84 protein-coding genes, 1 tRNA gene and 3 pseudogenes (1 of these 88 running past the window's edge) are annotated in these 115,343 nt (G+C 40.1%); 44 read left to right on the forward strand and 44 right to left on the reverse strand.

The features are described 5' to 3' along the window. The 6 genes and pseudogenes from GSQ84_RS26515 to GSQ84_RS26540 form a co-directional block, all read left to right on the forward strand. Positions 1–476 (forward strand): hypothetical protein (locus GSQ84_RS26515; RefSeq protein ID WP_216849050.1); only part of this gene is annotated, 476 nt, incomplete at its 5' end. A 451-nt stretch (positions 477–927) separates the two neighbouring features. Then, positions 928–1,092, forward strand: coding sequence for a hypothetical protein (locus GSQ84_RS26520; protein ID WP_158800421.1), 165 nt, complete (start codon positions 928–930; stop codon positions 1,090–1,092). 201 nt (positions 1,093–1,293) lie between these two features. Then, positions 1,294–2,136: pseudogene (locus tag GSQ84_RS26525) on the forward strand (RHS repeat-associated core domain-containing protein); the annotation flags it as partial. Further along, positions 2,133–2,597 carry a hypothetical protein gene (locus tag GSQ84_RS26530; protein WP_158800422.1) on the forward strand — a complete coding sequence of 155 codons (465 nt, stop codon included), beginning with the start codon at positions 2,133–2,135 and terminating at the stop codon, positions 2,595–2,597. The pseudogene GSQ84_RS26525 and the gene GSQ84_RS26530, both read left to right, overlap by 4 nt. A 71-nt stretch (positions 2,598–2,668) precedes the next feature. Continuing rightward, positions 2,669–2,824, forward strand: a complete 156-nt coding sequence (locus tag GSQ84_RS28525; protein ID WP_158800423.1) for a hypothetical protein — start codon at positions 2,669–2,671, stop codon at positions 2,822–2,824. A 107-nt stretch (positions 2,825–2,931) separates the two neighbouring features. Continuing rightward, on the forward strand, positions 2,932–3,225 hold the full coding sequence (locus GSQ84_RS26540; protein WP_158800424.1) for a hypothetical protein: 294 nt from the start codon (positions 2,932–2,934) through the stop codon (positions 3,223–3,225). A gap of 224 nt (positions 3,226–3,449) precedes the next feature. Here the strand turns inward: GSQ84_RS26540 and GSQ84_RS26545 are convergent, their stop codons facing one another. Beyond that, positions 3,450–3,812: a helix-turn-helix domain-containing protein gene (locus GSQ84_RS26545; RefSeq protein WP_158800425.1), complete on the reverse strand. Its 363-nt coding sequence runs from the start codon at positions 3,810–3,812 to the stop codon at positions 3,450–3,452. A gap of 100 nt (positions 3,813–3,912) precedes the next feature. Between GSQ84_RS26545 and GSQ84_RS26550 the strand changes: the two genes are divergently transcribed. Further along, complete coding sequence (locus tag GSQ84_RS26550) at positions 3,913–4,956, forward strand: NAD(P)-dependent alcohol dehydrogenase (RefSeq protein WP_158800426.1); 1,044 nt, start codon at positions 3,913–3,915, stop codon at positions 4,954–4,956. Positions 4,957–5,071: 115 nt separating this feature from the next. Continuing rightward, positions 5,072–5,164, forward strand: a pseudogene (locus GSQ84_RS28530) (AraC family transcriptional regulator); the annotation flags it as partial. Between the two features lie 35 nt (positions 5,165–5,199). Here GSQ84_RS28530 and GSQ84_RS28535 read toward each other — a convergent pair. Further along, positions 5,200–6,032 (reverse strand): annotated as a pseudogene (locus GSQ84_RS28535) (YbfB/YjiJ family MFS transporter). A 148-nt stretch (positions 6,033–6,180) separates the two neighbouring features. Here GSQ84_RS28535 and GSQ84_RS26570 point away from each other — a divergent pair. Further along, a complete protein-coding gene (locus GSQ84_RS26570; protein WP_158800429.1) occupies positions 6,181–6,459 on the forward strand; it encodes a M48 family metallopeptidase in 279 nt (92 codons plus the stop codon). A 168-nt stretch (positions 6,460–6,627) separates the two neighbouring features. Here GSQ84_RS26570 and GSQ84_RS26575 read toward each other — a convergent pair whose 3' ends face one another. Continuing rightward, positions 6,628–7,185 (reverse strand): sigma-70 family RNA polymerase sigma factor, encoded by a 558-nt coding sequence (locus GSQ84_RS26575; protein ID WP_158800430.1) that lies wholly within the window; start codon positions 7,183–7,185, stop codon positions 6,628–6,630. A 138-nt stretch (positions 7,186–7,323) separates the two neighbouring features. Between GSQ84_RS26575 and GSQ84_RS26580 the strand changes: the two genes are divergently transcribed. The 9 genes from GSQ84_RS26580 (at position 7,324) to GSQ84_RS26620 (ending at position 23,930) form a co-directional block, all read left to right on the forward strand. Next, the gene (locus GSQ84_RS26580; RefSeq protein WP_158800431.1) at positions 7,324–8,481 is read left to right on the forward strand and encodes a FecR family protein; all 1,158 of its coding nucleotides are present in this window, start codon (positions 7,324–7,326) and stop codon (positions 8,479–8,481) included. Positions 8,482–8,644: 163 nt separating this feature from the next. Next, on the forward strand, positions 8,645–11,947 hold the full coding sequence (locus tag GSQ84_RS26585; protein WP_158800432.1) for a TonB-dependent receptor: 3,303 nt from the start codon (positions 8,645–8,647) through the stop codon (positions 11,945–11,947). 20 nt (positions 11,948–11,967) lie between these two features. Next, the gene (locus tag GSQ84_RS26590; protein WP_158800433.1) at positions 11,968–13,581 is read left to right on the forward strand and encodes a RagB/SusD family nutrient uptake outer membrane protein; all 1,614 of its coding nucleotides are present in this window, start codon (positions 11,968–11,970) and stop codon (positions 13,579–13,581) included. An 87-nt stretch (positions 13,582–13,668) separates the two neighbouring features. Further along, a complete protein-coding gene (locus tag GSQ84_RS26595; RefSeq protein ID WP_158800434.1) occupies positions 13,669–15,177 on the forward strand; it encodes a glycoside hydrolase family 27 protein in 1,509 nt (502 codons plus the stop codon). Between the two features lie 49 nt (positions 15,178–15,226). Next, on the forward strand, positions 15,227–17,458 hold the full coding sequence (locus tag GSQ84_RS26600) for an alpha-galactosidase (RefSeq protein ID WP_254070997.1): 2,232 nt from the start codon (positions 15,227–15,229) through the stop codon (positions 17,456–17,458). Positions 17,459–17,952: 494 nt separating this feature from the next. Further along, positions 17,953–19,170 (forward strand): alpha/beta hydrolase-fold protein, encoded by a 1,218-nt coding sequence (locus GSQ84_RS26605; protein ID WP_158800435.1) that lies wholly within the window; start codon positions 17,953–17,955, stop codon positions 19,168–19,170. Positions 19,171–19,535: 365 nt separating this feature from the next. Further along, a complete protein-coding gene (locus GSQ84_RS26610) occupies positions 19,536–19,922 on the forward strand; it encodes a hypothetical protein (protein WP_254070998.1) in 387 nt (128 codons plus the stop codon). A gap of 98 nt (positions 19,923–20,020) precedes the next feature. Further along, positions 20,021–22,342 (forward strand): TonB-dependent receptor, encoded by a 2,322-nt coding sequence (locus GSQ84_RS26615; RefSeq protein ID WP_158800436.1) that lies wholly within the window; start codon positions 20,021–20,023, stop codon positions 22,340–22,342. Between the two features lie 10 nt (positions 22,343–22,352). Beyond that, positions 22,353–23,930 (forward strand): PepSY domain-containing protein, encoded by a 1,578-nt coding sequence (locus GSQ84_RS26620; protein WP_158800437.1) that lies wholly within the window; start codon positions 22,353–22,355, stop codon positions 23,928–23,930. A 112-nt stretch (positions 23,931–24,042) separates the two neighbouring features. On the opposite strand, the gene GSQ84_RS26625 is transcribed toward GSQ84_RS26620, so the two are convergent. After that, positions 24,043–24,705 (reverse strand): epimerase, encoded by a 663-nt coding sequence (locus GSQ84_RS26625; protein WP_158800438.1) that lies wholly within the window; start codon positions 24,703–24,705, stop codon positions 24,043–24,045. A 452-nt stretch (positions 24,706–25,157) separates the two neighbouring features. Here GSQ84_RS26625 and GSQ84_RS26630 point away from each other — a divergent pair, with 452 nt between their 5' ends. Further along, positions 25,158–26,486 carry an outer membrane beta-barrel protein gene (locus GSQ84_RS26630; RefSeq protein ID WP_158800439.1) on the forward strand — a complete coding sequence of 443 codons (1,329 nt, stop codon included), beginning with the start codon at positions 25,158–25,160 and terminating at the stop codon, positions 26,484–26,486. Between the two features lie 128 nt (positions 26,487–26,614). On the opposite strand, the gene GSQ84_RS26635 is transcribed toward GSQ84_RS26630, so the two are convergent. Next, a complete protein-coding gene (locus GSQ84_RS26635) occupies positions 26,615–27,727 on the reverse strand; it encodes a DNA alkylation repair protein (protein WP_158800440.1) in 1,113 nt (370 codons plus the stop codon). Positions 27,728–28,073: 346 nt separating this feature from the next. Here GSQ84_RS26635 and GSQ84_RS26640 point away from each other — a divergent pair, with 346 nt between their 5' ends. Continuing rightward, positions 28,074–28,553, forward strand: a complete 480-nt coding sequence (locus GSQ84_RS26640; protein ID WP_158800441.1) for an Lrp/AsnC family transcriptional regulator — start codon at positions 28,074–28,076, stop codon at positions 28,551–28,553. Positions 28,554–28,835: 282 nt separating this feature from the next. Here the strand turns inward: GSQ84_RS26640 and GSQ84_RS26645 are convergent, their stop codons facing one another. After that, complete coding sequence (locus GSQ84_RS26645; protein ID WP_158800442.1) at positions 28,836–31,280, reverse strand: outer membrane beta-barrel family protein; 2,445 nt, start codon at positions 31,278–31,280, stop codon at positions 28,836–28,838. A 535-nt stretch (positions 31,281–31,815) separates the two neighbouring features. Here GSQ84_RS26645 and GSQ84_RS26650 point away from each other — a divergent pair. Together GSQ84_RS26650 and GSQ84_RS26655 are read left to right on the forward strand one after the other, a co-directional pair. After that, a complete protein-coding gene (locus GSQ84_RS26650; protein ID WP_158800443.1) occupies positions 31,816–32,841 on the forward strand; it encodes a winged helix-turn-helix domain-containing protein in 1,026 nt (341 codons plus the stop codon). A 167-nt stretch (positions 32,842–33,008) separates the two neighbouring features. Beyond that, positions 33,009–33,082: transfer RNA gene (locus GSQ84_RS26655), tRNA-Pro, on the forward strand. Positions 33,083–33,174: 92 nt separating this feature from the next. On the opposite strand, the gene GSQ84_RS26660 is transcribed toward GSQ84_RS26655, so the two are convergent. From GSQ84_RS26660 to GSQ84_RS26705, 10 genes are all read right to left on the reverse strand, one after another. Beyond that, complete coding sequence (locus GSQ84_RS26660; protein ID WP_158800444.1) at positions 33,175–34,311, reverse strand: TlpA disulfide reductase family protein; 1,137 nt, start codon at positions 34,309–34,311, stop codon at positions 33,175–33,177. 28 nt (positions 34,312–34,339) lie between these two features. Further along, positions 34,340–35,275 (reverse strand): discoidin domain-containing protein, encoded by a 936-nt coding sequence (locus GSQ84_RS26665; RefSeq protein ID WP_158800445.1) that lies wholly within the window; start codon positions 35,273–35,275, stop codon positions 34,340–34,342. 11 nt (positions 35,276–35,286) lie between these two features. Next, a complete protein-coding gene (locus GSQ84_RS26670) occupies positions 35,287–36,657 on the reverse strand; it encodes a RagB/SusD family nutrient uptake outer membrane protein (protein WP_158800446.1) in 1,371 nt (456 codons plus the stop codon). Positions 36,658–36,667: 10 nt separating this feature from the next. Continuing rightward, the gene (locus tag GSQ84_RS26675) at positions 36,668–40,162 is read right to left on the reverse strand and encodes a SusC/RagA family TonB-linked outer membrane protein (protein ID WP_254070999.1); all 3,495 of its coding nucleotides are present in this window, start codon (positions 40,160–40,162) and stop codon (positions 36,668–36,670) included. Positions 40,163–40,381: 219 nt separating this feature from the next. Next, a complete protein-coding gene (locus GSQ84_RS26680) occupies positions 40,382–41,497 on the reverse strand; it encodes a FecR family protein (RefSeq protein ID WP_158800448.1) in 1,116 nt (371 codons plus the stop codon). Between the two features lie 128 nt (positions 41,498–41,625). Next, positions 41,626–42,216, reverse strand: a complete 591-nt coding sequence (locus tag GSQ84_RS26685) for an RNA polymerase sigma factor (protein WP_158800449.1) — start codon at positions 42,214–42,216, stop codon at positions 41,626–41,628. A 557-nt stretch (positions 42,217–42,773) separates the two neighbouring features. Further along, positions 42,774–43,472: a hypothetical protein gene (locus tag GSQ84_RS26690; RefSeq protein WP_158800450.1), complete on the reverse strand. Its 699-nt coding sequence runs from the start codon at positions 43,470–43,472 to the stop codon at positions 42,774–42,776. A gap of 332 nt (positions 43,473–43,804) precedes the next feature. Beyond that, entirely contained in the window at positions 43,805–44,926 is a 1,122-nt protein-coding gene (locus tag GSQ84_RS26695) for a hypothetical protein (RefSeq protein ID WP_158800451.1), read from the reverse strand. Positions 44,927–45,078: 152 nt separating this feature from the next. Continuing rightward, entirely contained in the window at positions 45,079–46,242 is a 1,164-nt protein-coding gene (locus tag GSQ84_RS26700) for an HBL/NHE enterotoxin family protein (RefSeq protein ID WP_158800452.1), read from the reverse strand. Between the two features lie 33 nt (positions 46,243–46,275). Then, a complete protein-coding gene (locus GSQ84_RS26705; protein WP_158800453.1) occupies positions 46,276–47,127 on the reverse strand; it encodes a hypothetical protein in 852 nt (283 codons plus the stop codon). 367 nt (positions 47,128–47,494) lie between these two features. Between GSQ84_RS26705 and GSQ84_RS26710 the strand changes: the two genes are divergently transcribed. The 4 genes from GSQ84_RS26710 (at position 47,495) to GSQ84_RS26725 (ending at position 50,446) form a co-directional block, all read left to right on the forward strand. After that, positions 47,495–47,887, forward strand: a complete 393-nt coding sequence (locus GSQ84_RS26710; protein ID WP_158800454.1) for a nuclear transport factor 2 family protein — start codon at positions 47,495–47,497, stop codon at positions 47,885–47,887. A 285-nt stretch (positions 47,888–48,172) separates the two neighbouring features. After that, positions 48,173–49,198: a zinc-binding alcohol dehydrogenase family protein gene (locus GSQ84_RS26715; RefSeq protein ID WP_254071005.1), complete on the forward strand. Its 1,026-nt coding sequence runs from the start codon at positions 48,173–48,175 to the stop codon at positions 49,196–49,198. A gap of 94 nt (positions 49,199–49,292) precedes the next feature. After that, positions 49,293–50,129: a transporter gene (locus tag GSQ84_RS26720; protein WP_158800455.1), complete on the forward strand. Its 837-nt coding sequence runs from the start codon at positions 49,293–49,295 to the stop codon at positions 50,127–50,129. 68 nt (positions 50,130–50,197) lie between these two features. Then, on the forward strand, positions 50,198–50,446 hold the full coding sequence (locus tag GSQ84_RS26725) for a DUF2798 domain-containing protein (protein WP_158800456.1): 249 nt from the start codon (positions 50,198–50,200) through the stop codon (positions 50,444–50,446). A 3-nt stretch (positions 50,447–50,449) separates the two neighbouring features. Here the strand turns inward: GSQ84_RS26725 and GSQ84_RS26730 are convergent, their stop codons facing one another. The 4 genes from GSQ84_RS26730 to GSQ84_RS26745 form a co-directional block, all read right to left on the reverse strand. Beyond that, on the reverse strand, positions 50,450–51,016 hold the full coding sequence (locus GSQ84_RS26730; protein ID WP_158800457.1) for a Crp/Fnr family transcriptional regulator: 567 nt from the start codon (positions 51,014–51,016) through the stop codon (positions 50,450–50,452). 61 nt (positions 51,017–51,077) lie between these two features. Further along, positions 51,078–51,827 (reverse strand): DUF1080 domain-containing protein, encoded by a 750-nt coding sequence (locus tag GSQ84_RS26735; protein WP_158800458.1) that lies wholly within the window; start codon positions 51,825–51,827, stop codon positions 51,078–51,080. A gap of 25 nt (positions 51,828–51,852) precedes the next feature. Then, positions 51,853–52,893, reverse strand: coding sequence for a PmoA family protein (locus tag GSQ84_RS26740; protein ID WP_158800459.1), 1,041 nt, complete (start codon positions 52,891–52,893; stop codon positions 51,853–51,855). A gap of 5 nt (positions 52,894–52,898) precedes the next feature. Then, a complete protein-coding gene (locus GSQ84_RS26745; RefSeq protein ID WP_158800460.1) occupies positions 52,899–54,254 on the reverse strand; it encodes a Gfo/Idh/MocA family protein in 1,356 nt (451 codons plus the stop codon). A 282-nt stretch (positions 54,255–54,536) separates the two neighbouring features. On the opposite strand from GSQ84_RS26745, the gene GSQ84_RS26750 reads away from it, so the two are divergent. Both GSQ84_RS26750 and GSQ84_RS26755 read left to right on the forward strand, forming a co-directional pair. Beyond that, positions 54,537–55,103: a Crp/Fnr family transcriptional regulator gene (locus GSQ84_RS26750; RefSeq protein WP_158800461.1), complete on the forward strand. Its 567-nt coding sequence runs from the start codon at positions 54,537–54,539 to the stop codon at positions 55,101–55,103. Positions 55,104–55,357: 254 nt separating this feature from the next. After that, a complete protein-coding gene (locus tag GSQ84_RS26755; protein ID WP_158800462.1) occupies positions 55,358–56,536 on the forward strand; it encodes a zinc-binding alcohol dehydrogenase family protein in 1,179 nt (392 codons plus the stop codon). Positions 56,537–56,725: 189 nt separating this feature from the next. Here the strand turns inward: GSQ84_RS26755 and GSQ84_RS26760 are convergent, their stop codons facing one another. The 8 genes from GSQ84_RS26760 to GSQ84_RS26795 form a co-directional block, all read right to left on the reverse strand. Further along, positions 56,726–58,096 carry a glycoside hydrolase family 27 protein gene (locus GSQ84_RS26760; protein ID WP_158800463.1) on the reverse strand — a complete coding sequence of 457 codons (1,371 nt, stop codon included), beginning with the start codon at positions 58,094–58,096 and terminating at the stop codon, positions 56,726–56,728. Further along, positions 58,093–60,183 carry a family 43 glycosylhydrolase gene (locus GSQ84_RS26765; RefSeq protein WP_254071000.1) on the reverse strand — a complete coding sequence of 697 codons (2,091 nt, stop codon included), beginning with the start codon at positions 60,181–60,183 and terminating at the stop codon, positions 58,093–58,095. The genes GSQ84_RS26760 and GSQ84_RS26765 overlap by 4 nt, the downstream gene beginning before the upstream one ends. 402 nt (positions 60,184–60,585) lie before the next feature. Next, entirely contained in the window at positions 60,586–62,874 is a 2,289-nt protein-coding gene (locus GSQ84_RS26770; protein WP_158800465.1) for a GH92 family glycosyl hydrolase, read from the reverse strand. Positions 62,875–62,981: 107 nt separating this feature from the next. Further along, positions 62,982–65,351: a hypothetical protein gene (locus GSQ84_RS26775; RefSeq protein WP_216849052.1), complete on the reverse strand. Its 2,370-nt coding sequence runs from the start codon at positions 65,349–65,351 to the stop codon at positions 62,982–62,984. A 55-nt stretch (positions 65,352–65,406) separates the two neighbouring features. Then, positions 65,407–66,579, reverse strand: coding sequence for a DUF4249 domain-containing protein (locus tag GSQ84_RS26780; RefSeq protein WP_158800467.1), 1,173 nt, complete (start codon positions 66,577–66,579; stop codon positions 65,407–65,409). A gap of 40 nt (positions 66,580–66,619) precedes the next feature. Then, a complete protein-coding gene (locus GSQ84_RS26785) occupies positions 66,620–67,816 on the reverse strand; it encodes a DUF4249 domain-containing protein (RefSeq protein WP_158800468.1) in 1,197 nt (398 codons plus the stop codon). A gap of 137 nt (positions 67,817–67,953) precedes the next feature. After that, a complete protein-coding gene (locus GSQ84_RS26790) occupies positions 67,954–70,728 on the reverse strand; it encodes a TonB-dependent receptor domain-containing protein (protein ID WP_158800469.1) in 2,775 nt (924 codons plus the stop codon). A gap of 2 nt (positions 70,729–70,730) precedes the next feature. Then, positions 70,731–71,474 (reverse strand): hypothetical protein, encoded by a 744-nt coding sequence (locus tag GSQ84_RS26795; RefSeq protein WP_158800470.1) that lies wholly within the window; start codon positions 71,472–71,474, stop codon positions 70,731–70,733. A gap of 381 nt (positions 71,475–71,855) precedes the next feature. Here GSQ84_RS26795 and GSQ84_RS28165 point away from each other — a divergent pair, with 381 nt between their 5' ends. From GSQ84_RS28165 to GSQ84_RS26820, 6 genes are all read left to right on the forward strand, one after another. Next, a complete protein-coding gene (locus GSQ84_RS28165; RefSeq protein WP_254071001.1) occupies positions 71,856–72,083 on the forward strand; it encodes a biopolymer transporter ExbD in 228 nt (75 codons plus the stop codon). An 84-nt stretch (positions 72,084–72,167) separates the two neighbouring features. Continuing rightward, positions 72,168–72,365, forward strand: a complete 198-nt coding sequence (locus GSQ84_RS28170; RefSeq protein WP_254071002.1) for a hypothetical protein — start codon at positions 72,168–72,170, stop codon at positions 72,363–72,365. A 722-nt stretch (positions 72,366–73,087) separates the two neighbouring features. Then, entirely contained in the window at positions 73,088–74,542 is a 1,455-nt protein-coding gene (locus GSQ84_RS26805; protein ID WP_158800471.1) for a TolC family protein, read from the forward strand. A 23-nt stretch (positions 74,543–74,565) separates the two neighbouring features. Beyond that, positions 74,566–75,756 (forward strand): efflux RND transporter periplasmic adaptor subunit, encoded by a 1,191-nt coding sequence (locus GSQ84_RS26810; protein ID WP_158800472.1) that lies wholly within the window; start codon positions 74,566–74,568, stop codon positions 75,754–75,756. Between the two features lie 9 nt (positions 75,757–75,765). Beyond that, entirely contained in the window at positions 75,766–79,026 is a 3,261-nt protein-coding gene (locus GSQ84_RS26815) for an efflux RND transporter permease subunit (protein ID WP_158800473.1), read from the forward strand. Further along, on the forward strand, positions 79,023–82,346 hold the full coding sequence (locus GSQ84_RS26820) for an efflux RND transporter permease subunit (RefSeq protein ID WP_158800474.1): 3,324 nt from the start codon (positions 79,023–79,025) through the stop codon (positions 82,344–82,346). Before GSQ84_RS26815 ends, GSQ84_RS26820 begins: the two co-directional genes overlap by 4 nt. 515 nt (positions 82,347–82,861) lie before the next feature. Here the strand turns inward: GSQ84_RS26820 and GSQ84_RS26825 are convergent. The 6 genes from GSQ84_RS26825 to GSQ84_RS26850 all read right to left on the reverse strand — a co-directional run bounded on the left by GSQ84_RS26825 (position 82,862) and on the right by GSQ84_RS26850 (position 93,272). Then, on the reverse strand, positions 82,862–84,478 hold the full coding sequence (locus GSQ84_RS26825; RefSeq protein ID WP_158800475.1) for an arylsulfatase: 1,617 nt from the start codon (positions 84,476–84,478) through the stop codon (positions 82,862–82,864). Between the two features lie 39 nt (positions 84,479–84,517). Further along, complete coding sequence (locus GSQ84_RS26830) at positions 84,518–85,975, reverse strand: DUF1254 domain-containing protein (RefSeq protein WP_158800476.1); 1,458 nt, start codon at positions 85,973–85,975, stop codon at positions 84,518–84,520. Between the two features lie 139 nt (positions 85,976–86,114). Continuing rightward, positions 86,115–87,551, reverse strand: coding sequence for a RagB/SusD family nutrient uptake outer membrane protein (locus tag GSQ84_RS26835; protein ID WP_158800477.1), 1,437 nt, complete (start codon positions 87,549–87,551; stop codon positions 86,115–86,117). Positions 87,552–87,638: 87 nt separating this feature from the next. After that, the gene (locus tag GSQ84_RS26840; RefSeq protein WP_158800478.1) at positions 87,639–90,764 is read right to left on the reverse strand and encodes a TonB-dependent receptor; all 3,126 of its coding nucleotides are present in this window, start codon (positions 90,762–90,764) and stop codon (positions 87,639–87,641) included. A 139-nt stretch (positions 90,765–90,903) separates the two neighbouring features. After that, complete coding sequence (locus GSQ84_RS26845; RefSeq protein ID WP_158800479.1) at positions 90,904–92,037, reverse strand: formylglycine-generating enzyme family protein; 1,134 nt, start codon at positions 92,035–92,037, stop codon at positions 90,904–90,906. A 605-nt stretch (positions 92,038–92,642) separates the two neighbouring features. After that, positions 92,643–93,272, reverse strand: a complete 630-nt coding sequence (locus GSQ84_RS26850; RefSeq protein ID WP_158800480.1) for an RNA polymerase sigma factor — start codon at positions 93,270–93,272, stop codon at positions 92,643–92,645. A gap of 292 nt (positions 93,273–93,564) precedes the next feature. On the opposite strand from GSQ84_RS26850, the gene GSQ84_RS26855 reads away from it, so the two are divergent. The 4 genes from GSQ84_RS26855 (at position 93,565) to GSQ84_RS26870 (ending at position 98,174) form a co-directional block, all read left to right on the forward strand. Then, on the forward strand, positions 93,565–94,743 hold the full coding sequence (locus GSQ84_RS26855; RefSeq protein ID WP_158800481.1) for an acetyl-CoA C-acyltransferase: 1,179 nt from the start codon (positions 93,565–93,567) through the stop codon (positions 94,741–94,743). Next, the gene (locus tag GSQ84_RS26860; protein ID WP_158800482.1) at positions 94,743–95,660 is read left to right on the forward strand and encodes a hypothetical protein; all 918 of its coding nucleotides are present in this window, start codon (positions 94,743–94,745) and stop codon (positions 95,658–95,660) included. Before GSQ84_RS26855 ends, GSQ84_RS26860 begins: the two co-directional genes overlap by 1 nt. 52 nt (positions 95,661–95,712) lie before the next feature. Beyond that, positions 95,713–97,251 carry a peptide MFS transporter gene (locus tag GSQ84_RS26865; protein WP_158800483.1) on the forward strand — a complete coding sequence of 513 codons (1,539 nt, stop codon included), beginning with the start codon at positions 95,713–95,715 and terminating at the stop codon, positions 97,249–97,251. Between the two features lie 194 nt (positions 97,252–97,445). Continuing rightward, a complete protein-coding gene (locus GSQ84_RS26870; RefSeq protein WP_158800484.1) occupies positions 97,446–98,174 on the forward strand; it encodes a polyprenol monophosphomannose synthase in 729 nt (242 codons plus the stop codon). On the opposite strand, the gene GSQ84_RS26875 is transcribed toward GSQ84_RS26870, so the two are convergent. Beyond that, positions 98,175–98,675, reverse strand: coding sequence for a YdeI/OmpD-associated family protein (locus GSQ84_RS26875; RefSeq protein WP_158800485.1), 501 nt, complete (start codon positions 98,673–98,675; stop codon positions 98,175–98,177). Positions 98,676–98,979: 304 nt separating this feature from the next. Between GSQ84_RS26875 and GSQ84_RS26880 the strand changes: the two genes are divergently transcribed. Continuing rightward, positions 98,980–100,041: a hypothetical protein gene (locus GSQ84_RS26880; RefSeq protein ID WP_158800486.1), complete on the forward strand. Its 1,062-nt coding sequence runs from the start codon at positions 98,980–98,982 to the stop codon at positions 100,039–100,041. A gap of 13 nt (positions 100,042–100,054) precedes the next feature. On the opposite strand, the gene GSQ84_RS26885 is transcribed toward GSQ84_RS26880, so the two are convergent. Genes GSQ84_RS26885 through proS form a run of 3 tightly spaced genes read right to left on the reverse strand, consistent with a single transcriptional unit; the run spans position 100,055 to position 103,487 of the window. After that, positions 100,055–100,834 (reverse strand): TIGR02757 family protein, encoded by a 780-nt coding sequence (locus GSQ84_RS26885; RefSeq protein WP_158800487.1) that lies wholly within the window; start codon positions 100,832–100,834, stop codon positions 100,055–100,057. 5 nt (positions 100,835–100,839) lie between these two features. After that, entirely contained in the window at positions 100,840–102,003 is a 1,164-nt protein-coding gene (locus GSQ84_RS26890; protein ID WP_256377555.1) for a cystathionine gamma-synthase, read from the reverse strand. Positions 102,004–102,014: 11 nt separating this feature from the next. Beyond that, entirely contained in the window at positions 102,015–103,487 is a 1,473-nt protein-coding gene (proS, locus tag GSQ84_RS26895; protein ID WP_158800489.1) for a proline--tRNA ligase, read from the reverse strand. A gap of 108 nt (positions 103,488–103,595) precedes the next feature. Here proS and GSQ84_RS26900 point away from each other — a divergent pair, with 108 nt between their 5' ends. Beyond that, positions 103,596–104,432 (forward strand): hypothetical protein, encoded by an 837-nt coding sequence (locus tag GSQ84_RS26900; protein ID WP_158800490.1) that lies wholly within the window; start codon positions 103,596–103,598, stop codon positions 104,430–104,432. A 98-nt stretch (positions 104,433–104,530) separates the two neighbouring features. Further along, positions 104,531–106,078 carry an OmpP1/FadL family transporter gene (locus GSQ84_RS26905; protein ID WP_158800491.1) on the forward strand — a complete coding sequence of 516 codons (1,548 nt, stop codon included), beginning with the start codon at positions 104,531–104,533 and terminating at the stop codon, positions 106,076–106,078. A 69-nt stretch (positions 106,079–106,147) separates the two neighbouring features. Here GSQ84_RS26905 and GSQ84_RS26910 read toward each other — a convergent pair whose 3' ends face one another. Then, a complete protein-coding gene (locus GSQ84_RS26910; RefSeq protein WP_158800492.1) occupies positions 106,148–107,956 on the reverse strand; it encodes a UbiD family decarboxylase in 1,809 nt (602 codons plus the stop codon). A gap of 95 nt (positions 107,957–108,051) precedes the next feature. Next, positions 108,052–108,531 (reverse strand): Dps family protein, encoded by a 480-nt coding sequence (locus tag GSQ84_RS26915; RefSeq protein ID WP_158800493.1) that lies wholly within the window; start codon positions 108,529–108,531, stop codon positions 108,052–108,054. Positions 108,532–108,691: 160 nt separating this feature from the next. Here GSQ84_RS26915 and GSQ84_RS26920 point away from each other — a divergent pair, with 160 nt between their 5' ends. Together GSQ84_RS26920 and GSQ84_RS26925 are read left to right on the forward strand one after the other, a co-directional pair. After that, positions 108,692–109,930: a LysM peptidoglycan-binding domain-containing protein gene (locus GSQ84_RS26920; RefSeq protein ID WP_158800494.1), complete on the forward strand. Its 1,239-nt coding sequence runs from the start codon at positions 108,692–108,694 to the stop codon at positions 109,928–109,930. After that, complete coding sequence (locus tag GSQ84_RS26925) at positions 109,920–110,558, forward strand: uridine kinase (RefSeq protein ID WP_158800495.1); 639 nt, start codon at positions 109,920–109,922, stop codon at positions 110,556–110,558. The genes GSQ84_RS26920 and GSQ84_RS26925 overlap by 11 nt, the downstream gene beginning before the upstream one ends. A gap of 26 nt (positions 110,559–110,584) precedes the next feature. Here the strand turns inward: GSQ84_RS26925 and GSQ84_RS26930 are convergent, their stop codons facing one another. From GSQ84_RS26930 to GSQ84_RS26945, 4 genes are all read right to left on the reverse strand, one after another. Continuing rightward, complete coding sequence (locus tag GSQ84_RS26930) at positions 110,585–111,244, reverse strand: CoA transferase subunit B (RefSeq protein WP_158800496.1); 660 nt, start codon at positions 111,242–111,244, stop codon at positions 110,585–110,587. A 15-nt stretch (positions 111,245–111,259) separates the two neighbouring features. After that, a complete protein-coding gene (locus GSQ84_RS26935; RefSeq protein WP_158800497.1) occupies positions 111,260–111,961 on the reverse strand; it encodes a CoA transferase subunit A in 702 nt (233 codons plus the stop codon). Positions 111,962–112,077: 116 nt separating this feature from the next. Continuing rightward, positions 112,078–114,450 carry an endonuclease MutS2 gene (locus GSQ84_RS26940; RefSeq protein WP_158800498.1) on the reverse strand — a complete coding sequence of 791 codons (2,373 nt, stop codon included), beginning with the start codon at positions 114,448–114,450 and terminating at the stop codon, positions 112,078–112,080. A gap of 6 nt (positions 114,451–114,456) precedes the next feature. Then, entirely contained in the window at positions 114,457–115,050 is a 594-nt protein-coding gene (locus GSQ84_RS26945; RefSeq protein ID WP_158800499.1) for a DUF4296 domain-containing protein, read from the reverse strand. Positions 115,051–115,120: 70 nt separating this feature from the next. Between GSQ84_RS26945 and GSQ84_RS26950 the strand changes: the two genes are divergently transcribed. Then, positions 115,121–115,343 carry the beginning of a YggS family pyridoxal phosphate-dependent enzyme gene (locus GSQ84_RS26950; RefSeq protein ID WP_158800500.1) on the forward strand. 464 nt of this gene lie beyond the right edge of the window, so only the first 223 of its 687 coding nucleotides appear in the window; the start codon lies at positions 115,121–115,123; the stop codon falls past the right edge of the window.

Consider the following 115,343-nt stretch of genomic DNA (forward strand, 5'->3'; position numbering starts at 1 on the left):
AAATAGGCAATCAGGACCGATTAACATCTGGGTTTAACTATATTGATGGATTAAGTCAGATATCAAATATGGGTGAAGTTGCATGGGGAGGTGCGGAAGTTGGACTTCAGGCAATAAGGCATTTTGCGGATGGTCAAGGTCCCAAATTACTTGCAAGAGAAATTGGATTTGGTACACAAGAAACTGCCGCCGCTTTAAGAGGAACATTAGGAATAGTAAGTACAGCGGGAAAATATTTAGGCGCTGCAGGGCAAATTTTAAATACTGCTGTTTATGTTAGTAAGTTGTTGGATCCTAATGCAAGACTGTCTACAGGAGATCACTTAGGCTTTTGGACTGGTACGGTTGTCTACGGTGCGGTGGCAATTATTGGAGGGCCTGTAACAGGAGGCATTGCATTAGGTTACGGCTTAGGAGAGTTGGGATCGTGGGCTTTTACAGGTAAATCAATTGAACAAAATATCTTTGATAAATGACGAAAATGATAAAATATTTACTTTTTATAACCCATAATTTTTTATTAATGCTCTCTAGAATTAATTCTAATGATATTTGTTTACGGTGCATTAACACGGTTTCAATAATACTTTGTAACGGATTTTTTAGCTGTTTTGGAATAATTTACATGTTTCTTATTAGCAGACGACTCGTTTCCTTTAATAAGTTGTTTTTTTTTACATTTTCAATAATTTTTTGTTTAATAGTATTCATTTTTATGCATAGGTCATACTTGAAAAGTTATGATCACATAATGGAGGAGTTAAGTCTAACTTATAAGTATAACAACAAGAAATACATTTTATTTTTCCTAATTAGCTTTTTCATACCGATACTTCTGATAGGTATTGGTTTAGTGATTTTACGGAAATTTTTGTACTAACATCATTTCCTAGAATATGATAGGTATACTTTTAAATTAAGAGAAAGATGCCAATCAGGGTACAAAGGTTAAGTCTCGGTTTGACAATACAGGATTATCTTTCGATGCAATTGGAAGAATGGTTCTTAGCGGTGGTCTGGCTGGGTGAAAACGGTAAATATTCTTTAATACTGCTGGCAATCAGGAAGCAATCGGGCCATAATGAGATGTAAATTGGAACAGTGTATTTTGGTATAGCTGGTCGTGTTGCTGGAATGGGAATAGATCTTCTAAGTTTAAAAAATGGCACCGTGAGCTCTGGGAAATTTGGAGTAGTGACTGCAATATGTGTTTGAGGCAGCCCCTTGAGCTATATTATCTGGCTAATATTTTAGCATAGAGGCTTATTATCCAAAAGTTGTGAATTAGGAGATTATGATTACGGGGCCAGACAATATGATCCAGTGATTGGCAGGTGGAAAGTAGCAGATGCTTTGGCGGAATCTGCCGCAAATTTAACCCCTTATAGATATTGTTTTAATAGCCCGGTAAACTATGTTGATCCCCATGGCTTATACGAAGTTATTTCTAATGAAGAGACGAAGATAACCGATGCAGGAGAAATTAGCAGCTTGCTGAATTACATCAGTCAGGGTGGAATGACCGCAACTACAAATGAAATTTCTAGTTATATTACAGCAAATTTTGAATTATCATTGCCAGGAGTTACAGTATACGGTAATAGTGATAAAGCTTACCAGGACGCTGGAAATCAAATTTCTAAATCTCAAAGCGAGGCATTGAATCAAGCGGGTCTTGGGGGAGGGAATGGAACAGGTAATCAGGGGGTTAACTGGTTATCTAAAAATGATGGTACCATCAGCAATTATGCTGCTGGTTGGGGATATGGCACCGGAGCTACTGGAAATCGGATAGGTAAAATTATAAAGGCAAACTCTTTGTATGGAGCTCCACTAGAAACAACATTTATTAAAACATTCGTTGGCAATGCAGAGGTATCAACAAGTGCTTTAAGAACGACAGGTGCAGTCCTAAGGGTAGCTGGAAATCTTGCCGGAACTGCCGGATTAGGAATAACTTATTATCAATATAAAACAGGACAAATATCAGGGACAGAGGCTTCTGTGGATGCCACACTTGGAGCTATTGGCTTTTTAGGACCTTGGGGGGCGGCAGTAAGTATTGGCTACTTTGGTGGGAAATATTTATATGAACATTATTCCGGAAATACTTTGTTTGATAAACCAACACAATGATGAGAGCATATAATTATTTATTATTCAGACTATACCGTTTTTATACTGATAGAATTAAAGAAAAAGACATTCCTTTAATATATACATCCACAATAAGTACTATTCTTATATATTTTAATCTAAATACAATATATTCCTATCTAGTTTATAAGGATATTCTTAAAGAGCTAATGCCTAATAAATATTACATATTAATCCCTATGGGGGCAATATGGATACTTAATTATTTGTTTTTTGTTAAAGATATACGTTTTTTAGAATGTGATTTCACTAAAGATCTTAGAGGAGGTATATTAATAATTATTTATTTCTTATTCACAATTTACACTACAATTGTGATGGCTAATTATAATAGAGATAAGATAATTAAACAAAATATTAAATATCCTGCTACGGAACATGTAAAGCAAAGGCCGTCATTGGAAGGAAAAATAAGGAAATGGTGGAAAGATACATTTTAAAGTGTTAAACTTACTAAGTAATCCAAGTTCGGCCAAATCAGCCGAGTCCCGTATCTTAAATTAATAAATACTTGTATAATGGTAAGGAGATCCAAGATGAATTAAGAACATACGATTGTGGAGTCAGACAATATGATCCGGTAATTGGCAGGTGGAACGTAGCAGATGCTTTGGCGGAATCTGCCTCAAATTTACCCCTTACAGATATTGTTTTAATAGCCCGGTAAACTATGTCGATCCCCATGGCTTATACGAAGTTATTTCTAATGAAGAGACGAAGATAACCGATGCAGGAGAAATTAGCAGCTTGCTGAATTACATTAGTCAGGGTGGAATGACCGCAACTACAAATGAAATTTCTAGTTATATTACAGCAAATTTCGAATTATCATTGCCAGAAGTTACAGTATACGGTAATAGTGATAAAGCTTATCAGGACGCTGGAGATCAAATTTCCAAATCTCAAAGCGAGGCATTAAATCAAGCGGGCCTTGGAGGGGGTAATGAAATAGGCAATCAGGACCGATTAACATCTGGGTTTAACTATATTGATGGATTAAGTCAGATATCAAAAGAAGGATTAATTGGATTATTAGCAAAATACTTATTTGACAAAATAATATCGTAATCTCCCTTATTTAAATGGTCTCTTTGAAAACTGTAAACAGCAAATTTCTGAATTTATTAAAATCTTAATCATAAGAAGCATCTCAAGCTTTTTCAAATCAAATAAAAAGTGGTTCAACAATCGTCCCGCCGAGTCGACAAATATTAAGAATAAAGCTATTTCAGTAGAAGACATATCAAATATCATTGACAAATACGCGCTAAAACCATCCATCAGCTAGATCCTTATTCAAAAATTTTTGCCCTATGCGCTCTTCCCCATAAACGTAATTCTATCATTACATTTTTTAAACTCCTGCCGTGATCAGTGATAGCATATTCCACACGTGTAGGGAAAGAGTTGATTACTTTCCGGCTCACCAGTTGATTTACTTCCAGATCTTTCAACTCCTTTGATAATGTTTTATCCGTAATACCCGGAACCTCACGTGCTATTTCGTTAAAACGTTTACTGCCGAAAGACACGGCAATGATAATAGGAATTTTCCACCTGCCATGTAAAGCATCTAGTGCGTCTTTTACCGGCATGATCCATTCGCCGCAGTCTCCTGTTAATGTGTCCTCTTTTTCCTGGTTTATTGATTCCATATCCTACTACTATACCTTTAGATAGTGCTATCCAAACTGAAAGCGCTATCGTTTAGATAGCAAATATGACTAATTTTGATAAAAAATAAAGAAAATAAAGATGATAAAAGCTAAAGGATATGCCGCTCAAAGTTCAGGCAGTAAATTAGAACCCTGGGAATTTGACAGAAGAACAATTGGGACACGTGATGTATTAATACAGATTTTGTTTTGTGGTGTTTGCCATACCGACCTGCATATGGTAAATAGTGACTGGGGACCAGGCACTTTTCCGATGGTGCCGGGCCATGAAATCGTCGGACGCATTATTGAAACAGGAAAGGAGGTTTCCAAATTCAAAATAGGAGACCACGCAGGTGTAGGTGTCATGGTGGATTCATGCGGCACCTGTCCAGACTGCCAGGCACACCAGGAACAGTTCTGTTCGGTAAGCCCCGTACAAACCTATGGCAGCAAAGGTTATGACGGATTAACAACTTATGGTGGCTATTCAAATGTAATTGTAGTAGATGAAAAATTCACTCATCTGATATCGGATAAACTTAACCTGGCAGCTACAGCACCACTTTTATGCGCAGGGATCACCACTTATTCACCCTTAAAAAAATGGAAAGTCGGCAAAGGTCATCAGTTAGCTGTGGTAGGTTTAGGTGGATTGGGACACATGGCCGTTAAATTCGGTATCGCCCTAGGTGCTGAGGTTACCGTACTGAGCACTTCGGAAACCAAAAGAGAAGATGCCAAAGCACTCGGTGCCCACCATTTTGTTGTAACTACCGATGTGGAAGAGTTGGCAACAGTAAAGAGTAAATTTGATTTTATTTTGGATACCGTTTCTGCTAAACACGATTTAAATTTATATATCACTTTACTTAAAACAGACGGAGTACACATCTGTGTTGGCATTCCTAATGAGCCGTTTTCACTTTCTCCGTTTTCTTTGCCTAATGGTAACAAGGTGGTTGCAGGTTCTGGGGCCGGTGGATTGTCCGAAACCCAGGAAATGCTGGATTTCTGTGCAGCACATGATATCGTTTCTGAGATCGAATTGATTGATATTAAAGAAATTCATCCCGCCTTTGATCGCATGATAAAAGGACACGTAAGATATCGCTTTGTCATAGATCTGTCCACTCTTAGATAACTAGTCAAAAATAGAAGAGTTATAAAGTCTCTATAACTCTTCTATTTTTTCACGATATTTACTAGGCTTTATTTAGGCAAATTAATGCCGGGGCTGGCGCAACGAGCTAGCCTATCATTTAAGATTTGAACATCCGCCATCTTTTACCAGATTATTCAAAATAAAAACAAATCTCACGCCGGCAGAATTCAGGCGCATCTTAAATTAAGCCATATGGCTTTCAAATTGCGTATTTTGTTCCAATTAGTGTTTTGCAAATTTAGTAGAAAGGTAATCTAAAATACTACCCGCAAGTAATGTCGCAGCCCCTATTTGAAAAAGCAGCTGATAGGAATGTTCCACTGAAAACAGAAAGGATAATAAGTATGCGGTACCAGCATGCATTATTGAAAATACCACCGTCATACGGCTCCAAACCTGCTTTTGTTGTCCATGCCATACAAGTTCGGTAGTCCTGCCTGCAGCTAATGAACTTATGCCCAACGCCAAACTACCTACAAAAACACTTGACAGGGCCAAACTCCACTTCGCTGTAGATATCAAAGCAATACAACACCTATTGCTTTGACTAGCACGCTAATTTTTATACTTTTAGCAAAACCTATTTTGTCCGCAATAGCTCCTGTAAGAACCGGGCCGATTGCAGCTGCCAAGCCTAATAACCCCCAAAAGCGCGTACCTGCTTCAATACCTCTATGCAAACCTCTGCTGATAAAGTCTACCCAAAATACAGTATGCGGGACAAAACCGACAGCGTTACATGCATAAGATAACATAAGGAAGATGACAGGTCCCGACCATAATACATATTTATTGGTGTGAGATGATTGGCCTGGCTCCGGTGTATGTTTTTCGTTGCTACCCTCAGGCCAACCTTTCCAAATAAGTAAAGTCAGCAAAAAAGACAAGCCAGCAAATGTTAACCATGTAATTTGCAATCCTTGCTAAACCAAAAAAGGAATAATTGTATCTGCGAGCGCTATGCCTATACCAACACCTGAAAATATAATACCGCCAATAAGGCCTTTACGTTCTGGTGAAGCATTTTTGAACATAGTCGGTGCGGTGATAACCATTATCACACCTTCTGCGAAACCGGCCAGTAACCTGATCAGGAAATAAAATGAATTTTATAAACTTAAAATTTACGACAGTGAATTAAAAAACCCCAATTTCAAATTATATTCGTTATTGGTTGCACATTACAAAAACGTTTCTGAACAAATGGATTATGCTGTTAAACCAGATGAAAGCCAGATCAATAATTTTGGATATCAAATGATGGCTGCTAATCAATTCAAAAAAGCAGAAACTTTATTCAAACTCAACATTGCTAACAATCCTAACAGCGGCAATTGTTATGATTCAATTGGCGATTATTATCTTAAAATCGGGGATAAAACTAAAGCTATAGAGAGTTTCAAAAAAGCTTTAACGTTGAAACCAATTCCGGAAAGCAAGGAAAAATTACAGAAGGTATTAAATGAGGAAAAAAAACAGTAACAGAATCTATCATAATCTTATCAACTCAATGACAGAGTTGATAAGATTATTGCTCTTTAAAATTTCGCCTTTTTAATAATTAAATACCCTTCTACCCCGACACAAAAGTACTGACAAGCATTGCCTCCTTAAATCTATCATTTAAGAGAGCGTTTTACTTCCTTTTTCTCAGACTTTAATGGCAGCAATAAATCCAAAACTATGTCTTAAGTGCTTTGAGGCTAAAGTGATCTGATTTTCAACACTTCTTTTTGATATTCCCAATTCCACTGCTATTTCCTGGTTAGAAAGGTTTTTAATTCTACTCATTTTAAAAATCTCTTTACAACGAAGAGGAAGCTGACTGAGATGTCTATCCAGTTCCCACTCCAATTCTACTTCTATCATACGGATTTCACCTTCATTCGCTTCAAAAACTTTGTTTTCATAAGCGCTTTGATCTGTAAAAGTGAATGACAATTTGCTGGCCTTTGCGTGGCTATATATTTGATAGCGTACCGATTTTAAAAGAAAGTTTTTCAACAAGTTTATTTCCAGCGTTTTACGGCGACTCCAAATACTTAGAAAGATATCATGCACAATTTCTTCACTTACTTCGTGATCTTTTAAATATCGGAAAGATGTATGATATAATAATTCCCAATACCGGTTAAAAAGGGTAGTAAATGCAGCTTCGTTATCGTTACGGACGGCGCTCCATAAATCAACATCACTATCAGAAGTCATAGGTATATATTTGGTTGGTTAAAATTATAAAAATATTCGACAATTAACAATTGACTTATTCCCAAATAATATTTTTAAAAGTGTGTGAGTTAGAAGCTTATTTCAATACTTACTATTAACCAAATAATAAATCTATTCATGATCACCAAAGAAGAATACCTGATCCTGTACAGGAAAAATCTTTCCGGGCTTTGTTCCCCTGAAGAGATAGAATTGCTGAATGCTTACCAGGATAATATTGAATTGGTTGATACCTGCTGGGACGAAAAAGGGCTAAATAAACAAGATGTACAGGATCGGATTTGGCAGCGTTTGACTGAAAGCAGAAAAACCACTGAAAAACGAGTACTGCTTAAACCAGTCACCGCAATGTTTTTAAAAATAGCTGCTATGTTAATACTGGTCACATCAATCACCTTATTTTTTTTCAAGTCAAATTTTCATAAAAGCCCATCTTCTTTTCCTGTTACCACAGTAAGATACCCAAATATTCATTCTGGTGGAAATCAAGCTATTCTTACAATGGCTGACGGATCAACAATCACACTTGCAAGTGCTAAAAACGGAAAGCTGGTTACCCAACACGGCGTTCAGATTTGTAAGGAAAAAGATGGGATGCTTACTTATCATTTTAATAGCGATAAAGGAAGCACCGGCAATGATGGAAATAATACGATAACAACTCCCCGGGGTGGTCAGTATGAGGTGGTATTGTCTGATGGTACCAAGGTTTGGTTAAATGCAGCTTCATCTTTGCGTTTTCCTGTAGCTTTTGCCGGAAGCTGCAGAAATGTAACATTAACAGGCGAAGCTTACTTTGAAGTTGCGAAAAATAAACACAAACCCTTTCTTTTAAAAGCTAACGGGACGAATATACAAGTGTTGGGCACCCATTTTAACGTAAGTGCTTACAGCGATGATGCGGCGGTAACTACAACCTTGCTGGAGGGTTCTGTAAGATTAGTTAAAGACGCAACCGTGGCCATGCTTAAACCCGGCGAGATGGGAACCTCCCTAAATAACCAAACCGCTATCAGGGTTAGAAAGGCAGATATTGAAAAAGCTATGGCCTGGAAAAATGGGTATTTCCTTTTTGATAATACGGATATACGCATCATTATGAAACAGGCAGCAAGGTGGTATGATGTAGACGTAGTATACCAGGGATCAGTAAATAAAAGTTTTGGAGGTAAAATATCTAAGTACAAAAATATTGATGAATTATTAAAAAACCTGGAATTAACAGGAACTATACAATTCAAAGTAGAAGGAAGGAGGGTAACAGTTATCCAGTAATCCGTTACAAAAGAATGAGCTACCAGGTATGGGAAGCCATGTTATGGTATTATATCTCAATTGTCTTCATTAACAATCCTAATCAAACAACCATATGTATAAAATCTTTACTATAAGAACCTGCGGCTTTTATTTCCGTGTGTCACCTGAATTTCTCAGAGCAATGAAACTAACTGTCGTTTTATGGCTTGCTGCCTTCCTGCATGTAAGCGCTGCAAGCTACCAGCAGAAAATTGATTTAAACGTTAAAAATGCACCATTAAAAGAGGTATTGGCAAGTATTGGTAACCAAAGCGGCTTTAGCTTCATTTACAATGCTGACATGATCAGTATAGCTAAACCGGTTAACTTATCAGTAGCGAATGACCCCCTTCCGGAAGTTCTGGAAAAGTGTTTCTACGATCAGCCTTTGAATTATGTAATCAATGGAAATACAGTGGTGATCAGGAAAAGAAATGACGAGGAGAAGGCGTTAAAAAAAAGAATGGTTATTCCGCCGATTACTATAACGGGAACCGTAAAAGATGCTAAAGGGCTGCCTGTTCAGGGTGTCTCTGTCCGGGTAAAAGGAACCAATGCCGGTGTAGTAACAAATGCGGACGGAAATTATTCCATCAATGTGCCTGACGGTAATAATACCCTAACTTTCAGCTTTATTGGATTTACAACTCAGGAGATAACTGTTGGTACTAAAACCAGGGTAGATGTAGTTTTAGCAGATCAGGATTCAAAACTTTCTGAAGTTGTGGTTGTGGGTTATGGTACCCAGAAAAAAGCAAACCTCACAGGTGCTGTTGCAACAGTTGGCGCCGCACAATTGGAGAACCGCCCCGTTACAGGTGTTACCAATGCCCTGGCGGGAACGGTTGCAGGCCTTACGGTTGTATCCACTAGCGGTCAGCCGGGTAAAGACGCAGGCGCTATTAACCTCAGAGGTCAATCCTTGAATACGACCAGCGCATTAGTGGTTATTGACGGTGTTATTTCCGGTACCAATGAACTGAATAACATCAATCCGGACGACATTGACAATGTCTCTGTTTTAAAGGACGCGGCGTCCGCATCAATTTATGGAAACCGCGCCTCGGGCGGCGTTATTGTAATTACTACGAAAAAGGGGAAAAAGGGTACTGCGGTAATTACCTATACGAACTCTTTTGGTAAAAACTCAGCTATAGCTTTGCCTGATTATCTTCCGTCATGGCAAGCAGCCAGCATGTATGATCAGGCACGGGTAAACGAAGGCCTTACCCCTGTTTATAGCGATGCGGAGATACAAAAATTTAAAGACGGTTCAGATCCGTATAATTATCCCAATACAGATTGGCTGGGACTATTTTATAAAGGCAATGGTTTTCAACAAAATCATTATATAGGCGTGAGTGGCGGCAGTGAAAAAACAACTTATGCCCTTTCCTTGGGATATTTTGATGAAAATGGAATCACTAAAAATACCAACACTAAGAAATACACATCACGCTTAAATTTAAGTACCCAATTAAAAGATAATTTATTAGTTTTCGGGTATTTATCCTATGCCTATCAACCTGTATTAGAGCCCCAAAGCTCACGTCCAGGTTCCCCGGGCTTTGATCAGGTGATCTTCCAGTTCAACAGGATTTCACCAATCATCCCGGCATATTTTAAAAATGGCGATTATGGAAGTATATCCGATGGAAGCCCTTTGGCCTGGATCAATTCCCCTTCATTTAATCAGCAAAACTTTTATAATTTTCAGGGCAGCGTTGGGGCCGACTGGGAAATTATAAAAGGACTCCACTTTAGACCATCATTAAACTACAAGCTGAATACGAATCAAAACTCTGATTTTATTGCATCTGTGCAGTATTATAACCCCGATGGCAGCACCCTCGGTCAGGCAAATGTTAATAATTCTACACAGTACTACAGCAGCTTTACCTACGTTTCGCCACAGGCATTATTAGAGTATGGAACTAAAATAGGTGATAACAGTATTAAAGTGTTAGCGGGTGCATCGCAGGAATACAGCCATAATTACAATTTGACCGGTTATCGGCAAAATTTTGTAAACAATAGTTTAAGTACGCTGAATACAGCGCCGCCAGCAGATCAATCGACAGGAAGTGACGCTTATGATGCTTCCCAGCGATCTTTTTTTGGCAGGGTTAATTACGATTATAAAGGTAAATACCTATTAGAAGGCGATATCAGGGATGATGGATCATCACGCTTTTCTCAAGCCAACCGATGGGGTGTTTTCCCGGGCGCATCTGTAGGCTGGAGGGTTTCTGAAGAAGACTTTTTTAAAAAGTTAAAAACTGCAGTGTCCAGCTTAAAGTTACGCGCATCCTGGGGTAAATTAGGTAACCAGGATATTACAGGATACTATCCGGCCATTGCCACAGTAAGCTCTGGTCAAAATTATCCCTTTGGCGGTACTACCGTTGGTGGCGTTGCGCCAACCGCCGGAGTTTATCCCGACATTGTATGGGAAAAAAGTGCACAAACAGATATTGGTTTAGATGCCGATTTTTTGAAAGTATTTAGCTTTACTACTGATTATTTTTATAAAAAAACGAGTGATGCTTTATATCAGGTAACACTTCCTCAAACTTATGGATTAACAGCACCATTTGTAAATGGTTCCACTTATCGGAATGCTGGCTGGGAATTTGCCCTGAGCTACCATGATAAGGCTGGCGATTTCAGGTGGAACATATCAGGAAACGCTACATTAATTAGTAATAAAGTGTTACAATTAGGTACCACCAATGCACCGCAAATAAACGGCGGTATTATCAATACAGTGGGACAACCTCAAGGTTCTTTTTACGGATATGTAGCTGAAGGAATATTCCAGAACGAAGCACAGGTTAAAGCACATGCCAACCAAAACGGTATCAACCCGAACACCGCTCCCGGCGATCTGATCTATAAAGATGTGAACGGGGACGGAAAGATCGATGCAAATGACCGGGTAGTATTAGGTTCTAATTTTCCTAAAGTAACCTTCGGTTTAAACTTAAACCTGAATTGGAAAGAGTTTGATTTTACAGCGTTTTTCCAGGGGGCCGCGGGTGTTAAAAACTATATTCAGTCAGTTGCATTGGGCCAAAACGGAATTGCAGTGGGTAAGCCAACTTCTGCCATGGCAGACAGCTGGACGCCAAGCAATCCAAATGCCACTTTCCCACGCTTGTGGCTTAATTATACGCAGAACGACCCTTCATCTACTGTTTCGTCATTTTGGGTAAGAAATGCAAATTACGTGCGCTTAAAAAATGTACAATTAGGTTATACGATAAAGGAATCATGGGCAAAAACTATAGGGATTAAAAAACTTAGGGTATACTATAGCGGGCAAAATCTTTTAACGTATACCAGCTTTTACAAATGGATAGATCCTGAAGCTCCCCTCGGAGCAAACGGAGCTGGTTATCCACAGCTTAAAATTCATTCTATCGGCCTAAATGTAACTTTTTAACATTTCTTAAAATTGGAATCATGAAAAATAAATATATCTTAATTATATTCACATTACCGTTTTTGTTTTCGGCCTGTAAAAAAGAGTTTTTAGACAGAAGTCCGCTGGATGCATATACCAATAACACGTTATGGACCTCGGCAAATGATGCCAACACAGCACTTGTAGGTGTTTATAATGGCTGGATAAATCCAGATTTAATTCCTGGCCTTGATTGCGTATCAGATAACGGTATTGACCAATACCCATGGGAAGGTTTCCTGGTATATGGCAATGGTACCGTTAACCCTTCCCTTGTTGGACCTTTATCATACCCTACTACTAAAGGTATCAACGTTTACGATTTTACTACGATCACCAAGTGTAACTTCTTTTTAGCCAACATAGATAAAACCCCTATGGATGCAACCTTAAAAGCGAATATGAAAGCCCAGGTGAAGTTTATACGTGCGTATAAATATTCTGTAATGAGCCAGCTGTATGGTGATGTGCCATTGATTACAACACCACTTACGCCAGACCAGTCTCTTGCATCAGTTAGAGCACCAAGGGCCGAAGTAGTTAAATTTATCATTAGCGAACTCGCAGCGGCGGCAGCAGATTTATCTGTAGCCTCCAATTCGGGAGACGGCCACATTACAAAAGGTGCAGCTTTAGCCTTAAAAGCAAGGGTTGAACTTTACACTGGTAATTATGCAGATTGTATTGCCGACTGCCAGGAAGTAATGAAGATGGGCTATACATTGTACCCGAGTTACACCGATCTTTTCCGAATGGTAGCCCAAAACAATAATTCTGAGATCATTATATCGGCACAATTTGTCCAGTCAACCTATGCAAATCATATACCAGGCGAAATATCATCAAACTCTTCCGGCGGATATTCATCTTTCACTCCCTTACAAAGCCTTGTAGACGCTTATGAGATGGCCAATGGCAAACCTATAACCGATCCTGCGTCCGGCTTCAATGCGGCTGCTCCTTATGCTAACCGGGACCCCCGCCTGGCAGCCAACATTATGTATCCTGGCGAAGCATTCACACAAGTGAACGGTAGCCCTACACACTATGATCCTTTTACTACAACATCTGCTGATTATTATGCAAGCCGTAACAATACTTCGCTAAGCGCTTACCTGGTAAAAAAATATACCTCAAACCTAACCGACTTTACCCAGTTATTCAATACCGGGTTGAATATGCCCATTATTCGCTATGCAGAAGTTTTATTGACAGATGCCGAAGCCAAAATAGAGATGGGTAAAATTGATGGTACTGTGTATGATGATATTTCTGCGGTACGGGTTAGGGCAGGCATGCCTCCTGTTGATCTATCAGTATATAACAATCAAACTTCCCTGCGTGCTCTGGTACGCAACGAGCGCCGGGTTGAACTTGCATTTGAAGGCCTCCGCTTTTTTGACATCCAACGCTGGAAAATTGGCCCGCAGGTAATGTCCGGACCGGTTTATGGGGCCAAACTGGGCACCATAGATCCCACCGGTAAATACACCATTACAGGTGCGCCGTTAAACATCGAAACCAGAGTTTTTGCTGATAAAAATTATTTGTGGCCAGTACCACAAACTGAAATCGACCTTAATAAAAATACAACGCAAAACCCTGGCTATTAGAGTTGAGGTAGAGCAGGAAAAATGAAAGATAAAATTGCCAGAAACAAATCATTTAATTTAAGTTTTATGAGCTATCAAAATCAAAAAATGAGCACTATAGCAATCTTAACATTGTTGGCATGCGGCTTTTTAGCGTCACCGTTAAAAGCACAGGAAACTACTGTTAAAACCGCCGCAGGGGCAAGATACGTACCCCAAAAACTAAGTGAGTTACCACAAATCCACGGGGCCCGCATTATTGGTGCAACACCGGGCCATCCATTTTTGTTCCGGATTCCGGTTACCGGCAAAGGGCCATTGGTATATAGTGCTAAAAACCTGCCTAAAGGGCTTATTTTGGACACAAAAACCGGGGTTATTTCCGGTGCACTGGCAGGCGAAGGTACAACAGAAGTAATCCTGAACGTGCGCGGGGCAAAGGGTTCTGGCCATCGGCAATTCACCATCGTTGGCGGCGAACACAAACTGGCCTTAACACCACCTATGGGCTGGAACTCATGGAACGTATGGGCAGGCGCTGTTGATCAGGAGAAAGTAAAAGCTGCGGCTGACGAATTAATAAACACCGGTTTGGCCGCTCATGGTTATCTGTATATCAATGTAGACGACACCTGGGAGGCAGGCCGCGACGCTCAAGGTAATATCCTGACCAATAAAAAATTCCCGGATATGCCCGGCCTGTCAAATTATATCCATAAAAAAGGATTGCGCTTTGGGATCTACTCTTCACCAGGTACACTCACCTGTGCCGGCTTTACTGCGAGTTACCAGCACGAAGATCAGGATGCTGTTACCTATGCTGCCTGGGGGGTCGACTATTTAAAATATGATTGGTGCAGCTATGGCGATATAGCTAAAGACGATAAATCAATTGCAGCCTACATGAAACCTTATCAGGTGATGGGCTCTTCACTGGGAAAAGTTAATCGTGATATTCTTTACTCGCTTTGCCAGTACGGCATGGGCGATGTTTGGAAATGGGGCAGTGACCCTTCTGTAAACGGTAATGCGTGGCGTACTACCGGTGATATCACCGACAATTGGCACAGCTTGAAATCAATTATTGAAAGCCAGGCTGGGCACGAAAATTATTCTGCACCCGGGCACTGGAACGATCCGGATATGCTAATGGTGGGTATTGTTGGATTTGGCAAAACCCATCCTACAGGTTTAACACCCAATGAGCAATTGTTGCACATCTCTATGTGGAGCATGTTATCGGCACCCTTGCTAATTGGTTGCGATATGACCCGTTTGGATAAATTCACTGTTGATCTGTTGTCGAATGATGAAGTGATTGACATAGATCAGGATCCGCTTGGAAAAGCAGCATCGCAAATCGTAAAAAATGGTACCAGTGAGGTTTGGTCCCGGCAATTGTTTGATGGAACGCATGCGCTGAGTCTGGTAAACATGGGTGATGGTGCGCAAAAAATTACCGTTAAATGGTCAGACGCAGGTATCACCGGTTCAGTGTCTGTCCGTGATCTTTGGTTACATAAAAATATTGGCCTTTCAAAAGATAATTACACAGTTGAGGTACCCGCACATGGCTGCGTTTTACTAAAAGTGAGCACATCAAAAGAACAAAAATAACAACTTTGCATTTAATTCTACCACCTGTTATTAAACCAGAAAGTCAATTATGAATCCAGAAAGTAATATAATTGCTAAATCCCGTTGGCTAAATCAAGCTAAATTCCTGTTTTTATTTGTTTTATCATCAGCAGCGATGCTGGCTTCGGCACAAGAAGCTCATAAAGTGATCACGATAGAAACGCGGCATAATGCAATGGCTTTGCAGGTAGGGGCAAATAAGCGCGTGTCCATGATTTATTTCGGACATAAACTTGCTCATAGTGATGAATATGCAAATATTCCCTCCCTGCGCCGCCAGGGAACAGATCCTTCAGGAATTGCAAATTCTGCTTATACGCCCGCTGGTTCACGTAATTTACTGGAGCCCGCCATAGAGGTAACTCATGCCAATGGCAACACTTCGCTTGATTTGCAATATGTGAGCGATCAGACGCAGAATGAAGCCAATAATGTATCAACAACCAGCATCGTTTTAAAAGATCCTGTTTATGCTTTTACCGTAACACTTTATTATAGAGTTTATGCTGATGATGATGTGGTAGAACAATGGTCGGTGATTAAACAAACCGAAAAAGGCAACGTGACCCTGCATAAGTTCGCCTCAGCTAATTTGTATTTGACTGCTAATTCTTACTGGCTGAACCAGTTTCATGGTGATTGGGCACGGGAAATGCAGCCGCAGGAATCAGAACTTACGGCCGGAATTAAAACGCTGGATTCTAAATTAGGAACACGTACTGATCTCTTTCAGCCACCTTCCTTTATGGTTTCTTTTGATAAACCTGCAACGGAAGATGAGGGCAAAGTGTTATTAGGATCCCTGGAATGGTCGGGCAATTTTAAAATCGACCTGGAAGTTGATCCGACAAAAAACCTCCGGTTGATTGCGGGGATGAATCCCTACGCTTCTGAGTATTCCTTGAAACCAGGAGAAGAATTTAAAACACCAGCTTTTCTCTACACCTATTCTGAAGAAGGAAAAGGAAACGCCAGTAGAAATTTACAACGATGGGCAAGAGATTTTCAGATCGTAGACGGAAAAGGCGCGCGCTTAACTATCCTCAATAATTGGGAATCTACTTTCTTTGACTTTAATGAAACCAAATTGGCAGCTTTATTAAAAGATACGAAAAAGCTTGGAACAGATGTTTTTCTACTTGACGATGGCTGGTTTGGCAATAAATATCCGAGAAATAGCGACAATGCAGGTTTGGGCGACTGGAAAGAAAATAAAGCAAAATTGCCAAGTGGAATTGGTTACCTGGTTAAAGAGGCGCAAAATAATGATGTAAAGTTTGGTATTTGGATAGAACCAGAAATGGTGAATCCTAAAAGTGAGCTGAACGAAAAACACCCGGATTGGGTGATCAAACAGCCAAACCGTGAAGACTATCTTTACAGAAACCAGAACGTTTTGGATTTAAGCAACCCTAAAGTTCAGGATTTTGTTTTTGGCATTCTTGATAACCTATTCACTAAAAATCCCCAGCTCGGTTTTATCAAATGGGATTGTAACGCTGTGATTTATAATGCGTATTCAGCGTATGAAAAAAAGCAGTCGCATTTATACATTGATTATGTAAGAGGGCTGTACAGCGTTCTCGCGCGTGTTCGTGCTAAATATCCAAAAGTGCCGATGATGCTTTGTTCTGGCGGAGGCGGCCGGGTTGATTATGGTGCTTTAAAATACTTTACCGAGTTTTGGCCAAGTGACAATACAGATCCTTTAGAAAGGGTTTTCATCCAATACGAATACTCCTACTTTTATCCGGCAATAACGTCTGATAACCATGTTACAGACTGGGGCAAACAACCCATTAAATTCAGGACAGATGTAGCAATGATGGGCAAGCTAGGTTTTGATATCATGGTAAGCAAGTTGAATGCCGATGAATTGCAGTTTTGCCAGCAAGCCATACAAACTTACAAAGGTTTTAGTGACGTGGTTTGGCACGGCGACCAGTACCGGTTACTAAGCCCCTGGCAAAATGATTTGGCTTCGGTTCTTTATTTAAGCGAGGATCACAGCAAATCCATTATGTTTAATTATTTGGTAAGCAACCGTTATGACGCGGGTAGTCACCTGCCTATTCCATTAAAAGGCCTTAATCCTGATAAAAGATATACGGTCAAAGAAGTAAACCTGTACCCGGGAACTAAGTCGGCTATCAATGAAACTCTTATTTTTACTGGTGACTTTTTAATGAAGGTTGGTATTAACCCAGTTGTAAATGCACATCGGGCAAGTGTAATTTTGGAGATTGATGAGGTGAAATAAGGTAAATGAGCTATAATTGTTTTCAACGCGATTGTTGTATGACATTTTCGGCATCAAACTTATGGATGGTTCTTATACACTCGATCACAAACAAATATCGTTAATCAACGGAGTAATATTCAAATCAAACTTTAACACTGAAACCACATATAATCAACATCTTAATGGGTCTTAATATCATCCCGATACTAATAAAAAAAGAGATCAAATGATCTCTTTTTTTATTACCTTTTTTACTTTGCGGATGACAATTTCGAATCAATGCCAAAAGGGCATCAACTCATAAACCCTATCTTTTATAATTTCTCTAAAATAAATTAAAATCAGTATTTAATTCCTAAAAAAGATCTACAGCACTTATAGTATCATTTATTGATATTCAAAGAAAATATTTGTGAAGTATTTGTAACGTGGCTAAGAAATAAGTGTCTATTAAGATATCTTTAAAAAACACTTCAATATTTACTATTATTCAACGCTAACAAAACCATTTCATGAAATCTTTTTTCTGCTCAATTCTTTTCTTATTATTTTCCTGTGGTATCTACGCACAAGAAATTAACCCCTTTACTACTGGATTCGAGGAAACGCTTCCTTCAAAGATCTTGGGACAGGAGCGTAAAATTTGGATACATATTCCTAATAGCAACGGAGGAAATAAAAACAAAAACAACGGACGTTATCCTGTAATCTATTTATTAGATGGAAGTGAAAATTTCAATACCGTTGTAAGTATTACAGAACATATGAGTGAATACAGCCTTTGTCCGCCAATGATTGTGGTTGGAATCGTACCTTCAAATAGAGTGAGCGAACTAACAATTGGTGCCGACAAAGAATTGCCTGGAGTTGTTGGCAATGGTGAAAAATTCATGTCTTTTGTAGAGAAAGAACTTATTCCTTATATCGATGTGACTTATCCGACCACATCTTATAAAACCTTTATTGGTCATTCCCTTGGGGGCTTAACAGTTATAAACACTTTCCTTCATAAACCGAATTTATTCAATTCCTATGTTTCTCTCGATGGATCTTTGTGGTGGGATAATCAAAAAAATGTAAAAGAAGCAAAAACGATTTTACCCAATCAAAATTATAAAGGAAAAACATTGTTTATCGCCATGGCCAATCGTCTGGAAAGAGGAGTAGATACACTAAGTGTTCAAAAAGATACTAGTGGGTCTACCGCCCTTATCCGTAGTAATTTAGAATTCATCAGAGACCTATCTAAAAACAAAAAGAACCAATTGCGTTTCAAATACAAGTTTTACGAAAATGACAATCACCCTTCAGTAAGATTGATCGGGGAATATGATGCACTTCGATTTATCTTTGAGTTTTATAAACTTAAAATTTACGACAGCGAATTAAAAGATCCTGATTTCAAATTAGATGCATTACTGGTTGCGCATTACAAGAATGTTTCTGAACAAATGGGTTATGATATCAAACCAGATGAAAGCCAAATCAATAATCTTGGATATCAAATGATGGGTAGCAATCAATTCAAAAAAGCAGAAACTTTATTCAAACTCAACATTACCAACTATCCAAACAGTGGCAATTGTTATGATTCAATTGGCGATTATTATCTTAAAAACGGGGATAAAACTAAAGCTATAGAGAGTTTCAAAAAAGCTTTAACGTTGAAACCAATTCCCGAAAGCAAGGAGAAATTGCAGAAGTTATTAAATGAGGAAAAAAAAGAATAACAGAGCCCTATTATAACCTTATAAATTTAATGACAAAAGCAGATATAAAATATGAATACTTAAATTACGCCTTTGAATAAGTTAAATATTCTGCCAGCCCGACTGCATAAAAAAAGAGGTTTTAAGCCTCTTTTTTTATGCAGTAAAATTATTGCTGAAAAACCGTTTTGCTAAAAACCAGATTGGCAGTGATTTGATTTGAAAATAAGCACTAATGCATTTTTATATACTCTGTAACTTACAGCACACCCGGCATCTTTATATCATCGATTAAAGGATTTGTTTTATTTAACCACAACTTATTCATGAATAAGTGATATCGCTTATGGTTAATTTAGAAAATTATACTCTACCTTTGGCCGCAAATGTTGAAACGTTTTATCGCTATATTGCTACTTGTTACATTGATCAGTTCTACCTGCTCAATGTTTTTCGTGTATGCAGGTTTTGAGATGAACCGTAAATACATCGCAGAGAACCTCTGTATCAACCGGGACAAACCCTGGCTGCATTGTGATGGCAAGTGCTATTTAATGAATAAGGTCAAACAGGCCGAGAAAAATGAAAAAAAGCAGGAAGCTAAGGATAACCTTACCAAAATGGAAGTTTCCTTTTTCCAGGAATCCCATCGGATTGCCTTTACAGAACCTATTATTTTAGAGGTACACAAAAGCATTTTTACACATTACGCTTATCAATACAGCAGCAGCTATATTGAAGCTATCTTCAGACCACCTAAGCAGGTCGTTTAATATCTCTATTACCCGTTTTCCGGGTATTCTTATCCATCTTTCTTTTTACAAAAACAAACCGGACGGGTATTGCCCTGCCGTTTGTTATGATATTTTTTATGAAAAAAATTATATTTCTGATCTGCACAATGTTTTTTGCAGGAAATGTATTTGCCCAAACTATTCACGGTAAAATATTCGATGCCCTTACTAAAGAACCGATACCAACAGCAACAATAGCTGATACGAGCGGCATAGCTGTAATTTCAGCTACAGACGGTAGTTTTAAGATCAACACAAAGACCAAAATCTTAAAGATCACATCTGTGGGTTATCAGACCCGGTTGGTAGAAGTCAAGGGCAATATGTTAGCGATTGCCCTGCAATCCAGCACCAGCCAATTAAATCAAGTGGTAGTTAGTGCTAACCGCACAGCTGAAAAACGCAGTGAGGCACCTATTGCTATTGCTACAATTTCCAGCCAAACCATACAGGATACCAAGGCACAGCGACTCGATCAATTGGTTAATAAAGTGAGTGGTGTGAACATGGTGAACTTAGGTAATGAGCAACACGAGATGAGTATCCGCCAGCCGATGAACACCAACAACCTGTTCCTATATCTCGAAGATGGCCTTCCTTTACGTACATCGGCTGTATTTAACCACAATGCCCTGTTGGAAATGAACATGGCGGCAGCAAAGACTATCGAAATCATTAAAGGCCCATCATCTGCACTGTATGGCGCCGAAGCCATAGGTGGGGTCATTAACCTTATCACACAAGCGCCACCAGCTTACACATCTGGTTATTTGAGCACTCAGCTGAATAACCAGGGCTATAAACGCGTTGACGGACAGATTGGTACAACATCCGGCAAAGTCGGCTTTATCGTTAGCGGTTATTATGCCAACCAGACCAATGGGCCAATCCAATACAGTGATTTCCACAAGACTGCGGTGACCGCCCGAATGGATTATCAAATTGATAGTGCTACGGTCTGGACAAACAGCGTTTCTTATATCAATTATTTCAGCGATATGTACGGAAGCCTGGACAGCACCCATTTTGCCCGAAAGAACTATGCCGCGCAAGCTTTTTTTACCTATCGTAAAGTAACTGCCCTGCGGGCAAGATCAACCATTAGCCATAAATGGAGCGCTAACGGCACAACCAGCGCAACGTTCCTTTACAGGGATAACTCGGTTGCCCAGAACCCCTCCTATTCTATCGCTACTTACCGTACCGGCGGCAAAGCCGGCAACCCGATTTCACCAGACTCAGCCAGCGGTAATATCAATACCAATGCCTTTAAGTCTTACGGTTTGTTTTTACAACATGTACAGCATTTTAAATTCCTCAACAGCAAGCTGATCATCGGTACCAGTGCCGAGCTCGACCCTCAATCGTTTTTTGAGGACTTTATATGGATTAAAAAACAGAGTCAAAACGGGGCAACCAATTATGTAAGCTATACTAAAACCAATCCCGATTCCGTACTGGCTAATTACCATACCCTCATCAGTAATTTTGGCTCGTATGCAAACTATGATTTCACCGTTGCACCCGGCCTGCGCTTCTCAACAGCCCTGCGTTATGATGCCTTCCAATACGCTTTTGTCAACTCCCTGCCCGGCTCCAAAGTGACAGGCGGCCCATCAACAATCACTGATTACGGAAAAGTGGCACCAAAAATCGGCCTTACCTATAACTATCACGGCATTGGTTTTTATGGCACCTATAGTGAGGGTTATGTACCACCGCAGATCACCGATGTATTTAGTAAAACTACTAACAACGCCTACCTGCTACCGCAAACCTTTAAGAATTATGAGATTGGTGGCTGGCTATCGCTGATACAGAACAAGCTTTACATCGACTATAGCCTATACCTGATGAACGGCACCAACGAAATCATCAATGTTCGTCTTCCGGATAATACCAACCAATCACAAAATGCAGGCGCAACCCGTCATAAAGGCATTGAGTACGGCATCAGTTACCGTCCAACGGACGACCTTTATTTTCGTGTAAGCGGTACCAATGCCGTGCATAAATTTGTTAATTATGTAGCCAGCGGTGTAAATTATAACGGTTATGAAATGGCTAACGCACCACACTTTACGGGTAATGCCGAGGCTGTTTATAAACCGCATTACATCAAGGGTCTCCGTATCGGCCTGGAAGAACAGGTAGTAGGCAAATACTATATGGACAACCTGCAACAGTTTACCTACGACGGTTTTAAAATAACCAATATCCGCGCAGGTTATCAACTTGGCCGTGCCGAGATATGGGTGAACGCACTGAATATATTTAACACTTATTACGCCACACTGGCAACAGCTTCAGTAACCAATAAGGTAGCTTCTTACAGTTATAACCTGGGCGATCCGAGAGCGTTTACCCTGGGACTAGCTTATCATTTTGGTAAACATTAAATCAAATTTTATGATCCGTAAAAACATTTATAAATGGCACCGTATCTGTTCGCTGATTATCGCAATACCAGTATTGCTCTGGGCATTGAGCGGTTTTATGCACCCCATCATGACCAATCTGCGACCGGCAATGACTACACAGAGCATTCCCGTAGAAAGCGTCGACAGCACTAAGATCAAACTGAGCTTACAGCAGGTATTAAAACAAAATAAGATTGACAGTATTTATAGCACGCGACTGGTTCATATCGACACCAACTGGTTCTACCAGGTTAAAACCAGTCGGAAATATAACCTGTTATATATTAGCACGAAGAACGGCAATATACTAGCCAAGGGCGATTGGCTGTATGCGCAATATATTGCCAGGTTGTTTTTAGAGGGCGCTTCTAAAAAAGATAAAATGCCCGCGATGGATATGTCTATGCCAATGAGCGATGGTATGGATTGTTGCGGTGAAGCAGCCAGCACCGTATTGAATAATAAAACGGGAGCGCCTATTGAGGGCGCTTCCCTCGTTACTCAATTTGACGAAGAATATAAAACGATCTATTGCCTGCTACCAGTTTATAAAGTACAGTTTAAGCGTAATGATGGTATCCGCCTGTATGTAGAACCTGCACAAGATCGCTTTGCAGTTGCGGTGGACAAGAACCGGGCAGCATTCACCAAATTCTTTGATCTGGTACATACCTGGGGATGGATAAATTTTTTAGGCAAGGGGAGATTATTCGTAGAGATGTTCTTTACAGGTTTGGGCTTTCTTACTGCACTAATGGGTATTTATATTTTCTTTGCTACTAAGAGTAAAAAGGTACCTGGTAATCCGCTAATCAAAGCCAGGCGCAACCACCGCTATACTGCCATCATAGCATCGCTCTTTACGCTGATGTTCACCTTTAGTGGCTTTTATCATGCGTTTTCCAAATTAGGCGGGGAAGAAAAAGAAATGAAGAGTGTTATCCATGGTTTTGCTGCATCCAGCATTAACCTCGATCTGAATAAACTGCAGACTATCGTTAAAAAGCCAATTACCAATATCGGTCTTGTTCAATTTGATGGCAAAACCTACTGGCAAGTGTATCTGCAAAGTGATCAGAAAAGCCACAAAAGCAAGGATTTAATGAAAACGATGAGCGCCGATGCAGCTCTGGTAACTTATATAAATGCCGCTGATTTCTCAGTTTTAAAGAATGGTGACGAACAATATGCAAAAAGCCTGGCTACTCAATTAAGCAATACTGATCCCAACAAAATCGTTTCTGCCGAACTCACTACGAAATTTACGGATGAATATAATTTTACAGATAAGCGTCTGCCAGTTTGGAAGATCGATTATCCCTTTAACCATAAACAACGACTGTATATAGAAACATCAACCGGAGTGTTAGCTAAAAACACCAATGATGCAGAACTTTATGAGGGCTATAGCTTTGCACTTTTCCATAAACATCATTATATGGATTTTGCCGGGAAAACCATTCGTGACATCAGTACGATGATTGGAGCAGCCTTACAGATCATGATGATAATTATTGGCCTGATCTTTTATTTCAAATGGAGAAAGCGAAAAATGAAAATAACCTGATCAGAATATCTGACCGATCAATTCTGCCCTGCTATTCTTGCGTTATGCATAAAAAGAGATCAAAATGATCTCTTTTTATATCCTAAACCCCTATTGTGAAGCTGCTGTCCGATTAAGCTTTGGCCAGTAATTTAATATCTTTAGTTTCCAGTATCTGTTTGTCATATCCCTTTAGAACACTGTTAATCAAAGCTAATCCAAGATCACCGATGGTATTGCCATGCTTTGGGAATAAAAGGTTCAGTAAAGGATATAAAAAACTAATGACCCTATAATACCCTTTAATATTTTTCTGTCCCGGTTTTGGTTTCATAAATCCGGGACGGAAATTGTAAACCCTTTCAAAGGGCATCCTCATCAATGCATTTTCAGTTTTGCCTTTTACACGTGCCCACATCACTTTGCCCTTTTCAGAACTATCAGTCTGACCGCCCGATATAAAATCAAAGATCATCTTAGGGTTAAGGCTAAGCAGTTTGTTAGCAAAGTGCAATGTAGTATCGTAGGTAATATAAGTGTATGTTGGTTCATCCATTCCTAATGAACTTATTCCTGCACAATAAAAACAGGCATCATAACCTGTTAACTGATCATCAAGTCCATCCAGCTTAAAAAAATCGGGTACAATACATTCTTTAAGTTTTGGATGTATCATACCATAGGGCTTACGGCCTATAAGAAGTACTTCTTTCACATCCGGGTGTTCCAGGCATTCAAATAATACGCCTTCTCCCACCATGCCGGTAGCACCAGTAATGACAACTTTGATTTCCATAATTCAATATACTAATATTAACCTCTTATTTTTCAACTCTCTGGTCAACTATTTTGATGCAAACAAAAATAGGTTCATTACGAATCAACAGTTTTGTTGAAAAGTCCAATTCACTTTGTTGCAAAGTTCTTATCGCTGCACCTAAAATTAAAATGGACTGATCTGAAAAAAAAGCCTTTCAAAATGAAAGGCTTTTTTATTTAGCAAAAACTAAGAAATAAACAAAATCTGTTTTAAAATGATCTGAACACGCATTTCGAGCTAAACTGGCACAACGGCATTCTTTTAGTATAAGGGGTTTCAATGTTAAAGTATTTTAATCCAGATTGGAAAACTAATAAATACTACTGATAAAATAAATTGAAATGAAACCATCATAAGCTTTCCGCTTACAAACTGTAATGAATAAGCTTATGATAGCTTCATAACCGCTAAAAAACAATAATATTAAAATGAAAAAACAACTACTAATAGCAGCGCTGGCAGCTATTGCGTTCCATGTAAATGCACAACAAGAGGCAACGGGAGTTAAAATTAAACAAGATACTATTATTCGCTCTCTTCCTACACCTCTGCCTTCACTTCCTTTTCCTTCTTCCGACTGGGTAGGTTCACCACTGGTAGGTGTAGATGCTACTCCACCAAATTATCCGCTGACCAAATTATTAGGTTTAAGCAAAAGCAAAGTAAAAATATATGGATGGGTGGATATAGGTAGTAACCTGAGTTCTTCAAAACATTCAAATGCGCCTACTTCTTACAATCTGGTGCCTAACAGTATAGTATTGGACCAGGCAGGTATCAAGTTTGAGAAACAGCCAAATACAACTCAAACAGATCATTTTGACTGGGGTTTTCTTTCTACCACCATATTTGGTACCGATTACAGGTATACCACCAGTAAAGGTATTTTTAGCGACCAGTTATTAAAACACAATAACAAATATGGATTTGACCCTGCTGAATTGTATGGAATACTTTATTTTCCAAAGGTAGCCGATGGTCTGATTGTAAAGGTAGGTCGTTTTATTTCACCAGCAGACATTGAAGCACAATGGGCTACTGATAACTACCTGTATTCACACTCTCTTATGTTTACTGTTGACCCTTATACTTTTACAGGCGTACAGGGAACACTAAAGCTGGGTACTTACTGGCAGCTTCAGGGAGCCTTACATGCTGGTAATGACATGGCACCATGGAGTAATTCGGCAAAGCCAAATGGATTATTGATGGTACGATGGGTATCTAAAGATAATAACGATGGCCTCTGGGGAGGAATTAACTCACTAGGTAGCGGAGATTATACGAATCAGCATGACGACCTGCAAATGGTGGTTGCAACATGGGGACACAAGTTTAACAATACCTTTCACATGATGACAGAAGGATATTATATGTGGCAAAAACATGCGCTGGTAGGCGGTACAGTAAATAACGGCCCCGGACAATCATTTTATGAAGGCGTAGGCCCGGGTGCACTTATTCCGGGAACAACCAATGCAGTAGGCGTGGTTAACTATTTCCAGGTTTACTTTTCTCCTAAAAACTATTTATCAGTGCGTAACGATTATCTAAATGACCCTCAGGGTAACCGTACAGGCTTTGCGACAAAATATTCGAGTCATACCATAGGCTTTGTACATTACTTCAATAACCTGATCAGGATACGTCCGGAGATCAGATACGAACGTGCCTATGCGGACGGCATTACCCCTTATGACAATGGAACTAAAAAAGATCAGTATACCGCAGCAATGGATTTAATCGTCCGTTTTTAATTAAAATAAACAAACAAACCGGATTAATCAATTGACGATCCGGTTTGTTTGATCATTCATATTTTAATGCATCAATTGCATTCGCTTTAGCTACTTTAAATTTTGCAGGCTTACCGTTATTAAGGCAATTAATAGTGACAGGCTTCTACCAGCTTAAAGTTTTTGATCTCTTTTTCTTCTCCATTGACAATGATAGATAACTGATGTTCACCTGTATAAAACTTCTTTGTAGTAATCAATTTAAATGATTGCTTCCGCTGAATTTTAGTTTTTACAGCTGGCTGATATACTTTTTCGCTGATCTTAAACACCTTCCTGTTCAGCTGACCACTAGCTTTTTGATAATAAATGCCATATTCCAGTCTTATCGTATGGCTTTCAGCATTCTTGTTAAACACAGAAAAGCTAAATTCCAAACTATCGCCTATTTTAACCGCAGGTGTCGCCACTTCAAAATCAGTTAGTTCTATATTTCCACTTTCGAGGCCATAATGTTTTAGGATAGCTGCATGACCACTTTTTAACAGTGTGCGGCTGCCATGTTTAATGATCGCATCAGTTTCTTTAGAAATACCTTTCCATTGATCCGCAATGCGGATTACCAACTCAGGATGGTCTTTAGCAATATCATTGATGTTATTGGCCACACTCCTTCTCACCCATTCTGAAGGATCGTTTTTCAGATTTTCTAAAAGCGGAAGGATCGGTGTTGGATCTTTTTTCAATGCTGGTATGGCCATAGCCCAGGGTAAGCGGGGCCGGCTTCCTTCACTGGCGAAACGTCTTACTTTATAGTTTTCATGTTTAGACCAGACGATCATCTGCTGAATCATTTGATCCCCATATTTCAGGATAAAAGGCCTGACGGCAAATTCACAGCTTACAAACTGAGTAATAAATTCAAGGGCTTTTACCGAATGATTATAATCATCCAGACCATAGGTCTCTATGTAATCAGGAAGAAAAACAAATGCCAGTCCGTCTTCTCCAAAATTGTCCTTCCGTAATTGATGAATGATCTTTTCTATCAACTGAACGGCTGTGGGAAAATCTGCCGGAAGAAACTGATGAAATATCCTGGTGGTATGTTTCATTCGGTCTTTCCATTCCTTCTCTTCAAAACCGTCGCCAAAAATCACCGTCATAAACTCCTGTTTATTGAAAGCAGGAATTACTTCCAGCAGCGTATCTGCAAACCTATTATAAAATGATTTGGAATAGATTTCTTTAATTAAGCCCATATAAATAATAATTCGCTGCAAATTACCCTTCTGTAGAGGGATAAGCAACAGCAGAAATGAATGAAATTATAATTTTCTGCTTTTATCCGGGTTCATTTACAAAAATGATTTAGCATCCTGATTAAGGGAATTCTCATTCAATATATAAAACCGAAAAGAAAACAGGATGTAATAAATAGCAAATGACACTTAATTTTTTTCAGATTATTATTTATCCTGAGGTAGTAACAAGTGAGCTTTTTTTTTCATTTTTTAGCGATCATTCTTGCATGCAAACCACTAAAAATCATATATTTGAAGCATTAACCAACCGCCGAACCAAATATTCTATATTAAGTCAATTATCATGGACTCGCATTTAGACCCTACGGATTTGGGTATATTAAATCTACTACAGGAAAACGGAAGATTAACAAACAAAGAACTTGCATACAATCTTAACAGAACGATTTCTCCAATTTTTGACCGGAGAAAACGCCTGGAAGAAATGGGCTATATCAAAAAATATGTCGCAGTATTGGACAGGGAAAAAATAACCAGCAGTATGGTGGCCTTTCCTCATATTTCGCTGAATAATCATGGAGAAGATGCCTTGACTTCTTTCCAGCAAAGTGTAATTGAATTCCCTGAAGTTTTAGAATGTTACCATATCACCGGGAAATATGATTTTATGTTAAAAATTATGATTCCTGATATGCATGCTTACAATGATTTTCTCCGTAAAAAGATTTCCGTGCTGGAGAACGTTGGAAGTGTACACAGTTCACTGGTCATTTCACAGGCAAAAGCAGAAATAGGATTACCTATCACTTTAAAGGCCGGCTAGCGCCGGCCTTTAGATTATTAACTATTATTTACCTATTTACCTCTGGCATCCACCATCGGGTAACTCTTCAAACTATACTAAATCTTCAATCGATAGGTCGTTGTTGATGATGTAAAATTGGGTAGATAAATTCTTAATTTTTAGTCGCTAAAAAAGTTTAGGAAATTTTCCTGCTTTTAGACTTTACGTATTTTGAATTTACTGAATAGGATCAGGTCAACCCGGCTAAACAAAATAAAGTTGTTAACTCTTCTAACCCGATAGACATTTTCAGGGGGCAATCTAGCCCCCCGATCTTACCCGGTTTGCTTCCGCATCAGAACTTTTGGAACGCTGACTAGCCCCTTTGATCGTATTGCTGCCAAACCGGTAGGTACAGGTTAAGCGAAAAACCCTGCTTTCCTGTTTTTCATTCACACTATAGTTCTGACCGGGCAAAGCACTTGTGACACGCCATTTCTCGAGGTTAAAAACATCATTGGCTGCTAGTTTTACATTAAATTTTTTGTTTGCAAAGGACTTGCTGGCCCCGAGATCTATACCATACTGAGGTTTCATGAACAGCGTTCCTTCTACCAGCGATGATTGGTAATGTGCAGAGAGCTCTAAATTAGTAGTTGTATTCAGGCTAACGGTTTGATTGGTATTCGCCTGAAAGGCAAGTTTACCACTTTTATAAGGTGATCCCAGTAAATTAGGGGTACTGAACTGGTTATAAAATACAGTCAGGTTATTATTGGTGGTCCACCATTTAATAATTGGAATAGGGGAATTGATATTCAGGTTATATGATTTTTTTTCTGCCAGGTTTTCGGAAGTGATGTATAGTGTTTTCTTTAGCGTATCTGACAAGAGCACCCTGGTAATCGCATCACTGGTGTGACTATAACCCATTGTGACATTGACTGTCTTTTTATAAGAGTAAGTAATTTCAAATGAGTTGGTGTATTGCGGATTCAGAAAAGGATTACCTATGCCATAGGTATAAAGATCTACGAAATTGATAAATGGGTTTAGCGATTCATAATCAGGACGGTCTATTCTCCTGCTGAAGGAGAATCCAATTTCATTATCTTTTGAAAGCACATGATTCACAAATAGCGTAGGGAAAAGATTAAAATAATGACGGTTTACTACCTTTTGTTCAGTGATAGAATTACCTTTAGAATTGGTTTGCTCTGCCCTTAACCCCAATTGCAAAGTAGTCCCGGTAAATTCACGGTTAAGGTTCAAATATCCGGCATTGATATTCTCATTGTAAAGAAACTGGTTACTACGCGTAACATCACTCTGCCAGTTATTATCAATCAGGTTATCAAAAATAGAGTTGTTATCTGTATTCACCACGCTACTTTTCAATCCGGCATCAAGCTTCATTTTTTTACTGAACGGATAAGTATAATCAACCTTGGCAGCCCATATCTTAACCGCTGTAGGAGTAGAATTTCTAAATATATAGGGTGCTTTGTACACATTACCATCAGCATTCAGGTAATTATTATTATAGCCGTAATTCTGGCTTCCAAGATATCTTGAATAATCTGCATCAGCAGTGATTTCCTGGCCAGCGGTATCAATTTTTCCTTTGTAATTAAGGTTATAGGTAATCCCGGTGTACTTGTAACTATTCGGGTTAAAAGCAACTACAGAAGAGTCTGTTTCCAGCGGGCGGCTTCCAATCAGGGTTAACACATCAGCATCATTGTTTCCCGTACTTACATATCCGTTTACTGCTGCACCGATGGTATTGTTATCATCGATAAAATAATCGATTCCGGCTTTATAATTGTGATTTTGCCTCGGTTGTATTGAAGTGCTTGTCTGGTTGAAATAAGTCTGATCGGTAGCGGTATTGTTAATACGCATAATATCCAGATCGTGAAACCTCTTACTCCTGTTATAATTGTATTCGCCGAAAAGATTGAATTTCTTTTCCCTGTGGTTTAGCGAAAACCCTCCATTGGCTTTATAGTATCTTCCATAACCTCCTCCAGCAGTAACAGAACCATTTGTACCATAATTGCTGTTTTTCTTGAGTTTAATATTAATAATCCCCGAATTACCGGCAGCATCATACTTTGCCGAAGGATTGGTAATCAGCTCAATACTTTGAATAGCATTACCTTCGGTAGAACGTAATAGATTAGCTAACTGTTCACTGGACAGGTAAGTAGGTTTACCATCAATCATTACAGTTACCCCCTGCTTTCCTCTCAAACTGATGTTACCATCTTTATCAACGGCCACTCCGGGAGCTTTTTGTAAGATTTCAAGCGCGGTATTGCCTGCAGCAAGTACACTGTTTTCGATATTTAATACGGTTTTATCCACTTGTCTTTCAACCAGTGGTTTTTTACTTACAATGTTAACGCCATTGAGCTGTTTTGATGTTGGTGCTAATTCTACATTAGCGATGGTATAAACCTGATGTGCGGTATTGATGGCATAAGGACCTTTGAATACTTTAGCATATCCAACCATATTGATCGCAACCAGATATTCGCCATCCAACAGATTGGAGAAAAGATAAACCCCATTGTCTTCGGTGATAGATCCTTTGATCACGGTTGAATCTTTGGCCTTTAAAAGACTTACCGATGCATAAGATAAATTATTGCGTTTTTCGTCCAGCACTTTACCGGTCAGCTTTCCGGTTTGGGCATACACCGTAGAGAGGTTAAGAAAACCTAAGGAGAATATGAGGATAGAGTAGAGCGTTTTTTTCATTTTAACTTTTTATTTACATCTTTAAGATGCAGACATCAGTTAAAAGGTTACAGCAAATGAAAAAAAGATAATTTTCTCCTGTGCTATGATTTATTTTTTTTTGATAGAAAAGCAAAAGGCCGCAAAATATTTGCGGCCTTTTGAAAATTACTAATAACCACGGTAATAACCGCCATCATGGTAATGTCTATGTCTTGGTGGTCTTCCTGGATCGTAAACGTAGCATGAACTTAATAATGATGTTGTTAATAACAGCAGCATTAGATTTCTGAATGTTTTCATTTGAGTATTTTTTAGTTGTGTTCAGTAATTAACCTTTATACACCATAGACTATGCCAATCTTTAAAGGATTAATGGAAGAGTAGTTTACTTCATCAATTAATTGTCATTATCCCGATAACATATTTTAATTTAAAAAAGTTAAATAGATTAACTCTTTAACCCGATGACATTCAGGAATGTAAATATTCTTTACACAATAGGTTCAAGTCAACCGATTTAGTAATTTAAACACCATATGATCGGCTATTTAATATGAACAATATCATTAAATTTGTTAGAATTGACGAGCACTCTATAACTCCAAAATACCGCCAGCTAACTAATTCCGTTTTACAGGGTATCCAATCCGGACAGATCAAAAAAAATGATCTGCTTCCCTCTATCAATGAGTTTAGCTGTGCCCTGGAAACTGCCAGAAGTACGATTGAAAGGGCCTACAATGAACTCAAAAGATTGGGTTTAGTGAGTTCTGTAGCTGGAAAAGGTTTTTTTATTGTACACACTTCCTTTCATAAACCCATAAAAATACTGCTATTATTCAATAAGCTCAGCATCCATAAAAAGCTCATTTATGATGCGTTTGCAGCTACTTTAGGAAACGATGCTGTAATAGATTTTTATATTTATAACAATGACTATAAGGTTTTTAAAAAACTCTTACAAGAGAAAGCTGATCATTATGCAAAATGTGTGATCATCCCCCATTTTAATGAAAACAAGGAATTAGGGTATAAATTAATAGACACATTACCAAAAGAAAAGCTGGTGTTAATGGATAAACTGGCAGAGGGCGTACACGGGGATTTTGGTGCCGTATATGAAAATTTTGAATCCGATATTTTCTCTGCCCTGGAACAGCTCAGGGAAAGACTGAATAAATACCATACATTAAAGATTATCTTCCCCCAGCATACTTACTATTCGAAAATGATCCTTTCCGGATTTACCCGTTTTTGCCGGCAACATGATTTTAAACATCAAATTCTGAACTGCCTGCACCAGGAACAAATTGAAGCTGGCTGCGTTTACATTAACCTGGTAGAAGATGACCTTGTACTTTTGATTGAGAAAATTGTTGAAGGTAATTTTCAGCCGGGCAAAAATGTTGGCGTGATCTCTTATAATGAAACCCCCATAAAAAAAGTAATTCTGGACGGCATAACCACCATTTCTACAGATTTCAGGATGATGGGTGAACAAGCTGCACAACTTGTGCTTAAAAATTCGGTTGAACGTATACAGATTCCGTTTAAAGTAACTATTAGAAATTCACTCTAAGATCTAGATTGATAGCTCTTTAACTTTTATTATTAAAATCGTTTCAGATAAAACGAATATTATCTCACCAAAAACAGCAAATAAATTTGCTTACTAAATATAATATTGTACTTTTGCAATCCCAACAACAATAAAGGTTATTTATAACTGGAATTGCTGATCAAGTTCGGGGTGTAGCGTAGCCCGGTATCGCGCCTGCTTTGGGAGCAGGAGGTCGTAGGTTCGAATCCTGCCACCCCGACTTAAACATTAAAAAACCCTCTAAATCATCTGATTTAAAGGGTTTTTGTTTTTCGAATGGCTGCATTTAATTTTATTACAGCAATCGTGTGATTACATTGAAAACAGCTTAGACAATTTGATGTCAAGATCTTCGCCGCGGAGATTTTTAGCAATGATCTTGCCGTTAGGATCTATCAGAAAATTACTAGGGATGGCTGAAATGCCATATAAGGTTGCTGCCTTACTAAGAAATCCCTTTAATTCAGATACCTGCGTCCAAGTCAAGCCATCCTTTTTTACGGCATCCAGCCATGCATTCCGGCCATTTTCACTATCAAGAGATACGCTCAATATGTTGAAATTTTTGTTTTTGTATTTATTATAAGCTTTCAACAAGTTTGGATTTTCCGCACGACAGGGCTTACACCAGGAAGCCCAAAAGTCAATCAGCACATATTGTCCGCGATAATCAGACAGTTGAACGGCTTTGCCCCCTGCATCATTTTGTACAAAATCCGCAGCCATAGCCCCTGTATTTGTTCTCTTAGCAATTTCAATAATTGAGCCTATTTTTTTTCCTCCTGCAGACGTTCTCAGGTTTTCTGTGAATTTCGCAAATCCAGCAGCGGCAGTATCTGGATTAAAGTCATATTTAAGTTCCATTCGCTGAAAAACCAGCAAAGAAAAATAAGAATCGGGATGACCGGTGATGAAAATCCGGCTATTACGATCAAATCCGGCCTGGGTTGATGATACGGCGATTAAGAATAGTTTCTTTAACGCGGTATCTTTTCGCTGTTCCGGCGTCCACGCACTATATACTGCTTGTAGGGAGTCTGCTAATTTCAAATAAGGCTGCTGGAATGTACGGAATGCCTCAGCATCGTCATTTATAACAGAGCCTCTGGTTATTGCTTTCGATACAGAATCCTTTGCCGTAACCATAATGTTTGAATTTTCTAGATAAAAGCTCAGCTGATCGGGCTTGGAAAAACGTGTCAAGGGTGTAATATCATGTTTAACAGTAAGTACTGCTGCCAGTGGAGAGGTCAGTTTACCCTTGAGGGTAAACTGACCATGATGAAGAACAGCCGAGTCCAGAACTTTCTTTCCATCAAGGCTATAACTCAGATACGCTTTAGCAGGTGTATCAAGGGAGCCTATTTTTCCATGGATAGTAAAACTATTTTGTGCCATCAGCCCAAAAGGGAAACAACAGGCAGCTGTCAGGAAATATTTTATTATCATTATATCTGGTTTTTATCTTTTATAAATATTATGGGAGAAGTGATATGCCACTAATAAATATGCAGTTATATAATCCGCCATAAGTTACTGATGCCAGCGATGTAAAACGCAAATACCTGGCTGTAATCAATCCGGTATTAATCGTTTGCATGTTGTTACTTATATTACCTGCATACACCCCGTTATTCATCCAGGTTACGCCATCCATACTCGTCTCAATTTGAACAGACGTAGGGTAACCACCAAGAGTTGGGTATTTTAGTGCAGAGGGCACATAATAATTAACAGCAGAGAAGGTAATTTGCCTGTTAAAATTAATGACCGCCCACTGGGGCATTTTTTGAGTGATACTGCTTGTCCAATACGTAGTCAAATTATTGTCGTCAATTAAATTTGTGGCAGTATAAGTGAGATATGCCGACGAATTCGTGGCAATCCAGCCAAGTTTACTGATATACAAAGGTTTACCCGTTTTAAATACATAGTACACCACCCTACTTGTTGCAGGCCCTTCCAATATACCATCTACCGATTGGATGACAACTGGTAGTACGTAAGTGGTATACTCTATTAACTTTGTTTCCTGAACTATGTTAAGTTGTGCCACATCTGAAACCGACGCACCTTCGGGAAGGTGCGTTGTTGGTTTATAAAAAAAATAAGAACTGGCAGGGAGTAAAACCGCGGCTCCGTACCTGGCGCGAAATGCAGCCATCTTGGTGGTGTCTACTCCAAATTTTATCCAATGATCAGAAGAGGACATATTACCTGATAATGCAGCGTTGAACCTGATCACCAAAGTAGTATCGCTTAAGATAGAAATGGACCTCTGTAAAGTATCCACACCTGAGGCGTATTGAAAAGAAATACTGTTGTTGGGCAAAGTAGCAGGCCCTTTATCTTTCTTGCATGCCGTTAACAATACAATCAACGAACAAAATATAACGATATAAGCTTTATTCATAATTTTTCTATTTATGGATTTTGTTGCATACCTGGATTAAAATTCAAAACCTGAACAGGTATCTGTAATGTATACCGGTTACTATGAGGAAGTAAAGTCGAAATAGTATTTCCCTGCGCATCATATCTGTATACCGTACCCATCCTGTTCTCTTTATCTAACCTGCGCATGTCAAACCAGCGCAATCCGCAAAAAGGCAATTCATGGCTTCTTTCTTTTAAAACTTCCTGTAACACATCTTCCTGTACATTCGATTGATAAGGCACATAACTGGCAATGGCAAATCTGGTTTTACGAATGTCATCCAGCTGTTGCAAGGCAGTAGTTAAATCATTCCTTCTCGCTGCGCATTCTGCAATGATCAACTTCATTTCCTGAACGGAAGTACCTGTATTTACGTATTGCAAATACAGGGATACGTATGCCGGGATAAAAAGTGTGGCGCCTCTTGAAGTAAACGTATAACCGTCTGTACTGGTGAAGAGCTTTTTAACCCGAAGATCATTCGCATCAAACGAGCGCATAAAGCTTAGCGTAGGTGTGCTTTGCCCGAGTGCTATTCTTCCGTAAATGACATCAGGCTGAACGCTTGTTAAACCGGAAGCCGGAAACGTACTATTAAAATTAATCATCACCGCTTTGCTGTTTGACAGCGCAAGTGTTGCATATTTACTAGCGTCTGTATAATCTCTCGCATAAAAATAAGTTCGCGCCAGCAAACTGTAAGCTGCTGCCGTTGATCCGCGATATCTGTTCGTACTATTATCTAAAGGAAGATTAGGAATTGCTGAATTAAGGTCGGCAATAATATGTCCGTAAGTTTCTGCTACGGTACCACGCGGCGGCACTATCTGAGAAACATCATTTGATGTAACAAAAGGTATTGCAAGGTCTTTACCCGCTGTTGTAGAGTCAAAAGGTAAGCTGTATTCATTTACCAGATAAAAGTATTCCATAGCCCGGCCTAATAAAGCTTCGGCTTTAAGGCTCCTTTTCTGACTGTCTGTTCCGCCCGTTGCCGCGTCTATACCCAGCAATACCGTATTAAACAGGTTGATTTTTGCATAATGTTCTCCCCAAAATGCAGGCGAAATACTTAGATTAGGTGAAAATTGCAGGGCCCATGTATATATCAGCTCAGTTGGCTGCGTTGGCGGATTTGAAATACCTACGTTATCCACGTTATCTCCTAAGAAATTAAAAGTGCATGTTGGAAAACCAATTCCCTGAACCAGATAGGTGTTATTTAACCACTGGTCATAGTCGGTAACGGTAGTAAGCAGTGTTGTTCCCTTAGGTTTTATATCAAGGTACTTGTTACACGCGGCAAATACCATACTGCAAAATATGACTAGAACAAAAGTATATTTATATGATTTCATCTGTATAATTTTAAAAATTGGTAAAAATGCCAAGGGTGTAAGTTGGTGTGATGTATGATTTCTGGAAACTGCCAGTAGCAATGCTATAGTTGTATTTATTAAAAGCTGTAGTCCATAAATTAGTACCCTGGCATTTAATTTCGAAATGTTTAAATCCAAGGTTCTTAATAAACTGAGTTTTGTCTAAACTATAAGAAAGTGTTACATCACCTAGGGTGATATAGTTACCATTGACAACGTATTTATCGGAGTAATTGTAAGCATTAACTGCATTGGTGCTTGGGTCAGAAAAAGCCGCCAGGCTCATAATGTCTGTTGTATTCTCATCGCCCGGTTTCTTCCAGTAATTGCCGGATCCGGCCAGTGGTCTAATTGCGGATGGATCGTCCCTGGGTATCCTCACCTTAAATCCTCCGTAGTAATTGATGAGGCAGTAAACGTAGAAATTACCAAAATCCACCCGGTTACTTAGGCCAACATTCAAAGTAGGTATAGAAGATCCTACATAATAGGTAGCACCTGAGGCTTCGTTTGATATAATTGCGTTTGCGGTAGAGGTTTCTGTCCGGTACACCTTACCATTTTTATCTTTTATCTGAGGGTAACCAGCATCGTCAAGCCCTCCATCGCGATAAGCAAACATAGCCCCTACAGGATAGCCTTTAACATATCCTAATGAATTTAACGATTCTGGATTGTAGCTGGTTGTTTGGTAAACATCCAATACATTACTGCTGTTGTGCGCAAGTATCAGACCGGTATTCCAGTTGAAGTCCTTCTTTGCTATCCAATCTGAATGAAGGCTAAACTCTAAACCCTTATTATTAATGGTGGCGTTGTTGATGATGGAAGGACTAAGCCCGATGGTAGGATCGATCAATGAGTTACCCATTAAATCGGTGCTTTTTTTGATATAATAATCCACACTTCCGGTAATATTTTTGAAAAGATGATAATCTAATCCACCGTTTAAATTCTGCGTCTGTTCCCAGCGCAAACTGCTGTTCGCATAAGAAAGCGATTTTAGGGCAGTACTGCTTGGTGACGTATATGGATTTAAAGCATACGTTGCTATTGCCTGGGGAAGAGATAACTTTGCTACATTACCATTGAAACCATATGCCGCACGGAGCTTGAGCTGCTTAACCCAGTCTACAAACTGCATAAAGCTTTCTTTGTCAATATTCCAGGCAGATCCAACTGACCAAAGGGGTTTATATTTATACTTAGGGTTGGTTCCAAAAAGGTTAGACTGATCTATACGAACGCTACCAGTAAGGGAGTATGTATCTTTAAAAGCATACACCATATTGGCATAGGCCGATACATATCTATCTTCTGTATATGACTGATTAAATAAACTGCTGTAGCTATTTTGAAAAGGAGAGCTGCCAATATAGGAGCCTCTTGTGGTTCCATTTACTATACTTGCATAGTCTACTGGCTGCTGCAATAATGTTTCATCGCTATAACCGAAGTAAGACGCCAGATTACTTTTACTTGTAACATCTCTCACTTCTGTTCCCAGGATACCATTAAAAGAATGTTGACCTATCCTTTTATTATAATTTAATTGTGCACGGGTAGTATAACTGGATGTATTATCTTCTTCCTGGCTCAGATAACCGCCCTGGGGAATATTATATTTAAGCGTTCCATCTGTATTTAAGGTAATATATTGGTTAACATACTGCTTTGCTACCGAAGATTCTGCTGAAGCGTAGTTCCGTAAATCAGATCTTGATGTTTCATATATCCCTCCAAATGTAAGACCAAACCCGTCACCAATAGCATAATTAAAATTTGCAGTGATGCGGTTATTAACGGTACGCGTTTTATCACTTACCTCATTCACATCTGTAAGCGGATAATAAAGATTATCTCCCAAACCTTTAGACATCAGTAGATTGTTATAATAAGGGTTGATTCCAGATCCTAATGAAACAGCATCAGCATTTCCGTTTACATCCTGCAAATGCTCATAAGGGTATAATGAATATATACTCGGTACAGGTGCGGCGTTAAAACGTTGCTCCTGGTAATCTGTCGTTAACTCCAAGGAGAGCTTTTTAGATAATTTTATCGTGCTGCGGGCAGACAGCGATATCTTGTTGTTATCGTTGTTTATTTGTTCCGAACGGTTTCCGGTATAATTGCCGGTGATATAATACAGGGCATTATCATTTCCTCCCGAAACATTTAAATTATAGTTTTGTGTAACTGCCGATCGCAGGAACAACCTGCTATAATCTTTGCTGTTATCATAATTCTGCAATGCAGCATAAGACTCAGCAGCCTGGTCGGGGGTAATAATTTTGGCTGCCGACTGAGCCAAAAGATAGTATACCGGAGAAAACGAACCTTCATATACACTACCTACTGTTGTTAAGAGGCCCCATCTGGCTGCATCTATACTTTTCGAAAAAATACTTTTCTGATAGTCCATCACAATAGATGAGGCATCATCTGCCGTTCTGTAGCGGCTATAATCCTCTTTGGGAGTAATACTGGTAGTTGTTCTAAAAGCAAAACGGGGCCTTCCTGCCACAGCTTGTTTTCTTTCAATTACGATTACCCCATTAGATGCCCTTACACCATATACCGTAGCCGCCGCTGCATCTTTGAGAATAGTTACCGATTTAATATCATTGGGGTCAATCATATCCAGTGTAAGCTCAGTAGGATATCCGTCAACTACAATTAAGGGACTCTGATTTGCCGACATGGTGGAGATACCGCGTATATTAAATAAACTACGGGAAGTAGATCCACTGCTCCCGGGTGTAGTACTGGTAAATGATACATCATTGTTGATCACAAGCCCCGGCATTCTGTTTACCAATCCATCCAGAAAATTATTGCTGATGCTGGACTCATATTCTTTGTTACTGAGCTGAGATACAGCACCTGTGCTTTGTTCCGGCCGTATACGCTGGTAACCAGTATTAACAGTTATCCCCACTTCCTCCAAGCTTGCCACTGCAACCTCCATTTGGATTGTTCCAATGTCTATTGAGGACTTGATCTCTTTTGTTTTATACCCCGTAAATTTGATCACCAGAACCGCATTTTCTTCAACGTTTTTTATTAAAAACGAGCCATCTATAGCGGTTCTGATACCCTGTGACATGCCTTTAATCATCACAGTAGCACCTGATAGCGGCTCGCCGGTCGCTGAATCTGTAACGCGCCCTTTTACGTCAATCGGAATAGCTAAAAAATTACTGATCTTTTCAAATACAGTTTTTTGTTTTGGAAAAACAGCAATCGATTTGTCTTCGATAGTAAAATCTAATGGCTGTCCTTCAAAAATCTGTTTAAGTACATCATTTAAATCTGCATTTTTTACCGTAATATTTACAGGTTTAGCTCCTTGTATCATACTGCCGGCAACAAAAAAACCATATCCTGTTTGTTGCGTGATTTTTTTAAAGATTTTAGCTATCGGGGTGTTTTTTTCAGATAATGATACTTTTTGTGCGTAGGTGTTTGCGCTTACCTGCATTATTGACGCTATTAAAATAATAGTTGTTAATCGCATGACTTGTAGGAGTTTGTGTAGGTGCCGATGGCGCACACCGAGTTTCTTAGTATAATTTTTATACATTTGTTTGTCTGGTTTAATTAAGTTGATAGGGTCACAAATTTTATTGGCGGATCCAGATATCGGCCAGATGTGTGCAACCACATCTGGCTTCTTTTTTAGATCATAACGTAAGTAGATTTACTTAATCATAATCCTCCTTCCCTCTACTGTAAAATGAATTGATTTCGAAGATTGAATAATTTTCATCACCTGGCTCAGGTTCCATGACCTTGGTATCCGACCTGTGAAGGTTTCGTTCGTAACCGGCCCTTCAAACTGTATATCAACATCATACCACCGTGAAAGCTGGCGCATGATGGATTTAATATCACTATCCGTAAAGTCAAAATAGCCATCTTTCCAAGCTGTGATCTCATCAATATCAACGCTTTTTGTACCGATCTTCGAATGGCTAACGGTGGCCTGCTGCCCGGGTTTAATTATTTCTTCTTCGCTGCTGGTGTTAATCTTAACAGAGCCTTGCAATAAAGTAGTTTTGATATCAGGCTCATTATTGTACGCATTGATATTAAAATGAGTACCAAGTACTTCAACTGTTTGGCCATTACTAGTTACCCTAAAAGGTTTGGCGGGGTTATGCATCACCTCGAAATAAACTTCTCCAGTTATTTCAACGCGCCTATCTTTACCAATGAATGCTGTAGGGTACTTGATTGAGGAAGCAGCATTTAGCCAAACGCCAGTTCCGTCTGACAGAATTAAGCGGTATTGTCCACCTTGAGGGGTAGACATGGTATTATATACTATTGCCGAATTGTCTGATTTTCCAGAATTATAAATAATCTGTCCTTCGGCAGTCTTATTAATTTTAGTATTTCCCTGCAAAGCTAATTGGCCATTTCTGGCTCCCGTCACCAAAATTTTCTTCCCATCGCCTAAAGTCAGAATCGCTTTATTGCTTCCAGGTTCAAAATCATCGGGGGCAAATGCCTCCTGGTTTTGATGCTGTTTGTTATTACTACGGTAAAAATAAAACCCAAACCCTAAAAAAAGTAAGATGGAAGCTGCCGTGACCACACGGGCCCATGGGTAAGAACTGCGGGTATGAACTTTATGGGCTTTTATATTTTTCCACATTTCAGATTTCACCCGGAGGTAATCTTCGTCTTCAGGGTTTTGCCATTCAATGGCCGACTGTTCAGCATACCAGTTTTCCAGTAATTTAACCTCTTCTGGTGAAGCGGTACCATCATTGTATTTTTCTAAAAGAAGTTTTGCCTGCTTTTTATCCATATCAATAAATCAATCTTTACTATTGATTTATAAGTAATACCCATAAGTAGTATCAAGGTAGTACGCGGATTTAAAATAAATTTAACCTTACTTTAACAGTAAACTTACAGAATTGATAGAGGTTGGGTTTATTTCTCTAATAATAAGGCCATAATAAGTACCGAAGGTGCATAGGGCCTAACTTTGAGACGAAGAATGGTTAAGGCTTTATTGATTTGTTTTTTTACTGTTTTATCCGAAATGCCTAATGCCCCGGCAATCTGCATATGGGTCATGTTTTGCTTACGGCTCATTTCAAATACCTGCCTCATTTTTTCAGGCAACAGATCAATTTCCTTATTCAGGATACGGCTGAGTTCCCGTTCATCAATCAAGGGCAATGAGGCGGTGTTTATTTCTGTAGCATATTTTACAATGGCACTCACATAATCATTTCTCACTTTACCTTTTTGTATCAGTTTAAACACACGATTTCTCGCTGCTACATACAAATAACCAGCCAGGTTAGCATCTTCTTTGATGTTCTCAGATTTGTTCCAGAGATTTATAAACAGTTCCTGAACAATATCCTGGGAAGATTCCCGATCACGCAACATTTGGTTAACCTGATAGAATACTGGAATAGCATATCTGTTGTAAATTTCGGTAAAAGCAGCTTCGTCACCTTCTTTTAAAAAATTAACAAGCTCCTGATCCAAATGATTGCGATATGCTGACATTGACTTATTTAAACCCGAATGTAAGTATTTTTATCAGCAATAATAGTTTGCTTTTTATGTTTTATGCAGAATTTCGAGTAGAATTCAGCAACATTTCACCTCTGTTACTGATCTCGCCTTTAATAATCTTTTATTCGTTTCGATATCCATCATTTTTCTTATCTAAAATGAAAAGAAAATATTAATGGAATACATAAGAGTTATTAAAAACACGTGTAATGTGCGGAAATATACAAGAAAAGCTATATTCATTTTTTTTTGCAAAATCAGACAAACATTATGTTCACTTGATCGCCACAATCCGATGAACATAATAACGACACCCAGCTTAACGCCCCAACTTCCTTCTTTGAATTAAGGAAGACAGCTTTTTATCCGGGGCTGGCCCGATACACCAGAGATTGTCACATAAAATTTCCTGAAGGAAAGTCTGGGAGAACTTTTGATTTTAAGTTCAAAGAAGGAAAATTGAATTTGTATTAGCAGATCTGATTTAGCTTTACAACCGGGCATTTTTTCAAATCATTCAGATTTCAATTTCTGACTATAGGCCTGGTTCAACAGATCAGCAGTAACCTATTCTGTCCGGATTTTTCCTTTGGCGCACGGTGAAGACAAGGAGGAACCTTACTTTCAGGATGATCAACCGCCAATCTCCACAAATGCCCAAGACCACAGCTCATTGGCTTTGCACCAGGGTTAGCCTGATAGTGCAGATCAAAGAATTGTTCGCTTAAGAATGATTCAAAATCTTCATCTGCTCCATCATATAGCTTTTTGAGTTCAGCGCGTATTTCTGGGATAAGTACTTTCTTTATGCCTTGTGAATTTGGCAATATTTCACTCGAATCGCCATAGTAAGTGCACAAAAACGTATCGGTAGGTACAGGAGACCGATCTACATGAAAAGAATAAACATCGGTAGGAAAAAACGGGTAGGTATCATCCTGATCATAGTATTTGATCACGTTAAGTATTGGCGATGCGCCATGAGCTTCCAAGACTTTCAAATCATTTAAGAGAATTTCGCGGGCAAGTTGTCCTTGTTCACTCAACTGAAGTTCACGAAGTTCCTCTTGTTCAATTTCCGTTATATTCTCGCTTAGTTCTATCTTTTTAACAATTTCAGAAAAATCACCTATTAGTTTGCGATTCCAGCAGATCGCATTAATTTCTCCGCTAAATGGCGTAGAAATAAGATCTTGAAAATTCGTGACACAATGAATTTGATTCTCAGCGTAAGATAAATCTACCATAATAACAATATAAAATCGTTTGACATCAAAATATGGTAATACTGGCCGGTTAAGCCAGGACAAATATTGATGATAGAACTTTTGACAAAGATAGGAACAAAGCTAAAAGAAAGATATATGGCCGTTTTAATTTTATATCAGGACACATCTCCAATCAAAATCAAAGAAAACGCGCCCTATTCTGCTGTGCTATCATTAAATGAGAGTAGATTCCCGATATAAAAAAAGATCGGCCTCCTGATGCAATACTCCCATAAAGTGTCTAACTGTTGGGGGGCATGGCATCAGGAACACCGGTCTTTCTCATTGTAAATAACAATGGTTAAATGACTCTACGCGCTGATCATACTTTCAACAGATGGAGCCATGGTCACCTGGTCATCCATTTGATAAGTAATCCCGGCAATACTTTGCATAAAAGACTGAATCTCGTCCCATGCCGCCAAAGCCAGCGCCAGGTCGGCAGCCGCCTGGTCAATACTGTCTGCATCAAGCATATTGTCCAGATCAGTAACAATCTGTCCGGCATCACTCTGTAATTTTTGCCAGAACTTAAGAACGATCTGAATATTTGTTTCAGCCGCGCCGCTCTGGGCAACGATAGCAACAAACTGGGCGTTCAGGTTCTGTAACAATCCAACCGTTGAATTGATCAGCCCAATTTCCGTATTCACGTTATTCATATCGGTCTGAATATCTTCCAGGGTCTGCTGGTAGTCGATATCCTTGCCAACAGGCTCCAGCGTAGTCAAAATGGCACTTCCTACACCAAAACCGATTCCAACGATCACTCCTGCAGTTCCAGTAAAAATAACACCTACACCCACACCTACTGCTGCAACAAAGATTCCTTCAGTGATATTAGCCAGGGTATTGAGTGTGATCAGCTTATTACGGTCGTTTACAATATCCTGCAAATTTGCAAGTACAGCATTCAATTGAGCGATCGACTGCTCATCTACATCTTCGGCAGCGGTGATCTGGCTGCAAAGCTGATTGAGGGAGGAGGCATCAGGAGCAATATTACCCTGATACGCTGAAATAGCGTCATCCAGGCTTTTTACCGTTTGCCCGCAGGCCCCTGCTTCTGTGATGAGGCTATTTAGTGCGCTTTTGATATCCTGAAGAATGGCAGGATCGGCCGGCGAAGATTTCAACTGGACAAGATAGCCCTTAATAGCCCTTATCTGCTGCTGAAATAAAGCATTATAACTAATAAATGCCGCAGGAATCAGATTGAGATCTGGAATCACTTCATCAATCCAGACCATTACATCCAGTTTGGCTTTGCTAAATGTTTGAACAAAATCACCATAATTGGCTGGAGGCACCACTAGTGCCGGCAACTGTGTGGTATCAATAGACATGGCATAACTGCAAACCGCATTTGATGCATTGATATAATCCACAACCATTTGCGCCGTATCCTGAGAATTTAAAATAAGATTTTTCATTTGAACACAATTGTCTTTTATCGGTTATGAAGCTATCATCAGCATATTTTTCACCTGTTTTTATGTTTCTTTTTGTATTCAAGAACTCGCAAACTCGGTTCATTACAGTTTTTAAGCCGTGTGCTGATGATAGTTTCATTTTTAATTAAATGCTAAGCAGAAGCCGAAATTGGATTTACATTGCCATTATCAGTGGATGGATTTTGCATACCATACATATGCCATGTACCACCGGCATCCTGCCATGAATAGTTAATGCCCGCCAGTGCACTGGCAAATGCAACGACATCATTCCAGCTGGTTTCAGCATCCTGAAAATCTGTTAACGCCTGCTGATATTGTGCCGCCGCTACATCATTATTCACATCTGTTAATTCTGCCGCTACGTCATTGATCGTTTCATCCATCAGTGTCCACATTTCGGAAATGGTAGTCAGCGCAGTCTGGGCCTGCAAATTGGCAGTATACAGCTGATTAAATTGAGTACTTATACCCTGCAGCTGAATAATATCCTGATTTAAACCAGAGATCTGAGTCTGATCAGAAGTGATCTCGTTCTGCATTGCCTGGATACTTTCTGTTTCTATGACCGTACCGGCAACAGAAGCAGCTGTTCCTGCAACGCCGATAACGATAAGGCCAACTCCTACCGTCTGAGCACCCGGAATCGTGCAGCATACGGCGCCGATAAGTCCTGTAAAGATGGACAGTCCAATACCAATCTCAGAAACAGTAAGTAAGGTTTGGGCAGTAGATATTTCGGAATTTAGCTGAACAATATTAGCATTCAGCGTAACAATGGCCTGCTGATCTGTACCTGCATCTGCTAACGACTCTGATGCGATCTGCGTAAGTGTCTCCGCATCAGTCTGGATATCACTGCTAAATGTTACCAGCTGTGACTGGATGGAAGAAATAGAGGCCACCTGATCCTGAATGATTTGCTGTACAATTGATAAAGCACTCGCCAGGTCTTGTTTAGCCAAGGTATTGGTAGGATCCTGGATCAATGCCTGAAGATAAACTGTGATACTCAATTCCTCCATATTGAAGAGGTTGGCCGCCTGGTTTACAATAGTAGTGGGTAATTGCACAATAGAGACGAAGATGTTCGTAGACCAGTTTAATGCATGCTGTTTGGCCGGGGCAAAATCAGCTGCAAATGTAGCATAATTGGTAGGCGGATAATTCAGGACAGGCAATTGCTGATTGGTGATGGCATAAGCATAACTGTTTACAACAATTAGTGCATTTGCATAATCTGTAAGTTGCTGTGGGGTAGGCTGTGTGGCTACCAGTTTGGCGGTACTTCCCATTTTTTTTGTTTTAGGTAATTAATATATTTGGTTTTAATTGGCTGGATTCAACAGGTCAGATATTTGCTGCAACTGTGATTGCATATTATCCCACCTTGACTTATTCGCTGAAAGATCTGCTGCCACAACTGATGCCGGCTGAGCGGTAATATTGTTTAACCCTGCAAGGCAGGCTTGTATATCTGCACTAAAGCTTTGCCAGAAACCAGCCAGATAACCCGCACCCATCGATGCCTCAGCAGCCATACCTGATGCCTGATCAAACACATCCCATGCATTACTTTCAGTTTGTAACTGTCCCTGTGTCGCACTGATAGTCTTCTCGCATGAATTGATATCACCGCTATTGGGGCAGGTAGCATTTTGCAGGGAATGGATCTGGCCGTACTCAGTTGACAACTCCTGGTTTAGCGTATTGATATTATTCTGGATAATAACCAGTGTATTATTTATTGTTCCTACATCACCAGATATATTACCCTGAAAAGCAACAATAGCAACAGCCAGCGCATTTACCTGTGATTGAAGGCCCTGGAGTATAGCGATCAGTGCATTTGCATAAACAGTGATCTGCTGCTGCAAGGGGGCGGAAATGCCACTCTGGTTTTCCTGATCGACCAGGGAAATAAGCATATCCAGATCGTTGTCTATCTGCACACCACATGTGGCTATTGTTGCAGGCATATTCAGATAAGTAGGATAAATGGTATTATACCAGGTACTGGCATCTGTTTTTACGCCCTCTAATATGGGAGTCAATGTGATATCTGCAACTGATTGAGAAGAGATCCAGGTGCAATAAGATTCGATACCGGACACAGCCTGCGAATAACAATAGTCAAGAGACTGATTGTCAGATAATAACTGTACAAATTGTGATAACATTTTTATATATTTTAAATTAAAATTAAATCAAAGACACGTATAAGTTGTAAAAGACTAATAAATATCAATTCTAATTAAATTAAATTATTAAATCAAATTATTTTTTATCATAGTTATAATAAATAATTTCAATATTAGTAACATTACCGAAGAATAATCGATTTAACAGGACAGAGAAGAAAGAATGTGATATCTAAAAAAAAATGATGTGACCACTCAAAAAAAACCAGGACAATTTAAAAATCATTCCTTTTTCCCCAATTACGACAACAAATTTTTACCACGAATAGTCCAATTTTCGCCAGTTATCGAACTTTTTTAATCATTCCATCTTCCGTTGTTTTGCGGTGTTAAAAACACAATAAAAATGAATAATTATAAAAAAACGATTAGAACGATGTTTAAGGATATATTTGAAAATCCAACATTTGATGAAGCTGCTATCGACGGGTATTTTAGTACTGAATATATTCAGCAGGTAGATGGAAAAATAATTAATTTCGAACAATTCAAACAACACGTCAGGGTCCTGAAGGACAGTATGAAGTCTGTTTCTGCTGAATTTAAAACATTGGTTCAGGAAGATAATATTGTCTTCTCCAATCACCTGATTAGCGGCTTAAATAAAGAAGATCGCTCAGTAGAGGGACAGGTGATTGCGGAATTTACTTTTAAGGATGGTAAAATAATTTCCTGCGATGAATTGACCAGGATGACAAAGGGCGATGAAAAAGATCGGGATTTAGGCTCAAGGCACTAATATCTGTCTTAATTATGCCTTATTCAATGGCCTGTAAAACTTTAATCAGTATTATAGGCCATATTATTTTTAATGCACCAAGACCTGAGATGACAAAATCGATTCATTATCTTCAGGTCAATTTAATTGAGCTCCTCCCCTGCTCCATCAACTTTTCCTATTAAATACCACAATTTACTTTTACACTTCAAAGTTATATTTCGACCGAAAACCCAAAAAGGCTTTTCAGTTTCATTTTGTAAATTCTCCATAAAGCCCGCGATTTCTTTACAATTGTTATTGCCCGTGCAGGACGGCAGCCGGACTTTTGTAAAAAAGAAAGATATGAAAGCTATAAAAGTTATTAGCAAATCGGCTGACATCAACGCATTGGAAATGCAGATTGAAAGTGTCAGCCAACCGGTAGCCGGCAAAGATGAATGCGTAGTCAAAGTACTTTACTCAGGTGTGAACCCTAGTGACGTTGCCGCTGTGCTCGGCAAATTTCCACGTGCCATTTGGCCGCGTTACACAGGTCGTGATTTCGCCGGCGTCATCGTAGACGGTCCTGAAGAAATATTGGGCAAAGAAGTATGGGGAACTGGTGGTGAACTTGGCATCCGCGTTAATGGCAGCCACGCCGCCTACCTGGTAATTCCGTTGCTCGCTGTCAGTGAAAAACCAATAACGATCACCATGCCGGAAGCTGCAGGGATCGGCGTACCATTCGTTACCGCATACGAAGGGCTAAGGAGGGCCGGATTTCCAAAAAGAGGACAGTGGGTACTTATTTTCGGCGTGAACGGTAAAGTTGGACAAGCCGCTACCCAGATCGCTACCCGCCTTGGTGCAAAAGTGATCGGCGTTGAACAGGGAGGCACCGGATACCTTGGGCATTCCAGCTCACCGGTTGTCGTGATCAACGGTAGCGAATCTGGCGTGGCGGAACTCGTCATGGAAATTACAGGTGGTCATGGCGCTGATATCGTATACAATACTGTAGGCAGCCCCTGCTTTGAGGTAGCCAATCGTTGCATGGCACACGGAGGAACGCAGCTCTTTATTGCCGACCGTGCACAAAAAGATGTTCCATTTAACATTTTTTACTTCTACCGCCATCAGCATAATTTCGCAGGAATCGATACGCAGGAATTGGATGTAGTGGATTGTGCGGGCATCCTGGATGAACTGAAATCCGGGTTCCTTGACGGCAGCCTGGTACCATTTGAGGTTAAAGAAGAGCATATTCTTCCTATGGCACAGGCTCATGATGCCTACCGGCGTACCTTTAGCGGCAGTAAAGACAAACTCATCTTAAAGATCCAGGAATAAGATGATCAGGCAAATTTTATCCTGTTGTATATTCGTCTTATTATTTCAAGAGGTCAGCGCCCAAGACCCGAAATTACCTGCCGCAAACCTGGGGTTGTCCAATCTGCAAGATGGTCGCCCTCCAGGTACGGGCCTGTATTTTCAGCAATTTGTCCAGTCTTACACTGCCAACCAGGCCGCGGATGCTGAAGGAAACAAATTGGCAGCCAGTGGAAAATTGAGTACGCTGCTATCCTTATCACAGCTGATCTATATCAGCCCGTTAAAGGTAGCCGGAGGAAACTTTGGATGGACGGTATTAGTCCCCCTGGTGAAAATAACGGCCTACGATCCCGCAGGATTGCCTGTTGGTGCTAACCCTAATTCACTGGGGGACATTGTCACAGGTCCATTTGTCCAGTGGTTCAGCCGGAAAATCGCGGGTATTCCCTTAGACCATCGTTTTGAATTGGATGTGACACTGCCAACCGGTGGCTGGGAAAATAAATATGCGATCAACCCGGGAGCGCACGGCTATTCCATTTCTCCGCATTATACGCTCACTTTGTCTCCGACAAAACACTTTTCAATAAGTATGCGGCAGTACCTGAATTATAATTTTGAGCAGATAGGCACAGACGTGAAAGCAGGGGCTTTTTACAATGCAAACTATTCGCTTGAATACGAACTCCTAACGCGCTTTCGGGTGGAATTTGCCGGTTATTTTCTCCGCCAATTCGCGCAGGACAGCAAAGGTGGTGACAGCCAATACTATCAGAATAGTTATGGGCTGCCAGATACCCGCGAACGAGTGTTCGCTCTCGGACCTGGCTTGGGCTATGTTACTTCAACTGGCCTGTTTCTGGAGGTTAAGAACATGTGGGAAACCGCAGTTCGGAACCGTACACAAGGTTATCGGACAACCCTGGTATTAGCTTATAAATTAAAATAAATTAAGATAAAAACTGGCGGCCATGGCATTTACATCTTTCATTTGGCCGCCTTTTTATTAAAGAACACATGAGAACAACCGATAAATCATCAAAATATAGTAGAAAACTGAATATACAGCTGTTAGAAATCCTTGCGATATCGATATTAATGACAGCCATCATGAGTGGCGGTGTATTGTGTTTCAAACACGGGACAGGCAAGGGCTTTTTTAAGCTCTGGCTAAACGATTTTTTACTTTCCTGCTGCATTGCTATTCCGGCCGGCTACCTGATCGTACCGCTGGTTGCCCTTTGCACAAAGAGGTTCAAGAAGTAGTAGCTATTTGCGTGCGCGGATCCGGCTGAAGGACACCGGCGTAATGCCTAAATAAGATGCAATATAATAATGCGGCACACGCTGCAGAATTTCCGGATGTTCCTGAACCAGCATCCGGTACCGCTGTTCGGGCGATTGCCGGATATAGTCAAGCAAAAGATTTAAATAGTGGAACATACGCCCCTGAATAAACAATTCAAAATGCGTTTTAAATGCCGGAACCGTTTCTTTCAGGATCAGGTAATGTTCTTTGCTTACTGAGTAGTATACACCCTTTTCCAGGGTTTCCACATTAAGCCTGCTCGGCTTGTTTTCTAAAAAGCTTTCCATGGAGCAAACGAAGGTATTTTCAAAGAAAAACTGAACGGTAACATCCTTTTCCAGGTCGTTAAAAAATAGACGTAACGCTCCGCTGGCAACAAAGTACATCCTTTTTGCCACATCGCCTTCCGCTAAAAGCAATGTCTTTGCCGCCAGTTTTTCCTTTTTGAAGAAGCCTTGATATGCCTCCCAATGGTCAATGACTCCCGGAAAATGTGCATTTAGAATATCTTTCAGATCGGTTTCCATGAGATCACGCAATATAGTGATTTCTGACGCATCTCAAACGCACAATGAAATCACGATAAGCTTAAAGCTCTTTGATCTTTATATTACGAAAGCTCACTTTATTTCCATGGTCCTGCAGCAGGATGTGCCCTTTATCTGCTTCGCCATAGTCTTTCCAAACCTTGTGTTTACTCATTTGTACCAGTTTACGGTATTCAGGCGATTTGCGCTCATATTCCAATACCTTTATTCCATTTAACCAATGTTCTACATGGTTATTGGGATAAACGATCACTTTACCCGTATTCCACTCTCCAACTGGTTTTACAGCTCCTGCCTTGTTTGATGTTTTCAGATCATATAGTGAGGCCAGCGTGCGGTCGCCATCACGCCCCAGTTTAGCGTCAGGATGCACCTCATCGTCTAATATCTGATATTCCAGCCCTATGGCAGATGCGCCCGAATTTTCCTTCAGTGTAACAAAATATTTTACACCACTATTAGCGCCCCTGGTAAGTTTAAAATCAAAACTCAGTTCAAATGCCCCATACTGACCAACAGTGACAATATCACCAACATTTTTAGACTCTGCCCCATCGGAGGCCTGTATAGTCATTAAACCATCTGCTATTACCCAGCCATTGGCCTGCTTTGGAAAACTATCCGAATTGGCGCTGCGCCAGCCTTTGCTGGTCCTGCCATCAAACAGTAATTTCCATCCCTCTTTTTTTTCTTTAGCCGTCAGCGAATTTTGCTGTGCATTTGCAGTGAAACTTAAACCAAGTAAAACAAGAGCAAAGATTGATAGTTGATATAGCTTTTTCAGATTCATAGTATTTGTATTTTAAATAATCGTTTTATTTCTTGGCAAAACTGGCCGCCATCGCATTCAGTTGGGCCGGATTTAACGTTTCTGGTCCGTTACTGATTACCACCCGATAGCTGAAGGTAACAGATTCACCTTTTTTTAAAGTTAGGTTTTTAGCCGAAGCACCATTTGTAAATATCTTTTCGCCTAAAGGATTTGCTGCAAACAGACCGTAGCCCCTAGCATGCCAAAAAGTAGGATAATTTGGGTTAAGCGGATGATCAATGATGGCAATGCTCACCGAATCGGCACCGATTTTACCATAGACCTTGCACCAGACACCCCGGGTACCCCAAACTGCATCACCAGTTTTACCCTCGCTGCTAAGGTAATTGCCTGTAGGTATTTTATCATCACCTCCTTTTACAATCGTTACAATGCCCTTACTATCCGTAAATTTCTCATCTTGTGTGCTGGGCATCTGTAATTCATGCGCCAGCCGCAAACCTAACATACCATCTTTTGCATCTTTAAAAACAGCATCCTGAGCCGCCTTTAGTGTAGTTACCCGATCAACTATACGCTGGTTTTTAGTACCGCTAAACTCAAAATAGGTGTTCTCTTCCAATATAACTTCCTTAGCCTGATTGGTCCAATTAGCATGATAGGCTAATACTCCCTTTGTTCCACCCTCCATATCAGTAATCTTGTCGGTGCGGATCCATCCGTATTGCGCTTTCTTATCTGCGGCTATCGCGTAAGAATTATTCCAAAAATCCAGCCCGTTCAAATTTTCAAAGTTTAACCACAAGCCTATGTGATGAGGGTGATCTACAGGATCGTTCGGTTTTGGTTGGAGTGGAAAACCCCGGGTAACCACCGTGCCCCCGGCTGTCATCAGCGGGTAAAGCACGGGCTTTTCCAGCGCATCCTGAAACAGGAACGAAGTAAACAGTTTACCCCCTACCAGTACATCTACCTTTTTCTGTTTGTCATACTTTTTAAAACTAACTGTAGTCTCCTGTGCTAAAGAGGCGGAAGAAAATGCAACTGCTAACGCCACATAACTCAATAGTTTAAGTTTGACCATCGTTATCAGTATTTAAAAATCTTACCATTAGCCATTACCTCCTGAGTTTTTTCGTCAAAAGTTGCTTTTGCGCCGGTATGGGCAGCGGCGGTGGTCATGATGTTAGCAATACTATGGCTATAGCCCGCCTCAACCGGTGCATTTGGCTGTTTGCGGCTGCGTATACATTCCATCCAGTTACGTATGTGATTAGACGTAAGCTGATCGCCGCCTGTATTGGCCGAGGCCACAACCTGTTCGGAATTGTCGAGGCTTATTTCGGGCAGTAAATTGGCATTCATATGCATAGGCGCCGCCATCTTCTCGGTTAAACCGCCTTTAGGCGATATTTTGTTGGTAATCAGGTTCAGCTCGCCGCCATTGGAGTAATAAATTTCGGAAGGCTGATCATCACCATTATGCATCCGTGAACCAAATGTTACCTGAAAGCCCTGCGACAGATCATCAAGCGGCCCGTAATCAAAAGCAGCCAAAATAGTATCCCAGTTACGACGGCCATCTTTCCATTGGTAAATCCCGCCGTTGGCAACCACACTTCGCGGGTGTTTTAAACCTGTAAACCAGTGTACGGTATCAATCTGATGACTCATCCACTGGCCCGGCAAGCCGGATGAATATGGCCAGAACAAGCGGTATTCCAAATATATCCGGGGATCAAATTTCTCATAAGGGCGGTTGATGAGAAAGCGTTTCCAGTCTGTATCCTGCTCTTTTAGTACATTCAGCAACTCGGGACGGCGCCAGCGGCCGGGCTGATTTACGTTCCATGTAAGTTCTACCATAGTTATAGGGCCAAACTTACCAGACTTAATAAACTCATTGGCGGCGTAGTAATTTTTGCCACTCCGGCGCTGTGAACCGATCTGTACAATTTTCTCTGATTCCCTGACTGCCTTCAGCGCAGCTCTATTGTCTTCCATGGTTTCGGCAAAAGGCTTTTCGACATAAGCATCACAGCCCGCCCTTACCGCCTCTATCGTGTGGGAAGCATGCTGAAAATCTGCTGTACTGATAAATACAGCATCTATACTTTTAGTGCTGTACATTTCTTCGTTGTTACGATAGGCCTTAACATCATTCTGCATCTTTTCTTTCCACATCGCAGCACCTTCTTCCCGTCGCCTCTTCCATATATCAGAAACGGCAACAATTTCGAAATTCAGTTCTTTGTAATGGTTCATGAAACTAGGCATGTGTGAATTACGGTGCCTGTCTGAGAAACCAACAACACCTACCCTTACACGGTCGTTGGCTCCAATAATACGTTTATAACTTTTGGCGCTCCAGCTGGTTTTTGGGAGCATTACAGTCAGTCCGGCAATAGATGCCTGCCTGATGAAATTACGACGAGAATTCTCCATTTTTATAATGGTTAGATATTTTTTACAGGATATTTGGTCTACGCCTTCTTTAGGCGCCTTATTCTTAAAGATCGGTAATACTTTTCATTTCAGTGAATATCCAGCATTTTCGTTACTTAGAAATTTCGGCAATTTTAACTAAGGGATTGCCTCAAGGCACATTTGGTTTCATTTGTTAAAACGCATCATGGAATGGATAGATTTGCTGATTTTTGTAATGGCCTAAAACCATATTAACATAATGACGGTTTATCGTTTTTAACTAATTTTGCTCACCAGACTATGTGCGACACGCTAAAAAAATATCTACAAGATTTAGGTTTACCCCTAAGTGAGATCGTTGAAGTGGTTTCGCATTTCAGGCCCTTAACATTAAATACCGGCGATCACTTCTTAGAGCAAGGAAAAATTTCCAATTCCATTGCCTTTATCACTGAAGGCATCTTGAGAATATATCATATGGATGAAAAGGCAAAAGATATCACCAGTTATTTTTTAAATGAGAATAGATTATGTCCGCTGGCTGCCCTTACAAAACAACCTTCAGCATACAGTTTCCAGGCAATTACCCCTTGCCAGTTATTAGTAATCAAATTAACCGATTTTGACAAATTACTTGAACAGCTTCCAACCTTAGGTAAAATACTAAACAAAGTGATCAAGGAGGCTTTGATAGAAAAAAGTAACCCTCAAAACAATTATAAAACAGGTAACTCCAAAAAAAGATATGAAGAATTTTTGTTGCAACATAAAGATTTTGCATATCGTGTGCCGCTGCAATATATCGCATCTTATATTGGCGTAACCAAGCAGTCCTTAAGCCGGATTAGACGGCAACCTGCAAAATAATTTGTTACCAATTGGTAACCAGCTTCAATGAACAGAGGTATAACTTTGCTGCATGAAATCAGATTTGATATCCGAATACTCGTTTGTTTTTGCACATCAGTAACTCCTGGAAATCGGGTTGCTTTGCAAACAGAATTAGTTTGACAGGGAATTGCCGGATTGGAAGAAATTGAATCGAAACCAGAGGTCTAAACTCTTTCTAAATGATTATAAATGATAATTTTCTGAAAAGTAAATGCTATTAAATTTTCAATATGTCTGCTGAAACACCTCAATTAAACCACTCTGATAATAAAAATAACGACACCGTACCGAAAAATGAAGCCGCATGGTTGCTTGCACAGCATGGACTTCTAGAAGTAAAGGAAGCTCCTTTTACCAAACCTGGAGCGGGTGAAATTCTAGTCAGGAACCATGCGGTTGCAGTGAACCCAATCGACTGGATGATCCCCTATCTTGGGAAACGACTATTTCCCTGGATAAAATATCCCTTCGTTCTCGGCTTTGACCTGGCGGGAAAAGTAGTCGCTATAGGAAAGGGAGTGACCAATGTAAAAGTCGGCGACCGTGTTCTGGCCCTGGCTGGCGGGTCAGTGAAGCAGCGGAACCGGGCGGCAGAAGGTGCATTTCAAACCTATCCTATTGTATTATCACATCTCACTACAGTCCTCCCCGACCATCTTTCTTACGTCGACGCAGCGGTAATCCCCCTTGGCTTGTCAACTGCGGCTTGCGGCCTGTTTCAAAAAGATGCGCTCGCCCTGAACTTGCCAACTATAGATACGAAGCCGCTCAACCAATGGGTGGTCATTTCGGGAGGAGCTACCAGCGTAGGTTGCAACGCGATCCAATTAGCGGTGGCTGCAGGCTACAGCGTGGTGACCACTGCATCACCCAAAAACTTTAACTATGTACGATCGCTGGGTGCAGCTATCGTGTTCGATTACAATAGTAAAGAAATTGTTAATGATATGATTGTGGCACTTGAAGGCAAATATATAGCGGGTGCCCTTTCAATCGGAGCCGGCTCGACTGAGACCTGCATAGATGTGCTTGCGCAATGTGAAGGCAGAAAGTTTGTCGCCAATGTCAGTTCGGCCGTTTCCTTCGATACTATTCCTGAGGGGAGAGGAATCACGTTTCCGGTTATTTTGAAACTTATCCCGAATATTCTGGCATCCAGTATAAAAATCTGGTTGAAGTCGCGCCTTAAAGGAGTCACAGCCAAGTTTTACGACTCCAGTTCAATGGTCGATAACGAGATTGGGAAATATATTTTCCATGATTATCTCGGTAAAGCCCTTTCTACCGGCACTTTCCAGGCAGCACCCAAACCTAAAATCGTGGGCACTTCTCTTCATGACATCCAGGGTGCTTTTGAAATTCAAAGACGGGGTGTATCAGCTGCTAAAGTTGTAGTCGACCTGACATAATTTCAACTTCCTCCAAAGCTGCAGTATTCGAGATAAATTGAAAATACTGCGGCTAATAAAGTTTAGGGAATAGCGTTATTTCTTAGTAAAATTAACAAACAATTCTTTCCTTGTTACAATCCCAAGTGGCCGCCAAAACGTTATCCCAACTAAAAATTCTGCATTAAAAAAGGAAAACTTGTCCTTACTTTAATTTTCCGGTGATAATTTCAATAACACAGCGCCATGCTTATTAACCTGTATTTGATATTTTCCAGCAAACTCTCCTGCGTTTTGACTTTTCCAAAGATCCCTTACAGCAACTTTTCCATTAAAACCAAGCAAAGCAAAATCTACCTGAACATCCTGTTGCTGATCTCCTATATTAAACAGTGCAACATAAACAGCTTTACTATTGGGCACCTGAGAATACCAGGCCAATGAAGTGGCTGTTTTAAACAATTGCCTCGGATTTATTCCATGCTGATTAACGGCTAATACTTCATCGTTGGTAAACAGCTTAAGCTCCTGCTCCCTATTCTCCGGTAAATTTCCACCGAGCATAAGCGGTGAGCGAAAGATGCTCCAAAAAGTCATGTGGGTATATTCTTCATCAACAGTAAAACGGCTGTAACGTTCCACTCCTACAGGCCCGCGTTTGGAGAGCTTACCAATCTGGATCATATCACAATCCGGCCAGTGACCTGGCCCGCCAATACCTTCCCATTGTTTAGCATAATCGAACATCTGTAATATTTCCTTCCAGTTGTCCCAAAAGTCATCGGCAACACGCCACATGTTAGCATTTATTTTTAAATGAACTGCCTTTTCTACCGGCGTTGCACCCGGCGATGTACTCAACACAATTGGCCTTCCGGATGATTGAATAGCCTTATGATAACCCTCCACCTCAGCGGCGCTATAGGGCCTTGAAAGGTCGTCCACTTTAATAAAATCAACTCCCCATTCAGCATACAGTTTCAGTAAGGAATTTAAATATTCCTGTGCACCAGGACGCTCCATATTTAATCCATACATGTGATTCATCCATGGACACTTAGAAGTCGTATCGGCAATCATATCAGCAGTGATGCCCTTTGTACCCAATACAGGTGATTTTGCCCAAACTGCTTGCCGGGGAATACCGCGCATAACGTGGATACCAAACTTTAAACCCAGTGAATGTACATAATCAGCCAGCGGCTTAAACCCTTTACCGCCAAATGCTGAAGGGAATTTTGTTGGCTGGGGCGTCAGGCGTCCCCATTTATCCATCGTTAACCAGGGAACAAAAGAACCATCCTGCAGATTTTTTTGAAAGGGGTTACCAATATTACTGCCGGGAGGATTATCATACGACCATAAAAAATCAACTACCACATATTGCCAGCCATGTTGTTTCAGGTTTTTCGCCATATATAGCGCATTCGCCTTTACTTCATCTTCATGCACGGCCGAGCCGAAACAATTATAGCTGTTCCAGCCCATCGGCGGGGATAATGCCAGGGTTTGGCTTTGTGCATTTACTTTACTGACCAACCCCAAAAAGACGATAGCGATTAAAATGGATTTTAGTTTCATAAGGATTTTACCGGTTTAATTCCCTGATGGGTAGGTATAACTTCTTTAATACTTCCATCTTCATTAAATTCGAGTTTATCTATGCACACCTCCCTGTTATAACCTGCGGCGTCACCCATAGTAATACCTTTAGGGTAATTAAACCGGTGGTAAACAATATACCATTCGTCTTTACCCGGAAGCTGGATAACTGAATTATGCCCGGTTCCATAAATACCGGCCTTTACATTTTTTGCGATCACCACATTATTTTTTGGTACACTGATCACACCAAGCGGTGAGTCGGAGGTTCCATAATGAACTGTATAATCCGGGCTTCTGGTGTCATTTTGCGACCACATGAAATAGTACACACCCTTTCTGTAAATTACATAGGTGCCTTCATTGTAATGATCATGAGGGGTAAGCAGTTTTGTTGTACCTGGCTTTAAGGAAATCATATCCTCATTTAGTTCTGCCCCGGCCATATAACTATTTCCCCAGTACAGGTAATTTTTCCCTGTTTTAGGATCACTAAAAACATCAGCATCTATCTGCTGTCCGCCCTTAACGCCCGCAGGCAAACTATCCAGCAGGGCTTTGCCCGAATCAACAAATGGGCCGGCAGGATCATTTGACGTAGCTACCCCTATTTTCTGACCCGCAGCGAAATAATAAAAATATTGATAACTACCGTTAACCTTTTTCTCTATGATACAGGGTGCCCAGGCATTTTTCTTTGCCCAGCTCACATCTTTGGGCAGATCAAGTATTACGCCTTCATCCTTCCAGCTCACCAGGTCGGTAGAAGAAAATGCTTTAAAATAATTACCCGACCAGTGATCAAATCCATCACTCGTAGGATACAGATAAAACTTCCCGGTCTTTTGCGCATATAAGATTTCAGGATCTGCATAATAACCTTCAATCACCGGATTATGATTTTCCGCTGCAGTCACCTCATAAGTTTGTGTTTTTTGACCCTTGATGGTTACCGTATATTTTATCGGCCCCCTGCTGAAATCCTGCACCCCGGAAGGGATAACTTTTATACCGGGAAAAATGGCAAAACCCGGATCAAAAGCATTTAGCTTAGTTCCTGGCAATACAGGTAAAACGAGCTTATTACTTGCGGAATCTAAAACGATATTGATTTTTTTAACCTGTTTCGACTGTGCAGATAAGAGCACCTCATCAGTACTCATCCATTGGGCAGTCAGTGCTGCAGCTTCCTGAGCTGTGATGGGCATTACCGTACCATGCCTTGGATGAAAATTCATAGTTACCTCATCGTCAATTGCAGTAAAATGTTCCAGGTCTTTGCTTCTCGTAAACTGATACTTACCTTCCGTATAACGGTCGTACATTAAGATATAACTATCACTGTTGTTCAATTTAAAAGTACCCGATCCTTCTACAGGCGATTCGGTTTGCTGTACATATCTATCGATCAGCACATAACCTTTGGTTAGCTGATCAGACACCGCTATTTTGATCCCCAATCCCGAACCTTCTGTTTTGAAAAATAAATGATATTTACCGTCTTTATAAACAATATCCCCATCTATACAAGAGCCATGATCTGGTTTATAGAAGAGCTGTTTAGGCGTAGTTTCCAATCCCGAAAAATCTTTATTGGCGTAGGCATAATAAATCTTATCCGGTTCTGTCCCTTTACGCATGGACCAATAGATCATATATTTTTTTTGCTGAGGATCGTAAATGGTTTGTGGTGCCCATACCCTGTTTACACCAGTAAACTCTTTAAACAGAGCAGGGATAACAACAGCATGTGAAACCCAGTGAACAAGATCCTTTGATTTCATTAATACCATAGCAGAATCTGGCCCCCATCCGTATTTTTCGGTGTTCATATCAGTAGCTACCATATAAAAAGTTTTGTCGCCCGTACCACGCAAGATATGCGGGTCTCTTACACCACCAGTAGTACTGCCTGTTGAAGGATCTAAAACCGGCCGATTATCATTTAACGCCCTGTAATGATAACCATCATTACTCAACGCAAAGCGAATAGCTTCACCCCCTTTTCCAGAAGTAAAATAAGTAAACAGGTAAGCTGAATATTGATCAGTCTGCGGGTTCTTCATTCCCTGCCCCATAACAAGGTTAAAGGAACATATACTGATGAGGAAACAAATAAAAACCTTTAAGCATCCTTGTTTGCACATAAATCGATCTCTTTATTTAGCAGTAATTTTTTAAAAAATCAACTCCATATCACTCAAAAAGCAATGTCTGATGTGAAATTCAATAATTATCCTAAGTTATTATTTTATCTGAATTTTTATTGTCAATGTGACATTTAATTAAGAACATGATTCAGCCCTTCGATTGAAGGTTATGGCAATGGAGAGTTACCATAAGCCATATTGGTTACACATCAGATACTATTACGCACTGAAATGAATAAAAGAGATAGAGGAAAATATAGGTAGTCTAAAAGAAAAATATCCTGCTGCTGATAGCAATCTTCAGCAGCAGGATATTGATTATAGAGAGTCTGGCGGCCTTGATGTTACAGCTGTCCCCCATTTTTTATTAGGTTGAGGGCCCATCGTAAATTCAAGCTCACCACCGTTTAAAATATCGCTATGTGTGATATAAGTTTTGTTATAACTCTTTCCGTTCAGTTTTACGGATTGTATATATAGATTTGCTTTCCCGGCATTTTTAGCGGTCATTGTAAATGTCTTATTATTTTCCAGGTGAATAACAGCTTTTGATAATAAAGGAGAACCGATCGCATAAATTCCACTGGCAGGATTCACAGGATAAAAACCCATTGAACTAAAAATATACCAGGCACTCATTTGTCCGCAATCGTCATTTCCCGAGTATCCCGAGAAGGAATTATTATACAGCTCATTCATCACCTGTGTTACATAAGCCTGTGTTTTCCAGGGCTGGCCAGCGTAATCATACAAATAGGCGGTATGGTGACTGGGTTCGTTACCATGTGCATACTGACCAATAAAACCGGAAGAGTTTTCATTAACGGCACCGGGAGCATCTTTTAGCGTGAAGAACTTATCCAGTTTCGCTGTAAATTTAAGGTCACCACCCATCATGGAAATCATACCCTGAACATCCTGCGGTACATACCACAGATATTGCCAGGCGTTTCCTTCAGTATAAGGGCTGTTGCCATTCGCGCCATAGGTGAGCGGATCAAAAGGTGCAATCCAGTTTCCTTTATCATCTTTCCCTCTAAAGAAACCGGTCTTTTGATCATACACATTTTTATAGAACATCGCTCTTTTCATAAAATGGTTATAATCCTCAGTTTTACCCAATTTCTTTGCCAGCTGGGCTACACACCAATCGTCGTAAGAAGTTTCAAGGGTAACAGAAACAGATTGCGACTCCAGGTTTTCTGGAATATATTGATATTTCTCCCAGATATCGAAAGGAGAGTTCAGGTGGTTACGTGTGGAAGAAACTTTCACTGCCTCATAAGCTTTTTGCAGGTCGAACCCTTTCATTCCCTTCAGGGCTGCATCAACAATTACGGGAATAGCATGATTACCGATCATACAATAATCTTCTACGCCCCAAAGCTGCCAGATAGGGAGGAAACCATAGGTGTCGTATTGCGCAAGCATGCTATTGATAAACTTGATGGAACGATCTGGCTGGATCAGCGTATATAATGGATGGGCTGCACGGTAAGTATCCCACAATGAAAAAGTAGAATAGTGCGTTTTATCAGGTGAATTGTGCACTGTATAATCGGTAGCCAGGTAATCGCCATTTACATCGGCCATATTGTTAGGCTGTGTAAAAGCGTGGTACATCCCGGTATAAAAGATCTCCTTTTGCACCTGGGTGCCCGCCACAGAAATAGACGACAGTTCCTTTTCCCATTTACTGTTTGTTTCTTTTACGATATGATCGAAATCCCAATCAGGAATTTCCGTTTTCAAGTTTAACCTTGCATTTTCAACACTAACGGCCGACAAGCCAATTTTAACCAGAAGCTGGTTCCCGGCACTGGTATCAAAGTTAAGTGCGGCCTTCAGGTTTTTTCCATCTACCATATCGGCATTCTCATACTCACCTTGTTCAGTGGTCATTTTGGTCGATACAATAGCTTTTGAGAACTCGGCAGTAAAATATATCTTTCTCATACTTGCCCATCCGGTGATGATACGGTATCCTTCAATCGTGTGATCGTTAACCATACGTATCTGCGCATCCAGTATCTTACTCTTCCAGTAATTCGTTTTACTCATGGAGTGGTTCAGGTCAATAATTACATGACCTGGCGTATTGGCGGGATAAGTATACCGATGAAAACCTGCATGTTCTGTAGCAGTCAATTCTACATTAGTATCATAATCCAGCAGTTTAACCTGGTAATAACCCGGTTTGGCAGATTCATGCTGATGATCATAACGGGAGCTGTATCCGCTTCCCGGTTTTTTCACGTCTCCGGGAACAGTTTTGATGGTTCCTGTAGTAGGTATAAAAAGAATATCAAACAGATCAGAAATTCCAGTGCCACTTAAATGGGTATGGGTAAAACCTACGATGGTATGGTCATTGTAATTGTAACCTGAGGCCGGTGAATCGGGATCTACCTGGGTATCCGGGCTCACCTGTACCAGTCCGAATGGTGCTGTAGCACCGGGAAAATTACTGCCCGATAAACTGGATTGATTAATGGTTCCGGTTCCTATAAAAGGATTCACATAAGTGGTTAGGGGTTTATCCTGTCCACAGGCCAGAAGGCCGGATAAAAATGCGGGTAAAAATAACAGGTGACTTTTTTTTAACATGGTTGATCTGTAAAATAATTAAGCTTGATAGATTACGACAGGCAAGATATATCTTCTTTTAAGATATTTTCAAGTTTGATAGTATTATGTTACAGCTAACCTTTGTTTTATCTCACTTCAAAAGTAAAATATTCGCTTCCTGCATCTCCATTTGCAGTAATTCCCTGTATTACGCCCACATATTTCCCTGCCCTGTCGGAAGTGTAAAATGAAACTGCATCCTCTGTGTTTATCTCAGGGCTCCAGTACAATAAATTTCTGAAGTCGGGTATACGACTTGCGGCTTGCGCTGCCGTATCGTATACAGGCGAATAAAATTCCCTGTTTAACTGTAGTCCTTCATAATCAAGCACAACCGCATGCGGGTCGAGTTCCACACCGCCCAAATCGCCTTTATAAGTCGTAAAACTAAACACCCCCTGTTCTGCAGACGGCCCATAATAGTATGAAAATGGCATCACTTCCAGCTTTTTAACTTTCAGCGGGTCAACAGTCATGACCTTATCCATGCTAAAAACAGGAATACCGTCAAGCAAGACCAGCGGATCACCAAATAAAAACCCAACACCTGAAAGTACTTTGATATGAAATTTACCTTTCGTCTTTACAATATTATCTTCTTTAACATATTCACGCAAATCCTCTTCCATGGTTGTAAATCTTGTAAAATCGTCCAGCTTGTAAACGCTGGAAGGTTTACCATAAAAAGCAGTGCTGTCAACTACCTGGTCAGAAAACTTCCGTATGTGGTTACCTGAATAAATATTCATCACCTGCACGCCCAGGCTATGTTCCTGAATTGCGGTTAGCTGCCCCTGAGAAATACTAAACTTAGGCAGTTCGGCAGAGGAATGCTGATCAGAAAATGGTGATAAAACCTCAATCCGATAGGTACTGTCAATCAATGAATTTGTCTGGACAATAATTTCATTCGGCCCGTAAAAGTCTCTCGTATTGTATAACAAATTACCTGATGAATCACTTTTTGAAGTATATAACTGTACCCTTTTCCCCGGAACCCCCAAATAGGTAAGTATATTTTTAGCCGGGAGGTTCGTCACTATATTAACTATTTTCGCCGTAATCAGATGCCCGGTATATTCAGGTAAATAGGTAAACGATACGGGCTTATTTGCCAGAATATTGGCCCAATTAAACCTTCTCCATCCCTGGGTAAGCATTAGATTATCCAGAGCTTCATTAACATCGGCACCTGAGTTTTTGAAATAATATTCAGGAGATTCTACAATGCCTTTCAGTTCTGAGCTTAACCATAAATAATTGAATATATTCCCCGGATCTAAACTTTGCAGAGAGTCAACACGATAAACCGCCATAGATAGTTCAGCATCAGCCGCCTTTCCTGCCAGATCTTTTGCCATCACCCTTACATTTACTTTCTTTCGCAGGTTATATTCCTGCTGATCGGTATTGGCCGCAATCAGCAATTGCTGTACTGGTTTTTTAAAGTATAACCTTTCACAAACAGGCTGTTTTGCCTCATCAAAAACAGTAAATTGTGAAATCCCTTCGCCAAGTGAATTTTTACTGATTGTAAAATGAGCCATTCCGTTCACCAGCGTCTCACTCCGGGCAGCCTTTATTGCCTGCCTGGTATGGGCAAAAAGGTAAACATTGCCCTCCTTATTACCTGCGCTGGTTACTGTTACGTTCAGCTGTCCGGATCCATTGTCTTCTAATTTCATGACATAACCCTGCTGGCTAACTTCCGGTAAGTCCTGAATAATTTTAGTACTACCCATTCTGACAACAGCCTTATAAACAGTATTTGGAGCAGGGGTAAAAATAAAACTGCCCATTCCAAACCTAAGAGCATTAAAACGTGCTACAGTATCATTTCGCTGATTAACAATGGCACCCGTTACCGCCACTCCGCTTCCGTTCTGCCCCGTAGCTTTAAAAGCTACTTTACTGGTTATCCCATTAACTAAATTACCGCCTTCGGGAAAAAACTGGATATGAAAAGCAGCTGTACTTTCTTTAACCGGGGCATCCGGACTTTTTAATGGATTGATCAGTGTAATCTTTTTTACAAAATAGGCATCAGGGCTAAAGTTTTTCATCCAGTTGGTATAAGCCCTGAACTGATAATTACCGTTTATAACCGTAACAGGGATATACACAGACCCGCTGCCCATACCATTTTTGAGGCTCACCTTTGTTTGTATTACAGCATTTTGGTGCTCATCTAAAATATCGACATACAATACTTTACTTAGGTTAAGCGGTTTATGATCATTTTCATCCACGGCGTAAGCTTTAAACCATAAAACTTCACCTGGCAGATATTTATCCTTATCCGTATGAACAAATATTTTTTCCTCGATGGTACGATGGTTATAAGTACTAAAACCAGCCTGTACCTGTTGTATAACCTGGGCCTTTGCGCTTAATAAGAGCAATGAAAAAGCGAAAGTTAACAGTGTGAGCTTAATGTATGCCATTATTTTTCTCATGACCAAAAATCATTTAATTCAATTATAGTTTACTATTTATTCATTCAGCAGCCGGCTATTTCCAATAAGCAGGCTGAGTTTTAGTACCTCTGATGGTGCAATCCACACATTCATTACTTGAAGCAATAAATCCGCTTCCAGCACTTGGGCCCTTTTCCACAACAAATGGAACTATTGGTATATTTAAAGTTGGTAAAGGAATTAAATTATTTGCAACTGCCGGATAACCAGACCCAGGACTTGCATAATAGGTTGTGTCCTGCTCACAATCATATGGATAAACTGTTTTCCAGTTAGAAGGCAGCTGACTGTTAGCAATAAAAACCCTTTTGGTTTGAACCTGAGAGGCACTGATATATCCAATCACTATTTCTGATGCATTGGCCACATTATGTATATTCCCGTTGATATTAGAGGGTTGTGCATCAAATATACTCCCCAGCTGTTCGGTATTCTTTTTTAGGTTTACCCAGAAATTATAGGCATCGCTGCTTAATGCATATTGTCTTAGCATGATACTATATTTTGTTTCCAATTTTTCGGCCGTAGACGGAATAAATATAATGGGTGCCTGATTGATCACATCCTGGGTTAATTTGGCTGATGACCCTAAAAGTATAGTACTTGAAGTATCAGTATTGAAGCAATCATATACTTGTTTGTCTGCAGGACGCGGGATAATTTCTTTACCATCAGACATATATAAGGACAAGTATTTTGAATGGAACTGCCATGTTTCAGTATATTCCCAGCGGTAATAATGGGTATTGTTATTCGGGTCGTGTGTATTGGTATATAATTGCAGACCATTACCTGTGGCAATGGACCCAATACTATCAATTGGCGGGGTAATCTGTGCACTAACAAAATCTGAAATATACTCCTGATTGTCAGCCGTTTTAATTCTCAAATGATATTTTTTAGTTATATTGAGATTTAAACCCACTACTGTATAATATCCCCTTCTGATCTCATTTAAAGTATAAATATCATTTTTATCGCTTTCCACAGTTATAGCAGCGCCGGCCAACGGATTTTTAGTGACCACAGCAGATACATTAACCGTACGGCTCAATTTAATGATCGTAGAATCCGCTCCGATATTAATTACCCCTTCTACCACCAAATAGCTGTTAGTTGAGGTAACCGCAGCAGGAGTATAAGGCTTTTTACAACTGAAAAAGCTGCCAAGTAAAAGACCAAAAACAATTATTTGCAAGTATTTCATTTTAAACATTTCGCATCAGATTTTATTTTCTTCAAATGGCTCATTTCCAAAAAGCAGGCTGAGGTTTAACACCTCTGGTTGTACAATCTGCACACTCTCTGCCTGAGGATAAATATCCTGTCCCTGCACTCTGTCCTGTTATGATTTTAAATGGATCTATTGGTATTTGCGTGCTGCCTAAAGGAATTAAAAAAGCTGCTACCTGATTAAACCCTGTTGGATTGCTTTTACCTGCTGTACCCGGGGCTGTAAAATAAGTTGTATCTACCAGACAGTCATAGGGATAAACGGTTTTCCATGAAACTGGCAATTGACTATTGGAAATAAAGATCCTTTTAGTTTGAACCAGGCAAGCGCTGATATAACCAATTACTACTTCTGATGAATTGGATATATTACGTATGTTTCCATTAATATTTGAGGGCTGGGCATCAAATATACTACCCAACTGTTCTGTGTTTTTTTTCAGATTTACCCAGAAATTATAAGCATCACTGCTGAGCGCGTACTGCCGTAGCAGGATACTATATTTGGTTTCAATTTTCTCAGCAGTTGAAGGAATAAATACAATTGGGGCCTGACTGATTACGTCCTGTGTCAGTTTAGCAGATGAACCCAAAAGTATCGTACTTGAGGTATCATTTGCAAAACATGAATACACAGATTGATCCGCAGACCTTGGTACAATCTCAGTTCCGTTAGTCACATAATTCGACATATACTTTGCATGGAACTGCCAGGTCTCATTATATTCCCAGCGGTAGTAATGCGTATTGTTATTTGGGTCATGCGTATTGGTATACAATTGCAGGCCAGCACTTGTTGCAGTAGAACCAATACTATCAATTGGCGGGGTAACCTGTGCGCTTACAAAATCTGAAAGGTATTCCTGGTTATCAGCAGTTTTGATTCTCAAATGATACTTTTTAGCGGTATTGAGATTTAAGCCCACCACGCCATAATATCCCCTCCTGATCTCGTTTAAAGGGTAAATATCATTCTGGTCACTTTCTACAGTAATTGCTGCTCCTGCCACCTGATTTTTAGTGACCACAGCAGAAATGTTAACGGTACGGCTCAGTTGAATTATCGTAGAATCTGCTCCAATATTAATTACCCCCTCTACTACCAGATAACTATTAGTTGAGGTAACAGCAGGAGGAGCATATGGCTTTTTACAGCTGAGTATACCAGCGGGCAAAAGACAAAAAGCAGCTATTTTTAAATATTTCATCATAAACATTATCCTATAAACAATTCAATTTTCTGCCCATTCATTTCCAAACTTCCTGATGTGTCTGGTTCCTCTCAAGAACTATTTGCCAGGGTGACTGCCGCCGGCACATCCATATGACCACCCTGAAATGTTTCATGTTAAAACCTTATATTATAATTAATAAAAGGGATCGGATTTGCAAAAACAGACAGCTTATACCCGCTGATCACACCGCTTTGTTCCGTAAAGAAGGTTGAATAAGCATTTTGACGACCTGTTAAATTATATACCCCTACATTCCATGTATTATGAGTACGCTGGTGCACCCTATGGTTTCCTTCTATGTTCAAAGAAAAATCCGATCTGAAATAATCCGGAATCCTGTAAGCATTCCTGTCAGAATATAACACCCGATCAGAACCACCATACTCATACTTGGCAATAGGCAATGTGATTGGCCTCCCGGTACTGTAAGTCATGTCTAACGATACACTGTAACGGTGTGTGAAACGATAATTACCGGTGAAATTAAAGATATTCGGCTTATCATAATTCGCCGCATAATAATTTCCTTTGTTGATCAGTTCCCCGGCATTGGGATCATCCTGTTTCAGGAAGGTACGGGAATAGGTATAACTTATAAATCCGTTTAGCTTACCAGTAGTTTTTTTTAGCAAAAATTCAGCCCCGTAAGCTTTTCCCTGTGTATTGATCACATCCTGTTCCACATGCTGATTTAACAATAGTACTGCCCCGCTTTTGTAATCCAGGTAATTTCTTAAACGTTTGTAATACACCTCAACAGACATCTCTATCGTGTTGGATTTAGAATTGTTAAATATCCCGAGGGAAACCTGGTCGCCGTGTTCCGGCTTGATATTAGGGTCGCTTAATTTATATACATCAGTTGGAGATATGGAGGTAGAGTTGGTAAGCAGGTGAATAAATTGATGCAAAGTATTGTAACCTGCTTTCAGTGATAAATTATCATTTAGCATATAACGCGCGGACAACCTGAAATCAGGCGCCTGATAAGTATGAATGATCTTTCCGCTCTTGTAGGTTGTGCTGTCAAGCACAGTTGCAGGTCCCTTAGGAAGATTTGGCGCATAATTATCAATCGTTTGTGGCCCCAGGTAACTATAAATATTATATCTCACCCCTGCGCTAACAGAAAATTTATCCGTCACATCATATTTATCTCCTATATATACCGCGCTTTCCAGTGCTTTTTCAGTAGGCACTATCTGTTGTGCAACCAGTGAGGCTGTGCCGACAGGGTCAAAAGTACCAGGATCAATTTTATACAGGATAGAGCTTACACCAAAGCTGATGGTGTGTTTTGGACTCAGTAAATAAGTGAAATCCGCCCTAAAGTTATTCTGAGCAATATGGTAACCCAAGTCGAACGCATTAACTGCATTGGCACTGCTCGAAATTGAGTATTGGTACCTGTCAATACCTGCACTGATCACACTATACAATTTGTCGTTGTAATTATGCTTCCATTTTAAAACCAGGTTTTTATTACTGTAAGCATAGGCCGTATCGCTGTTCAGTTTAAATTTATCGTTACTGAGGTATCCGGTTAGATAGAGGTTATTTTTATCGTCTATCTGATGACTGATACCCAGGTTAAAATCGTTAAAAGAGGCAGAACTATGTTTATAAGCTTCTGGCAATAAATGTAGCAGCCAATCGGAGTAAGAAGTACGTGCGCCAAAGATAAAGGACGTCTTATCACTCACAATAGGCCCTTCCAGATTTAACCTTCCGGTGAGTAAGCCTACCCCAATAGAACCGGTAAAATTCTTTTTATTACCCTCCCGGTTGGTGATTTCCAGAACCGACGATAAACGACCTCCGAATTTCTCCGGGATACTGCTTTTATATAACTGTATATCTTTTACCAGATCAGGATTAAAGGCGGCAAAAAAACCAAAAAAGTGAGCGGGGTTATATATGGTTGCACCATCGAGCAGGATCAGATTTTCATCGGCTGCCCCACCGCGTACATTAAAACCTGTTGTAGCTTCACCAACCGAAGTGACTCCTGGAAGTGTTAACACTGCTTTTAATACATCTGCTTCGCCAAAAACAGCAGGAATTTCTTTGATAGTTTTAATATCTAACTTTGTTGTACCCATTTGGGTACTTCTTACATTGGCGATTTTATCACCTGATATTTTAACTTCCTTTAAACTATTGATCTGTTCCTGAACTTCAATATTCAATTTTCCATCTGTGTATAAATTGATCTGCCGCCTGGTATCGCGCATTCCCATGGCCCTGATATTTAAGATATGTTTTCCGCGAGGCAATGTCATCGTAAAATAGCCAAACTGATCAGTCGACACGCCGGTTTTGGGCTCCCCAATAAAAATCCTGGAGCCCGCAACCCCTTCCCCAGATTTAATATCACGTATATAACCGCTCAAAATAGCATTACCACTCAATGGTTCATTTGTTTTTATACCTATCTGATAAACCTTATTTTCTGTAGTTGCATCCGGCATCTTTTTGTCCTTCTCTTCATTGTACTCGGCAATAACAACATTTGGCCTGTGTACCGGTATTTTTCCTGGTGTATTTGCTACCATGAAACCAAGTGCCAGCTCCGTGACTACCGCTCTCCCCTTCGTTAGAAAAACCTGCCGGGAAGAAACAGAAAAATGAAAATCAGTATTTCTGAAAGCCTTCTCCAGAACGGTATCCAGCGGCTGATTGTTAACTTGCAGGGTGATTTTTAAACTATCAAACTGACTGGCATCATAATAAAAATGAAGATCGGTTTTTGACTCAATATCACTCACAAACTGTGCAATAGTAGCTTGCTGAAAATTCCCACTGATTAATTTCGCATTGTTTTGCTGGGCAAAACCTACTTGCAAAATAAAAAGGAAGCAGAAACTTAATAAGTAGATTTTTATCATATTTAGTTGGCTAAATGGTCATAGTAGGAAGAGATTTTAACAATGACATCTTCAGGATCTTTCCGAAATTTCAGTTTGTTAGTATTAACATAATGCTGAAGTTCTTGTCTCCTGTCTTTTAAAACATCCAGCAGATCTGATAAACTGCCAATGTTATAATAGACATTGTTCTTTTTAATATAAAAATCTTTTGAAGAAGTGAAATGCTGCTCAATGTCCTGGAAATACTCCTGAATCCCTTTTGACCGTTTAACCAAGGTTTCTATTTTACCTGAATAAACCTCATCGTAAAATCCTGATTTCATCCCTGCTTTATTATTCGTCAGGGTGTCAGACTGGATATTAATAAAGTGGTGGTTAAGGTAATCAAAGCTTTTTACCCTATCATTGATCAGTGAACACATCGTGTTTTGATCATATAAAAGGATAACCAGCTTATTGCCGTAAACATCATAGATCATCGGTATATCTGTGTATAATGTATGATCATAAACAACAGATCCTTTAGAAAAGGCATCGGTTTCCTGAAAATAAGCACTTCCCCTTGTTCCGGCATCATAAAAATCATAATGACGGCCATTGTAAATAGGCAACTGGGCCCCCAGGGAAGCATTAAAAAACTTGATTACGCCATTTAAAGCAGTTTGATGTGCACTGCTATCCGAAGAGGTTTGAGAGAAAGATTTTTTACTGATAATAGTGAATAAAAAAAAGCATATCGCTGATATGAAAGCATATTTCCTCATAAATTCAGGTAAAAAATAGAGTAGGCGTTAACAATAGTTAAAAACAGATACTTTATTTACTGAATAAAGTAAATTATGTTTTACAGGTGAAACTTACCACTTTATTTCAATAAAAACTATATAATTCATCATTAAATAAGTTATAACTATTAAAATAACTTATTCTTTAACAATCCGTTAATCCACAATGAAACCTTTTGAAGTGAAATAGGATTCTCTGTTTTGCTATTCTGGCTACATTCACTCAAGGCACCTGTAGTTCCATGTTTAAAAAGATGACTTAAACCGGTCAAAGGTTCAATTGTAAATTTTGTGTTACCAGTTTTTTCAGAAACAACTATTCTGACCACGTTGCCAAAGGCAATCTTTAATTAAACAATTATGGCCGAGCTTAGCATTTCCCGAAACAAAAAAGAAACACCAAAAGTAGATTTAACCGCAATGGTAGATCTTGCATTTCTACTGATTACCTTCTTTATGTTAACCACGTCGTTAGCTAAACCTATTGCTATGAATATCGTTAAACCAGAGGAGTCGGACGAGTTGCTCGATCTGGCGGCATGCAAAACCATGACCATCATATTGGGAAAACACGACAGGGTAGCCTGATATCTGGGTATTCCCCGAGAAAGCCAGCCTGTTATTGAAGATTATCGTCAAATAAGACAATCTATTTTAAGAAACAAATTACAGGTGAGTGCCGCAAATCACAATGATATTAAAAAATCATTGAGCATCATTATCAAACCTACCTCAGGCGCATCTTACAAAAACTTTGTCGACATTATGGATGAACTGAATATCACCAAAATCATCACCGCCCCGGCTATTGATGACAGTCATATCACTGATATTGAAAAGACCTTCATGAAACAAAATCAAATTCTATAATTAAGGATAAACCTTCACCACCGCTTTGCTGCTAATATCCGAATGGTTGATTAGACAGTAAAGAATAAAATCCAAGATTATAATTCATTGCATAATTTAACTTGGTTTAGCAAAAACATACACCTGTAAAGTTATTTGCCGGATTTACAAAATTGTCAGCTGAGCAGCTGACTGTAAAAAGAAATGGCATGAATTTTTTTTCACTTTGAGAACGTTTAAAATAGAACAAATATGGATCTGACTAAATTATCTCTTTAAAATGATTTAGCAAAACAATATTAAATATTGGTAAATGATGTCTAAACAACGAAACTTTAATCAAAATTTAATGCTAACTAAATTTTCATGGTTTCAAACCCAAACTTACCGTGTCATGACTAAAGCGAGGCAGGAAAACCTCGTTAAATAAGGCCAAAAACTACAATGAGAATATAAAAGATGCTCTTTCTCAACAAATTGGATCAAAAGTTTGTAAATATGATAAAATTGATCTTTCTTTAGAATAGCATCGCCTAAAACACATAATCACCGTAACAATATCAATGCAGTTGACACACAAACAGGATGTTAATAAAAATGTTACCCAAACCATTATTTGTTTTACACACCTTTACACCATGCCTCTCATAATTGGGATGAATTAAATAATGAACATATAAATTATCTCTTTAAAAATACACAGTAAAGATTTATTTATTAAAAATGCTAAATAGCGTATTTTAATGGCGAACAACTTTTTTGAAGACGGTAAATCCCGTCTCTTTTTACTTACCGGAAGTTTGATTTTTTTATCTCTGATCTCACAGGCCCAAGTTAAAAAGACAGCTAATGTGAACTCTCCGGTAACCGTTCCGGATACTTCCAAAAGTTTATTTATGTCTGTAAACCCACAAGACAGCAATAAACAATCTTTAACACTCAGACAATGTATAGAATATGCACTGGTTCATCAGCCGGCGCTAAACAGATCGTTAGTAAATGAGAGTATTACCAGGGAAACAAATAAGGTAAACCTTGCGGCCTGGTTGCCACAGGTAAGTGCATCGGGCAACTTACTGCACTATATTCAATTACCTAGCAACAGCAGCACATTGAATACCGGATCAAATATTGGAGGAACAAGTACTGCTATATCCACAAAGGGACAAAGCATATCCAATACATTTATTCCAGGTGTAACCGCTTCACAGGCAATCTTCAGCCCGAATCTATTATTGGTAGCTAAAACTGCTCCGCTATATGTTACCCAGGCACAACAGGTCACAGACAGCACCAAAATATTCCTGGTAACAGCGGTAAGCAAATCATTTTATAATGTATTGCTTACCCTGGAGCAAATTAATGTTTTAAAGGAAGACACTACGCGTTTGGGTCAGAACCTTCGTGATACTTACCATCAGTATAAAGGTGGTATTGTTGATGAAACTGATTATGAAGAAGCAGATATAACTTTAAACAATTCAAAGGCACAACTTAGACAGGCTACGTTAAATGTTAGCCCTCAATATGCCGATTTAAAACAATTGATGGGTTATTCGCCAGAAAAGGAATTTAACGTAAGTTTCGACACCTTAGAAATGGCAAGGAACATACACATCGATACACTTGAGCAACTGCAATATGAAAAACGTATTGAATTTAAACAGATCGCTACGAATAAACAGTTGCAAACACAGCTGATAAAGTATTACAAATATGCCTTTATGCCTACCCTATCGGCTTTTTATAATTATAATCTGGCTTTTGAAAACAACAAGTTATCTGATATATTCAACAACTCTTATCCCAACTCTTTAGTCGGGCTGACATTCAGCATACCTATTTTTACAGGATTCGCCAGAACGCATAGTGTCAGGAAAGCAAAGCTGCAGGAGCAACTGCTCAACCTGGATGAAATAGACCTGAAATCGCAGATATTTAAGGAGTACACTACTTCATTGGCCAATTATAAAGGCAACTACTATAACCTGCAGTTATTGCAGAAAAATGTAAACACGGCAAAACGTGTATACTTTGTAGTCAACTTACAATACAAACAGGGAATTGTACCCTATCTGAATGTAATTACTGCAGAATCAAATTTGATTTCATCAGAAATAAGCTATATAAACGCCCTTTTCCAGGTACTGTCTAACAAAGTAGACCTGCAGAAAGCTATGGGAAATATCACCTATTAATAATATTAAAACAAACCCCCTCGATGAATAGAGTATCATTAAATATCATCTTTTTAAGTTGTCTTATGCTCGGCGCCTGCAAGAAAAAGATGCCGCCTGAAAGTCCGGAAGTCCCTGTAAATTTAATGCAGGTAAACGAACAAAGTGTTTTATATTATGACAAGTATCCGTCAACAACCCAGGCCTTAAGCCAGGTAGTCCTTTTACCACAGGTACAGGGTGCCATTACAGGGATATTCTTTACAGAGGGAAGTCATGTAACTAAAGGACAAAAGTTATATGAAATAGACACACGTATATACAAAGCTAATTATGATGCGGCAATAGCCAACCTGAGAGTTGCTCAGGGTACTTTGACGCAATCGCAGCAAGATGCCGACAGATATGAATATCTGAATAAATATAATGCAGTAGCCAAACAATCTTATGACCATGCGGTAATTACCCTGCAAAATTCAAAGAACCTGGTAAGATCTGCTGAAGAAGCTGTTAAAAGTGCCAAAACTAATTTAAACTATGCCGTAGTAACCGCACCATTTAGCGGTCAGATAGGCTTTAGTGATGTGAAATTGGGAAATGTAGTTTCCGTGGGTACTACTCAACTCAATACCATTTCTACAGATGGCCCTATGGCAGTAGATTTTGTGGTTAACGAAAAACAACTGCCCCATTTTGAAGAACTGCAGCGCACTTCAAAAAGCGCACCTGATTCATTGTTCACGATTTTGCTGGCAGATAACTCCCTGTACCCTTACACAGGAAAGATCAGCATTATTGACAGGGCGGTAGATTCTCAAACAGGATCTATCCGTGTCAGACTGGTATTCCCTAACCCTAAAAATATGCTGAAAGTAGGAATGAGCTGTGTGGTAAGGGTGCATAACCAGGATACCAAACCTCAGATCATATTGCCGGGCAGAGCAGTTACAGAGCAAATGGGAGAATATTTTGTGTTTGTAGCTAAAGACAGTGTAATTAAAGATACTTCCGCTAAAAGCGATAAAGCAAAGTCAGACCCGAAAGCAAACCAGCCTAAACTGGTAGCCGTTCAGAAAAAGGTAATGACAGGACAGACCATCGGACCAAATGTAGTAATCAAAGGCGGCATCAAAACCGGTGATAAAATAGTGGTTGACGGCGTACAGGCTTTACATGACGGCTCACTCATCACCACAGAAAACAAGGTAGCACCTACAGTGGGCAAAGGACATTAAGAATAAGATATGATTGCTAATACCTTTATTAAACGACCTGTAACCGCAATAGTAATATCTATTGTACTGGTGATTACCGGTACCGTAAGTATTTTGCTGTTGCCAATAGATCAATACCCGGATATCACACCACCTATTGTACAGGTTAATGGTCAGTTTACCGGTGCCGATGCGCAGACTGTTGAACAGACAGTTGCCATTCCTATTGAAGAACAGGTAAACGGAACTCCAGGCATGGAATATATGCAGAGTAACAGTACCAATAACGGCCTGATGTCAATGAACGTAACGTTCAAAATCGGAACCGATATTGATGTTGCTGCGTTAGATGTACAAAACAGGGTAAGTATCGCCACCCCTTTATTGCCTGCTGTAGTAAGCAAGCTGGGCCTCACCGTGCGTGCGGTAAATCCAAGTATGCTGATGATGGTGGCCCTTTACGCCCCAAAAGGGACGCATAACATTACCTTTTTAGATAACTACACTAACATATTTATACAGGATGCATTACTTCGCGTACCAGGAGTAGGCAGTATTAACCGCTTTACTGATGACTTCAGTATGCGGGTATGGATGAACCCCGAAAAGATGGCTGCTTACAGCTTAACCCCTTCGGACGTCATCGCTGCGCTAAATGCCCAGAACGTGCAGGTAGCTGCAGGAACGGCTGGTGTACCTCCTCAGTCGTCCAGTCAGACTTATGAATTGGGTATCCTGGTAAACGGACGTTTAAGTAAGGTCTCTGAATTTGAAAATATCATTGTAAAAACTGTTCCTTCAACAGGCGCATTGATTTACATGAAAGATATTGCAAGGGTAGAACTTGGAAAGTTCACTTTCTCCAGTAACTCTTTTGTAGATGGAAAGCGTGCATCTTACCTGCAGATTTACCAGGCTCCGGGTAGTAATGCACTCGAGACTGCTAAAGGTGTATATGATCAGCTGGCCAAGTTAAAGCAAAGTTTTCCCGCAGACGTAGAGTATAGTGTTCCCTTTGAGTCGGTAACAGTAGTAAAGGTATCCATGCAGGATGTATTGGTTACTTTACTCGAAACACTGGCCCTGGTAGCCGTGGTAGTATACCTCTTCCTCCAGAATGTACGCTCTACCCTGATTCCTGTACTGGCTATCCCAGTATCTATTTTTGGTACGTTTTGCTTATTTATCCCCTTAGGTTTTACCATCAATACCCTAACCATGTTTGGTTTTGTACTGGCAATTGGTATTGTGGTGGATGATGCGATTATCGTGGTAGAAGCTGTACAACATTATATCGACCATGATCATATGTCGCCCAAGGAGGCAACATACAAGGCCATGAAAGATATCTCTGCACCAGTAATTGCAATTGCATTGATTCTGGCGGCAGTGTTTGTGCCGGTAGGTTTTATACCGGGTATAGTAGGCCGCTTGTATCAGCAGTTTGCTATCACCATTGCGATATCGGTAATGATTTCTGCTTTCATCGCCTTGTCACTGACACCTGCATTGTGTACGTTAATGCTAAAACCAACAGATCCTGAAAAAACAAACTCAGGTATCAATAAGTATTTTACCAAGTTTAACAATTGGTTTCAGCGTGTTACAGACAAGTATACTAACGGTGTAAACAATAGTATTAAAGGAGCAAGATATATTATTATTTTACTCGTTTGTATTTGTGCCGGTACTTATTTCCTATTCTTAAAAAAACCAACCGGATTTATCCCTTCTGAGGATGACGGAAACTTATACGTTACTTTCCAGTTGCCGGCAGGTTCTTCTACTGTTGCCTCTGTTGACGTGATGAAGAGACTGATGAAGGTGATCGGCTCTACTCCTGGTGTTGGCCATTATGCGGCCCTATCCGGATTAAACGTAGTTACCAATGCAAGTAATTCCAATAACGGTACCATCTATTGCCAGCTGAAACCATGGGATGAACGTAGCAAATCCAGTGAACAGGTACCAGAACTGGTAGGTGTATTAAAAAAACGAATTGAGGACGCCGGCATTAAAGATGCAAATGTAGAAGTTATACAGCCTTCGCCTTTACCGGGTGTAGGATCTACTGTAGGTTTCAGCATGCAGATAGAACAACGCAATACGACCGACAATCTACAGGATTTTGAAAAAGTAGTTAACAAGTTTATAGCCGAAGCCAATAAAAATCCGGCTATCACTAAAGCCTATAGTTTCTATTCTGCCCATACCCCTACTTATAATTTAAAGGTAGACCGCGAGAAGTGCGAAAAATTAGGTATCAATATCGCGGATGTGTTTACTACGATCCAGGCTTATATGGGTAGTTTGTATATCAATGACTTCACCACTTATAACCGTACCTTCCACGTAGTAGTACAGGCCGATACCGCATTCCGTACTAAAATACAGGATATGAACAAGTATTATGTACGTAATTCGGCACTGCAAATGGTTCCGCTGGGTACACTGATCAGTTATGAGCCTACCCAGGCATCACCGCTGATCTCCCACTTTAACATTTTCAGAACTGCCGAAATTGATGGTTCTTCTTCAGAAGGATATAGCAGCAGCCAGTCGCTGGCAGCTTTACAGGAAATCGCCAAGAAAACGTTACCTGAAGGTTATGCATATGAGTTCTCCGGATTAAGTTATGAAGAGCAGAAAGCAGGTTCTACGACCATCTATATTTTCATGTTCTCCATTACTTTCGTTTTCCTTTTCCTTGCTGCCTTATACGAAAGCTGGTCGGTACCTTTCTCCGTACTGCTTGCGGTTCCGGTAGGTGCATTTGGAGCGATAGTTGCCCTGATGCTGGTGCCAGACCTGACAGATAACGTTTATGCACAAATAGGACTGATCACTTTAATCGGACTTGCGGCAAAGAATGCGATCCTTATTGTTGAGTTTGCCAAGGTGAGGGTAGATATGGGTGAAGAACTGATCAAGTCGACCTTAGAAGCAGTTAGCCTGCGTTTACGACCAATTATCATGACTTCCATGGCATTTATCCTGGGAGTATTGCCGTTAGTGTTTGCTACCGGAGCAGGTGCAGTATCCAGAAGAACAATTGGTTTAACCGTATTGGGCGGGATGCTTGCCGCCTCTACCATCGCCATATTTATTGTGCCGGTACTATACGTGCTGATCACCCGTTTTTCATATGGTGCAGAAAGATTGCAATGGTTGCAGGATCACCGCGATGAGCTGAAAGAAAAAGCCGAAAAAGTTGAGGCTCAGAGTATGGATGCTGAATTAGAGTACGAGATTGAAAAATCACGTGACCTGAATAAAACTGATAAAGCATGATCGCAAATACATTTATTAAAAGACCGGTAACAGCGATCGTTATATCGTTGGTATTGATGATCACAGGATTAATCTGTTTGAATAATCTTGCTGTTGATCAGTATCCGGACATTACACCACCCACAGTATCTGTTAGCGGTTCTTATACAGGTGCAGATGCGGAAACCGTGGAGCAAACAGTTGTTACCCCTATTGAAGAACAGGTAAACGGTACGCCTGGTATGGAATACATGCAAAGTACCAGTACCAATAGTGGTGGTATGAACGTAAAGGTGACTTTCAATATTGGCACCAATGTTCATATTTCTGCCCTGAATGTTCAAAACAGGGTAGGTATTGCTTCTCCGCTCCTGCCTGCGGTAGTGAGTAAACTGGGGCTAACCGTGCGTGCACGTAACCCTGATATGTTGCTGATGATAGCGATCTATGCACCAAAAGGCTCGCATAATATTACCTTCCTGGATAATTACACCAACGTTTTTATTGAAGATGCGCTGTTGCGTGTTCCCGGCGTTGGTGATGTGAATACGCGTACAGATAATTTCAGTATGCGCGTATGGATGAACCCGGATAAGATGGCCTCTTATGGCTTAACGCCGGCCGATATCAGCGCCGCCTTAAACGCGCAAAATGTTTATGTTGCAGCAGGTGCTTCCGGTGCACCGCCACAACAGAACTCACAAAGTTTTGAAACTGGCATCCTGGTTAACGGCATGCTGAGCAAGGTACCGGAATACGAGAAAATTATTGTTAAAACCATCCCTTCCACAGGACAGCTGGTTTACCTGAAGGATGTAGCCAGGATTGAACTGGGCAAGTTTACATTTTCAAGTAACAGTTTTGTAGACGGACACAGGGCTTCTATTCTTCAGATCTATCAGACACCCGGCAGTAATGCGCTGGAAACAGCAGATAATGTGTATGCCGAACTGGCAAGGCTTAAGAAGGCCTTTCCGGCCGACGTAGATTATAAAGTACCTTTTGAATCGGTAACGATTATTAAAACATCTATAGATGAAGTGGTTGGTACTTTGGTAAAAGCACTGGCACTGGTAGCTATAGTGGTATTTTTGTTCCTTCAAAACTGGCGCTCTACCCTGATCCCTATTCTGGCGATACCAGTATCCATTTTATCTACTTTCTGCTTTTTTATCCCACTGGGCTTTACCATCAATACACTAACAATGTTTGGTTTTGTACTGGCGATAGGAATCGTGGTGGATGATGCTATTATCGTCGTCGAGGCCGTACAGCATTATATCGATGAACAGCACATGACCCCTAAGGAGGCCACTTACCACGCTATGAAAGAGATTTCCGGGCCGGTAATAGCGATTGCCCTCATCCTGGCTTCTGTATTCGTTCCTGTAGGTTTTGTCCCAGGTATTGTAGGCAGGTTATATCAGCAATTCGCGATTACCATTGCTATATCGGTGATTATCTCCTCTTTCATTGCCCTGTCTTTGACCCCGGCATTGTGTACGCTGCTGCTCAAACCAACTGATCACGACAAAAAGCAAAATTTACTGGACAAGTTCTTTACCTGGTTTAATAACTGGTTTGAGCGGATAACCTATAAATATTCAAACGGTGTAAAAAGCAGTATCAAACATGCGAGGTATATCGTTATCCTGCTGATTTGTATTTGTGCCGGCACCATCATGCTGTTTAAGAAAAAGCCATCAGGATTTGTGCCTTCTGAAGATGACGGGCGTTTATATGTTACCTATCAAATGCCTGAAGCCTCGTCAACTTCCCAGTCGGTTGAGTTAATGACTAAGTTAATGAAAATCGTGGGAGAAACGCCTGGTGTAAACCATTATACGGCACTATCCGGCTTTAACATCCTTAATGGTGGGGCAAATTCCAATAACGGAAGTATATTTGTCATGCTTAAACCCTGGGATGTACGTACCACAAGGGAAACGCGTGTTCCCGGTATCATGAAAGTCCTTAAGGAAAAAATTGCGAAAGCAGGACTGAAAAATGCAAGTATCGTAGTGATCCCCCCTCCTCCCATTCGTGGTATAGGGCAGGCTGCTGGCTTTAGTATGCAGATAGAACAGGGAAATGCAACAGATGATATACACACTTTTGAAAAAGTAGTTAACAAGTTTGTTGCGGATGCCCATAAAATTCCGGCAACTGCTGGTGCCTTTAGTTATTTCTCTGCACATACACCAAGTTACGACCTGACGGTTGACCGTGAAAAATGCGAGAAGATGGGCGTGAGTATATCGGATGTATTCAGTACAATGCAGGCCTATATGGGTAGTATTTTTGTGAACAACTTCACGTTATATAACCGTACTTACCATGTGGTGATCCAGGCAGATACTGCCTACCGTGCACTGATTAACAATATGGATAAATATTATGTCCGTAATCAGGCAGGCACGATGCTTCCGCTGAGTTCATTGATCACCTATAAACCAACTGTAGCAGCACCCTTAATCACGCACTTTAACATTTTCCGCTCTGCGGAAGTAGACGGTGCTATTCCTGAGGGATACAGTTCAGGACAGTCTATAGATGCACTTAAACAATTAGCACTTACTTCCTTACCGAGGGGTTATACGATTGAGTTTTCAGGACTGAGTTATGAAGAGCTCAAGGCGGGCTCCACGACGGTCTATATTTTTATTTTCTCCATCACCTTTGTGTTCCTGTTCCTGGCGGCGCTATATGAAAGCTGGTCGGTACCATTTTCGGTGATGCTAGCCGTTCCAATCAGTGCTTTTGGCGCTATCCTGGCCCTAACCTGTATTCCACTGCTGACCAATAATGTGTATGCACAAATAGGACTGATCACGTTAATCGGGCTGTCTGCAAAAAATGCAATCCTGATTGTAGAATTTGCCAAGCTAAGGGTAGACCGCGGAGAAGAGCTGGTAGCATCTACCATTGACGCTGTACGTTTACGTTTAAGGCCTATTATCATGACTTCCCTGGCCTTTATATTGGGTGTACTACCTTTGGTAGTTGCTACAGGGGCAGGTGCAGTATCACGTAACACCATTGGTATTACGGTAATGGGCGGGATGATTGCTTCATCCACTATTTCCATCTTTATTGTTCCTGTTCTCTTTGTCTTATTTACCCGCTTGTCTTATGGTAAAAAAGAATTACAATGGCTGCAGGACCACCACGAAGAACTGGTAGAAAAAGCCAGAAAAGTAGAAGAGCAACTCATCGATCCGGAACTGGAGTATGATATCGCGCAGGCTAAGGCCGAACACGATGTGACTAAGGCAAAACGTGAAGAAGACAAAGACATCAAAAAAGAAGAAAATCAGGGAGATCAACCAGAGCAGCCTTAACATCATACTGCTCCGCTAACTTCAATAAAATGCAACTCAAATTGTTGCTTAAAAAGAGGATTTCTATACGCTGCCCAAAAAAATAATAATTCGGGGTTGCGTATGGAGATCCTCTTTTTGCTTTTTGCTAGCGGCTAAGAAATCTTTTTTGAAGTTCCTAAATGGATGCTAAAAGACTACGTTTTATGATCAAGCCGGTAACGATTTGACATATCAAAAAGATTAACCTGAGTATAGCCTGAGTTTAGCCCGACTCTGTAGCGCTTTCTCTACGGCATTGTAACGGGTTTCCAACGGGTAAAAGTCGTTTCAAACCCGTCCCGAAGTCGTCGGAGACCCGTTCCAAACCCGTTCCAAACCCGTTCCAAACCCGTTCCAAACTCAGGCTAAACTTAGGTGAAACCTTGGCTAAACTTTTTCAAAAGTAAGATCGTACATCCCTCACTCTCGGCATGTTCTATACTGATATTTATCAAATAAGTTGTCAAATACGATGGTATTCAATTCTTATATGACTAATTCATTTTAATACCAACGCTAGAACCAGGATTGATGAGGTTAAAATCTAGAACCACATTATTTCTCTGTACCCAGTTCAGGTATTCCAAAGAAAGCTTTTTAACGATCTCCGGATTTTCCGCAGCGATGTTATTGGTTTCCCCCCTGTCTTTTTCCAGATCATACAATTCCCACTGGTTTTTTGGGAAAGCAGAAACCAGTTTCCATTTGCCTTCATGGATGGCCCTGTTACCCCATAACTCCCAGAATAACGGCTCGCCCCTGTTAATGGCTTCGCCATTAAAAAATAATCCTGTTAAACTTTTGCCCGGTAAAGGATTAATTTTTTTACCGTTAAAGGTAGCTGGATACTTTGCTCCCGCCAGTTCATAAAAAGTTGGCGCAAGATCAATTAAGTGGGTACTGCCATTGGCAATGGTATTTGCTTTGATTTTACTTGGATACCAGGCAATCAGCGGCGCACTCATACCTCCTTCATAAAGTCCTCCTTTGAAAGACCGGAATGGTGAGTTGGAAACAAACGACCAGTTTTTCCCTTGTGATTCAAAAGAACCAGAAGTACCTACCGGCCCCAGGTTACGGGCAGCATGTTCTTTACCGTGTGCTACATCTTCAGCAGGGGCTCCATTGTCAGAAATGAAAACAATCATCGTGTTATCATCTTTATGCAGTTCCTTCAACTCCTGAATTAGTTTCCCTACATTCTGGTCCATACGGTCTACCATGGCCGCATATACTTCCATTTTAGCTTTCCACAACTGTTGTTCATCATAGGTTAGGTTATCCCAGTTTGGTACATCCGGATCGCGTTTAGCGATTGTTTGTCCGGGTTCTCTGATTCCCAATTTCAGCTGTTTTTCCAGACGCTCCTTACGTAAAGAATCCCACCCGATATCATAACGCCCTTTATATTTTGCAATGTCTTCAGGCAAAGCCTGTAAAGGCCAGTGTGGTGCATTAAAGGCCAGGTAAAGGAAAAATGGCTTTTTAGTTTTATTCTGTTCTTTCAGGTATTCGATGGCATGGTTTCCGATTTCGTCAGTCATATAATAACTGTCGTCTTTCGGGTGCCAGCGTTTGTTGTTTTCTTCAATGATCACCGGATACTTACGTCCGCCCAGGGGCATATAATTGGCATTGAAATAATTCGCTGCACCACCGATGATCCCAAAGAATTTATCAAAACCACGCTGATTAGGCCAGCCAATACTATCATTTCCCACATGCCATTTACCAGACATCAGCGTGCTGTAGCCATCCTGTTTTAATACTTCTGCAAGGGTTACGGATTCTCTATTCAAGTACCCCTGATAAGCAGGCAAACCTAAATTAACATCAAAATATCCGATACCTGCTTTATGCTGATCCTGTCCTGTCAGGATAGAAGCACGCGTGGGTGCGCAGATCGCATTGTTGTAAAACTCTTTTAACCGTAAGCCCTGCGAAGCCAGCAAGTCAAGATTGGGTGTATGGATTTCAGAACCATAAGATCCAAGGTCAGAGTAACCCATATCATCCACCACAATCAGAATGATGTTAGGCTTTTTCTGTTGCGCCCTGGTATTCAGCATAAAAAAGCTGATTAGCAAAAGGGAAAGAATTGTTTTTTTCATCGTTTTATGTTTAAAGATCAATTGAAGGCTGAATTAGTTTTAAGGGGTTATCTTTTTTACAGGTGGGCTAAGCCAGGTATTTTTATCTTTCAGATAAGTTTCTTCAGGTACGTATATTCTAAGAATAACATTAAAGTTATCTGCTGGTGCAGGCAACCAGTTATTTTCTTTTTCTGCTCCCGGATTTTCATGCTGCAGGTAAATATCCAGCGATCCATCTGTATTAAAAATCAGGGGATTTCTATCGCCAATGGCATAACGCTTAATAGGGTTATCAACCAGGTAGCGGTCGCTATCATACATCGTTAAAGACCAGAAGGCCTTTGCCGGCGGTAATTTTCCTTTATCAAAATGAATCACATAAGCATTTTTACCATCAAGCAGGTTTTTGTCTGCATCTTTAACATAACCTACATAAGTTGCCTCTTCTGGTGTCAGTGCCCCCAGCCCTTTATAAGCTACCAAAGCACGCAAAAGATAATCGGTTTTATAATCTCCAATTTTGGCCCCTGCTACAGGTTTTGAACTCTCTGAAGGATGCCCTGTATCAAATTGCCCGAATATACTTTTAGGCAGGTTATTCAATGCTTCTTTTGTCTCCTGATCAAATGCGTCGATATCAAATTTTCCGCCAGCCTGGATCCCTAATTTGGCAAATTGAGCCAAAACAGGAGCATCTGCTACCAGGGGAGGGTTTTTGACCATCAGCTCATTCAGGTAATTAAAGTAGTCTGCCAGTGGTAATGTCTGTATGGCTTTTACAACTGTTAATTGATGATCCTGAATTGCTTTAACAGGTAATGGCGTATGGTAAACGACAGGATCAGTCCCTCCTGCTACATTGTTTTTAGCCCAACTGCTCAAAGTAGCTAAGGTAAACTGATCCTGAATTTTGCTGACAAATTTCACCTGATCTTCGGGACTGTTTACCTGTATACGGCCAATTACCCAAACCATATCTGTAGGAGATTTTACCTGTTTTAATCCAGAAGGAACAATTCCCTTCCATTTAGGCCCGGTGATTAAATATTTCTGCGCCCCGGTTCCCGTATTACGTTTACCAAAAGAGGCAAAAACATTAGTCCATGCATCCATCAGGGGCACCACAAAATAGCGGTCTTTGGTATCAGGAATAGTTAGTACTACGGCATCCTGCTCTAAATCTAAAAAAGCAGTAGAGTAGTTAGTATCGTTATTAGGCGCAACTACCCAATGGTTTTTATCATCAAAAAATTTATGCGCATGTGTAAACACATTGCTTTTCGTTCCGCTAACCTGCCGGGTAAGATCTGTAAATACCAAAGGCAAACCATATATATAAGCCTCCTGAGCAATTTTAACAACTTCTTCTTTGGAAAGATGAACTTTACTGCTGTCTGTAAGCACGCTTTGCACCGGTAGTATCCATTGTTTTTTAACAGAGACTGTTGCATTTACAGCTAAGGCAGCAAGTAAATGAATTGATAACACTATGTTTCTTTTAGGATTTATGTTCATATGATTTAGTTTTCATTTGAAAATATTTTTTAAGGTTGTGAAGTTATCTTAAGCTTGTTTTTCACTAATTTTTTATTGATTTCATTTGTGTTCAAGAGCTCTGTTCATTACAGTTTTTAAGCTTATGATAGTTTCACCATTAATAACCTGTGTTTTGTATTAAACCAGAATTGACACTGATTTCACTTTGAGGGATTGGAAACAGGTAATTTTTTGTACTCACTCCTGTTTTTGCGGCTACTTTACTTACTGCCTCCACCAAACGTCCTGTTCTTACCAGGTCAAACCAGCGCTGCGCTTCCTGAACAAACTCTTTTCTTCTTTCCAGGTAAAGTGCATCGCGGAAAGCCGACTGGGTAAGTCCCGCTGTGAGGTCGCCGATATTTGCGCGGTTGCGCACCAAATTGATGGCATTATAAGCATCGGCAGTTGGTCCCGATGTTTCATTGACCGCCTCTGCATACATCAGCAGTACATCTGCATAACGTAAGATCGGAAAGTTAATTCCACTCTGTGCCGGTGTACTCAGCTCCGTAGAATCTACATATTTCCTAAAATAATTGGAGGCAAAAGTATACTTTGTACCTGTTGCAGGATTAGTGAAAGTTTTATAGAAAGTTACGGCCTTACGTGTATCGCCGGCGGTGAATATATTATACACCCCTGTATCTGCAGGAAGATCGGCAGGAACTTTACCTGCAAATCCTGTAAAGGATGCACCCATCAAAGTGCTGGTGTTACCCGTGCCGCTATTGGCTTCAAACTGTGCAGAGAATATATGTTCTTTGCCATTTTTTGCAGATTTGTTAAATACATCTGCGTAGTTGGCAAACAAAGCATATCCATAACCGCCATTCATTACTTCTTTGGCTTTTAAAATTGTGTTTGCCCAATCTTTTTGCGTGAGGTAAACTTTTACCAATAGTGATTTTGCCGCGCCTGCTGTAGCACGGCCGATATCGGCACCGGTGTAAGTGGCGGGAAGGTTTTCTGCTTCAGTGAGGTCGGCAATGATTTGCTGGTATACCTGGGTAACCGTAGACTGGTTGGTTTTAAGCGAAGTAATATCTACCGAAGTTGCATCATGTAATACAAGTGGCACTGCTCCAAAAAAACGCACCAGGTTAAAATAATACAATGCACGCAGGAATTTTGCCTCCCGTACTAAACGCAAACGGGTAGTCTGATCAAAGGTCATTGCCGAAATTTTGTCGACCGCAACATTTGCCCGGTTAATGCCTACATAGGTCTGACGCCAGATAGCCAGTACCCTGTCATTCGAAGCATCATAAGTATCAGCACTTAGTGCACGTACATATGGATTGATAGCAGAAGGACCAGCGGCGAGATCGTCTGTAGTCATATCCGTCAGGAAGTTAATGTTCCTCCCGTACATCGGCTGTTCGCCGGCATCATAGATCAGTTCACTATAAACCGCAGTAACCCCGGCCACTGCATCTGCCTGTGTTTGAAAGGACTGTGCTGCAGTGATTACTGATACGGGATTTTCATTCAATTTATTGCAGGAAGTAAAAGCTATCGCGATCAGGATTCCTAAAAATATATTCTTTATCATCTTATTAGTAAATATTTTTTTATCGGTGATGAAGCTTGCGTAGAATTTGTCAGCTGTAATCTTATGCAGGCTTTTTTGTCTGGATAGTTAAAAAGTAAGGCTTAAACCAGCTAAAAAGGTCTTGTAATTTGGATAGGCACCATAGTCAATTCCCTGTAAAACGTTACTTTGCTCAAAGCTGCTTACTTCAGGATCATAACCTGTGTATTTAGTCCAGGTGAATAAGTTTTGTGCTGCGATATAAACGCGTAATTGTTTAGCATGTATTTTGGAAATGCTGCTCTGGTTAAAGGTATAACCTAATGTGAGGCTCTTTAAACGCAGGTAAGATCCATTTTCGATATAACGGCTGGACATTTGTGCCACAGGTGAACTGCTTGCCCTTGGCGTTACATTACTGGGATTAGACGCAGAATAACTATCCAGCACAGCAGTAGTAGAATTTTGTGAAAGGTTAGTGATATCCAATTGCTGTTTTAAAGCATTATAGATTTTGCCTCCATAACTTCCCTGTAAGAACACAACCAGATCGAAGTTATTGTAGCCAAAAGTATTGGTAAAACTGCCAGTAAATTTAGGCTGCGCCGTACCCAGGCTTACTTTATCTTTAGAATTGATCACCCCATCACCGTTGGTATCCACATAACGCTGATCTCCAACTTTGGTATTTGCTTTTGAATCCAGCGTAGCTGAACTGGCAATTTCTGCCGCTGTTTGGAAAATGCCATCGGTTTTATAACCCCAGAAAGTGCCTAAAGGTTGTCCTACCACAACATTAACCGGCTGCAGCACACTTAGCGTACCGTTACTAACTGTTGGGAAATAAGAACTTAGAGAACCCAGACTTAACACTTTGTTCCTGTTTAAGGAATAGACCAGGGAAGATTTCCAGGTAAATTTAGAACCTTTGATGTTATCTGTGGTGATGCCCAGTTCCAGTCCTTTATTAGATAAACTACCTATATTTTGAAGGGAAGTAGCAAATCCTGTAGACAACGGAATTGGAACGGACAATAACAGATTATTGGTTTTTTTATAATAAGCATCAAAAGACAGATTGATCCGGTTATCCAGTAAACCTAAATCTAAACCAGAATCATATTGGTCGGTCTTTTCCCATTTTAAAGCTTCATTTGCCAAACGTGTAGCAGCAAAACCAGTAACTAAAGTCCCATTAAAATCATAAGTAAACGGACTTAAGGTAGAGAGCGACTGATATTGACCAATCTCCTGGTTCCCGGTAATACCCGCGCTTAACCTTAATTTAAGATTGCTGATCGCTTTTACATCCTTTAGAAAATCTTCCTGTCCTGCATTCCAGGAGAAACCTGTAGAAGGAAAATATCCCCATTTGTTACCTGAACCAAATCTTGAAGAACCATCGGCACGGGCAGAAACGGTCACATTGTATTTATGTTCATAAGAATAGTTGATCCTGGCCAGGTAAGAATTTAAAGCCCAGGTGTAGGCGTCTGATGTAGGAGTAATAGTCTGAGAACCACTTTGTAAACTGTTATATGAAGTCAGATCGGTGACAAAATTTTTAGAGCCTGAGGTAGCTGATTCTTCTTTGGAGAACTGGGTGCTGTAACCTACCAGCACATTAAAAAAGTGCTTATCGTTAAATGACTTGTCGTAGGTAATCGTGTTTTCATTTAACCAGGTGTTTACGGTTTTATTTCCCACTGCTGCATAACCTAAACTGGTATATCCATTGGCACTATTAGAAGGTGCGTAATAGTTCTGCTTGGTATTTAACAGATCTGCACCAAAACTTACTTTTGCGGTCAGTCCTGGTATAATTTTATATTCTCCATAAAAATTTCCCAGTGTCCTGGTGATCAGGGTCTGGTTTTTTACAATTTCCAGATCCTGTATCGGGTTGGAAACTGTAGTAGAATATGGATTGATTGTGTTATAACTTCCATCGGCATTCCTTAAAGCAATAACCGGTGCTGTGCTGATGATATTGGTAATTACATTGGGGCTTGTTAATGTATTTCCACCGGTATTGCTGGCTGCACTCAATGAGGTTGAATAACTGCTGCTTAGGTTTACCCCTACTTTAAATTTCTCAGATACATCATGATCATAGTTGAAGCGCGTGGAATATCTTTTATAATTGGTATTCAATAGGATCCCATCCTGGTCAAAGTAATTACCGGAAATGGCATATCTTGATTTATCATCGCCACCGGAAATAGAAAGTTCATGGTTTTGAACAGGTGCGGTGCGGAAAGCGGCCGCCTGCCAGTCGGTACCAGCGCCAAATGCAGCGATTTGTGCAGCCGTATACGAAGGGGCAACTCCGCTAGCTACCTGGATATCATCATGCAATTGCGCCCATTGGCTGCCGTTTAGTAAGTCAAGTTCTTTGGTGATTTTCTGAAGCCCGTAATAAGCAGAATAGGTTACATTGTTCGTTCCCCGTTTTCCTTTTTTAGTGGTAACGATCACTACACCATTTGCACCACGGGAGCCATAGATTGCCGTAGCGGAAGCATCCTTTAAGATTTCTATTGATTCAATATCTGAAGGGTTAATACTGGACAATGCATTTACACTTGCCCCGGAACCCACACCTGTAGTGGTAGAGGCATTGTCGTTATAAACAGGAAATCCATCAATTACATATAACGGCTCATTACCACCAGTGATGGAGTTTCCACCGCGTATACGGATGCTGGCCGAAGCACCAGGGCTGCCGGAACTTTGCGTTACCTGTACCCCCGGAGCTGATCCGCGCAGCAGGTTATCTACCGATGAAGTAGCCTGATTTAGATTTTCTTTTGGAACAGAAGACAGGGAACCTGTTACATCGCTTTTACGCTGTGTACCGTAACCTACAACTACCACATCGTTCAGCTGACTTACATTTTCTTCCAGACGGATGATCAGTGCACCTCCTGTGGCAATTAATTCCTGTGTTTTATAAGTAACAGACCTGATGATCAATGTATAAGGGAACTTTTGACCAGTTACGAAACTGAACCGGCCATCTGAATTGGTGGCTACTTCATGTGTTGTGCCTTTAATAGTGATGTTGGCACCAATGATAGGCTCCTGAGTTTTTGCATCCAGCACCTGACCATTTAGTGTGGAGTTGATTAAGGGTTTGGTTTGAACCTGTGCAGAAGTGTTAAAAGAAAGTAATAGTGTAACAATAGGCACGAACCATACGTAAAACCGTTTGGTCTTGTAAATTTTTTGCATACTTTTATAAATGTTTAATTATCAATTGAAACAGGTACAACGCCAATTGAACGCCTGTTTCTTGTTTTGAACTGAGGGAATAGTTTATCTATTCCCTTATTTTATTTTTGTTAGCCTGATAAATCTGTTTCCTCCCGCTTTAGTTTTTATTTTCTACACACCTGAAACCCAGGTGTTCCATTCCACTGTCTTCTGTGGTTTTCATTCGTCGTGCCACACGGTATCCGGAGCAATAACTGTCATTACATAAAAATGAACCGCCCCGTACTACACGCTTGGAGGCATATGGTTCATCAGGATCATTTGACTTGGCCGGGCCCTGCGGATTGACTACACCTTCGGGTTTAGTTATCTGACCATAGTAGCCCTGATCATAATAATCAGCACACCACTCCCAAACATTACCCGCCATATCATATAACTGATATCCGTTTGGTGCAAATGATTTTGCAGGTGAGGTATAATAGAATTTATCTGTTAATGTATTTTTATAAGGAAAACTTCCCTGCCAGGTATTGGCCTTTGGTGTGCCTTCATCTACAGGTTCGTTTCCCCATGGGTAGATTTTATTTTGTAAACCACCGCGTGCAGCATATTCCCATTCGGCTTCTGTTGGCAGACGTTTGCCGGCCCATTTGGAATAAGCAATGGCATCATCATAAGAAACCTGAACCACAGGATAATTGTCTTTCCCTTCGATATTACTTTTTGGGCCCTGCGGATGTTTCCAATCGGCTTTTTCTACCCATGTCCACCACTGACTGTAATCATTTAAAGGAACAGCTTCTTTAGAGGGTTTAAATACCAGTGAGGCTGCTACTAATAATGAATCATCTGGTTTTGGGGTACCTGGAGGAACTTGTTTTTTAAGGTCTTCCCAGTTGGGTTTTCTTTCAGCAGTAGTTATATAACCCGTAGCCTGCACAAATTTTGCAAACTGGGCATTGGTCACTTCCGTCTGGTCGATCCAGTAGCCATCAACAGTAACTTTATGTTTTGGATATTCATCGGGCGCTGCCTGCTGGTTATCGCCTCCCATCATAAAGCTCCCTCCTTCTATCCAAACCATATTCTGATGATCATGATGATCGGCGGTTTTGTTGATTGCTATTGTTTTTGCAGGTTTAAAGCGGGATGGAATGTTGGATTCACAGCATATAGGTGTCTTTGCCGCAAAAACAGGTTTTTCTTCCTGGGCATTTGCCAGAGATGGAAGAAAAAAGGTGATGCTAAGTAAACCAGCTAAAGCTGTATATGTGTCTATTTTTTTCATTGCTGAAATTCGAATGAACTAACTATAAGTATGGGGGAAAATAAATTGTAAATCAGATCTGTTGGCCATTAGCTGGCATCATAGTACACAGGCAACAGCTTACTTTTAAACTATCCAGTAAAAATGTAAATTTTTCTGCTGTTATGCCTTGTGCCATAGGTTATAAATTGATTTGCTTTGTATTTTATTTGCTACTTATGATGCAAATATAGCCGTATAAACCATAATTCCTAGTGATCTAGTAGATTTTAACATTTGTCTTAACATATCCGTTAATTTGATAAAAATGGAAATGTAGAGCAGAGTTAACAAAAAGCAGATCAAATCTTTACTTTACCGTATAATAACTAACAGAATCTGAATTTTCGATTACTCAAGGTGAATTACATGTACTATCTGGAATATCTGTTTTTTTCTGACCGGTAAGAAAAAAGCTTAAAAAACAGTTAGGGGATGCCGCATCCACGCACATCCCCTAATCTTATTAACTATTATTTACCTAAACTTGCCTGATCAGCGAGCGCTGACGGCAAAATCTTAATTCAATTTATTATACTGCTATAACGCTACTTTTTTCATTTTACTCTGCTCTGTTTCAAAAAAAATTAAATTATTTTTTCCAGTAACATCCGGATGCTTTCATGAAAAGCAGGCATGACTAAAACACAAGCTAACTCAATTCGCTTAAGGAGCTGATTTCGAATAGCTTTATTAGCTTTGACGATGTGATCGCTAATGGTAGAAGCAGAAACGCCAAGCAGTTTCCCTACCTCTACATAGGATTTACCATCCTGTTTACAGAGCAAAAATATTTTTTTTCTCTGCGGAGGTAATTGCTCTATGGCTAGCTGCAATTGTCTTTCCTCCTCTTCAGCTCCGCTGCTTTCCAGTGACTGATCATCTGATGCAGAAAACGCCTGTCGCAAATTTTCCATCACCTGCCTTTCCCGTTTAACCTGCCGATAAAAATCCATGGCTTTATTCCTTGCCATTACCTGTAGAAAAGCACGAAAAGATTGCTGGGGCTTGAGTTCTGTTTTCTTCTCCCATATTTTAAGAAATACATCCTGAAGAATTTCTTTAGCCAGGTCTTCATCCCTGGTCAGTTTTCGCAAACTGCTGTAAGCTGCTTCACGATGAAGCTTATACAATTGTTCAAAGGCCCCCGGGTGACCCTTTCTGACATGAATCATCAATTCTGTTTCAGTACTATTTTTTTCTACATTTTTCTCCATTCTATTCGTACAGTCTATAGGAATAGTATATTTAACTAACTAGAATTCAATGATAAAAAGTTTTTTAGAAATCGACAATAGTGTAGAATCTGATGATTTTAACTTTCCGGTTGAAAAAACGTTTTTGTAGTTTAAAATCGAATTATTTTTTTTTCAAATAAATTTTCAAAATTGAGCCGGGCTTCTTATCAGACGGTAAGACTTGCAGCGGAACGGCCGGAATAAATAAAATACGGGCAGGAGCAAATTAAAAATTATTAGCTTTGCCCCTAACCAAATTTAATAGAGACAAATGAGAGACGTAGTTATTGTATCAGCATTGAGAACGCCCATTGGAAGCTTTGGAGGCTCCCTGTCGGGATTCTCTGCTACCCAGCTGGGCGGTTTTGCCATTAAGGCTGCTGTGGCACAATCAGGTATAAAACCTGAAGATGTACAGGAAGTATATATGGGGAATGTTTTATCGGCCAATTTAGGTCAGGCGCCTGCTACCCAGGCAGCAAAATTTGCAGGTTTACCCGATGTTCCTTCTACTACCATTAATAAAGTATGCGCTTCAGGTACAAAAGCAATCATGCTGGCTGCCCAGAGTATTGCCCTGGGAGAGAACGATATTGTTGTTGCCGGAGGAATGGAAAGTATGAGTAATGTGCCTTATTACCTGGATAAAGCCAGAACAGGCTACAGACTTGGCCATGGTCAAATGACAGATGGTTTACTGAAAGATGGCCTTTGGGATGTTTATAATGACTATCATATGGGTTCTGCTGCAGAATTATGTGCATCAACCTGTAATATCAGTCGCGAAGAACAAGACAGATATGCGATCAGTTCCTACAAAAGGGCGCAATCTGCCCATCAGGAAGGAAAGTTTACAAACGAAATCATACCCGTAGAAGTAAAAGACCGCAAAGGTAACGTTACTGTAATTACGCAGGATGATGAACCTTTTGCCGTTCATTTCGATAAGATACCGGGATTAAAACCCGTATTTAAAAAAGAGGGCAGTGTAACTGCAGCCAACGCATCGGCTTTAAACGATGGGGCTGCCGCACTGGTATTAATGAGTGCAGAGAAAGCTGCTGAGATGGGAATTAAACCTCTTGCGCGTATCATAGGTTATGCTGATGCACAACTGGCCCCGGAATGGTTTACCACTGCTCCTTCCAAAGCTATTCCTTTAGCATTAAAACGGGCAGGTAAAGATATAAGTGACGTAGATTTTTTCGAGATTAATGAGGCTTTTTCTGTAGTTTCACTGGCTAATAACCAGGAACTGGGACTTAGTGAAGATCAGGTAAATGTAAATGGCGGTGCAGTAGCTATGGGCCACCCTCTTGGTGCTTCAGGAGCCCGCATCGTAGTGACACTGCTTTCCGTACTGCAACAGCGCAATGGAAAAATAGGTGTTGCCGGTATTTGTAATGGCGGTGGCGGTGCCAGCGCACTGGTTATCGAAACAATAAATTAATGAAGAAAAGGTTTATCTCATTTTTGATCATTTTTATCTGCTGTTACACAACAGCGCCTGTTTTCGCACAGCTTAGCTCTGCGGGAATTACGGTGCTGACAAAAGATCAGGATTCGCTGATAAATGCTGCCGGCACCCTGTTTGCGGCCAGTGGAAACATCAGGCGATTTGAGCAGAATGCAAAATTTATCAAAATGCTGGTGAATGCACTGAAAACACCTTCATCTTTTGATTTTGGCTTCGATTCACTGAAAACTATTTCTGTAGTAAAATCTCCGGACAATACTTTCAGGATCTTTTCCTGGTATGTACCTACAGAAGAAGGTACATACCGCTTTTTTGGAGCCATACAATTGGCAACAAAAGATGGAAAGTTAAAACTGTACCCACTGATTGATGATACGGAGCATATCAAAGACGACAACATTGTTACATCCAATAAACTATGGTACGGAGCACGCTATTATGAAATTGTTCCGCTGGTTATGAGCGGCCAAAAAACATGTTATGCATTGCTTGGCTGGAAAGGAAATAACAGTAAAACATCGAAAAAAGTGATCGATATCCTTTCATTTAACCAGGATGAAGTACAATTTGGTAAGCCTGTTTTTGAAGGAGCGAAAAATACCCCTGTAAAAAACAGGATTGTTTTCGAGTACAATAAGCTGAATTCGATGACTTTAAGGTTGGATAAAAAAGAACAGATGATTGTATTCGATCATTTAGCTCCCTTTGACCCAAATATGGTCGGCAATTTTCAGTATTATGCTTCAGATTCGAGTTTTGATGGATATCACCTCGTGGGCGACAAGCTAAAACTGGCAGAAAACATCGAATTGAGAAATGACCCGAATGCTTTGGATGAACAATATGTGGATCCAACGCGTAAAGATATACCTGTGACTAAAAAATTCTAAGAATTAGTCTTATTTTGCGAACTTTTAATTAAAACAACATAACACAACATTTATGGATCAATCTGAAATCCTTAAGCCTGAGTTGATACATGACTCTCCGAAAGGCCATCCAAAAGGATTATATGTACTGTTCGCTACCGAAATGTGGGAACGTTTCAATTACTACGGTATGCGTGCAATCCTGGTGCTTTTTATGACCAAGGCTTTATTATTTGATAAAGCTTTTGCTTCAAACCTGTATGGAAGTTATACCGGTCTGGTTTATCTTACCCCCCTTATCGGTGGCTTTGTTGCCGATAGATATTGGGGAAACCGGCGGTCTATCATCACGGGAGGTATCCTGATGTCATTAGGTGAACTTTTAATGTTTGCCTGTGCTTCCCTGTATCACACCAATGCGGACCTTTCTTCTCTCCTTTTCTTTTCAGGATTGGGAGTAATGATTTCTGGTAACGGATTTTTCAAACCAAATATTTCATCTATGGTAGGACAATTATATCCTCCTGCTGATAAAAGACTGGATGCAGCTTATACCATATTTTATATGGGTATCAATGTAGGTGGCGCTTTAGGGCCTTTCATCTGCGGATACGTTGGTGATACTGGCAATCCGGCCGACTTTAAATGGGCCTTCCTCGCTGCAGCCATTGCCATGGCACTGGGCGTGATTGTTTTTGTGAACCTGAAAGACAAATATGTAAGAGGTCCTGAAGGCATTCCATTAGGGATGAAACCCGCACATCAGACAGGCAAAGAGGCTTCTCCTGTTATCGTATATATTTCCCTCCTGGCGTTCTCCGCTATCTGTGTTGCTTTATTGTATATCGATGCCAAAGTATACAGTTATCTGAGTTACTTAATGCTATTTGCTGTCTTAGGGATTGCCTTTATGATCTTCAGTGATAAAAAACTGACTAAAGTAGAAAAAAAGAAAGTTTTAGTGATCTTCATTGTTTCCTTCTTCGTGGTATTTTTCTGGAGCGCCTTTGAACAGGCTGGTGCCTCTTTAACTTTCTTCGCTGAAGAATCTACCAAACGTAACCTGGGTTTCTTCACTGTTCCTGCCAGTTGGTTCTCTTCTTTAAATTCTCTTTTTGTGGTTTTATTTGCGCCTGTATTTGCCTGGATATGGATAAAATTAGGCAGAAAAGAACCCTCAGCACCTACAAAAATGGCCATGGGCTTAATGCTGCTGGCCATTGGTTATTATGTGATTGCAGTTGGGGTCAACGATGTAGGAACCGGTGTAAAAGTAAGTATGATGTGGTTAATAGGCATGTATGCTTTCCACACCTGGGGTGAATTATGTTTGTCACCTATAGGATTATCATTGGTAAATAAACTTGCACCTTTAAAGTTTGCTTCGCTGCTGATGGCTGTATGGTTCCTGGCTAATGCAGGTGCCAATGTATTGAGCGGAAAACTAAGTGCATTATATCCTGACGGCACAAAAACAACAGTTTTTATGGGCTATCAAATGCATAATCTTCATGAATTTTTTATGTTGTTTGTATTTATGGCCGGTATCGCTTCCATTATTCTTTTTGCGTTAACCAAATGGTTACAGAAAACGATGAACGCAACAACATAATCTATTGGATATCATAAGATGGAAAGGCCGCAATATTGTGGCCTTTCATTTTGTAAAATACTGTGAAATATCCGATATTTTTTGAAAGCCTTTAGCTCATGGCAGTTATTTTTATGATATTAAATTTAGTTAATTCAGTTAGTTTTCAGTTTTAATCAATAATTTCGCCAAAGTTTCACTTTATTATTGCCCGCGTGTCAGACAGCATAGTTATCATTCCCACCTATAATGAGAAGGAAAATATCGAAAAGATCATCAGAAAGGTGTTCAATTTGAATTTTACTTTTGAAATTTTAATCATTGATGACGGATCACCTGATGGAACTGCTGATATCGTAAAAAAACTACAGCTGGAATTTTCAGGTTTGCACCTGGAACAACGGACAGGCAAAATGGGATTGGGAACAGCCTACATCCATGGGTTTAAATGGGCATTGAAAAATTCCTATCAGTATATCTTTGAAATGGATGCGGATTTCTCTCATAATCCTGAGGATCTTTACAAGCTTTATATGGCTTGCTCCAATGGAGCTGATGTAGCTATTGGCTCACGTTATGTTACCGGTGTTAATGTAGTGAACTGGCCAATGAGCAGGGTTCTAATGTCATATTTTGCATCGATGTACGTCCGTTTCATTACCCGCATTGATATTCGTGATGCCACTGCAGGTTTTAAATGTTACAGGAGGATAGTGCTGGAAACTATCCCAATGGATAAAATAAAATTTGTAGGTTATGCCTTCCAGATCGAGATGAAGTTCACTGCTATAAAGTATGGGTTCAAAGTGGTTGAAGTACCGATCATTTTCACTGACCGTACAGAAGGTGTTTCAAAGATGAGCACTAAAATTTTCAGGGAAGCTTTTTTAGGAGTAATCCAGATGAAAATCACCAGCTGGTTTAGAAATTACGACAGGAATTAATTAAGAATTGCTTTTGAGCATTTCTGCGAAATCCATTTGCTGATCCATTGCCATGATGATTTTCACAATACGTTTTACTCTGGTAGGTTCCGTTTTGGCAGTATTAAGCCAGTTGATATAATAATGCTGATGCGATAGGGGCATTTTCAAAAAGTTCTGCAGACAGTGTTTTTCTTCCATCAGGCATAATTCCAGGTCGGCAGGCATTGCTATTTTAAAGTCTTTATCTTCTTCCAGTTCCAAACGTAATTTATCACCTTTTTTTTTCCCAAGCTGTTTGCGTAAGCTGCCTTTCAATGCAATGATAAAGTTGCCCTCTCCCATCGGCGTTAATGCCAACCCCGCTATTTCTACAGCATCCATCTTTCCCCGTATCCGGTAACTTTTTTTTGTAGCTGGTTTAATCTGATCGGCAATAGCCGCAGGGACAAAGACAAAAGTCCAACCTGTTTTTTCACCCATTCTCTCAAAGCGCTCTATTTCAGATTCAAACACTATCATAGAGACTAAGTTAAGAAAGAATTTTCAATTGGAACGTGCATAAGATTACATCTTACAAAAAGTAATGAACCGAATTTAAGAACTCTTGAACACAAAAAGAACAATAAAAACAGGTAAAAAATAATCTTGTGCAGGCTTCATAACCACTTAAACCGCCGCGGGCAGCCTGAAGGCATTTAAAAGCAATAAACACTAAGATAAAACAAATATATTCTAATGAAAAATCAAGAGTTCAAGATCTTTTAAATTAAAATATTTTCTATTTTATTACCAACCGTAACATGATTCGTATTAAGTTAGCGATATGAGAAGAAATCACGACAACCTATGGAAAGGGCTGCTGGAAAAACTCTTTGTAGATTTCCTGCTTTTTCTGAATCCTGAAGCTGGTTCCACGTTGGATCTGGATAGAGGAATTGAGTTTCTAGATAAAGAACTGGAACAAACCTTCCATCCTTCAGCTAAAGGCCGCGGACTTAAAATAGTTGATAAACTGGCCAGGGTATTTACCTGTGAAGGCAAAGAAGAATGGGTGCTCGTCCATATTGAAGTGCAGGGGAAATATAGTAATGATTTTGGAAAGAGGATGTTCCAGTATTATTACCGGCTGTTTGATAAGTATGATCGGCCTATTACCGCCTATGCCATTTTTATAGAATCAAATTTGAAAGAGCGACCAGGATTTTTTGAAAGAGGTTTTATGGGAACAAAACTCAATTACCAGTTTAATACTTTTAAAATTGCCAGTCAAAATGACGATTTTTTGCTAGGGAGTGACAATCCCTTTGCCCTGGCGGTACTAATCGCTAAATCAACGCTTCTGGTTACCCATATAAAAGATAAAGAGCAAAGGGATAAACGCCTCCTTGATTATAAAAATAAACTAGCCAGAGAATTAGTCCGTAGAAAAATACCAAAATTGAAGATACAGGCATTAATAAATTTCTTAAGATTTTATGTTGTTTTTGAAAATGAAGAATTAAATACTAAATTTGACCAGGAAGTAAATTCATTAATAAACAAGAACAATAAAGACATGGGATTATTTGAAGATCAGATCTTAGAAATAAGAAAAGAAAGAGCAATAGCACTGATGAAACAACGGGCAAGAATAGCTGGAAGAGAAGAAGGCAAAATGGAAGGTAGAGCTGAAGGCATAGCCGAAGGTAAAGCCGAAGGTAAAGCCGAGGGTAAAGCGGAAGGCATAGCTAGAGGTTTAGTTGAAGGCAAGGCTGCAGCAAAAAAAATTGAAGTACTAAAGCTGATTGAAAAACATGGCTTTTCTAATCAGGAGGCTGCAGATTTTGCGGATGTAACAGTAGCCTACGTGAAAAAACTCAGGAATTCCCTGAAATCAGTTCAGTAAGCTAGCGTAGAAATTAAAATTTTTCTTCCACACCAAGACCGAACAGAGCGAAATCATATTTTACAGGGTCCTGCGGATCAAATTTCCGCAGCTCCTCAGTCAGTTCAACGGCTGTTCTCCAATCGGCTTGTTTACGGGTGATGAGGTTAAGCCTTCGCGCAACACGGTCTACATGAACATCGCAGGGGCAAATCAGATCGGATGGATGAATGGTATTCCATACGCCAAAGTCTACCCCCATTTTATCTTTCCTTACCATCCAGCGTAAGAACATATTCAACCTTTTACAAGTCGATTTCTGTAACGGTGAAGAGATATGTTTAATTGTTCTTCTCGGAGAATCCGGAAGACTGAAGAAATAAGTCCTGAAATGATTTAAGGCATGCTCTGCTGTGAAGCTGTCGAGCTGACCAAAGTTGTCTGGAAGAAAGGCTGTTTCCAAACTATCTGACATGCCATAATGAAATTTAAAAAAAGAAACAAAATACAGGAGGTCCGTATCATTGAATGTCCTGTGCTTAAAGTTCAGTAAACGTTTCAGATCCTCATCGCTGTGTTGCAGCATAAAATTATAGGGATCATTATCCATTCGCTGGAAGAGTTCCGTACACTTATTGATAATCGTTTTCCTTTGGCCCCAAGCCAAAATTGCCGCAAAAAATGCGGCAATTTCGATATCCTGTTTTTTAGAAAACCGGTGGGGAATACAAATCGGATCATTGGTAATAAAGCCGGGCTGATTATACTGCTCAACTTTAAAATCCAGAAAGTCTTTTAATTCTAAAAATTCCAATTTGTCTATTTAAGTGCTTGTTTTAAATCGGCTAAAAGATCATCAATATCCTCTACCCCAACGCTCAGGCGTAAAAGATTATCTGTAACACCAACCTTCTCACGTTCTTCTTTAGGGATAGAACCGTGTGTCATTGTAGTAGGATGATTGATCAGTGATTCTACACCACCAAGCGACTCAGCCAGGGTAAATACTTTAAAAGAAGAAGCAACCCTGAAAGTTTCTGCCAGATCGGCTCCTTTTAAAGTAATAGACACCATACCACCGAAACCACGCATTTGCTTTTTAGCGATTTCATGGTTAGGATGATCTTCAAAACCAGGCCAGTAGATTTTATCAATCTTTGGATGGGTTTTGAGATAACGCGCTACTTTCTCCCCATTTTCACAGTGTGCTTTCATACGAAGGTGTAAGGTCTTGATCCCTCTTAATACCAGAAATGCGTCCTGCGGACCAGGAGTTGCACCACAGGCATTATAGATAAACCAAAGATCTTTATACAATTGATCGTCGTTCATCAACAAGGCACCCATTACTACGTCAGAGTGACCGCCTATATATTTGGTCACGGAATGCATCACAATATCTGCTCCCAGATCAATCGGATTTTGCAGATATGGAGAAGCAAAAGTATTATCTACGGTTAAGATCAGTCCTTTTTCTTTAGAAATCTTTGCTATACCTTCAATATCCACAATTTGCATCGTAGGATTGGTAGGTGTTTCAATCCAGATCAGCTTCGTTTTATCGTTGATATAGGGCAATATATTTTCTGGTTTTGACAGATCCAGAAAATGGAATTTAATACCATATTTAGCGTAAACTTTGGTAAAGATACGATAAGACCCACCATAAAGGTCATTACCAGTGATCACCTCATCGCCAGGCTGTAATAAACGCATTACAGTATCAGTAGCACCCATTCCTGAAGAAAAGGCAAGACCGTATTTAGCATTTTCCAATGCCGCAAGACAACTTTCCAGCGCCTTACGGGTAGGATTTGTTCCCCTGGAATATTCAAATCCCTGATTTTCACCAGGTGATTTTTGCCAGTAGGTTGAAGTCTGGTAGATCGGGGTCATTACTGCTCCTGTAGAAGGATCAGGTTCCTGACCTGCATGTATAGCTTTAGTTGCAAATTTCATGTCGCTCTTTTTAAAATTAGTAATAGCCTTAAGCTTTAATAAGCACGGGCAAATAAAACACGCTGAATAGATGGTTTACCCGAATAGATACAAACACCATCTTCCAGTGGATTATCTAACGGAATACATCTGATTGTAGCCTTTGTTTCCTCTTTTATTTTTAATTCAGTTTCCGAAGTGCCATCCCAGTGTGCAGATATAAAACCTCCTTTACCATCCAGCAATTCTTTAAATTCATCATATGAATTTGCCTTGGTGATATGTTCAGTTCTGAAATCAGCAGCCTTTTTATAAATATTTTCCTGGATATCGCTCAACAATTGTGCAATATACATATCCAGACCATCCTGTGAAACGGTACTTTTCTCTTTAGTATCTCTTCTTGCCAATTCGACAGTCCCGTTTTCCATATCTCTGCCACCGATAGCCAGACGAATCGGCACACCTTTCAATTCATATTCTGCGAATTTGAATCCCGGGCGCTGCGAATCCCTGCTGTCATATTTAACAGAGATACCCTGTTTTTTCAATTTCGGCATTAATTCATTAACAAAAGAAGATATTTTATTCAGGTCTTCATCATTCCTGTATATCGGAACAATAACTACCTGAATCGGTGCCAGGTTAGGCGGCAATACCAATCCCTGATCATCACTATGTGCCATAATTAACGCACCGATCATCCGTGTAGAAACCCCCCATGAACTTGCCCACACATGTTCAATCTTTCCTTCTTTGTTGGTAAATTTCACGTCGAATGCCTTTGCAAAATTCTGTCCCAGAAAATGTGAAGTACCTGCCTGTAAGGCTTTTCCATCCTGCATTAATGCTTCAATACAATAAGTATCCAACGCACCTGCAAAACGCTCATTTGGCGTTTTTTTTCCTTTAACTACAGGCAGTGCCATCCAGTTTTCAGCAAAATCTGCATATACATCCAACATTCTTTCTGTTTCTTCAATTGCTTCCTGCGAAGTAGCATGTGCGGTGTGGCCTTCCTGCCAAAGGAACTCAGAGGTTCTTAGAAACAAGCGCGTGCGCATTTCCCATCTTACCACATTAGCCCATTGATTAATCAGCAGGGGAAGGTCACGGTATGACTCTACCCATCCTCTGAAAGTATTCCATATAATAGTTTCTGAAGTTGGTCTTACGATCAATTCTTCTTCTAGTTTGGCATCCGGATCGACAATAATATTTCCTTCACCGTCATTTTTTAGACGATAATGTGTCACAACTGCACACTCTGTGGCGAATCCCTCAACATGCGCCGCTTCCTTAGAAAAAAATGACTTAGGGATGAGTAATGGAAAATATGCATTACTGTGTCCTGTATCTTTAAATTTCTGGTCTAAAACGGCCTGCATTTTTTCCCAAATGGAATAGCCATAGGGCTTTATCACCATACATCCTTTTACAGCTGAATGCTCCGCCAGGTCGGCTTTTATAACAATATCGTTATACCACTGGGAATAATCCTCGTTCTTACTTGTAATACCTTTGCTCATAACTGTTTGGAATGCTTTTTGTGTTAAATAACTTGCATGATAGGTTGCAAATTTATAAATTTATGCCTACGAAAAAAATTGTTAACACACACAAATAACTCACATATTATGAAACCTAACCATTTACTATACAGTATGCTGGTCATTTCGGCCATTGCCGTCTCTTCCTGCGCTGTTCCACAGATGGCCCAGCAAACGCACAATGACGACGACGTTTATGGTACAAAAGCACAGGCAGTAGAGTATACTGCCCCCCCAATGCAATCTTCACAATCAGTTAATGATGGCAATTATAGCGATCAGGATCAACAGGGAGATGACTACTATGGCAGCAGCGATGAATATGCTGACATGAGTTATGCTTCCAGGATTAACAGATTTTATTATGGCAGTCCTTATTTAGATTATTATGATCCCTTCTTTTATGGAGGTTACGGTGGCTATGGCGGATACGGTGGTTATGGATTAGGTTTAGGCTTTGGATATGCAGGTGGCTGGGGCGGTTACGGCGGTTTTGGTTTAGGCTGGGGCGGATATGGAGGTTTTGGTTATGGTGGGTTTTATGACCCGTTCTACAATCCATTCTATCCATTCGGATTTGGTTACGGCTATTATGGCGGACTTTGGGGTGGCGGATTTTATGGCGGAGGTTACTATGGTGGTGGCTTTGGCGGACGCTACGCAAATTACCGTCCAAGAGGATATTACAACGGAAATGGAGCGGTAGGCAGAAGATCTAACGGTCTGGGTGTTGCAAGAGGCAGAGGTAACTATGGCAACAGCAGATATGGTAATGGCAGACAGGGTTATTCTCCTGACAGAAGTAATACTTCAAGATCTTCTTATGCTCCACAACAAAGCAGTGGATTTGGCGGCGGCGGTGGCGGCGGCAGATCATTCGGCGGAGGCGGTGGTGGTGGCGGCCGCGGAGGAAGAGGTAACTAAATAAAATCTAAAAATTAAATGAAATCATCATAAGCATTCATCTTGTATACGAGATTGATATGCTTATGATAGCTTAACCGCTAAATCAATAAATATTAATGAAAAAAATTATACAACTTTTAGTAGTAGCTATAGTAGGTACTACCGGTAATATATATGCCCAAAGCGGCATCTATGCAGGAGACGCTTTAAGATTTTCAAGAACTGACTACGGAAGTTCTTCACGTTTTAAGGGTCTTGGAAACGCACAGATCAGTCTTGGTGGTGATATCAGTTCCATCAGCGGTAACCCTGCAGGTTTGGGTATGTTTACCCGTTCAGAATTTAGCGTTACTCCTGAATTAGACAATACAAAAGCAAATTCAAATTATTTAGGTCAGAATACAAAATCTACCAAAACTCAGTTTAACTTAAATAATGCTGCTGCTGTTTGGTATAATCCTGTGATCAAACCAAGGGGTTCAGATTTAAATAAAGGTCTGTTAAGTGTAGTATATGGAATTGGGTATAATAGAACTAACGACTTCAGTTCAAGTTATAACTACTCAGGTAATAATCCAAAAAGCTCAATTGCAGATGCTTTTGCTGAACAAGCTAACGGAACTACACCTGGTAACCTTAGTGGCATAGCCGGTCAGGCTTACGACAGCTTTTTAATTGATAAACAATTAGGAACTACCAATCAATACTATCCTGCAACAAGCTTGAATAATACACAGACTCAAAGAGAAGTTAGACAGGGATCTACTTCTGAGCTTGACTTTTCTGCTGGTATGAACATTTCCAACAAATTATACCTGGGAGCAAGTATTGGATTTGTAGATGTACGTTATGAAAGTAATAAACAATATACTGAATCAGGCACGATCATTTCTAATCCTTCCAATGCTGCATCAACTGACAACTCAGATCATGCTAATCCTTATGTGGGAAGCAATTACAATCTGAATTACAGCAGTTACCAGAATACTACAGGTTCTGGTATCAACGCACGTTTAGGTATTATCTACAAACCTACCAGCATATTAAGAGTTGGTGCAACTTTCCAGGCTCCAACATGGATGCATATGGAAGAAGATTATTCTGAAATCTTAAATTCTAATATTACCGGTACTTCAGCAAATCCTGCTGGAACTACCAGTAATAACGACTTCCTTAATTCTAGTTTCAATTACAATGTGCGCACACCTTATAAAGGATCATTGGGTGCCAGTGTAATCTTAGGCAAAAATGCTTTGATCTCAGCTGACGTTGACTACGTTAACTATGCTAGTACAAGACTTTCTGAAAGTGATGGTTATGGTGATTTAATTGATGAAAACAATGCTTATATCAAACAAAACTATACCCATGCTTTTAACTACAGGGTTGGTGGTGAATACAGGATTCAAAGTTTTAGCATCAGAGCTGGTTACGGTGTAAATGGCAGCCCTTACAAAGGTGATGACAACAATACTTTCGATGTTAAATATTATTCTGCAGGTTTAGGTTACAGAATTGGTATGTATTACATGGATATAGCTTATCAGCGTACTACTACTCATAATACTTTTAGTCCTTATGAACTGAATGATTTTTCTGAGCCGATAGCAACTACTAAACTGGATAAAAACAATATGTTCTTAACAGTTGGTGTAAGGTTCTAGTCTTAATATTACCTCTAAAAAAAATGCCCTTGTTGAATCCAGCAAGGGCATTTTTTTTAGAGGTAATATTTAAATTTCAAATCTGCCAATCCTGATTTCTACTTCAGGATCTTTGATCAGCTCAGGCGCATGATGCGGCTTCTTTCTTGCATCGATGATCAAAGGCCCGGTGCAACCCCAGTGTTTATTAACCGTAAACTCCCCTATCCCATGAATATCATTTGCAGGGTTACTCCTGGTAAAAGTCACCCACACAAAATTATTGATGTTATCAGCAGTAAATGCAGCATCATCACAAAGCACAATCAGGGCAATACCTTCCAGATTCATGGCTTTCAGGTGCACATTTAGCTGAACAACCAATGCCGCTGTATCTTCTGCATGGATATACGCAGAAGTGGTAATGGCTAGTACGCCCGGCATAACCAGATGATAATCCCTCCATCCTTCCGGAAGATTAAAATTGGTGGGCAACAAAGTCGATAATAGTCTTTTTTCTTCTCCGGCAGCGGCCAGTACTACTTTAGATCCGCTATTTAACCCTTCGCCACTATAATCCAGTGTGTCAATAGTAGTTTGTGTATAAAAGTGCAGGTCCCGCTTAAAATCTATACGGGAAAATATATGATGCAAAAAAACTTCTATATCATGCGTATTCAGCTGCTCATTATCTTCGCGGGCAGCAATAAAAACATATTTTGCCAGACTTAGCTGGTTTTTACCTAAGATATGGTTTGCAATTGTCAGGATTTCCTGAGGTCTGCGTTCTTTTAAAAACGGCGTATACCGCTCACTGCCTATAGCAAATAATAAAGGGTGCACACCCGCAGCATCTACGGCATTTACTTCTTTCAGTCCGTGAATCTCCTGTGGTAATGCCGAACCAGCGATTTCATGGATCAGAGCCCCAAAACTGGTATCCTCTTGTGGAGGCCTGCCTACAACGGTAAATGACCATATCGCATCATTCCTGTGGTATACATTGTGTACCTTCAATAAGGGAAAAGGATGGGTTAAACTATAATAGCCTAGATGATCTCCAAAAGGACCTTCAGGTTTGTTTTCCCCCGGTTCAACTGTTCCAGTGATCACGAAATCAGCATCTGCTGAAATACAGAAGCCTTCATCATCATAGAAATAACGAAAACGCCGGTTGCCGAGCGCACCTGCAAAGGTCATTTCAGAGAGTCCCTCAGGCAATGGCATTACTGCTGCCAAAGGGTGTGAAGGCGGTCCGCCTACAAAGATACTTACCTTTAAGGGTAAGCCTTTAGCATTTGCTTTAGACTGATGTACGCCTATCCCACGGTGAATCTGGTAATGAAGACCAATCTCCTGATCTTTGACATAGTCGTTTCCAGCGAGCTGAATCCGGTACATCCCCAGATTGGCATTCATTACCCCTGGCTTATCCACATCTTCAGTATACACCTGTGGCATAGTAACAAAAGGCCCTCCGTCCATTGGCCAGTTTACAATTTGCGGAAGCTGACTAATCGTAGTTTTTTTAAATGCCGATTTGAACAGACGCTGCTGAAGCGGCAATGCAGAGAAAGCAATTAAACCTGCACCGGCAAATTTGAGCGGATTCTTTAATGCTTTCATGGGATCTGAACGCAGCTCTACCAGCTGTGCCACCGTTGGTAAGCTATCCCGAAACATGAACTTAGACCGCTCCAGCGTACCAAAAAGATTAGATACTGCAGGAAAAGGGCTCCCTTTAACCTTCTCAAAAAAAATAGCCGGGCCATTTTGTTCAAAAACCTTCAGGTGAATAGCAGCCATTTCCAGGTAAGGATCTACCTCTTCCTTAATTCGTAATAAATGCCCATGTTTTTCTAAATCAGCCACACACTCGGCTAAGCTTTTGTATCCCATCGGGTCTAAAGGTATGAAGTATTATTGTTTGTCTAATCCTCTTAAAACAGAAAAACCATGCTTTTGCATGGTTTCCTTAAATCTTTAAAAATGGATTACTTTTTCCCGGCGAATGAACGCAGCATCCAGGTATTTTTCTCTTTAAACTGCATGAAACGGTTTACCATATCATTGGTCCCATCATCACCAGCGGCGGCAGAAGCTTCCAGTAATTCGCGTTCAAGCTGTATTAAATGTGCCATATCTTCCAGTAACGCATCCACCATTGCAAGGTCCTGCAAACCTATTGTATTAATTTCCTTGATACCTGATTCGCTGATGTAATCAGAGAAACGACTATGAGGTGGTTTTCCCAGGGTTAAAACACGCTCGGCAATTTCATCAATTGTCAACTGGGCATTCGTGTACAATTCTTCAAATTTAACATGTAAGGTAAAAAAATTCTGCCCTTTAATATTCCAATGGCAACCTCTTAATTTTTGATAGTGAATATGATAATTAGCCAGGTAATCGTTGAGCAGATCTACAACTGGTTTTACTTCAGTTTCATTTAAACTGATTTCTTTTGCGTCCATAATTCTTATTCTTATATTAATATACTCGATTAACAAAGATGCCTGACAAATGGTTTTTGAAAACACACAATACGGCTATCGAATTACCGTTTACTATTGTTAAACCGGCTCTTATATATTATTCGTATAATTGCCTAATCAAACATACATAAGCACATTAATGCAAAGATATTATATACTGGTATCATTCGCTGTATTACTGAATCTTTCGGCTGCTAAAGCTGATCATTTAAGAGATTCTGTAGGCGTTGAAAACCTGAACGGAAAAAAACTGATTATCCATAAAATCGTAGCTAAAGACACCTATTACTCCATTGGGAGAAAATATAATGTAAGTCCGAAAATTATCATGGCCTATAATGACAGTAAATTCCTGTCCTTAGATGTGCTGATAAAAGTACCTACAGAACGTCCTTTTTCAGGTGAAGCTACGCCGCCCTATACAAAACCTTCAGAAATGAAAAAATCTGCTGAAGCAGTAAAAAAACCTTCAGAAGATTCAAGACCAGCAACAACAACAGTTGGTTCTTCAGCTGCAGCTACCCAGGGAGATCCCGAGCTGATTGATCATGCCATTCAGAAAAAAGAAAACCTGAACATGCTGGCAGAGAAATATGGTACTACAGTGAATGAGCTGAAACGCATCAATAATTTAAAAAGCATTAATCTGAGGATAGGACAAATTATAAAGATCCCTGTTAAAGCTGGCGGTGCATTGGATCAAACAACAGCAGACACAGCAACTCCCGCAACTCCGGTGAATCAACTCAAACCAGCAGCAGGTTACAAAGGATCTGCAGCAGGCAATCAACCCGCAGCTGACCCTGTTCAGGAAACACCATCAAGAGATCAGCTGGTAGTACATACCGTTGCCGGTAATGAAACCATGTATTCTATCGCCAGCAAATACAATCTTACACTGGATCAGCTAAAAGCAAAAAATAATCTAAGCAGTAATTCCCTTTACGTGGGCCAGAAATTACTGATCAGCGGACAATATCCTGCTAAGCCTGCACAAGCGGCAATAAATGATAGCGCTAGTGATAGCGAAACAGACAGCTCGGCAGTTAAAAACCCATCTCTTAAATTAGCACCAAGCCGGTATGGCTTAAGTCAGATGGATGAAAAAGGTATGGCCGTTGTAATTGCAGATCCAGACCTCGACTCCTCAAAAATGCTGGTTCTTCACCGCACGGCTCCTATAGGCACCATCATAAAAATCAGTAATCCCATGAGCAACAGATCAACCTATGCAAAGGTTGTTGGTAAATTTACAGAGAATGAATCCACAAAAGATGTTATAATTGTAATGACAAAAGCTGTCGGTGATGCCTTAGGCTCACTAGATAAAAGGTTTTTGTGCAATTTAACCTACAGTGGACAAACTAATGAGCAATAAAAAGCCTTATATCATAGGTGTAGCAGGAGGAAGTGGTTCGGGGAAAACGTTTTTTTTAAAATGTTTTCTACATCATTTCAGTGCAGAAGAAGTCTGTTTAATTTCCCAGGATGATTATTACCGTGCGAAGGAATTACAGAAAATAGATGAAAACGGCTGGATCAATTTTGATGTTCCTGAAGGAATTGATGATAGCAAACTGCTGAACGATTTAAAACTTCTTATCTCCGGAGGAACAATTGAGAAAAAGGAATATACCTTTAATATAAATGAGGAACACGCCCGGTTACTGAACATTACAAGTGCCCCAATCATTATTGTTGAAGGTTTATTTGTATTTCATTATCCTGAGATAGCTAAATTGTTTGATTTAAAGATTTTCATGGATGCGGATGAAGAAATTACGCTTAACCGCCGCATTTCACGTGATGAAATAGAACGCGGGTATACCCGTGATATGGTCATGTACCAGTGGGTTAATCATGTGATGCCAGCTTACAAACAATATCTGCTGCCCTATAAGGACACCTGTCAGAAGGTCATCATGAACAATAAACATGTAGCTGATGACATTATTGATATTTCTAAAGAGATATCCGACGAATTAAAAGAAACCATATTGATCTAACAGATGAATATGGTTTCTTTATATCACTAGTTTAAATCCATTTCTTTTACCTCAGCTTCTGCAAATAACTTACCTGCGGTAGATTGTTTAATAAAATCTACGCTCACTCCGGGAGCCCTTTCAATTAACCTGAAGCCTCCTTCGGGTAAAATATCCAGTACAGCTAATTCTGTAACCACCTTCCGGATACAGTTTACACCCGTAAGCGGTAAAGTACATTTTGGCAGCAGCTTACTCTCTCCGGCTTTATTGATATGCTGCATCGCTACAATAATATTTTTAGCAGATGCCACGAGATCCATTGCCCCGCCCATACCTTTAACCATTTTTCCGGGAATTTTCCAATTGGCAATATCACCATTTTCAGAAACTTCCATCGCTCCCAATATCGTCAGGTCTATTTTCTGACTTCTGATCATCCCGAAACTCATTGCCGAATCAAAAATTGAAGACCCAGGCAGTGTAGTAATAGTTTGTTTACCTGCATTGATCATATCAGGATCTTCTTCTCCTTCAAAAGGAAAAGGCCCCATGCCCAGCAATCCGTTTTCCGACTGCAATACCACATTGATCCCTTTGGGAATATAATTAGCTACCAGCGTAGGAATACCAATCCCTAAATTGACATAATAACCGTCTTTCAATTCTTTAGCGATACGTTTCGCTATTCCATCTTTATCTAACATATAATTTCTGATTGGTTAGCTGCGTGGTCTGACGGTACGCTGCTCTATTCTTTTTTCATAAGCTGAACCCTGGAAGATACGGTGTACATAAACTCCAGGCGTGTGGATATGGTCGGGATCAAGTTCTCCCGGCTCTACCAGCTCTTCAACTTCGGCAATAGTGATTTTTCCGGCCATAGCCATTACAGGATTAAAATTACGGCTGGTAGAACGGAAAATAAGATTACCGGCGGTATCCCCTTTCCATGCTTTTACCAATGCAAAATCTGCCTCAAAAGCATATTCCATTAAGTAATCCTTACCATTAAAATTTCTGATTTCTTTACCTTCCGCTACTTCTGTACCTACACCAGCAGGTGTAAAGATTGCCGGCATTCCGTAGCCTGCTGCCATACAGCGGGTAGCCAGAGTTCCCTGCGGAATTAACTCTACTTCAAGTTCACCGCTAAGCAGCTGTCGTTCAAATTCTGCATTTTCACCTACATAAGAGGATATCATTTTTTTCACCTGCCGGGTTTTAAGCAGGAGGCCAATCCCAAAATTATCAACACCGGCATTGTTAGAGATACAGGTTAATTCTTTTACCCCTTTCTTTACCAAAGCAGCAATGCAGTTTTCTGGGATTCCACACAGACCAAAACCACCAAGCATGATAGTTTTGCCATCTGTAATATCGCGAATGGCTTCTTCGGCACCGGATACTTTTTTATTGATCATATATTTGGTTTGGCGGCTAAATTATAGATAATAATAAAGCCGACCAAATATTGAAAGGTTTTAGGCGATTTTGACCTTAAGATCGTTTTCCCCAATAGGAAGAAACGATCTTAAAATTAATTGAAATAAACATAAGTAATACCATCCCCGCCCCTGTCAGCATGTTCATCTTCCACACGGTTCACCTGGCTGTATTTCTTCAGGTATTCCCTGATTAGCTTTCGAAGGATACCATCACCTTTTCCATGAATCAATTTGATGAAAGGAAAACCCAGCATGATAGATTTGTCCATATACTTTTCTACTTCCTGTATAGCATTCTCACCGCGCATACCACGCAGGTCCAGCTCTGCTGTAAAACTTCCTATTGCCTCAGATATCCGTCCTGAAAAAGAATTACTCTGAACTACCTTTTTAGCCTGCTTATTGCTGATCTTTTGCACACGCTCTTTCTTTACTACAGACCGGAGATCACCAAGTGCAAGAACTAAATTGCCCCTGTTAATTTCCAACACCTGTCCCATTGTTTCGGTATTGATCAGCTGCACCCAGTCGCCCACCTCTATAGGTGTACCCACAGGAACAGGCTTTTCAGGTTTCTTCTCTTCCTTAACCTGATGCTGAACCAGTTCCTTTTGCAGGTTCTGCCTCAACTCTTTAGTAGCCACTTTATCTGCCTGGTTCTCTTTGATACCTGCTATGGTATTTTCAACCAGTTTATTCGCATTTTTAATGATCGCCTGTGCTTCTAATTTTGCTTCTTTGATCAGCGTCTTCCTGTTCTCATCCAGGAACAATTGCAGCTTCTCATTTTCAGCCACCAGGTTCTTTACTTTATTCTGCTGATTAGCCAGATGAACCTTCGTATCATAGATCTGCTTTTTCTCCCTTTCCAGGTCAACCAGTAAACTGTCTATCCGGTTTTGATTTGTACCGGTCTTTTCCCTTGCCAGGATCAGCACTTCCTTTTGCAAACCTATATTCTGGGCAATTTCAAAAGCATAGGAACTACCGGGTTTACCCATCTCCAGTACATAGAGCGGCTTCATTTGATCATTATCAAATAACATAGAAGCATTTTCCAGTCCCGGGGTATTACCAGCAAATAATTTCAGATTGGAATAATGCGTGGTGATTACTCCCCTAACCTTTCTGTTGTTCAATACTTCCAGTACAGCTTCTGCCATAGGCCCGCCAAACTGAGGATCTGTACCTGTACCAAACTCATCTATCATCACCAATGATTTTGGCGTGGCATGTGCAACGAAATAGCGCATTTTAGTTAAGTGGGCACTGTAAGTACTTAAATCACTTTCAATACTCTGGTCATCACCAATATCCGCAAAGATATTATCAAATATTCCCACTTCACTGGATTCATGAACAGGGATCAGTAAACCGGATTGTAACATGAGTTGCAATAAACCTACCGTTTTCATACAAACCGATTTACCGCCCGCATTAGGTCCTGAAACCAATACGATCCTTAAATTCTCATTCATGTGGATGTTCAGCGGAACTACTGTTTTTTTATCTTCTTTAAAAGATAAATACAATAACGGATGCCTGGCATTGATTAGCTTAATACGCGGTTCTGCAACCAGCACAGGCATATCTGCCTCTACTTCAATGGCAAAGAGCGCCTTGGCCCGTACAAAATCGAGTTTCGTCAGGAAACCATGGTAAGAAAGTAATAATGGATTATATGGTCTTAAATCATCTGTTAATGCAATTAAGATCCTGACAATCTCACGTCTTTTATCAAACTCAAGGTCCCTTATTTTATTATTTAATGTAAAAACCTCTTCCGGCTCCATATAAACCGTCTGCCCGCTCGCAGATTCATCATGAATAAAACCTTTAAGCTTTCTCTTATGATCTGCCAGAATGGGAATACACATTCTTCCATCGCGTATGGTCAAACTGCCGTCTGCAACCCAGTTACTGGCAACAGCTTGCCTGTAAATACCATCCATACGCTTTCGCACTTCCTGTTCTCCTTTAGAGATATCGCCAATAATATCCTGCAGTTTAGCAGAAGCATTGGGCTTAATTTTTCCTTTAGGATCTAAAACAGTCTCAATTTTTTTAAGAATATTCTTTTCTACGGGGATATGCTCAAATAAAGCTTCCAGGTTAGGATAAACATCTTTCCTTTCTTCAAAAAAACGAAGCACCGAAAATACAGTCTGCAAAGACAGATAGATCTGAAACAGCTCGTCTTCCATAAGGTAGCTGCCTTCCACCCTGATCTTATCTGCCAGTGTTTTAATATCAAAAAAAGTACTGATCTGTAAGGGTTCCTGATTTTCCAGGATATTTTTAAATTCTTTAGTTTGTCTTAAAAACTTATTGATCTGATCGAACTTATTCATCACCTGCATTTTGCCTACCATATATTGGCCCATAGGGCTAAGGCAATGCTTATGAATGAGTTGCTTGACTTCATTGAAGCCAAGTCTTTCCAAACAATTATCGGGATATATCATGTTAATTTAATTTTTCAGGGCTCCCTGTCCGGGGGCACCTTTGGGCATTTGCCTCTTAGACATTGCTTTGTCTAAAGTAGGATCTGGCGCATTATCTTTCTTCACCTTGTTAACAGGATTAAGAGAAGCTGCAACCTTTGCTATACTATCTTTTTTTAATTTTTGAACAGCTTCAGCTTTAGCTGCTGCCATTTTTGGATTTGCTTTTTCTATACTATCTCTTTTTTTCTTTTGAAGAGCCTCAGCTTTAAGCATAATTTTCCGTTGAATTTTATCAACGCTGTCTTTAGATTTTTTTAAGCTTGTGGTTACCCTGTCATAGATATTACTCAATACATCAGGATGGTCATAATAATAATTCATGCTCCTGGTAAAAATAGCCGAGTCTATGGAAAACTTCCTGTACACCCCCTTATAAAAAGCTGCACTAACTTTCTTTGCCGAATCCTGCTTGGGTATGGATGCAATATAACCATCCACAACATGGATATCATATAAGATTACGCCCATTCTGCTTGGATGAATGATGTTCTCAGGAATTTTAGGCTTACATCCTCCAATTACAATAAACAGCAGGCCTACCCAACAAAATCTTCTCATTGTATCTAAAACATTATTTTTTCTTAGCAAATTGGTCTAAGGTTGTTAATTTTACCAAAAATACTGATAAATGAGCATAGCAGACAACTTATTAAAATATAAAAAGGAATTAGAAGGCGAAAATGTTGAATTGATTGCTGTATCAAAATTCAATACAACCGAGGCCATTTTAGAAGCATACGAGGCGGGACAGCGGATTTTTGGAGAGAACATTGTTCAGGAACTGGTAGAAAAACAGGAAGTGCTGCCTAAAGATATTGAATGGCATCTGATTGGACATTTACAAACTAATA

This window comes from Pedobacter sp. L105 (assembly GCF_009765875.1).
GTDB lineage: Bacteria > Bacteroidota > Bacteroidia > Sphingobacteriales > Sphingobacteriaceae > Pedobacter.

Excerpts from the sequence above, each read along its gene's own strand:
- GSQ84_RS26520 (WP_158800421.1), top strand. The coding sequence starts at position 928 with ATGCCAATCAGGGTACAAAGGTTAAGTCTCGGTTTGACAATACAGGAT.
- GSQ84_RS26530 (WP_158800422.1), top strand. The coding sequence starts at position 2,133 with ATGATGAGAGCATATAATTATTTATTATTCAGACTATACCGTTTTTAT.
- GSQ84_RS26540 (WP_158800424.1), top strand. The coding sequence starts at position 2,932 with ATGACCGCAACTACAAATGAAATTTCTAGTTATATTACAGCAAATTTC.
- GSQ84_RS26545 (WP_158800425.1), bottom strand. The coding sequence starts at position 3,812 with ATGGAATCAATAAACCAGGAAAAAGAGGACACATTAACAGGAGACTGC.
- GSQ84_RS26550 (WP_158800426.1), top strand. The coding sequence starts at position 3,913 with ATGATAAAAGCTAAAGGATATGCCGCTCAAAGTTCAGGCAGTAAATTA.
- GSQ84_RS26570 (WP_158800429.1), top strand. The coding sequence starts at position 6,181 with ATGGATTATGCTGTTAAACCAGATGAAAGCCAGATCAATAATTTTGGA.
- GSQ84_RS26575 (WP_158800430.1), bottom strand. The coding sequence starts at position 7,185 with ATGACTTCTGATAGTGATGTTGATTTATGGAGCGCCGTCCGTAACGAT.
- GSQ84_RS26580 (WP_158800431.1), top strand. The coding sequence starts at position 7,324 with ATGATCACCAAAGAAGAATACCTGATCCTGTACAGGAAAAATCTTTCC.
- GSQ84_RS26585 (WP_158800432.1), top strand. The coding sequence starts at position 8,645 with ATGAAACTAACTGTCGTTTTATGGCTTGCTGCCTTCCTGCATGTAAGC.
- GSQ84_RS26590 (WP_158800433.1), top strand. The coding sequence starts at position 11,968 with ATGAAAAATAAATATATCTTAATTATATTCACATTACCGTTTTTGTTT.
- GSQ84_RS26595 (WP_158800434.1), top strand. The coding sequence starts at position 13,669 with ATGAGCACTATAGCAATCTTAACATTGTTGGCATGCGGCTTTTTAGCG.
- GSQ84_RS26600 (WP_254070997.1), top strand. The coding sequence starts at position 15,227 with ATGAATCCAGAAAGTAATATAATTGCTAAATCCCGTTGGCTAAATCAA.
- GSQ84_RS26605 (WP_158800435.1), top strand. The coding sequence starts at position 17,953 with ATGAAATCTTTTTTCTGCTCAATTCTTTTCTTATTATTTTCCTGTGGT.
- GSQ84_RS26610 (WP_254070998.1), top strand. The coding sequence starts at position 19,536 with ATGTTGAAACGTTTTATCGCTATATTGCTACTTGTTACATTGATCAGT.
- GSQ84_RS26615 (WP_158800436.1), top strand. The coding sequence starts at position 20,021 with ATGAAAAAAATTATATTTCTGATCTGCACAATGTTTTTTGCAGGAAAT.
- GSQ84_RS26620 (WP_158800437.1), top strand. The coding sequence starts at position 22,353 with ATGATCCGTAAAAACATTTATAAATGGCACCGTATCTGTTCGCTGATT.
- GSQ84_RS26625 (WP_158800438.1), bottom strand. The coding sequence starts at position 24,705 with ATGGAAATCAAAGTTGTCATTACTGGTGCTACCGGCATGGTGGGAGAA.
- GSQ84_RS26630 (WP_158800439.1), top strand. The coding sequence starts at position 25,158 with ATGAAAAAACAACTACTAATAGCAGCGCTGGCAGCTATTGCGTTCCAT.
- GSQ84_RS26635 (WP_158800440.1), bottom strand. The coding sequence starts at position 27,727 with ATGGGCTTAATTAAAGAAATCTATTCCAAATCATTTTATAATAGGTTT.
- GSQ84_RS26640 (WP_158800441.1), top strand. The coding sequence starts at position 28,074 with ATGGACTCGCATTTAGACCCTACGGATTTGGGTATATTAAATCTACTA.
- GSQ84_RS26645 (WP_158800442.1), bottom strand. The coding sequence starts at position 31,280 with ATGAAAAAAACGCTCTACTCTATCCTCATATTCTCCTTAGGTTTTCTT.
- GSQ84_RS26650 (WP_158800443.1), top strand. The coding sequence starts at position 31,816 with ATGAACAATATCATTAAATTTGTTAGAATTGACGAGCACTCTATAACT.
- GSQ84_RS26660 (WP_158800444.1), bottom strand. The coding sequence starts at position 34,311 with ATGATAATAAAATATTTCCTGACAGCTGCCTGTTGTTTCCCTTTTGGG.
- GSQ84_RS26665 (WP_158800445.1), bottom strand. The coding sequence starts at position 35,275 with ATGAATAAAGCTTATATCGTTATATTTTGTTCGTTGATTGTATTGTTA.
- GSQ84_RS26670 (WP_158800446.1), bottom strand. The coding sequence starts at position 36,657 with ATGAAATCATATAAATATACTTTTGTTCTAGTCATATTTTGCAGTATG.
- GSQ84_RS26675 (WP_254070999.1), bottom strand. The coding sequence starts at position 40,162 with ATGCAGGTAAGCGCAAACACCTACGCACAAAAAGTATCATTATCTGAA.
- GSQ84_RS26680 (WP_158800448.1), bottom strand. The coding sequence starts at position 41,497 with ATGGATAAAAAGCAGGCAAAACTTCTTTTAGAAAAATACAATGATGGT.
- GSQ84_RS26685 (WP_158800449.1), bottom strand. The coding sequence starts at position 42,216 with ATGTCAGCATATCGCAATCATTTGGATCAGGAGCTTGTTAATTTTTTA.
- GSQ84_RS26690 (WP_158800450.1), bottom strand. The coding sequence starts at position 43,472 with ATGGTAGATTTATCTTACGCTGAGAATCAAATTCATTGTGTCACGAAT.
- GSQ84_RS26695 (WP_158800451.1), bottom strand. The coding sequence starts at position 44,926 with ATGAAAAATCTTATTTTAAATTCTCAGGATACGGCGCAAATGGTTGTG.
- GSQ84_RS26700 (WP_158800452.1), bottom strand. The coding sequence starts at position 46,242 with ATGGGAAGTACCGCCAAACTGGTAGCCACACAGCCTACCCCACAGCAA.
- GSQ84_RS26705 (WP_158800453.1), bottom strand. The coding sequence starts at position 47,127 with ATGTTATCACAATTTGTACAGTTATTATCTGACAATCAGTCTCTTGAC.
- GSQ84_RS26710 (WP_158800454.1), top strand. The coding sequence starts at position 47,495 with ATGAATAATTATAAAAAAACGATTAGAACGATGTTTAAGGATATATTT.
- GSQ84_RS26725 (WP_158800456.1), top strand. The coding sequence starts at position 50,198 with ATGAGAACAACCGATAAATCATCAAAATATAGTAGAAAACTGAATATA.
- GSQ84_RS26730 (WP_158800457.1), bottom strand. The coding sequence starts at position 51,016 with ATGGAAACCGATCTGAAAGATATTCTAAATGCACATTTTCCGGGAGTC.
- GSQ84_RS26735 (WP_158800458.1), bottom strand. The coding sequence starts at position 51,827 with ATGAATCTGAAAAAGCTATATCAACTATCAATCTTTGCTCTTGTTTTA.
- GSQ84_RS26740 (WP_158800459.1), bottom strand. The coding sequence starts at position 52,893 with ATGGTCAAACTTAAACTATTGAGTTATGTGGCGTTAGCAGTTGCATTT.
- GSQ84_RS26745 (WP_158800460.1), bottom strand. The coding sequence starts at position 54,254 with ATGGAGAATTCTCGTCGTAATTTCATCAGGCAGGCATCTATTGCCGGA.
- GSQ84_RS26750 (WP_158800461.1), top strand. The coding sequence starts at position 54,537 with ATGTGCGACACGCTAAAAAAATATCTACAAGATTTAGGTTTACCCCTA.
- GSQ84_RS26755 (WP_158800462.1), top strand. The coding sequence starts at position 55,358 with ATGTCTGCTGAAACACCTCAATTAAACCACTCTGATAATAAAAATAAC.
- GSQ84_RS26760 (WP_158800463.1), bottom strand. The coding sequence starts at position 58,096 with ATGAAACTAAAATCCATTTTAATCGCTATCGTCTTTTTGGGGTTGGTC.
- GSQ84_RS26765 (WP_254071000.1), bottom strand. The coding sequence starts at position 60,183 with ATGAAGAACCCGCAGACTGATCAATATTCAGCTTACCTGTTTACTTAT.
- GSQ84_RS26770 (WP_158800465.1), bottom strand. The coding sequence starts at position 62,874 with ATGTTAAAAAAAAGTCACCTGTTATTTTTACCCGCATTTTTATCCGGC.
- GSQ84_RS26775 (WP_216849052.1), bottom strand. The coding sequence starts at position 65,351 with ATGAGAAAAATAATGGCATACATTAAGCTCACACTGTTAACTTTCGCT.
- GSQ84_RS26780 (WP_158800467.1), bottom strand. The coding sequence starts at position 66,579 with ATGAAATACTTGCAAATAATTGTTTTTGGTCTTTTACTTGGCAGCTTT.
- GSQ84_RS26785 (WP_158800468.1), bottom strand. The coding sequence starts at position 67,816 with ATGATGAAATATTTAAAAATAGCTGCTTTTTGTCTTTTGCCCGCTGGT.
- GSQ84_RS26790 (WP_158800469.1), bottom strand. The coding sequence starts at position 70,728 with ATGATAAAAATCTACTTATTAAGTTTCTGCTTCCTTTTTATTTTGCAA.
- GSQ84_RS26795 (WP_158800470.1), bottom strand. The coding sequence starts at position 71,474 with ATGAGGAAATATGCTTTCATATCAGCGATATGCTTTTTTTTATTCACT.
- GSQ84_RS28165 (WP_254071001.1), top strand. The coding sequence starts at position 71,856 with ATGGCCGAGCTTAGCATTTCCCGAAACAAAAAAGAAACACCAAAAGTA.
- GSQ84_RS26805 (WP_158800471.1), top strand. The coding sequence starts at position 73,088 with ATGGCGAACAACTTTTTTGAAGACGGTAAATCCCGTCTCTTTTTACTT.
- GSQ84_RS26810 (WP_158800472.1), top strand. The coding sequence starts at position 74,566 with ATGAATAGAGTATCATTAAATATCATCTTTTTAAGTTGTCTTATGCTC.
- GSQ84_RS26815 (WP_158800473.1), top strand. The coding sequence starts at position 75,766 with ATGATTGCTAATACCTTTATTAAACGACCTGTAACCGCAATAGTAATA.
- GSQ84_RS26820 (WP_158800474.1), top strand. The coding sequence starts at position 79,023 with ATGATCGCAAATACATTTATTAAAAGACCGGTAACAGCGATCGTTATA.
- GSQ84_RS26825 (WP_158800475.1), bottom strand. The coding sequence starts at position 84,478 with ATGAAAAAAACAATTCTTTCCCTTTTGCTAATCAGCTTTTTTATGCTG.
- GSQ84_RS26830 (WP_158800476.1), bottom strand. The coding sequence starts at position 85,975 with ATGAACATAAATCCTAAAAGAAACATAGTGTTATCAATTCATTTACTT.
- GSQ84_RS26835 (WP_158800477.1), bottom strand. The coding sequence starts at position 87,551 with ATGATAAAGAATATATTTTTAGGAATCCTGATCGCGATAGCTTTTACT.
- GSQ84_RS26840 (WP_158800478.1), bottom strand. The coding sequence starts at position 90,764 with ATGCAAAAAATTTACAAGACCAAACGGTTTTACGTATGGTTCGTGCCT.
- GSQ84_RS26845 (WP_158800479.1), bottom strand. The coding sequence starts at position 92,037 with ATGAAAAAAATAGACACATATACAGCTTTAGCTGGTTTACTTAGCATC.
- GSQ84_RS26850 (WP_158800480.1), bottom strand. The coding sequence starts at position 93,272 with ATGGAGAAAAATGTAGAAAAAAATAGTACTGAAACAGAATTGATGATT.
- GSQ84_RS26855 (WP_158800481.1), top strand. The coding sequence starts at position 93,565 with ATGAGAGACGTAGTTATTGTATCAGCATTGAGAACGCCCATTGGAAGC.
- GSQ84_RS26860 (WP_158800482.1), top strand. The coding sequence starts at position 94,743 with ATGAAGAAAAGGTTTATCTCATTTTTGATCATTTTTATCTGCTGTTAC.
- GSQ84_RS26865 (WP_158800483.1), top strand. The coding sequence starts at position 95,713 with ATGGATCAATCTGAAATCCTTAAGCCTGAGTTGATACATGACTCTCCG.
- GSQ84_RS26875 (WP_158800485.1), bottom strand. The coding sequence starts at position 98,675 with ATGATAGTGTTTGAATCTGAAATAGAGCGCTTTGAGAGAATGGGTGAA.
- GSQ84_RS26880 (WP_158800486.1), top strand. The coding sequence starts at position 98,980 with ATGAGAAGAAATCACGACAACCTATGGAAAGGGCTGCTGGAAAAACTC.
- proS (WP_158800489.1), bottom strand. The coding sequence starts at position 103,487 with ATGAGCAAAGGTATTACAAGTAAGAACGAGGATTATTCCCAGTGGTAT.
- GSQ84_RS26900 (WP_158800490.1), top strand. The coding sequence starts at position 103,596 with ATGAAACCTAACCATTTACTATACAGTATGCTGGTCATTTCGGCCATT.
- GSQ84_RS26905 (WP_158800491.1), top strand. The coding sequence starts at position 104,531 with ATGAAAAAAATTATACAACTTTTAGTAGTAGCTATAGTAGGTACTACC.
- GSQ84_RS26910 (WP_158800492.1), bottom strand. The coding sequence starts at position 107,956 with ATGGGATACAAAAGCTTAGCCGAGTGTGTGGCTGATTTAGAAAAACAT.
- GSQ84_RS26915 (WP_158800493.1), bottom strand. The coding sequence starts at position 108,531 with ATGGACGCAAAAGAAATCAGTTTAAATGAAACTGAAGTAAAACCAGTT.
- GSQ84_RS26920 (WP_158800494.1), top strand. The coding sequence starts at position 108,692 with ATGCAAAGATATTATATACTGGTATCATTCGCTGTATTACTGAATCTT.
- GSQ84_RS26925 (WP_158800495.1), top strand. The coding sequence starts at position 109,920 with ATGAGCAATAAAAAGCCTTATATCATAGGTGTAGCAGGAGGAAGTGGT.
- GSQ84_RS26930 (WP_158800496.1), bottom strand. The coding sequence starts at position 111,244 with ATGTTAGATAAAGATGGAATAGCGAAACGTATCGCTAAAGAATTGAAA.
- GSQ84_RS26935 (WP_158800497.1), bottom strand. The coding sequence starts at position 111,961 with ATGATCAATAAAAAAGTATCCGGTGCCGAAGAAGCCATTCGCGATATT.
- GSQ84_RS26940 (WP_158800498.1), bottom strand. The coding sequence starts at position 114,450 with ATGATATATCCCGATAATTGTTTGGAAAGACTTGGCTTCAATGAAGTC.
- GSQ84_RS26945 (WP_158800499.1), bottom strand. The coding sequence starts at position 115,050 with ATGAGAAGATTTTGTTGGGTAGGCCTGCTGTTTATTGTAATTGGAGGA.